The sequence below is a fragment of the Rhodopirellula europaea 6C genome (assembly GCF_000338295.1).
Classification (GTDB): Bacteria; Planctomycetota; Planctomycetia; order Pirellulales; family Pirellulaceae; genus Rhodopirellula; species Rhodopirellula europaea.
On the sequence record NZ_ANMO01000120.1, the window covers coordinates 173,014 to 260,818 of the forward strand.

At 54.9% G+C, this 87,805-nt stretch carries 85 protein-coding genes and 1 pseudogene (1 of these 86 cut by a window edge); 41 read left to right on the forward strand and 45 right to left on the reverse strand.

The window, feature by feature from the left end:
- Together RE6C_RS13485 and RE6C_RS33510 are read right to left on the reverse strand one after the other, a co-directional pair.
- A protein-coding gene (locus RE6C_RS13485) for an MFS transporter (protein ID WP_236618191.1) crosses the window boundary here: on the reverse strand, nt 1–550 show its 5' portion. Its footprint begins 731 nt before the window's first position; the window shows 550 of its 1,281 coding nt (coding positions 1–550); its start codon is at nt 548–550; its stop codon lies off the left edge, out of view.
- Between the two features lie 687 nt (nt 551–1,237).
- Nucleotides 1,238–1,941 (reverse strand): annotated as a pseudogene (locus tag RE6C_RS33510) (recombinase family protein).
- A 25-nt stretch (nt 1,942–1,966) separates the two neighbouring features.
- On the opposite strand from RE6C_RS33510, the gene RE6C_RS13505 reads away from it, so the two are divergent.
- Both RE6C_RS13505 and RE6C_RS13510 read left to right on the forward strand, forming a co-directional pair.
- Entirely contained in the window at nt 1,967–2,236 is a 270-nt protein-coding gene (locus RE6C_RS13505) for a type II toxin -antitoxin system TacA 1-like antitoxin (RefSeq protein ID WP_008657342.1), read from the forward strand.
- Nucleotides 2,233–2,769: a GNAT family N-acetyltransferase gene (locus RE6C_RS13510; RefSeq protein ID WP_008657343.1), complete on the forward strand. Its 537-nt coding sequence runs from the start codon at nt 2,233–2,235 to the stop codon at nt 2,767–2,769. Before RE6C_RS13505 ends, RE6C_RS13510 begins: the two co-directional genes overlap by 4 nt.
- Before the next feature lie 114 nt (nt 2,770–2,883).
- Here the strand turns inward: RE6C_RS13510 and RE6C_RS13515 are convergent, their stop codons facing one another.
- On the reverse strand, nt 2,884–3,381 hold the full coding sequence (locus RE6C_RS13515; protein WP_008657344.1) for a hypothetical protein: 498 nt from the start codon (nt 3,379–3,381) through the stop codon (nt 2,884–2,886).
- Nucleotides 3,382–3,559: 178 nt separating this feature from the next.
- Here RE6C_RS13515 and RE6C_RS13520 point away from each other — a divergent pair, with 178 nt between their 5' ends.
- The 3 genes from RE6C_RS13520 to RE6C_RS13530 all read left to right on the forward strand — a co-directional run bounded on the left by RE6C_RS13520 (nt 3,560) and on the right by RE6C_RS13530 (nt 7,628).
- Nucleotides 3,560–4,765: a hypothetical protein gene (locus tag RE6C_RS13520; RefSeq protein WP_039961978.1), complete on the forward strand. Its 1,206-nt coding sequence runs from the start codon at nt 3,560–3,562 to the stop codon at nt 4,763–4,765.
- An 89-nt stretch (nt 4,766–4,854) separates the two neighbouring features.
- A complete protein-coding gene (locus RE6C_RS13525) occupies nt 4,855–5,256 on the forward strand; it encodes a BlaI/MecI/CopY family transcriptional regulator (RefSeq protein ID WP_008657347.1) in 402 nt (133 codons plus the stop codon).
- Entirely contained in the window at nt 5,253–7,628 is a 2,376-nt protein-coding gene (locus RE6C_RS13530) for a M56 family metallopeptidase (protein ID WP_008657349.1), read from the forward strand. The genes RE6C_RS13525 and RE6C_RS13530 overlap by 4 nt, the downstream gene beginning before the upstream one ends.
- Nucleotides 7,629–7,653: 25 nt before the next feature.
- Here RE6C_RS13530 and RE6C_RS13535 read toward each other — a convergent pair whose 3' ends face one another.
- From RE6C_RS13535 to RE6C_RS13560, 6 genes are all read right to left on the reverse strand, one after another.
- Nucleotides 7,654–7,998 (reverse strand): hypothetical protein, encoded by a 345-nt coding sequence (locus RE6C_RS13535; RefSeq protein ID WP_144054752.1) that lies wholly within the window; start codon nt 7,996–7,998, stop codon nt 7,654–7,656.
- Between the two features lie 36 nt (nt 7,999–8,034).
- Nucleotides 8,035–8,295: a hypothetical protein gene (locus tag RE6C_RS13540; protein ID WP_236618192.1), complete on the reverse strand. Its 261-nt coding sequence runs from the start codon at nt 8,293–8,295 to the stop codon at nt 8,035–8,037.
- 79 nt (nt 8,296–8,374) lie between these two features.
- Nucleotides 8,375–8,767: a hypothetical protein gene (locus RE6C_RS13545; protein ID WP_008657353.1), complete on the reverse strand. Its 393-nt coding sequence runs from the start codon at nt 8,765–8,767 to the stop codon at nt 8,375–8,377.
- A 5-nt stretch (nt 8,768–8,772) separates the two neighbouring features.
- Nucleotides 8,773–9,096, reverse strand: coding sequence for a hypothetical protein (locus RE6C_RS13550; protein ID WP_039961980.1), 324 nt, complete (start codon nt 9,094–9,096; stop codon nt 8,773–8,775).
- A complete protein-coding gene (locus RE6C_RS13555) occupies nt 9,093–9,758 on the reverse strand; it encodes a hypothetical protein (protein ID WP_008657357.1) in 666 nt (221 codons plus the stop codon). Before RE6C_RS13555 ends, RE6C_RS13550 begins: the two co-directional genes overlap by 4 nt.
- 76 nt (nt 9,759–9,834) lie before the next feature.
- Nucleotides 9,835–11,682, reverse strand: a complete 1,848-nt coding sequence (locus tag RE6C_RS13560; RefSeq protein WP_144054754.1) for a cupredoxin domain-containing protein — start codon at nt 11,680–11,682, stop codon at nt 9,835–9,837.
- Nucleotides 11,683–11,989: 307 nt separating this feature from the next.
- On the opposite strand from RE6C_RS13560, the gene RE6C_RS13565 reads away from it, so the two are divergent.
- Nucleotides 11,990–12,646 (forward strand): hypothetical protein, encoded by a 657-nt coding sequence (locus tag RE6C_RS13565; RefSeq protein WP_144054755.1) that lies wholly within the window; start codon nt 11,990–11,992, stop codon nt 12,644–12,646.
- A gap of 387 nt (nt 12,647–13,033) precedes the next feature.
- Nucleotides 13,034–13,621 (forward strand): ATP-binding protein, encoded by a 588-nt coding sequence (locus RE6C_RS13575; protein WP_008657365.1) that lies wholly within the window; start codon nt 13,034–13,036, stop codon nt 13,619–13,621.
- A gap of 111 nt (nt 13,622–13,732) precedes the next feature.
- Here the strand turns inward: RE6C_RS13575 and RE6C_RS13580 are convergent, their stop codons facing one another.
- On the reverse strand, nt 13,733–14,128 hold the full coding sequence (locus RE6C_RS13580) for a hypothetical protein (protein WP_144054756.1): 396 nt from the start codon (nt 14,126–14,128) through the stop codon (nt 13,733–13,735).
- A gap of 363 nt (nt 14,129–14,491) precedes the next feature.
- Here RE6C_RS13580 and RE6C_RS31655 point away from each other — a divergent pair, with 363 nt between their 5' ends.
- From RE6C_RS31655 to RE6C_RS13595, 3 genes are all read left to right on the forward strand, one after another.
- Nucleotides 14,492–14,635, forward strand: a complete 144-nt coding sequence (locus tag RE6C_RS31655; RefSeq protein ID WP_008657367.1) for a type IV toxin-antitoxin system AbiEi family antitoxin — start codon at nt 14,492–14,494, stop codon at nt 14,633–14,635.
- Nucleotides 14,632–14,949 (forward strand): hypothetical protein, encoded by a 318-nt coding sequence (locus RE6C_RS13590; protein WP_039961984.1) that lies wholly within the window; start codon nt 14,632–14,634, stop codon nt 14,947–14,949. The genes RE6C_RS31655 and RE6C_RS13590 overlap by 4 nt, the downstream gene beginning before the upstream one ends.
- A gap of 68 nt (nt 14,950–15,017) precedes the next feature.
- On the forward strand, nt 15,018–16,727 hold the full coding sequence (locus RE6C_RS13595) for a glycoside hydrolase family 43 protein (protein ID WP_008657371.1): 1,710 nt from the start codon (nt 15,018–15,020) through the stop codon (nt 16,725–16,727).
- Between the two features lie 18 nt (nt 16,728–16,745).
- Here RE6C_RS13595 and RE6C_RS30380 read toward each other — a convergent pair whose 3' ends face one another.
- The 8 genes from RE6C_RS30380 to ygiD form a co-directional block, all read right to left on the reverse strand.
- Entirely contained in the window at nt 16,746–19,490 is a 2,745-nt protein-coding gene (locus RE6C_RS30380; RefSeq protein WP_008657373.1) for an endo-1,4-beta-xylanase, read from the reverse strand.
- Between the two features lie 662 nt (nt 19,491–20,152).
- Nucleotides 20,153–20,857, reverse strand: a complete 705-nt coding sequence (locus RE6C_RS13610) for a hypothetical protein (protein ID WP_008657375.1) — start codon at nt 20,855–20,857, stop codon at nt 20,153–20,155.
- Nucleotides 20,858–20,886: 29 nt separating this feature from the next.
- On the reverse strand, nt 20,887–21,516 hold the full coding sequence (locus RE6C_RS13615) for a Fic family protein (RefSeq protein WP_008657377.1): 630 nt from the start codon (nt 21,514–21,516) through the stop codon (nt 20,887–20,889).
- The gene (locus RE6C_RS13620; RefSeq protein WP_039961987.1) at nt 21,513–21,890 is read right to left on the reverse strand and encodes a helix-turn-helix domain-containing protein; all 378 of its coding nucleotides are present in this window, start codon (nt 21,888–21,890) and stop codon (nt 21,513–21,515) included. The genes RE6C_RS13615 and RE6C_RS13620 overlap by 4 nt, the downstream gene beginning before the upstream one ends.
- Before the next feature lie 533 nt (nt 21,891–22,423).
- Nucleotides 22,424–22,888, reverse strand: coding sequence for a hypothetical protein (locus tag RE6C_RS13625; RefSeq protein ID WP_008657381.1), 465 nt, complete (start codon nt 22,886–22,888; stop codon nt 22,424–22,426).
- A gap of 31 nt (nt 22,889–22,919) precedes the next feature.
- Nucleotides 22,920–23,327, reverse strand: coding sequence for a DoxX family protein (locus tag RE6C_RS13630; RefSeq protein WP_052034965.1), 408 nt, complete (start codon nt 23,325–23,327; stop codon nt 22,920–22,922).
- 93 nt (nt 23,328–23,420) lie between these two features.
- Nucleotides 23,421–23,915, reverse strand: a complete 495-nt coding sequence (locus tag RE6C_RS13635; protein WP_039961989.1) for a MarR family winged helix-turn-helix transcriptional regulator — start codon at nt 23,913–23,915, stop codon at nt 23,421–23,423.
- A 157-nt stretch (nt 23,916–24,072) separates the two neighbouring features.
- Nucleotides 24,073–24,951, reverse strand: coding sequence for a 4,5-DOPA-extradiol-dioxygenase (gene ygiD, locus RE6C_RS13640; RefSeq protein WP_144054758.1), 879 nt, complete (start codon nt 24,949–24,951; stop codon nt 24,073–24,075).
- A gap of 373 nt (nt 24,952–25,324) precedes the next feature.
- Here ygiD and RE6C_RS32205 point away from each other — a divergent pair, with 373 nt between their 5' ends.
- From RE6C_RS32205 to RE6C_RS13660, 5 genes are all read left to right on the forward strand, one after another.
- Nucleotides 25,325–25,495 (forward strand): hypothetical protein, encoded by a 171-nt coding sequence (locus RE6C_RS32205; protein ID WP_008657386.1) that lies wholly within the window; start codon nt 25,325–25,327, stop codon nt 25,493–25,495.
- A gap of 146 nt (nt 25,496–25,641) precedes the next feature.
- Nucleotides 25,642–27,060 (forward strand): BNR-4 repeat-containing protein, encoded by a 1,419-nt coding sequence (locus RE6C_RS13645; protein ID WP_160167207.1) that lies wholly within the window; start codon nt 25,642–25,644, stop codon nt 27,058–27,060.
- A 161-nt stretch (nt 27,061–27,221) separates the two neighbouring features.
- Nucleotides 27,222–27,380 (forward strand): nitroreductase family protein, encoded by a 159-nt coding sequence (locus RE6C_RS30385; protein ID WP_008657391.1) that lies wholly within the window; start codon nt 27,222–27,224, stop codon nt 27,378–27,380.
- A gap of 86 nt (nt 27,381–27,466) precedes the next feature.
- Nucleotides 27,467–29,209 (forward strand): hypothetical protein, encoded by a 1,743-nt coding sequence (locus RE6C_RS13655; RefSeq protein WP_144054759.1) that lies wholly within the window; start codon nt 27,467–27,469, stop codon nt 29,207–29,209.
- A gap of 28 nt (nt 29,210–29,237) precedes the next feature.
- Nucleotides 29,238–29,825 (forward strand): hypothetical protein, encoded by a 588-nt coding sequence (locus RE6C_RS13660; RefSeq protein WP_039961990.1) that lies wholly within the window; start codon nt 29,238–29,240, stop codon nt 29,823–29,825.
- A gap of 208 nt (nt 29,826–30,033) precedes the next feature.
- Here the strand turns inward: RE6C_RS13660 and RE6C_RS13670 are convergent, their stop codons facing one another.
- Genes RE6C_RS13670 through RE6C_RS13680 form a run of 3 tightly spaced genes read right to left on the reverse strand, consistent with a single transcriptional unit; the run spans nt 30,034 to nt 35,437 of the window.
- Nucleotides 30,034–30,573, reverse strand: coding sequence for a hypothetical protein (locus RE6C_RS13670; RefSeq protein ID WP_039961992.1), 540 nt, complete (start codon nt 30,571–30,573; stop codon nt 30,034–30,036).
- Between the two features lie 11 nt (nt 30,574–30,584).
- Nucleotides 30,585–34,025 carry an efflux RND transporter permease subunit gene (locus RE6C_RS13675; RefSeq protein ID WP_008657402.1) on the reverse strand — a complete coding sequence of 1,147 codons (3,441 nt, stop codon included), beginning with the start codon at nt 34,023–34,025 and terminating at the stop codon, nt 30,585–30,587.
- An 11-nt stretch (nt 34,026–34,036) separates the two neighbouring features.
- Nucleotides 34,037–35,437 carry an efflux RND transporter periplasmic adaptor subunit gene (locus RE6C_RS13680; protein ID WP_236618193.1) on the reverse strand — a complete coding sequence of 467 codons (1,401 nt, stop codon included), beginning with the start codon at nt 35,435–35,437 and terminating at the stop codon, nt 34,037–34,039.
- Nucleotides 35,438–35,759: 322 nt separating this feature from the next.
- On the opposite strand from RE6C_RS13680, the gene RE6C_RS32210 reads away from it, so the two are divergent.
- From RE6C_RS32210 to RE6C_RS13695, 3 genes are all read left to right on the forward strand, one after another.
- Nucleotides 35,760–36,023 carry a hypothetical protein gene (locus RE6C_RS32210; RefSeq protein ID WP_160167208.1) on the forward strand — a complete coding sequence of 88 codons (264 nt, stop codon included), beginning with the start codon at nt 35,760–35,762 and terminating at the stop codon, nt 36,021–36,023.
- A gap of 122 nt (nt 36,024–36,145) precedes the next feature.
- A complete protein-coding gene (locus tag RE6C_RS13690) occupies nt 36,146–36,406 on the forward strand; it encodes a hypothetical protein (protein ID WP_008657406.1) in 261 nt (86 codons plus the stop codon).
- Between the two features lie 160 nt (nt 36,407–36,566).
- Nucleotides 36,567–37,034, forward strand: a complete 468-nt coding sequence (locus RE6C_RS13695) for a DUF1569 domain-containing protein (protein WP_008657407.1) — start codon at nt 36,567–36,569, stop codon at nt 37,032–37,034.
- Between the two features lie 481 nt (nt 37,035–37,515).
- Here RE6C_RS13695 and RE6C_RS32470 read toward each other — a convergent pair whose 3' ends face one another.
- From RE6C_RS32470 to RE6C_RS13710, 3 genes are read right to left on the reverse strand one after another with little or no spacing between them, the layout of a single operon-like run.
- A complete protein-coding gene (locus RE6C_RS32470; RefSeq protein ID WP_008657411.1) occupies nt 37,516–37,671 on the reverse strand; it encodes a DUF8622 domain-containing protein in 156 nt (51 codons plus the stop codon).
- 5 nt (nt 37,672–37,676) lie between these two features.
- Complete coding sequence (locus RE6C_RS13705) at nt 37,677–37,952, reverse strand: TIGR03643 family protein (RefSeq protein ID WP_008657412.1); 276 nt, start codon at nt 37,950–37,952, stop codon at nt 37,677–37,679.
- Nucleotides 37,949–38,290, reverse strand: coding sequence for a hypothetical protein (locus tag RE6C_RS13710; RefSeq protein WP_008657414.1), 342 nt, complete (start codon nt 38,288–38,290; stop codon nt 37,949–37,951). Before RE6C_RS13710 ends, RE6C_RS13705 begins: the two co-directional genes overlap by 4 nt.
- Before the next feature lie 93 nt (nt 38,291–38,383).
- Here RE6C_RS13710 and RE6C_RS33250 point away from each other — a divergent pair, with 93 nt between their 5' ends.
- The 5 genes from RE6C_RS33250 to RE6C_RS13730 all read left to right on the forward strand — a co-directional run bounded on the left by RE6C_RS33250 (nt 38,384) and on the right by RE6C_RS13730 (nt 40,998).
- On the forward strand, nt 38,384–38,686 hold the full coding sequence (locus RE6C_RS33250; protein ID WP_008657416.1) for a heme-binding protein: 303 nt from the start codon (nt 38,384–38,386) through the stop codon (nt 38,684–38,686).
- Nucleotides 38,686–38,994, forward strand: a complete 309-nt coding sequence (locus RE6C_RS33255; protein ID WP_261340120.1) for a heme-binding protein — start codon at nt 38,686–38,688, stop codon at nt 38,992–38,994. The genes RE6C_RS33250 and RE6C_RS33255 overlap by 1 nt, the downstream gene beginning before the upstream one ends.
- Nucleotides 38,987–39,382 (forward strand): thiol-disulfide oxidoreductase DCC family protein, encoded by a 396-nt coding sequence (locus RE6C_RS13725; protein ID WP_008657418.1) that lies wholly within the window; start codon nt 38,987–38,989, stop codon nt 39,380–39,382. The genes RE6C_RS33255 and RE6C_RS13725 overlap by 8 nt, the downstream gene beginning before the upstream one ends.
- A 243-nt stretch (nt 39,383–39,625) precedes the next feature.
- Nucleotides 39,626–39,784, forward strand: a complete 159-nt coding sequence (locus RE6C_RS31675) for a Lacal_2735 family protein (protein WP_008657419.1) — start codon at nt 39,626–39,628, stop codon at nt 39,782–39,784.
- 50 nt (nt 39,785–39,834) lie between these two features.
- A complete protein-coding gene (locus RE6C_RS13730) occupies nt 39,835–40,998 on the forward strand; it encodes a hypothetical protein (protein ID WP_039961994.1) in 1,164 nt (387 codons plus the stop codon).
- Between the two features lie 32 nt (nt 40,999–41,030).
- On the opposite strand, the gene RE6C_RS13735 is transcribed toward RE6C_RS13730, so the two are convergent.
- The 7 genes from RE6C_RS13735 to RE6C_RS13770 all read right to left on the reverse strand — a co-directional run bounded on the left by RE6C_RS13735 (nt 41,031) and on the right by RE6C_RS13770 (nt 51,179).
- Entirely contained in the window at nt 41,031–41,591 is a 561-nt protein-coding gene (locus tag RE6C_RS13735) for a GNAT family N-acetyltransferase (RefSeq protein WP_008657421.1), read from the reverse strand.
- Complete coding sequence (locus tag RE6C_RS13740) at nt 41,588–41,980, reverse strand: CoA-binding protein (protein ID WP_008657422.1); 393 nt, start codon at nt 41,978–41,980, stop codon at nt 41,588–41,590. Before RE6C_RS13740 ends, RE6C_RS13735 begins: the two co-directional genes overlap by 4 nt.
- 1,149 nt (nt 41,981–43,129) lie before the next feature.
- A complete protein-coding gene (locus RE6C_RS13750; protein WP_008657426.1) occupies nt 43,130–44,596 on the reverse strand; it encodes a DUF1501 domain-containing protein in 1,467 nt (488 codons plus the stop codon).
- Nucleotides 44,593–47,382 (reverse strand): DUF1553 domain-containing protein, encoded by a 2,790-nt coding sequence (locus tag RE6C_RS13755; protein WP_008657428.1) that lies wholly within the window; start codon nt 47,380–47,382, stop codon nt 44,593–44,595. The genes RE6C_RS13750 and RE6C_RS13755 overlap by 4 nt, the downstream gene beginning before the upstream one ends.
- A 179-nt stretch (nt 47,383–47,561) precedes the next feature.
- The gene (locus RE6C_RS13760) at nt 47,562–48,788 is read right to left on the reverse strand and encodes a multidrug effflux MFS transporter (RefSeq protein ID WP_008657430.1); all 1,227 of its coding nucleotides are present in this window, start codon (nt 48,786–48,788) and stop codon (nt 47,562–47,564) included.
- Between the two features lie 317 nt (nt 48,789–49,105).
- Entirely contained in the window at nt 49,106–49,948 is an 843-nt protein-coding gene (locus RE6C_RS13765; protein ID WP_039962054.1) for a c-type cytochrome, read from the reverse strand.
- 316 nt (nt 49,949–50,264) lie between these two features.
- Nucleotides 50,265–51,179 (reverse strand): metallophosphoesterase family protein, encoded by a 915-nt coding sequence (locus tag RE6C_RS13770; RefSeq protein WP_008657433.1) that lies wholly within the window; start codon nt 51,177–51,179, stop codon nt 50,265–50,267.
- A 229-nt stretch (nt 51,180–51,408) separates the two neighbouring features.
- Here RE6C_RS13770 and RE6C_RS13780 point away from each other — a divergent pair, with 229 nt between their 5' ends.
- From RE6C_RS13780 to RE6C_RS13800, 5 genes are all read left to right on the forward strand, one after another.
- Nucleotides 51,409–52,350 carry a diacylglycerol/lipid kinase family protein gene (locus RE6C_RS13780; protein ID WP_008657436.1) on the forward strand — a complete coding sequence of 314 codons (942 nt, stop codon included), beginning with the start codon at nt 51,409–51,411 and terminating at the stop codon, nt 52,348–52,350.
- Nucleotides 52,351–52,465: 115 nt separating this feature from the next.
- Nucleotides 52,466–52,831, forward strand: coding sequence for a TraR/DksA family transcriptional regulator (locus tag RE6C_RS13785; protein ID WP_008668660.1), 366 nt, complete (start codon nt 52,466–52,468; stop codon nt 52,829–52,831).
- Complete coding sequence (locus RE6C_RS13790; protein ID WP_008657438.1) at nt 52,831–53,538, forward strand: TVP38/TMEM64 family protein; 708 nt, start codon at nt 52,831–52,833, stop codon at nt 53,536–53,538. Before RE6C_RS13785 ends, RE6C_RS13790 begins: the two co-directional genes overlap by 1 nt.
- Complete coding sequence (locus RE6C_RS13795; protein ID WP_008657440.1) at nt 53,538–54,500, forward strand: phosphatidate cytidylyltransferase; 963 nt, start codon at nt 53,538–53,540, stop codon at nt 54,498–54,500. Before RE6C_RS13790 ends, RE6C_RS13795 begins: the two co-directional genes overlap by 1 nt.
- Nucleotides 54,497–55,177 (forward strand): CDP-alcohol phosphatidyltransferase family protein, encoded by a 681-nt coding sequence (locus tag RE6C_RS13800; protein ID WP_008657441.1) that lies wholly within the window; start codon nt 54,497–54,499, stop codon nt 55,175–55,177. The genes RE6C_RS13795 and RE6C_RS13800 overlap by 4 nt, the downstream gene beginning before the upstream one ends.
- A 43-nt stretch (nt 55,178–55,220) precedes the next feature.
- On the opposite strand, the gene RE6C_RS13805 is transcribed toward RE6C_RS13800, so the two are convergent.
- A complete protein-coding gene (locus tag RE6C_RS13805; protein WP_008657444.1) occupies nt 55,221–56,765 on the reverse strand; it encodes a cytochrome P450 in 1,545 nt (514 codons plus the stop codon).
- A gap of 190 nt (nt 56,766–56,955) precedes the next feature.
- Between RE6C_RS13805 and RE6C_RS13810 the strand changes: the two genes are divergently transcribed.
- The 5 genes from RE6C_RS13810 (at nt 56,956) to RE6C_RS13830 (ending at nt 61,841) form a co-directional block, all read left to right on the forward strand.
- On the forward strand, nt 56,956–58,230 hold the full coding sequence (locus RE6C_RS13810) for an SGNH/GDSL hydrolase family protein (protein ID WP_039962056.1): 1,275 nt from the start codon (nt 56,956–56,958) through the stop codon (nt 58,228–58,230).
- Nucleotides 58,188–58,796, forward strand: coding sequence for a sugar O-acetyltransferase (locus tag RE6C_RS13815; RefSeq protein WP_315852351.1), 609 nt, complete (start codon nt 58,188–58,190; stop codon nt 58,794–58,796). The genes RE6C_RS13810 and RE6C_RS13815 overlap by 43 nt, the downstream gene beginning before the upstream one ends.
- Nucleotides 58,797–59,111: 315 nt before the next feature.
- The gene (locus tag RE6C_RS13820; RefSeq protein ID WP_008657447.1) at nt 59,112–59,588 is read left to right on the forward strand and encodes a hypothetical protein; all 477 of its coding nucleotides are present in this window, start codon (nt 59,112–59,114) and stop codon (nt 59,586–59,588) included.
- Nucleotides 59,589–59,718: 130 nt separating this feature from the next.
- The gene (locus tag RE6C_RS13825; protein WP_008657448.1) at nt 59,719–60,681 is read left to right on the forward strand and encodes a methyltransferase family protein; all 963 of its coding nucleotides are present in this window, start codon (nt 59,719–59,721) and stop codon (nt 60,679–60,681) included.
- Nucleotides 60,678–61,841: an AAA family ATPase gene (locus tag RE6C_RS13830; protein WP_008657450.1), complete on the forward strand. Its 1,164-nt coding sequence runs from the start codon at nt 60,678–60,680 to the stop codon at nt 61,839–61,841. Before RE6C_RS13825 ends, RE6C_RS13830 begins: the two co-directional genes overlap by 4 nt.
- Before the next feature lie 355 nt (nt 61,842–62,196).
- Here RE6C_RS13830 and RE6C_RS13835 read toward each other — a convergent pair whose 3' ends face one another.
- The 5 genes from RE6C_RS13835 to RE6C_RS13855 form a co-directional block, all read right to left on the reverse strand.
- Nucleotides 62,197–64,464: a serine/threonine-protein kinase gene (locus tag RE6C_RS13835; protein ID WP_008657454.1), complete on the reverse strand. Its 2,268-nt coding sequence runs from the start codon at nt 64,462–64,464 to the stop codon at nt 62,197–62,199.
- On the reverse strand, nt 64,461–65,066 hold the full coding sequence (locus RE6C_RS13840; protein ID WP_008657455.1) for an RNA polymerase sigma factor: 606 nt from the start codon (nt 65,064–65,066) through the stop codon (nt 64,461–64,463). Before RE6C_RS13840 ends, RE6C_RS13835 begins: the two co-directional genes overlap by 4 nt.
- A 72-nt stretch (nt 65,067–65,138) precedes the next feature.
- Nucleotides 65,139–68,297 carry an efflux RND transporter permease subunit gene (locus RE6C_RS13845; protein WP_008657457.1) on the reverse strand — a complete coding sequence of 1,053 codons (3,159 nt, stop codon included), beginning with the start codon at nt 68,295–68,297 and terminating at the stop codon, nt 65,139–65,141.
- Nucleotides 68,294–69,751, reverse strand: coding sequence for an efflux RND transporter periplasmic adaptor subunit (locus RE6C_RS13850; RefSeq protein ID WP_236618195.1), 1,458 nt, complete (start codon nt 69,749–69,751; stop codon nt 68,294–68,296). The genes RE6C_RS13845 and RE6C_RS13850 overlap by 4 nt, the downstream gene beginning before the upstream one ends.
- A gap of 98 nt (nt 69,752–69,849) precedes the next feature.
- Nucleotides 69,850–70,257 carry a hypothetical protein gene (locus RE6C_RS13855; RefSeq protein WP_233215379.1) on the reverse strand — a complete coding sequence of 136 codons (408 nt, stop codon included), beginning with the start codon at nt 70,255–70,257 and terminating at the stop codon, nt 69,850–69,852.
- A 253-nt stretch (nt 70,258–70,510) separates the two neighbouring features.
- On the opposite strand from RE6C_RS13855, the gene RE6C_RS13860 reads away from it, so the two are divergent.
- A complete protein-coding gene (locus RE6C_RS13860; RefSeq protein WP_008657463.1) occupies nt 70,511–71,389 on the forward strand; it encodes a polysaccharide lyase family protein in 879 nt (292 codons plus the stop codon).
- 38 nt (nt 71,390–71,427) lie between these two features.
- Here RE6C_RS13860 and RE6C_RS13865 read toward each other — a convergent pair whose 3' ends face one another.
- From RE6C_RS13865 to RE6C_RS13890, 6 genes are all read right to left on the reverse strand, one after another.
- Entirely contained in the window at nt 71,428–72,600 is a 1,173-nt protein-coding gene (locus tag RE6C_RS13865; protein WP_008657466.1) for a DsrE family protein, read from the reverse strand.
- A 63-nt stretch (nt 72,601–72,663) separates the two neighbouring features.
- Nucleotides 72,664–73,143: a bacterioferritin gene (locus RE6C_RS13870; RefSeq protein WP_008657467.1), complete on the reverse strand. Its 480-nt coding sequence runs from the start codon at nt 73,141–73,143 to the stop codon at nt 72,664–72,666.
- Between the two features lie 128 nt (nt 73,144–73,271).
- Nucleotides 73,272–74,696: an MBL fold metallo-hydrolase gene (locus RE6C_RS13875; protein ID WP_008657468.1), complete on the reverse strand. Its 1,425-nt coding sequence runs from the start codon at nt 74,694–74,696 to the stop codon at nt 73,272–73,274.
- A 29-nt stretch (nt 74,697–74,725) separates the two neighbouring features.
- On the reverse strand, nt 74,726–75,550 hold the full coding sequence (locus tag RE6C_RS13880) for a sulfite exporter TauE/SafE family protein (protein WP_008657469.1): 825 nt from the start codon (nt 75,548–75,550) through the stop codon (nt 74,726–74,728).
- Entirely contained in the window at nt 75,538–76,083 is a 546-nt protein-coding gene (locus RE6C_RS13885; RefSeq protein WP_008657470.1) for a rhodanese-like domain-containing protein, read from the reverse strand. The genes RE6C_RS13880 and RE6C_RS13885 overlap by 13 nt, the downstream gene beginning before the upstream one ends.
- A 110-nt stretch (nt 76,084–76,193) precedes the next feature.
- On the reverse strand, nt 76,194–76,526 hold the full coding sequence (locus RE6C_RS13890; RefSeq protein WP_039962002.1) for an ArsR/SmtB family transcription factor: 333 nt from the start codon (nt 76,524–76,526) through the stop codon (nt 76,194–76,196).
- Nucleotides 76,527–76,806: 280 nt separating this feature from the next.
- Here RE6C_RS13890 and RE6C_RS13895 point away from each other — a divergent pair, with 280 nt between their 5' ends.
- The 3 genes from RE6C_RS13895 to RE6C_RS13905 all read left to right on the forward strand — a co-directional run bounded on the left by RE6C_RS13895 (nt 76,807) and on the right by RE6C_RS13905 (nt 78,893).
- Nucleotides 76,807–77,178, forward strand: coding sequence for a hypothetical protein (locus RE6C_RS13895; protein ID WP_008657473.1), 372 nt, complete (start codon nt 76,807–76,809; stop codon nt 77,176–77,178).
- Nucleotides 77,179–77,210: 32 nt separating this feature from the next.
- Nucleotides 77,211–77,765 carry an RNA 2'-phosphotransferase gene (locus tag RE6C_RS13900; RefSeq protein ID WP_008657475.1) on the forward strand — a complete coding sequence of 185 codons (555 nt, stop codon included), beginning with the start codon at nt 77,211–77,213 and terminating at the stop codon, nt 77,763–77,765.
- Between the two features lie 63 nt (nt 77,766–77,828).
- Nucleotides 77,829–78,893, forward strand: a complete 1,065-nt coding sequence (locus RE6C_RS13905) for an ADP-ribosylglycohydrolase family protein (protein ID WP_008657476.1) — start codon at nt 77,829–77,831, stop codon at nt 78,891–78,893.
- Between the two features lie 14 nt (nt 78,894–78,907).
- Here RE6C_RS13905 and RE6C_RS13910 read toward each other — a convergent pair whose 3' ends face one another.
- Together RE6C_RS13910 and RE6C_RS13915 are read right to left on the reverse strand one after the other, a co-directional pair.
- The gene (locus RE6C_RS13910) at nt 78,908–79,162 is read right to left on the reverse strand and encodes a ferredoxin family protein (protein WP_008657477.1); all 255 of its coding nucleotides are present in this window, start codon (nt 79,160–79,162) and stop codon (nt 78,908–78,910) included.
- Nucleotides 79,163–79,300: 138 nt separating this feature from the next.
- On the reverse strand, nt 79,301–79,684 hold the full coding sequence (locus RE6C_RS13915) for a GNAT family N-acetyltransferase (protein WP_008657478.1): 384 nt from the start codon (nt 79,682–79,684) through the stop codon (nt 79,301–79,303).
- Nucleotides 79,685–79,812: 128 nt separating this feature from the next.
- Between RE6C_RS13915 and RE6C_RS13920 the strand changes: the two genes are divergently transcribed.
- The 4 genes from RE6C_RS13920 (at nt 79,813) to RE6C_RS13935 (ending at nt 87,586) form a co-directional block, all read left to right on the forward strand.
- On the forward strand, nt 79,813–80,775 hold the full coding sequence (locus RE6C_RS13920; RefSeq protein WP_008657479.1) for a TVP38/TMEM64 family protein: 963 nt from the start codon (nt 79,813–79,815) through the stop codon (nt 80,773–80,775).
- 58 nt (nt 80,776–80,833) lie between these two features.
- Nucleotides 80,834–82,357 carry a mercuric reductase gene (locus RE6C_RS13925; protein WP_008657480.1) on the forward strand — a complete coding sequence of 508 codons (1,524 nt, stop codon included), beginning with the start codon at nt 80,834–80,836 and terminating at the stop codon, nt 82,355–82,357.
- Between the two features lie 347 nt (nt 82,358–82,704).
- Nucleotides 82,705–83,457: a response regulator gene (locus tag RE6C_RS13930; protein WP_081605646.1), complete on the forward strand. Its 753-nt coding sequence runs from the start codon at nt 82,705–82,707 to the stop codon at nt 83,455–83,457.
- A 112-nt stretch (nt 83,458–83,569) separates the two neighbouring features.
- Nucleotides 83,570–87,586 carry a chemotaxis protein CheB gene (locus RE6C_RS13935; RefSeq protein ID WP_236618196.1) on the forward strand — a complete coding sequence of 1,339 codons (4,017 nt, stop codon included), beginning with the start codon at nt 83,570–83,572 and terminating at the stop codon, nt 87,584–87,586.
- The last annotated feature ends 219 nt before the right edge of the window (nt 87,587–87,805 follow it).

The following is an 87,805-nucleotide window of genomic DNA, read 5'->3' on the forward strand; positions in this document are numbered from 1 at the left end:
TTGTCGAGAAATGATCGTAGGTTTCGATCTTGTCACCGATGTTGCGCTGTGATCTTTGCCGTGCGGTTTCTTCTATGATTGCTACGCGACGAAAGAACGTGAATCGGCACGTGTCATCGCCACTTTCAATGCCGCCAACAAGGTGATGCTGTTGCATCCGGCCCAGTAAGGCGAAGAATTCATTTGCGAAATCAAGACAGTGTTGTTCAAGTTGACGTTCCGCCTTGTCCATGGCGATCGCTGGGTCAAGGTCGGCAAACTTGTAATCGACGAATGATCGTGGCGGCATCGAGAACAGATTCCCTTTGCTCACTCGTTCGACGATTTCGTCGCGCAGCTGCGTTTGAAATGCCTGGTCCTCTTGCTTGTCGCCGCGAATTTCGATCGCAGCTAGACAGACGGCTTCGACAAACTCTCGCAATTCCCGATGCCAGGAAACTATTTGGGCGTGGCTGGCGGAGGCGGCGCTGACAATGTGCTCGATACCGTTGTGCCCAGACTCGTCAGCCAGCCGTGAAAAGATTAGACGCGACCAGAGTTCGCTGGCCACCCCATTGGCGAGTTCTTGATTGGAATTCGCGTCTTCCAGCCGAATCGGCACTGGACGCTCGTATCGGGGTGAGGTCTTTTTCCGTCGACCAGACGATACAGATGGCCTAGCAAGTTCAACCATGGATTAGACCTCTGAGAGTAGCGGAACGGTGCCTATTGCAGTAAATCATACTGTTTGCCAGTGACCGATACCAACAACCGGTCGCTGACTGTGAGCTGGGCGCGACGATAAGGGAATCCGCGAGCGACTCGACTCGCTTACCCCTTTGCAAATGCAAGACACGCAAAACCATGATAAACCCCGACAAAGGACGACAAGGGTTGCCGAGGCACAAAAGGGTAAGTACATTGCAAAAAGCAACGGTTTTGGGTGGTTTTTGCAGTGTTTTCGAGGTTGCCTCATAACCTCGAGGTCGTCGGTTCGAATCCGGCTCCCGCAACTTTTTGGTGTTCGCCTGTTCAGTGCGACCGCCGAGTACAGAGATTGGCCGGCGTTGATCATCATGATCGACGCCGGCCTTTTTTCGTTTTAGACGGCGTTTTTTGCCTTCTCAAACGAATTTGCCGGACAGCTGCAAGTCTCTTTGGCTCTCGAGTTAGAGTGTCTCCGTTTTCGGTTGACGGCCTCGGCGGACGACACCGCGACCGAAACTCTCGGCACTCTCTTGTCTCTGTGACCTCTGGCTTATTTGAATTTCCCGGTTTTAGAGACTCTCTGATTTCGCCCGCTTTCACGAACCACAATTGATTGAGCGGGATCCAATACCAGCTGTTTCATTGCTGGTTCGATGCGATAGCCAAACGGAACCCGCCCGGCGACACGTTTGCCGCGACGTTTGTACGCCGCCCGCATGTCAGCCATCCGCTCCCGAGTCAGATCCTGCTGAAACTCGCTGGCGGCGGCGACGATGTTGGTCATCAATCGGTCGGCCGCGGTATCGCTATAGTGCGGGTCGTTCACCACAACCAATTCAACGGCGTGCCGTTCAAACAGTGCGAGTATCTTCGCAAAGTCACAAGCCGCCGTGACAACCGATCCATGCTGTATACGATCAAGCGACGAATTTGGCCTGCCTCCACCGCGGCAATCAATCGCGAAAGTTGGGGGCGATCGAGCGTTTCACTGGATTGACCTTCATCCGAGAAAACGTCGCCAACGATCCAGTCTCTTTTCAATGCAAGATCCCGGCACAAATCGATCTGGGGATCGCAAGAACTGTATTCCAGTCTACGTGTCCGTGACTGACAGGCATAAATAGCCGTCGAATGGTGAGACGCCTCGCCAGAATCGTTCCTTGGGATATCGCCAATTTCCAAAGAATCCGGAGCACTCACAAAACATTGCCCTGTATATCGTTGTGCAGTACAATTGGGTGGATGAAATTCCACCGCTAACGCAAGAGTTCAACACGTCATGCAAAAGAATAGTTCATTGATGGTCCGACTCGATGAAGAGTCCAAGGCGTTGTTGAGTGCCGCCGCGGAGATGAGGCGGGTAAGCGTTAGTGACTACGTCCGCAGCGTCGTTGTTGGACAAGCCGAACGAGAAGTCGCCGCTGCTAAATCTCAAACGATCGCCATGACGGCTGATGAGCAACTGCAGTTTTGGACTGCGCTCGCCAAACCACCCAAGCTGACCAAGTCGCAAAGAGCTTTGGGAGCGATGATGCGAGGCGAAGCGTGAGCGGTGTCCGCTATCCCGACGGATGGCGAATCGAGCTGTTGACCAAATCGCACAACCGAAGGGCGTTTCAATCCGGCCAAGAACAAGTCGACGGCTGGCTCAAGCGATCCGCGTTGCAAAGCCAAAAGAAGCACCTCAGTTCGACGAAAGTATTGCTCGACGAGGATGGCCAAATCATCGGCTACTACACATTGGCGTCGTCGCAGGTCGATTTTTCTGACTTACCAACTGAGGTAGCCAAGTCACTCCCACAACGACAATTGCCCGTCGCCGTGCTGGCGTGGCTCGGCGTCGACAGCAGTGTTCAAGGAAGAGGCATTGGCTCACGGCTGCTTGCAACGGCGCTGCGAGATTGTCACGAAGCCTCGAAGACTTTCGCGTTCATCGCCGTCATCCTCGACTGCGTCGACGAATCCTCCAAAGCTTTCTATGGGCGCTACGATTTCGCCGAGCTCCCCGGCTACCCCATGCGGCTCTACCTACCCTTCAAGCTCCTCGAAAAGCTTGCGAGCAACGGCCGCGGAACGAAATAACCCCACGGTCGAAATCGTCTCAATTTGACCGTCAAGCCAAACTCAACGGATTACGAAAACGGCCGATTTAGCCAGTTCCCATCACCTCTCAGTCGCTCATGAGTCAGCCCAAATTTACGCCGAATTCGCCGGCGGGTGATACGGATTGTCCGACGTGGGGAGATCCGGTGTGACTTTGGCTTCGAGTTCTAGCGCGGTCTCCGCGGGTGGTTTGACGGGCCGTTTGCGGACGGCGAGTCGGAGGACGAACAGGACTGCTGCGACGCCGACGAAAATCAGGCCGGCTTGGACGCCGTAGATCAGTGGGCCGAGAGCTCGGTTGGCTCCGTCAACGGTCAGAGCTTCGTAGCCTTGCTCGGTCATCTCGGCCGGATGCGTGTCTGCCCACTCGGCTCGGATCCGCCACTTCTCTTCGATCTCCGATGACGACCACTGCGTCGCTGTCATCGCCAAGCCACCGATCGCGACGAGTTTTAAAATCCGGCGAAGCACATCGTGCCGGATCAGCGACAACAGGACGAGCACGCCAACGCCAGCCCACACGACGGCTGGGTATCCCCACGAGTAATCGTTGGTCCGCGACGATTCCCAGATTTGCTCAAACGCGTCCACTGTTAGCTTTGGTCTCCGAAACTTTTTTGACCTGAGTTTCTATTATCCACAATTTTTCTCGCGCCGTTTGCATAAGTAACCCTGATCTATTCCGGCAATATCATCCGCCACACGCGTCCCGTGGGCGTCGACGCGATTCATCAATGGATGATTCACCACGGCATCCGAGTGCGAAACCATGCCCCCAACGCAACCGCAACGCTTGCGACTCTGGCAAGCCATCTGTCGAGTCCCAAGTCTGCGAGCGCCACGCCAGTTGTGGCAAGGCGAGTTAGCTGACCATTGGGAGCCGTGCCACCCGTTCCTCCGCGCGACGTCGACGCTGGCAACATGGACGTTCGCCAGTATCGGTGCGTCGACTTGCGAAGTGGTTGAGCATGACGACGGCACGTTGGTCGCAGTCGATCGACTTCGCGGCGAAACGTTCGAGGTTGATCGCAATGATTTGGTGGTCTACCGACTCGACGTCAACGCATTGTTCACGCACCTGATGAATCTGATCGGCGGACGAACGCGATTCGATGCCGCAATGCAAAACGATTCGGTGCGACGTATTGGGCAACTGCCCGCACGGCTCGGTGCCAAGACGCTTCACTTCAGCGTCCGCATTGACGATGCATCGTTGCTGGCCGCTGCTACCGAACTGTCTGGCAAACAAACCATCGTGTTGATGGTGCCAACGCTGCGCGGATGCAACTGTGACATCGACGCGATCGCCGACCGCTTCCAAGTCATCATCACCGCCGCAGACGAGTTGTTCGTCGCCACGTCCAACGGCATCACGTTCGACACCGCAGAGATCAGCTCGCTACGTTTCCGTCTGGGCCTAGGCGAAGATTCCCAAGTCAACTACTTCCGCGTGGTCGGACAAACCCGCGAGATCCAGTTCAACGGCAAACGCATCTCATTGCCCGATTCGATTGGACTTTGGTACCTCGCCGAGTTCCTGTCGCGTCCGCACAAGACGCTCGACCCAGTCGAACTCGAACAAGCGCGCACCGGCATCACCGCCCGCTCATCCAACAGCGGCACCGGGGAACGACTCGACGACGAAACGAAGCGTGACTACGAAGCTGAACTGATCGAACTTCGCGAAGACATCGCCGAAGCCGAACGTTTCAACGACCCCGGCCGCCTCGAGCAACTTCAAACCGAATTCCAAAAGATCGCCGACGAGCTGACCAAGTCCAAAGGCAGGGATGGTCAATCGCGAATCACCACCGACGCCGGCAAGTCCCGCCGCAACGTCCGCCAACAAATGCAACGCGACATCAACAAGAAGATCGCCCCACAACACCCGGAGCTAGCCAACCATCTTCTCAAGGCGTTCAAACGCAGTTGGATGTGCTACCAACCCGATGAAGATGCGGGTTGGGAATCCTGACTAGAAATGATGCGTTGCGAACTGATCTTGTGCCGTTTCCGATTACGGGCGTAAACTGTTTACATCTGTCATCGGGAAAGGAGAAACTCATGCAGCTTTCAGACGCGGAATGGATCGTCATGAATCTCATTTGGGATTCGGGTCCAACGGAAGCAAGCGACGTCATCGCGGCCCTCGGAGCTGACAACGGTTGGTCCGACGCGACGGTCAAAACCATGCTTCACCGATTGGTGAAGAAGGGTGCATTGACGACCGAACAGATCGGCAAGAAATACCGCTACACCGTCGCGGTGCGTCGCAGTGCCTGTGTTCGTAAAGCAAGTCGCTCGTTCTTAGACGTTGTCTTCGGTGGCGATGCCGCGCCGGCACTGCTGCACCTCGTGAAGACTTCGAAGTTGAGCGAAGACGATCTGGATCAGCTTCGCGAACTACTCGACTCCAAATCCGGAGCCAAAACCAAGAACTCGAAGAACAAGGGATCAAAGGAATGATTGACCAAATTGGTGAGCAATGCGCTCAGTGCAATTATTTCGCGATGCTGGCCAGTTGGCGAGCGTTGCCCGTGTTTGCCATTGTTGCCGTTCTGGCGATCGTGCTTCGCAAACGAGTGCCAGCTCGATACCTGTGTTGGCTTTGGCTGATCGTGGTCGCGAGATTGTTGTTGCCGTTCTCGATCGAATCCAGTGTCGCGATCAGTTCGGTCGCTGATAAGCCCGCAATCTCTCTGGTTTCGGGCGAGGAAGAACCACAAACTGAATCGAGCGATTTTGATACTTTCACGTATGAAAACGAAGAGGGGGAATCCGTGACGGCCGCACTCTTGCCACCGGGCGCAACCCCAGAAGAACAGGCGGCAGCGGACGCGATCGTTGCGGAAATCGCGGAGGCCGAGATTGCGGCTAAAGCAGCGTCTGCCGCCCTCCCGCAGTTCAATCAGGTCGATAGTGCTGAGTCGTTTATCGACAAGATCGAACCCGCTCTTGAGGTACTAGCGTATGCCGTCGCCTTCGGCATTCCCGCCGTTACCATTTTCATGCTGTTGCGCGGTCTCCTTGCCCATTTACGCTTTGCTCGCAAACTATCGGCTTCTCCGTCGATCACGGACCAAGCTACGGTTGATCGGTTGCTTCGCATCTGTGACGACCTTCAAGTTGGTCGAAGACCGCAAGTTAAGGAAGTGCCAGCGCTTCATGCACCGGCAATGTTTGGTTTGCTTCGACCCGTCATCTGCCTGCCCCAGCGATGGCAAGAAGAACTGACGGCTGACCAGCTTGACTGGGTGCTGCGTCATGAGGTCGCTCACGTCAAGGGACGCGATGGCTTGCTTCTTTCGATAGCGACGTTGGCCCGATCGTGTCAGTGGTTCAATCCTTTGTCATGGGTCGCTGTTTCAAAGTTGAAGCAAAACATGGAGCGAGCCGCTGATGAACTTGCCACTCGTCACTTGGATGAGATGCAGGTACGTGAATATGGCAAGCTTCTGCTCAGATTTGCTGCGGGACAACCGTCAAAGCGTCCGCGGCCGACGATCGGATTGTTGGCGATGGCTGCACCGAAGGGGTTGCAGCAACGAATCGAGTCGTTGGGTATGCCGGTCAAAAGACGTGGATGGTTACGCGGCCTGATGGCCTTGATCGTGGTCGGTATGGTTGGCGTTTGTGGATTGACGGATGCTCGGCCTATCACGCAAGACGCGGAACCGCCTCAACCCGTTCCAAACTTCGAGGTTGCAGTGGCGGAGTGGAAGCAACAAAGGGCAACAAATGCGAAGCCGGCACGCTCGGTCGAGTTGTTTTCAGCGAGCGTCGACGAAGCTGAGCCCACGCACAGTGTTTCAATCGACGTGAGCGATGTCCTTTCCAAAGCACGCGAGCTGCAGCCAGGAATTGATGGGGAAAAGTTTGCCTCAATGTACTTCACCTCTTACCCGTTCGCTGTTGCGGAACGGGGCGCGAGCAAGATCGAGAAGGGTGTCCTCACCGTTGAAGTGACGAAGCGTCAGGAGCAGAGCTTGAGGCAAAGGCTATCGGCGTTTGAAGATTTCGGCCCGTGGCAAATTGCTGTTGAACTTCGGGTCATTGATACAGATGTTCGACTTCTTGACCAATTCGATTGGTCGACATCAGCGTCGGACACACGGTTCGCGCGGGTCGCACGATCGCCGGTTTCGGCAGGACTTGACGCTTGGGACGATGCAAGGCTCTCGCTCGCCTCGTCAGATGCAATGGCGGCAGACTCGGAGCCGTTTTCCATTGAACAATCCGTGTCCGTTCCGATTCGGGCCGCCAAAATTGGACATTTGCAAACCACGAGATTCATTCACCAAGTGCAACGTGACAATCGGTCAAACATTATGCAAGCTCCAAAGGTGACCATGTTCAATGGTCAATCCGCATTGATCACCGATGTTGTTCAGCGTCCGTTCGTGACAGATGTGGTCGAGATCACTGGCGAGAAGGCAACGGCATTCCAGCCGAAAATCTCTGTTTTCGAGGACGGCTGGAGATTCTTTTTCAAACCAGAGGTAGCCGGAGACGACCGGGTCCATCTGCAAATGGTCTTCTCAAAATCGAGCATCGACGATGTCAAGCGTGCAAGCCTGCCCTACCGACCTGACCCAACGTCAGAAGACCGAGTGACGATCGAGGTACCAACCGTCATTTCTAATTCGATTGCAGTTGAAAGCTATCTGCGAACATCAGAATCTTTACTCGTGTTTTCGCCAACACTGTTCTCAAATCGATCGGTCGATGATTCCGAAAGGAGCAATCATCGCATCGGTCAAGTCTTTCTGATTCGCACTCAACTCATCCCAGACAATGAGTTCCTGGAAAGTTTCGTTCCCAAACAAGATGACGAATGACGCGTTGAATATCACTTCCTGCATCTCAGAAGATGCAGAGCTGATAGAACGCCAGCGATCCGATGGCGGCTGTCAGCATTGCGAGCAGCGAGAACGCGATCGTGCGTTTCGGGCCGAGGCGGATCAGCCAGATGCCGACGGCCAGCTCGGCCGTGGTCAGCAACATCGCGATCCATCCTGAGTCATGAAACGGTTGCCCGAACCATCCGCCGACGATGGCTGCTGGGTAGAACGTCGGCATGCCTGGGAACATCGAAATCAACGCCGGCAGGATTCGATCGAGCTCTTCGTGTCGCACGACCCACGCGTACGGCAGGATCATGCATGCCAACAACGCGGTGGCCGGCAATCGCGCGTTTGCGGGTTTCACCGCAAACCGAATGAAGCTTGCAAACGCCAAGCAACTTCAGCGAGAAAAAATCGCGTACAAGAAGACGATGGCCAGCAACATCGCCGCCACCATCCCGACGACGAATAGGGATTTTCCGAGTCGGCTGCCGAGTGCGAGGCCAATACCGCCGAATACGACCATCACGGCCGTTGCGCAAGCGATGATAACAATGCTTTGAAACCCGTGACCAATCTCCTCGACATATTGTTCAACACCATCAAGCCTCAGGCCTGAGCCGGGGCCAGGTCTGGCGACAAAGTAGAACGCAAACAACAACGTCAGCCCAAACCCAAGGACAGAGATCGCAAACCCGATGTCACGTTTGACACTAAACTGTGGTCGGGCCTCGTTCGATTCAAAGGATGACTTCAAGAGTTATTTCCACAAGTGACCAAGCTGCCAGGATGCAAGGCAACGTTGCGATCAAGACCAACGCAAATTGAACGACGCGACGGATGCCGGAACCCGAAGAGAGCATTGATTTTCGGTGCAGAACCACTGCCAGCACAAGCGACGTCACAGCCATCGTAAAGCATGCTGAAAACGCGGCCATCTCGGCGGCTGGCTTTGCGGTGTTGTAGATGCGTTCTAATGCAAACCAGACCCAGACTCCGCCGGTGGCCAGAACTCCGATCGCGAGTGTAGCGAACACGTAAAGCGGCCAGCCCGGTTCGATGCTTTTCGGTGTTCTCCCCGGTTCTGTCGCGGATTTCGTGCTCGTCGTTGGCGGCGAGTAGGGGTTGGTCATTAGCGTTATCCGGGTCCAGGGTTCTGAATGCCCGATAGATTGAAGAGCCAGTGCATGAACGCGACAACAGCCATCAGAAAGGCGTACGTAGCGACCGAGACACCGCAAGCGATGCGAGCGAAAACGAAACGTTTGGTAATCTTCATGGACACCACCGAGCAGACAAATCCAACCGGAAGCAGAGCGAGCCAGCCAACGATCGTGTCGTCTTGACCCGAAGCTTGCGTTCTCCGTGGATCCAGTAGGAAGTGCAGACCAAGAAGAGGAACCCACGATGCCACCGCAATTAGCCACGCAAAGCGACGAGACTTCGTTGGTGGAAGCATCATCTATCGGTTGATCGAGGGATCATGATGATCAATCGCACCGACATTGCGAGGCTGATCGATTCGTCATGGGCCTCCGTTAACCAGTCGCATCGGCAGTCAGGAGGAACGGCGGCGGCGTAGCGTCGTTGGTCCTTGTACCCGAGGTAACAGTCCGGCTGATCGCTGCATTCCGCGTCGTTGTTGTTAAGGCCGAAAATGCCAAACTTGTTTGTGCAAACACCGTCGGTGGTCGCTGGTCCCCAGTCCTTGTCGAACTCAGGGCACTGTTGGTCATAGCCATCCTTGCAGGCGAACCTCCATTCTTTGACGTTTGGCAGGCGGTAGTCGTAATCGGAATCGAATTCAGAAAGTGCGTGGGTGTATTGATCGGCGATTTGCCAACTCGATGACGGGAGCCCACTGTTAAATCCCCAGTCGATCCCTCCGTCAAACCCCGAAGCAAGGGCAGCATCCCGAAACCGATGGTGATCTTCGTACTGGATCTCAGTCTGCTGCAAGTAGAACGATTTGGATGGATAAGACGAATCGTGGTCAGATCTGGAGGGGTCAACCGGAACCAAGCAAAAGGTCATGCCGAATTGATTGGTGATACGAGGTGGTAAGTCGTCTGCGACGATTGCGGTAGGCTCCACGTCCGCGGCAATCGTTGGTTCGGTCTGCACGATCGCTTCGTCCGTCCGGCTCTGGCAACCATTGAGGAAGATGAGAGAAATTAAAACGAGGAACCAACCGCTCAACCTATTCACGATGTTCAGCTCCCTCGATTCGCAATTCGATGTTGTCATTCGTCAGGTCGAGCCAAATTGCCGACTTGCTATTCTCGACCTTCTCCCCGTTCGCCCAAATCTCGGCGTCACCGAAATCGTAGTCGGGATGAATAACCACCAACTTCTGACGGCCAATTGGCCATTGGCTGAGTGTCGCGTAGCCGTCTTCGTCAGTGACAGCGACGTTGCCATGATCCGTCACGGCCAAGTAGCCGTGTTCATCGTCGTGGATGTTGCATTGGATGGGCATCAACGCGGGTTCATCGCGAGACACCTTTCTCTGATAGATCAATGGCAGATCTAATCGCGATCTAAAACCTCGAACCTCGTTTCTAAACCATTCCACATTGATGTTGTGATCGACAACCGGTCGCGATCCGGCAGCTTCGATCTCGAGCGTATCCCCCGCTCGTAGCACGGTAATTCTCGGTTCAAAACCGTTATCGCCAAGCTTCGTCCGCACGGTGCGAGGCTTCGTTGGTCGCGGTGGCCCTTGGATTGGCGGACTACCACGCTTCTTCCATAGCAGGACGAGGTCGCTGAGCGGTACGGGTTCAACCTCGTCGTCAAGAACGATGGTGGCGTGAATCCTTGATCGTACACGATGCAGCCCCCAGCCTTCCGAGATCATGTAGAACGGATGGATGTGCGGGTGATCATGGACACGTAATGGTTCGTTCATTCGGGAAAACACCTTCCCATCGGCGAGCCGAATTCGATCTTTGTTGACTTCAACAACTCGACTGCTAGGAAGCTTTGGTTCGTAAACAAATGACCATTCGGGGTATTTTCCGAAGCGATAGTCAATTTGCGAGATTGATCCAAGGCGCAGATAGCCACGGTGAACGTGCCATCTTCCTGCACCAAAGCACACGCCGCCAAAGCTCTCCAACCTTGGATCGCTCGCACCCGGTTTCAGCTCGATTCGATAGAGACACGTTAGTCGATGGTAAAACGTGATCGTCAGAATCCTGTCATCGGACTCGCTTCTCCAAGTCCCGATCAATTCGGACTTGTTGTCCAACGGGTTTCCTCGACGCACGAAATCGCCTGTGGCCCCATCAAACATGAAATTGAAGTGGTAAGTGTCGGGTAGGGTCTCAAGAGAGAGCTCCTTGTACGCCGATCCGAGGGGGACATCAAGCGGCACCAGTAGCGGAGTGACCACCGTGTCGTGATCTTCGCCGAACTCGTTCTTTTCATCCCAAAGCATGATGTTGGTATCGAGCAACTTCCCACCAAACCAAGCGGCAAGCGGGATGTGCTGCGTTCTTTTGGCATACAGTTGATCAGTGAGATCCGGGATGCAATCCACCGGCAACGGCTTGGCCAATCGAATCCGCTCCTTGACTCGCTCGATGATGACCTGAGGGTCACGCAAAACGCGAGCGTTCCCTTTCCCAAAGCCAGAAATCGCAGCACCACCCCAAGACGCGGTTGGATGCGTCAAATTAATTACATCCGCCACTCGTGCTTGGTCGCCGTTTCCACGAACAAAAAGCAACCATCTCGTCCCCAACTTTTCATCTCGCGGTCGGTACCGAAGGGCGCGACCGAGGATGCAGTGGTGGACCGATTCATGAGGGAACGTACTTAGTTCGCGGCCAGCCTTCAGCGTTTCGAGCGGCTCGAACCGAAGGCCGTACCTGCTTTTACCGTCTTCAACGATCTCGGCGAGGTAAATCTCGTCCGCTGCGTCGACCTTCCATTCCAGTGAAGCCGCACCCTCGGCGTAAAGGTCAGCACGTCCATCTGAAGGCAACGCGAGAATTAGGCCAATCGCCGCGAGAAAGCAAACGGTCAATCGCAAACGTTTCATTGTTTCGTTTGCCTGCGGCATTTTCCTTCACCAAATGTCACTACGGATGTCACGCATTGAGATGCTTGGGGCTCTCGATCGGTTCCATTCTACGGGTACCAAATCGTCGTTTCATCACAAAATTCCCAAACGACTCACCCAATGAGTCGACGACTCACGTTTTGAGCCGCCGTGTTTCCAGCTGACGGATTCGACCTCGAGTCCGATCGGGCTGGCCCGCGTTTTTCCGCGAACGATTGGTGTTCGCGGCGTGGTTCTGTCGCCCGGTCGCGCGCTCGGGACAGTTCGACAGCCGGAGGATACCGGTTTGACGACTCAGGATGGCAATGGCCTCAAGGATCACGATGGTGGGGAAAAGGATCGCGGCAAGCAGGCGGCCGTGGACTGGGACGCGATCAACGCGTCAATCCGCGTCAAAGCTTGGCGCGGCTACAAAGCGGGGCTGTACCCGCAGCAGGACTTGCGTGACATCGAGCAGGACTTGGCGGTCTGGGTGCTCGAACGACTCGACGGCTTCGACCCCGAACGCGGAACGCTGGCGACGTTCTTGAAGCACGCGTTGCGAAGCGGCTTGAGTCTGATCGTTCGGCGAGCGAACGCGGCGCGTCGATCGCTGCCCGAGGACGCCGAAATGGATTCGCTCGGCGAGATGATCGACAGCAGCGAAGGACCGCCGGTCGCGTTGTCCGAAACGCTGACCAAATACGATTTGCACCGACGCATCGGAACATCCCCGCGCGGTGCGATCGAACAGTTCGAGTTCGTTCATGACATCGACACGTTGATCGCGTTGCTGCCCGAAAGCAAAGCAGCGGTCGCGCGGGCATTGATGACCGACGGGCCGACGAAGGCTCAGTCGGAATCGGGACTGACGGTCGCTCATTTCGAGGCGACCGTCGCGGACATCGCTCGGCATTTTGCGGCCAACGACTACGACCTGTTCGACATCGTGGCGGACATCTGAAGAACGATTTTTGAGTTTCTGTTCATTTTCCACAATTCGAGCGACTCGCTTTGCATAAGTAACCCAGGAGGGAGCGTCGCATTTGACGACTTCGTTCCAACCACCCAGCGAGGCCACATGAACGGACTGGACATTGAAAAGCGAGTGGGACTCTCACTCGCTGTCGGTCGCTATCTGCGATCAGCCGAACGTTTCAACGAAGCGTGACGGGAATTCACTGGAGCGTGCCGATCGCTCCGCAAACAACTCGGCAGCAAGCAACGTTTCGTCGTCCAGGTCGACTGGAAGCATTACCTCGTGACATCCGATCGCGACGGCAATTTCGACATTGAACCGATCGCGTCTCTCTAAACCAACCACTTACTCAATCAAGGAATCATCGAACCAATGACCAACCTACTTGAAACGATCCAATCCGGCCGGCAATCGAAGCCGCCCCGTGTCTTGCTCTACGGGGTTGAAGGCATCGGCAAGTCGACCTTCGGCAGTGAAGCTCCCAACCCGATCTTCATTCAAACCGAAGACGGGCTGGATGAGATCAACTGTGATCGCTTTCCGCTAGCGACGACGTTTGATGATGTCGTTGCGGCGTTGAAGACGCTCGCTAATGAAAAGCATGATTACGAATCTGTCGTGATTGATTCGCTTGATTGGCTCGAGCGTCTTATCTGGGACAAGCTCTGTCAGCAGTATGCCGTTGAGTCGATTGAAAAGGTCGACGGCGGATACGCACGCGGTTACATGCACGCCCTCTCTTTGTGGCGTGACGTGCTGGACCTGCTCGGGACGCTTCGATCTCGCGGAATGGTGATCGTGCTGATCGCTCATTCCAAGGTCGAGCGTTTCGAGGATCCGGAGTCTTCGCCCTACGACCGCTACTCGTCAGGAACTGTACGACGAAGTCTGGTCAATGGCCGGTTCCAAGCTGGCTCCAAAGTACAACCTCTCAGATGTCGGATTCGCAAAGTTTTGTAAACGATGTGACATCCCACGACCGCCTCGCGGGTATTGGGCGAAACTTGAGGCGGGAAAAAAGGTCAAGAAAACGCCGCTTCCCGAGCATGACGAGGAAGACGAGATTCGCGTTTATGTGCCGGAGCCCGGGGAAGTCGCCTGTTGGATCAATTCCTCGGCAGGTGTTCCTAGCACAATCCAAGGATTCTCGGTTTCTCCGTTCCCGGCCCGCAACACAATCATGTTTGACTTCAAGATATTGCTCTCGCCCTCGGGCCGAGACTGATAAATTGGGTCAAACGGATTGTTCGTTTCGATCAAACGCGCTTCTCGCGGACCGGCTCCTTCGCGAGAGAAGACGAACGCGGTGCCGCTGTTACCGAAATCGACGATCAGGCTTCCGATCTCGTTTCGAGCCTTCAAGTGCTCTTCGACAAACACATCCGCCAAATGATAGTTCGTGCCGAATGCCTTTCCGAGTTTGGGCACGCCCGTCTGCAGTGAGATTGGAACTTTGTTAAGCGCCATTGCCCCGGCACCGCTCATGGTGTCGACAATCAAGTCGAGTTGGGTTTCGTTTCCAACCTGTGTGAGACGAAAAAAATGTAATCTTGCACATCAACGGCAACCCATCGCGTGTGCGTGATACTGCGGTCGCATGCGGCATGTTCTTCAACCAAGCCGACGATTTCATGTTCTGACTGTGCCTTGGCTAGTTTCTCTACGGACTGGCTAAGTTGAGCATATTGCCCCTGCATTGCGGGAGGCAATGAGAAGCTTCGGCAAACCTGTGTTCCGGTCTTTGGAAGCACGATAAACTGATAAACATTACTAGCTGAAGTTTGGTTAGTGCTCATAGACTCACTCCATGGGAAGCGCATAGCGAAGCCTTTGCAAACGACATCACCACTGCAAACCTATCTCGACTTGATGGCGATGGGCGGACGTGGTGAGGAAGCTGCGAATTCCATCTACGACAAGTATTTTCGATCCTTGTTCGACCAAGCCGAAGGCGATGCAAAGGCATTTACATGAAACAAGAGGAAGCAGCTTATCGTGTGATGTTAGAAGCCACAGCGTTGTTGAACGAATGCGGTGAGCTTGTCGTGGTTGGCGGCTGGGTTCCAGAAATTCATTTCCCGAAGCAAAGCCATATTGGTTCCATCGACGTGGATGTCGTTCTTGATCCGTCGACGTTCGATAAAAAACGTTCTTTGCATGATCACTTGGTTGCTGCGGGCTACCGATTGGATTCATTGCAGCATATAAACCGCATTGCTGATCTAGAGAATCGTCGCTGGCCAACGGTCATTAAAAAACCTATTCGTAATGTACGACCAACGTATTGATGGAGAAGACTCTCTGACGATTCGCCCTGTTCCAATTTGAACGACGCATTTTTCCCTGTTCCACATCAATGAAACATTTTAAACACCCCGTTTCACTTGCGCTGATCGCTCTGGTCTTCTGCAATTTGAGTAAGGCTCAAACTCTTTCGCAAGAAACGCAACGAGAAGAGTCGGCTACCCCGCAGAAGGCTGCTTGGGGCGACCTCGGAAATGGCACATTTAAGAACCCGTTCTTGTTGGCCGACTACAACAACCTGGATGTCATTCGAGTCGGCCAGGACTTCTACATGATTTCCGCATCGCACCATTTCATGGGCATGCCGGTGCTGCATTCCAGGGACATGGTCAACTGGACGCTGATCGCTCGGATCAGCCGCAAGTTGAAAATCAATGAACGATACAACACGCCCGGACAGGCCTACCAACATGGAACATGGGCACCCGCCATTCGATTTTATGAGGGCAAATTCTTTGTTTACGTCTGCACGCCTCAGGAAGGCCTGCTGCTTTCAACAGCAACGAATCCGGCCGGCCCGTGGAGTCCCTGGCAACTCATACGTAACGAGAAAAACTGGGAAGACCCGTGTCCCTTGTGGGATGATGTGAAGGACGCGGGAGGTGATGGCCCGGATGGAAGACAGGCCTATTTGATCCGAAGTCGCCTGGGAGCAGGACCGCTGATCGTTCACAAGATGAGCTGGGATGGGACGAAGGTTGCCGGTAAAGGAAAGATCGTTGCAAGAGGCCCAGTGCTCGAAGGTCCCAAGTTCCACAAACGGAACGGTGAGTACTACATCTTTTCGCCAGAAGGTGGCATCGACAAAGGCTATCAGGTCGTGCTCCGTTCTCGCAATATTTGGGGACCTTACGAGAAACGAAAAACGCTTGAACAGGGTTCGACCAACATCAATGGTCCGCATCAGGGATCATGGATCGATCTGGATAGCGGAGAGTCCTGGTTTTATCACTTTCAACAACATATGGCCTGGGGACGCATCGGACATTTGCAACCGGCGGGTTGGGATGAAAATGGGTGGCCGTGGATGGGAAAGGATCACGACGGGAACGGCATCGGTGAACCCGTGTCGCGTTCTCCAAAGCCCGATGTTGGAAAAGCGTTCCCCGTTTTGCTTCCACAAAGCTCGGATGAATTTGCAAGTGATTCGCTTGGTCTGCAATGGCTCTGGAATCACAATCCGGACGACTCGTTCTGGTCATTGAAAGAGCGGCCCGGTTGGCTCCGGCTCAAAGCCAAACCGATTTCCTCCAAGCCCGGGATCGCCGGAGTTCGCAATCTGCAAATCCCGTTTGTCGAAGACAGCATTCACTTCGCCTACAACACGCTCGTCCAACTAGCGATGGGAAAGGAATGTTCGGCAACCATCAAGATGGATGCAAGTCAGATGACTGAGGGCCAGCGGGCTGGTGCAACGCTGTTCGGAAAAAACTACGGCTGGATTGGATTGGTGAAAGAGAATGGGAAGCTGAAGATTCGAGCCAACATCAAAGGCAAGTATTTCAATGGGCCCGAACTTCAGGGAGATACGATTTATCTGAAGCTCGCCATCAACGCTCCGTCCAATCCTTGCTTCTATTTCAGCACCGATGGTTCAAAATTCCAGCGGCTTGGGGACAACTATTCGGTCGGGCGCGACTGGTTCGAGGGAATCAAATTCGGCCTGTTTACCTACCACCTGAGTCAGGCTTCGGCGGCAGGTCATGTAGATTTCGACTACTTTCGATACAAAAGTGATTGGGGAAGAACAAGAGGGCAGTAGCCGTTAGTGTTGGGCTGCTCAGTTGTTTAGTAACTCGTAAACGGCATCGAACGCCGGTTTGGGATTTCGCTGGCGATCAAACAGTAGCGGGTGATTGACCCGCTCCCATGGGAAGTAATTCAGCCAACTTTGGCCATCGTGAAGGTTCCAAAAAGAGACTCGCGCGATGATGTCGCGGTACTCGTGAAACAGCTTGAACAGTTCGACGTACTGCTGGACCATCTGCTGTTCGATTTCTGGCGGCATGCCGTCCTTGTAAGGATCGAACGTTTTTAGTTCGTCGCGATACTTGTTTCCGTCCGCCCACCAGCGGCCTCGCTTGACCACGTCGATGTCGAGTTCGGAAACCACGACCTGGATGTCGAGCTTGCGAAGCTCATCGAAGGTCGTGCGGAGTTCTGACAATGAGTTGTCGCCCAGTTCAAAATGCCCCTGCATGCCGTAAGCGTCGACAGGGGCTCCGGCGGCTTTCAATTTCGTCAGCAGTTCAATCAGCTTCTCACGTTTGCCGGGTTTGTGTCCGTTGTAGTCGTTGTAAATCAGCAGAGCGTCGGGATCGTGTGCACGGGCGGTCTTGAACGCAGTGACGATGAAGTCCATTCCGGTCGTTCGCGAGTACACCGAATCACGCAGCAAGCCATCGTTGCTGTCGCCGATGGCTTCGTTGACGACATCCCAGTGAGTGGCCACGTCGGCGTAACGGCTGACGACGGTCTTGACGTGATTTTGAATTCGCTGCAACAGCTTCTCTCGCGAGACGGGCTTTTCACCCTCGTTCATCATCCATTGGTCCGTCCGGTCATCCTTGGCCCAAACAAGGCAATGGCCAACCATTTCCAGGTTGTGTTTTCGGGCGAAGTCGGCGAACGCATCACTCGGCTCAAACTTCCATTCATTTTCCTGCGGATGAATGCCCTGCGGCTTCATGCAGTTTTCGGGAGTCACAATTTGAAAGTGCCTGCGAATCAGTGCTGCGTCTTCCGCGTTCTGGACAACGCGATGTCCGACACCGACACCGATCTTGAACCGCTTGCCGACCGCATCTTTGAGGCTTGGCTCTGCTTTGGCAGCGTCGAGGGCGTCTGCGCCGAACGGGTAGGTTGTGATTCCGATGCGATCGAGCAAGGCTCCGTTTTCGCGGTACTTGATGGTCAGCGTGTGCTTGCCGACGGTTGGCTTGAACGCGTGGAGCTTGACCCATTGCCAGCCTTTGGTTCCCAGGCCGTTGGCCGCAACGAAATCACCGTCGTCGACCTGAACCCAAAACGAATCGTCGTCCGCCGATGGACAGTTCACCCGAGCGTGGATGTAGTACTTCGCGTCTTTGGTGGTTGTGAACGGAATCGTCACTGCTCCACTGTCGCCAGCGGGTACGGCTTGAGGGCTTTCGAGGCTGGGCTTGATCGTGATGTACTTTCCGGCAGAAGCGTCCTCAGCGGATTTGATCTGCCAGTCCGAACCGGGCTCCATCGCTTCGGCTTCGAACGTGAAGGTCTCGATGTTCTCGCCATCCAAGGTTGGGAACGTCGACTTTCCTTTCGTCCAACCGTCGTACCAGAACTCGTGCTCGACCAAATCGAACGGATGCTTGGTGACGTCTGTCTTGGCGTCGGACTTGCCCAGCAGGAATCTATCGACGAACGCTTCGACTTCCGGTCGCTGGCTGGCAGGAAGCTGACAGTGCGGATGTCCAGCGACGATCGAGAAACCAAACCGATCGCCGATGCCGAACGTCTTCCAAACTTCATGAGCGGCGCGGCATGAAACGTATCCGGATTCATCGGCGAGCCATTCGTAATCTGGATTACCGAGTACCAACAAGGCTCGCGGAGCCACCATCGCCATCAATTCGTGATGGTCGTACGGCAGTTTGTCGACGGCGGCTGAGAATTGAAACATGTCTTCCCGAAACCACGCTCGACTGGTTTTGCCGAGCGTTTCCACATTGCCAAGTGTTTCGGAAACTCGCCACGCCGCCGCGCCGCCACCGCCGGATTCCTGGGCGATCGTCAAAGCGATGCGTTCGTCGAATGCTCCGGCAAACAGTGCCATCTTTCCAGCGAACGAACAGCCCGTCACGGCCAGTCGTTTGCGGTCGATCGGCAGATCTTTTTCGACCAACTCGAGGCCGTCGATGATACGGCTGATTCCCCATGGCCAAGCTGCGTAGGCGCCGATGTGTGTGAGATCGGGGTAAAGCCGATTGATCGGTTCGTTGCCGCGCTTCTGCTGGTGAGCCATCACCTGAGCGAAGTTGAACGAGATCGTCGCAACGTTGCGACTGGTGAAGATATCGGCAGGCAAACTTCCCGTGCCGCCACCAAAGCCGATTCCAATCACGGCGGGGAACGGGCCGTCGCCTTTTGGAAGACGCACTCGCGCAGTGAGCGTCAGGGTCTCGCCATTTTCGGTCGCCTTTACGGTGAGATTGCCGTCTTTGAAGGTGGCCGCAATGTCTTTCGGACGCCCGGGTTTTTCTCCGACGCCGTACCGTTCGATTTCTGCTTTGATTTCTGAGCGGCGACGAGCCCAGTTTTTAAATTCCGTGGAACGTCCGCTTCCGTCCGACCAGGCAAACGGATCAGGAAGGGGCCGAACCGGTGGCAACTGATCGAATTCGGGCAACACGGGCTTCGGGAATTCCGAACCCGTGTGCTCAACGTGATAAACAAGCGGAATGTCCTGTGCGAGGCAATCAACCGGGGCGAAGATGGAAAGTGTGATCATGGAGATGATCACGGGCAGTGGCGTGGGTTTAGGCATGCTATTGAGGCTCCGGGGGCGACGCTGTTGCTAATGCGTTCGCGGGTAGCCTGAAAATCCTTCGCTCCTTTCGGAAGAAAGCTGCAACTCTCGCGAAGGATTCGCTTTGGTGACGCGAACGTAGTTATGCCGCGGTGATTTGGAGCGGCAAGTTCGCGTTCAGAATACAGGAAAAGCAGAAGTGATTCTTTCTGGTGACGACATCCGTCATGCCGCTGTTCGATTTGCTGCCGTGGTGTGCTGGATTGTGTTAAGTGTTGCATCTCAGGCCAACGGACAAGAGCCGTCTCCCAGTTTGATGGGACAGCTTAGCGACGATGTTTGGAAGCTTCGGGTCAATCTTTCCGATGCCGAATACAAAACGCTCGAACCGGCTGTACCTCAGGCGGGATTCGGTGGGCCAGCCGCTCCTCCGAGCGGGCAGAATCGAGGAGACTCGCGTCGGGAGAAGGCTGGGAACCTGTTCGGAGTTCAGTTTCCGTGGGTGGCCCCTTATCGAACTGTCATTTTGGCTGGGTTATTTGATTCGCGTCTCCGATCTCCTCTTTTGCTGTGCCGAACGAAAACTGCAGACCGGCACGGAGACATTAGCCGACGGTCGTAGAGACTTTCTTGATTTGCTTTCTGCGATGATGGGGGCCTTGGGCATCCGAACGACGTCTTTAGCAGAAACGAGAGGTGCGTCGCATCACATTTCGACGGACCCTGTCGCGTTCGTCGGAAGTCATTTCCTCATAGCCTTGCATGGCGTCTCTGAACTTTGGTGATTGTTCTTTTTCGTCCTGAAAGTATGTCTTGGTTTTGTACATGACGTATGCCAAAGCTTCGTTGTTGTTGAGATTGAACAAGAGCCTGACCAAAGCGCTCATCAACTCGTTGAACGCGCCAGGGCGTTTTGATGCCGGCATCGTCTCAAGTTTATAGAGATCGCCCTCGTCCATCACTTCAATATCGAACTTTGCTCTATCGAACCGATTGCCAATCGGACTTTTCCAACTCTTGTCGTAGTGCGTTTGCCAGCTTCCGATTGACCAACCTTCGGTCAGATGCCTGTCGATGTCATCGCCAATGTAGGCAAGTGGCCCTCCGCCACAGTCAGCGACAGTCGTCGCGATGAATCGGTCCCGATCGACATCCCAGGTGATATTTCTTATTCGATATCCAAGCGGTTGGCCGTCGCCTTCTATCGAGCGTCCTGCGATCGCAATCTTGCCGTCGGGCGGAAATGGAAGCTGGAGCGTGCGAGTCATTACGATCCCGTCTCCCCAGTCCTGCATCAGTGGCGTAAAGAAAAGATGCAGGTCCAATTCAACTGTGTACCGAAGGTCTCTACCGCGAGACCCGTTCGCATCTTTGCTATCGCTCATTTGTCTCGGGCCTCAAGGAATCTGCGTGGTTACTCGCTGAACCTCTGGTGCAAGTCAATCAGCGGTCCATAGTTTCGTGAGTCAGCCTCCTTGATTGCGGCAATGTATTCATCGCGAATCGGGCTCTCGGTGTCGCGAAGATGAGTGGCGGGCCAAAGCGTGACTGGTTGTTCATGTTGCATCAGCCACACGTTTGCCAAGAGTCTCGCCCATCGACCATTGCCGTCTTCAAAGGGATGCACCCAAACGGCACGGTGATGGAATTCGGCTGCTGTTGCAAAGACCAACGCACCGACTTCATTGTGTCGCTTATCGGCTTCCATCGCGATGACGCCCAGTTCCGCTGCGATGATGTTGGGACTCACACCGATGTTCTTCTCGGTGGATCGGATCTCGCCAGCCCAACTCCAAATCGAACCAAGCATCTCACGATGTAGTCCTAGCAGCCACTCAAAATTGAACGGTGCGATCTTTCGAGATGGTTTCGAGAGCAAGTACTTTTCGGTCACTCGCAGAATCGACGCGAACTCGGCCTCGTTGAGTTCGCGACGTGTTTTCACTGTCTTGAGTTTGAGACCTGCCCCATCAAAAGGCGTATCGTCATCTTTTCCGCTCGAACCAAAACCGAGCTTTGCATCCTTGCCACTGCCCGCATTCATGACGCCCACAGTTTTCGGCTGGAGGATGCAATCCGAGCTTTTGTTTCTTCGAGGTGGGTCCGGGCTGAGGAACGCGAGACAGCCTGAGCCTCCAACGCGACGTTACCTTGGGTCAGCGCGATCAATCGCTTCGCTTTTTCAGTCGCGATTTGATCTCGGAATTTCTCAGCCGGGATCTCTGTCAGGTCGAACGAGACTCCGAGAGCTAGGAGAATCGCTTGCAGGTTTGCGAACGAAAATTCGTGGTCCTCGCCACCAAGAATCCGGATCACTGTTGCCCTCGAAACGCCACTTCGGCGCGCAAGATCGGAGACAGAGATATCGAGCTCTCGCCTTCGTTCTTGGATGCGGGTGAGTATTTCAGAAAGTGGCATGACAGTAGGGCCGGGTTAATTAGGGCGGCAAATTCGCAGATCGGGCAGAGAGTCGCCAGACTTCACCCGCACAAATATTGTTGCACGCATGAGACAAAAGTCAACTTGCGATTTGACCGGCGCGAACGATCGGCACCGCGATTTACGGGCAGAAAGCTGAGTTTTGTGACCAGAGCGTAAACTTGGCCCGAAGGAAGAAAGTCTTCACGGGCACGAAAACCAAACCCCTCACAAGATCTATCAAGAGCTAGCTTGGGCAGTGTGCGGTCACCTCTCGTGTCTCTGTACTATTTAACCTCAAGGTTATAAAGTCCCAGAGTGCTATCGGAAAAAAGTGGTCAATCGTCGGCGGTGGCCACTAGCTGCTGGGGAGTATCGTTTGCCAGTAAATCAAATTTGGAAAGTCGGGAGCCCAAGATTGGAGACGCTCTCGAACCCGACTGCACGCTCAGAGATTGCGAAGCGAATCGCAGGACTTGCGTAGAGACCGCGAAAATCTGGCCAATGTGCTCCAGTCGGAACAGCCGAACGTTTCATTCCCGCACTGAATCAGTTTTGATGTCCCGACTCCTGATAAATGCCAACGGCGACAGTATCGCGGCAACCGGTACACCGAAGGCAGCACCGTAGAGCCCGCCTTGGAACATCCACTGCAAGCTTCCTGGCGGAAGAATCTCCGCGGTCGCAATAGCAGAGAAGCACGCGACGAGCGCTCCAATGCCGCTGGCGGCGATCGAAATCGGCTGCACAAGCTTCTTGCGCAGCAGCAATGCAAATACGGTCGATGCGATCAATCCGATCGCAATTCCGCTCAGACCTCTAGCGAGTGGCCATGAAAGCAGTCCGACCGACAGCATGGTTAGCAAACCAACGACTGTCGCCAGCATTGTTCCCAAAGTGACTTGAAACATTGTTCTCATGGTGCTCTTCGTCATGCCACAATAGAGCCCACCGGTGGCGACTTGGAGTTCTTTGACCATCCAGGCGTCAGCGTTCACGGTCTTTGCGCTGGATCGTTGGGGCTGAGGGCTACGCAGCAATGGGTGTCGGTTCTTCATTGACCGGTGCGGGAACAACACAGCGCAATGCGGGCCGCAAGTACCACGACGCCATGCCAAGAGTGAGGATCACCAGCGGAATGATCGGCTCGGGCATCGCATCCTTGACAAACAGGTGCGCCGCCGAGGCGCCGGTCAAGTCGAAGAAGAAACCAGCATAGGCCCACTCTTTCAGCAGCCCAAACCCTGGAAGCAAGAGGGCAACGACGCCCGCAATTTTCCAAAAGCCCAGAATGGTTGCCACGTAGTCGGGGAACCCGAGCCTTGTCATCGACTCCATGATGTCTGGACTGTGCATCAAATCCGCGACGCCACCGCCGGCCATCGCGAGGCAGAATAAAGCCAACGTCACCCAATAACCAATTCGTTTCGCTTTCATCAATTTCACTTTCTAGGGGGCTCTTGGAATTGACGGAAGTCAATTCACATTCTTAAGTTCATAGAGCATTCGGTGCTTCTGAAGCTTGAATCATCACTCAGAGGATGGTTCGGGATTGCGTGCCAACCACAGTAGATCACTGAGTTGTTTCACTTGTTCTCGACTGAGATGCTTCAGCTGCTCGCGGTGAAGCTCGTCCAGAGGTTCATCTAACCGCTTCAATAGGGCCTTCCCCTTGCGCGTCAGAGTGACCCACATGACTCGGCGATCTTCCTCGCAACGTTTTTTTTCGGCGAACCCGAGTGCAACGATTCGATCAACCAGTCGAGGTAGATCCGATTGTCGCGTCACCATATTCTCGCCGATTTGATACACCGAAACCGGCTTCCCGTGCCCACGCAGAATTCTCAGCGCGTTGTATTGCACCGGAGTGATACCGTGCTCTTTGAACATCTCGTCGAACGGCTGACTCAGAGCAGAAAACGTTTTGGCCAGATTCAGCATGACTTCCCGCTCGGGAAGGAGCTGATCTGGATCACGCATTCCAATTTCCGAGGCAATTCCGGTCGTTTGGGAGGTCTTCTTCATTTGATCGTCACCATTTTTAGGTCGCACTCTGCAAGCAACCCGTTGCTTGCCTATCCATCGCTTTTTGGCTTTACCTGGTCCTCGACGGGCGGTTCTGGGCAATGTCGGATGTGACGTAGGCAAGGACTGCCTCGTATTGTTCTGGGCTGTTGTCCGGCTAACCCAGCCGAACGGAAGTCATACTGATACTGCCCGCGACCAACTCGTTGTTAAACAACTGCAGTTGATCTGGCTGGTGCTGCAAGCCAAGCACGTACAGCAAAGGTAAATAATGATCCGGGGTTGGGACGGCCAAGCTGATCGCCCTCCCGCGTCTGGAATAGTCGATCAGCTTCTCGTAATCACCATTGGCAAGCTGTTGATTGACAAAGTTCTGAGCCTCGACCGCCCAGTCAAATCCATGGTTAGGACGCTCCATGTTTTGAAAATCGACCAGCCTCAGGTTGTGCACAATGTTCCCGCTGCCAACGATTAAAATTCCACGCTGTCGCAGCACCTCCAGCTGCTTACCCAATTCGAAGTGAAACTCGGGCGTTTGGGTGCGATCAAGACTCATCTGTACCACTGGGATATCCGCGTTTGGATAGAGATGCGTCAGCACCGCCCATGCTCCATGATCGAGCCCCCAAGACTGGTCGAGGGCCACAGGAGTTTTGGGAACCAGGCTTGCTGTTGCCTTGGCAAGTTCTGGACTCCCGGGAGCCGGGTATTGGAATTCATGTAACGCCTGCGGAAAACCGCCAAAATCGTGGATTGTTTTTGGCTGGCTCATCGCGGTGACCTTGGTCCCACGCGTGTACCAGTGCGCTGAAATGCACAAGATTGCCTTCGGCTTTGGGATCGTTTTCACGATCGAACGGAATCCTTGCACGAAGCGATTGTCCTCCAGTGCATTCATCGGGCTGCCGTGCCCAACGAACAAAGCTGGCATTCGCTCGGAACGCGGTAGCTCCTGGGCGAATGCGTCAAGCTGATTCAAACTGCTAATTGACAAGGCAGTACCTGCAGTCATTTTCCAGAAATTCCGCCGATCCATGGTGAAGAAGCCCTCTTGGTTTCCGAATGTCTCTCAACGCCTCGCGAAGACATGTGTGTTGCAACATACATTAACCATGTTGCAACAGATACTTCGACCGGGGCAACACGAGAATTGAGCATTAGCGAAAACTTTCGAGCGGAAAACGCGATCGGGTCGTTTGTTCCTCGTGCAGCTGACGGCTCAAGAGTTGAGGCACCAAGCACCGTACTAAACTTGCGAATCGCTGGCCTAGCGATTCGCCCGGGGCCGCCCACGTCATGTATCCGGCGGAGGAAGACACACACGTTGAATATCTATTGGGGAAGGAGCAACTCCTCGGGGCCGAGCGAATGGATGCTCACAATTCTTTTGGCCATCTGGAGGAGGTCAAATGTCGCCCGACTTCTTGTCTGAGTTCTTGTCTGAGTTCGTCTGCGAGCAAGGTTATGCTTTCACTTCCTCCGGCAAGTGCCTCAACGGTGACTATCCGATGAGCCGCGACAAAATCGCGCATCCTGCAATTGCATCCGGGCAATCCTCGGTCAATCAGGAATGGCTATAACAATAGAACAATGCGACCAACACTGTTTTCCTAGTTGCAGTGCAAATCATCGCTAGCAACAGTTAATATTTTCAAGATCGCGAGAAGGATTAGAAATTGGTGCGCAAATGCACTCGAAACTCAAGTCTACGAAGGAGCCCCGTAAAATGCCAAATACCAACGTACAACTCATGATCGCCTGCCTGCTCGTCGCGCAGATCGACATGCTGTCCGGCCAGGAAGTGCGGCAGCCAAAACGCGGAAGTGACACTGCCGACTTTGTTGCCGGTGATCTTATCACATTGAATGACAACGGGGCCTGGTCGTGGTTTATGGACGAGCGAGCTGTTGTTGACCGAGACAAATTAATCGTTGGTTCGGTCCGCGCAGTGAAAGACTACAACTCAGGAAAAGGCGACCCAAACTGGGGCAATGTGGAAGTCGCGGTCCACGATCTTGCGAGCGGCGAGACACGTTCGGTGATCCTCCACAAGCATTTTGAACAAGATGACCATGATAACCCTGCGTTCCTCGCCTTGCCGGACGGGAGATACCTATGCGTCTACACTAAGCACGGGGCTGAGCTGAGTATCTACTATCGCTTTTCCGCACCGGGGAATCCGCTTGTCTGGAGTAAACCGCTGATTTTCGATTCCCCCGGTCACGCCGAACACCTGGGAGGCGACAGCGTCACCTACTCCAACCTATTTCGATTCCCGTCTGGGCGAATCTTCAACTTCTACCGTGGAGTCGGTCACGACCCCAACTACATGTTTTCTGACGACGGCGGTAAAAGTTGGACCCACGGCGGCCGCGTTATGAAGGGACGCGATGGTTATAGCCCCTATCTAAAGTACACCCAGGACGGCGATACCATCCACTTCGTCGCGACAGAGGATCACCCTCGGAATTATGACAACAGCCTTTACCATGGTTTCCTGCGTGAAGGTCAACTTTGCAAGTCGGACGGTTCAGTGGTTGGCAAGTTAAGTACCGACGTAGAGACCAGCGTCCGGACATGGGACTTTACACGCGTCTTTCAGGGTGATCCCGACAACGTAGCCTGGATGACCGACATCGAGCTGGATGACGAGAAAAGACCAGTGATCTTGTTCTCCGTTCAAAAGGATGGCCGCGGCTTGCCGCCCAAGCAAGGAGGCGATGACCTCCGCTACCACTACGCCCGATGGGACGGTCACGCATGGCAGCAGCGAGAAATCGCTTACGCTGGATCACGACTCTATCCATTTGAAGATGACTACACCGGCTTGGCAGCCATCGACCCCTCGGATCCAACTACCGTTTACATTTCTACCAACGCAGATCCGACGAATGGATCGCCGCTGATCAGTCAGGCCGACCAAAAGCGGCACCACGAAATCTTCTGCGGCCGATCGAATGATGGCGGCCAAACTTGGCGGTGGAATCCAATCACAGCAAACTCCACGATGGACAATCTTCGGCCAATTGTCCCAAAGTGGCACGATGACCGTACCGCACTCGTGTGGATGCGTGGTCGGTACATACACAACCACGGTGAGTGGACAACCAGTGTTGTCGCGACGTTTTTGCCGCCGCCGGAATGAATTGAACTGCTTACCCGCCCTGGAGCAAAAGATGAAAAGAATATGCCAGACTTGAAGCCGCTCTACCAAATCGCTTGCCTGCTAATTTCACAGATCGGAACGTTGGTTGTTCTGGAAAAACAGCAGCCAACCAACGACCCCAAGGCTACCAGTCATGCCCCATGATCGGATTCGACATCGAAGCCGTCGCCAAGCTGATCAACCTCCCCGACGACCACGTCATGGGACCAATGGTTACGATCGGCAAAGGAACCAAAGAAGCCTGGCCCAAGCCTGGGCAACTGACGCTCGATGAAGTCTCCGTTAACAATGGGTTTTAGCGGGTTCAAATCGTGACCTAGACTTCATCGACCTGCGGTCGTTACCGCGAAAGGTGTGCGCCGATCGTCGCGGTATCGAATCCATCATGCGTAAATTTGGCAACATTGTTTTAACCCTCACAGGCGTCACCGCCGCGATGGCGCTCTGTTGCCCGATGCTGGTCGTGCTTGGCTTCGTTGCACTCATCGTTCCGGGCTTGGTGCTTCTCGCGGCTCCCACCGTGTTTGTCTATCTTGCGACGACGCTCGGTATTCAGCGAATACTACCAACCAAGATCGGTTGGGCCGCGTTCCCGATCGCGCCCTTACTTGCGCTCGGACTGGGCTGGTTGGTCATGCAACCCATTCGCTCGTCAGCGATATCGGCCTTCCGCGCGGAAGTCTCACCCGACGTCCTGCCTAGCCAACCAGTCACCTTGAGCGGAAATGTGTACGTCGAGAACGGCGAACTCTACCGGTCTCCCGAATGTGACTACTTATGCACAATGCTTCTAGATTTACCGGGCGTCGAAAGTGTCACCGTCGAAAGCACCGGCCCAGCCGGCCGAAAACGCGATCCTTCGGTTGCGGCGTTCGCTTTGGTCCGGACGGGTGAGGATGCAGAACCAGGCGTATTCCCGTCGAATCCTGGACAATTGATTCGCAAACATCCGGGACTCATGCGACGAGTGAAAGGCAACGAGTTGCGGCAGGTTGAGATATCACTCGAAGCCGATTGGGCTCTCCGTCTTTCCGGTGTGGAACGAATTGTTCAGGTTGAGCCTACACCCGCCGAAGAAGCGGATTGGGTCGTGCGTTTGGTTTCGACCCACAATAAAGAAATTCCACGAGTCGAACGAGTCGAGATTTCTCGCACCGGCAATGACGTTCAATTTCGCAGGAGTGAAGTTCGACACTTTGTTCCTGGCAACGTCTTCTACCTCGGCTTTGATCTTCAGATGGCTGTCGGAACAATCTCGGGTGCATCCTTTGGTATTGGCGGAAGTGATTGGAAGTCGTCGGACCAACGGATTGATTTGGAGCCGACGTTTTTGCAAGCCATCGAGGTGCCGCTTCTCGCAGAGCTTGATGACACCCGCGAACGATTGCGCCGGGAAGTCCAACGCGCGATCGACGATCCCGACGCGAGTCCGGCCAGGCTGGAATTAGCGAGACGCTGGCTTTCGCTCTTTTTCTTCGACGCAGGCCCCGACGACCATCAATTGATCGCCCGCGTTGTCGATGACCAGCGAGTGAAAGATATTGCCGGCCCGATCGAGAACGTTTTTTCTAAGGGCGAAACGCCGATCGAACTCAGCACCGCCTACGCACGACGGATTGGGTTCGATGATGCGACCGAAACAGAACGATCGCAGTTAGCGAAAGCCTTATCTTTGATGCCACCGGGCACGTTCGCCAAACCCGATCCAGCTCACCTCGCCATTTGGACAAGACCCGAACTCTACGAACAGGCTGGGCATTTTCTTTCAAGGCTTGCTGACCTCGATGCTGAGCGTGCAATGCCCATTCTGCGCGACGCACTCGATCACGTTTCGACCAAAGACAACTGGAGCCAACGACGAGCGATGGTTGAAGGGATTCGAGACGCTTACGCGTCACTCGGGCCGGCCGCAAAGCAGGATGCCACGAGGATCAGCACTCTGGTTTTGCAGCGTCCGTCACCGATCACGTCTGGTTTCAATGATGTGCAAGCGTGGCGTTTGACTTTGGCAAGGATGGGGGTTTCCCTCGATGACTTACCGTTCTTTCCCCATTCAAGCCAGCAACAGATCAACCGGACCAAGACCCAAATCCGCGATCGGCTGCAACGCATTCAATCCGAGATCTAGAAACGATCGCTCAAAGAAACCACTCGCCATGTCTCAAGAAGAATTCGATCTTTCTGCTACCGATCCTTTCGATTGTCATGCCAAAGAACGTCCATTCGTCGCCTCGGTTGTATCGAGCGGCTGGGTGCTGTTTCGGACACACACGCCCTTGTTGCTGCTATTCGGAATCCCGTTGATTGCCATTCAAACCGATGCTGTGTGGTTTAACTTTCCACTTGGAAAGGGAGCTACCATTCCAGGACCATGGGAGAGAAGTGTCATGAGTTACATTTTTCTCGCCTTGCTCGGCATGTGTCTGGTAGAAGCGCTGCTCAATACAATCAGGCTGGCTCTCGATCCCACGGCAATTGTGATCACTGAGGAAGGCGTTCAAGGCTACCACGCGTGGCTTCGCAGGTCATTCAGGTGGTGTGATGTCTCGCACGTTCGCAGGTCAGGAAACCGTCTTTTGATCCATAAGCGAGCGACATCCAAGCTGCTAAGAGAATGGAATCGCCACTCGCGACCGGGCGGACGCTACCACTGGTCGAAGCTACTTGTCGTCGAACTCAACTGCGTCGACCAAAGTGCAGACTCTATTTCCTCCGAGATCAATCGCCATTGGAAACCTTCGTAATGCTCAACCTCGTTCAGTCACTTGGATCGCAAGTCACCCAAGGTTGAACGGGTGCCACAGTGGATCCTCTCTGTTGTGCAAGAATCATCTCAGGCACGTTCCGCAAGAAGGCGCCCAATCGAGGCGAAAGCCCACCGATCTCGGAGACTGCAACAATGCCGATCGCCGAGATCAGCGTTTTAGAAATCAATGAATACATCGCGTCGACTCAGTGCTCGTGGTCATCGTGAGCTTCTTCGCTAAAGTCGCCCGAATAGGGTGTTCCATCGACAACTCCCGTCATTGTCCCCGCATACTCTTGCACAACGCCAAGACTTTCGTGCATGCCAACAAAACGAGATGACTTTCCCTCAGGATCGCCTTCTTGCGGATCAGCTGACAGGACAACTTGCATTTCGGGATCGGTGATGGCCAACTCGATGGACTCTGCGTCGATCGGTGTCGCGGTCTTCTCGTCGCTGCCTAACACATAAACAGTTGCTTGTTGCTTGTCGTGGTTGACGGTGAACTCGACATGGAACTTTCCTCCGCCCCAATCGGCGATCGTTCCATCGTGCGGGCCGACTCCATGCCCGTGGCCTTCAACACTGTGGTCCTTCTCTCCGTCGTGCGGATGGTCGTGGCCATGGTCATCGGTCGCGGAACTGTCGGCTGTATCAGACGCCTGGCCGGTTGTCGGACTGGACTGATTGCACCCCATTACGGAAGCAAGCAGGCACATCACAGCAACCAAACTGAACTTTTTCATCTTTCGATCCTTCAAATCGAGGTAACTTCCTCAGCGTCCAAGATCCGTTTGGTGTCTTGACCGCTGAACTTCCAAAAGAGTCCCGGGTGTATCAGGAACTCACAAAACGTCGAGGTAATCAGGCCACCAAGAATCACAGTCGCCACGGGATAGAGAATTTCTCGACCAGGCTCCTGTCCTCCGATGACCAGTGGGATCAATCCGATGCCGGCCGTCAGTGCCGTCATCAGAACGGGAGCCAGTCGTTCCAGGCTGCCACGCATGATCATGTCTGTGCCGAACCCTTCTCCTTCTTCCTTCATCAAGTGGAAGTAGTGCGTGACTAGCAGAATTCCATTGCGAACGGCGATGCCACCCAGGGAGATGAAGCCGACCAGGCTCGCGACCGTCAGGTTTTGGTTTGTCAGCACCAACGCGATCACCCCACCGATGAACGCTGTCGGTAGTGCATTCAAGATTTGCAGAACCACACGAACGGACGGGAACAGAATCATCAGCACACCGAACATGCCGATGACCGAAACTCCCGCCAGCACCATGATCAAGCGGGTCGCATTCTGCTGGCTCTCGAATTGACCGCCGTACTCGACGTAGTAGCCGACGGGCAGTTCGAGATCCTGGTTCAGTCGACCTTTGATCGCTTCGACGGCACTCGCCAAGTCCCGACCTTGCGTGTTGCATCGAATGACAATCCGGCGTCGCGAGTTTTCTCGGTTGACGGAGTTCGGTCCGGTCCCCTCGCCGATCGTCGCGACCTCGTGTAATTCAATTTGCCCGCGTTCCGCTTGGCCTTCAGCGTGCGGCAGGTCGATTCGCAATCGGCCAAGATTGGCGTAGTCCGTGCGATACTCTTCTTCCAATCGCACCAGTAAGTCAAAACGCCGTTGTCCTTCAAGTACTTGCGAGACGACTTCGCCTTGCAACGCCGTTTGCAGCACATCAGCGACGTACTCGCGAGTCAATCCATAAAGAGCAAGATCATCACCACGTAGCTGAATGTGCAGCTCGGGCGTCATTCGGATCGGTTCAATGATCGGCGACGTGATACCCGGAATGTCTTGGATGGACGACTTCACCTGTTCGGCCTGTGACAGCAACTTGTCCAAGTCATCTCCGTGAATTTTGATGGCAATCTGAGCGTAGACACCGGACACCATGTGACTGATCAGGTGCGCGAGCGGTTGTTCGACTTCGATGTCAACGCCCGGCACCTCGTCCTTGATCCGCTCCAGCAACTCCGCCAACATCTCCTCGCGATCCTGATCCACCTCGGGATTCATGCTCAGGATGTATTCGCCGAAGTTGACCGGCGACGCGTGCTCGTCCATCTCCGCTCGACCGGTGCGCCGGACGAAGTTGAGGATCTCGCCGTCGGGGTTGGACGGGCTACGCTGCATCGACAAGAACACGTCGTCGATGTTTCCGGACACTTGATTGGAGGCTTGCAATGAAGACCCGGGTGGCATCGTGACGTTGACCTGCACGCTGCCTTCATCGAAGGCCGGTAGAAAGTTCTTTCCGAGCTGCGATAACTGCCATGCCGCGATTGCAACGACGATCCAGGTGATGGCAAGCAGGCTTCCGGGCATCGCCATGCTCAAACGGATCAGCGGCGTGGCCAGTGCCTTCATCGCTCGCAAGACGAATCCGTCTTGGTCCCGGTGAGTCGCACTTGAGTTGGGCAGCAGGTAGTACGACAGGACCGGAGTCACGGTCAGCGAAACGAGAAACGATGAAAGAATGGAGACGATGTAGGCGAATCCGAGCGGAGCGAACAACCGTCCTTCCACTCCCGAGAGTGCGAATAACGGCAGGAAGACCAAGATGACGACCACCGTGCCAAATAGAATCGCGCTGCGAATTTCTTTGCTCGCTTCGTAAACGACATGAAGCGGCGGTTTCGGCTCAGGCCGGTGGTTGTTTTCCCTCAGTCGGCGAAAGATGTTCTCGACGTCGACAATCGCATCGTCGACAAGCTCGCCCATCGCGACGGCAATGCCACCGAGCGTCATGACGTTGATAGACAGCTCGGTGCCGCTAAACCAGCTGACCCAGCGAAACACCAGCGTCGTCATCACCAACGACATCGGAATGGCGGTCAGCGTGATGAAGGTCGTTCGAAAGTTCAGCAGGAACAGAAACAGCACGATGATGACCAACACCGCTCCGATGACCAACGCTTCGGCCACATTGAAGATTCCGCGGTCGATGAAATTCTTCAAACGAAAGAGTTCGGAATTGATGATGATGTCCGGCGGCAGCGAAGCTTCGACCTCGTCAAACGCCGCGGCAATATCGTCTGTCAGTTTTCGTGTGTCCACATGCGGCTGTTTAACGACCGTGAAAACGATCCCGCTGTGACCGTTCACGCTGCCGTCACCACGCTTCAATTCGGGGCCTTCGACCACGCGGGCGACTTGCTCCAGCAGCACACTCCGTTTGGTTCGTCGAACGACGGGTATCTTCCGCAGGTCGTCCATGACGCTCCGTGCACCGGTACCTAAACGTCCGAGGATACGAATCGGGCGCTCCGTTTCGCCGGTGGTTGCGAATCCGCCGCTGGTGTTGATATTGCTTTCGCGAAGAGCTTGTTCGACTTCTTGGACGGTGACGTCGTACTCCAGAAGCGCAGTCGGGTCCAGCAAGATTTGATACTGCTTACGATCACCGCCTTGCATGAAGACTTCGGCGACGCCAGAGACCTTCAGCAAACGAGGCCGAATGATCCAGTCGGCGACGGTGCGTAGTTCCAGCAACTGTTTCGCTTCGGTCGGAAACGGCATCGCGTATCGCTGGCCGTCGATTTGAAGCGTGGCTTCGGCCGCCAGTGATTCATCGCTAGGATTGCGATCGAGCCTGACGACTTGGAAATCGACTTGCTGCCATTGATCGACTTGATGTCGATCGCCGGCGTTCCAAACGTAGATTTGATCCTCACCCTCGGCATCGACCCGTTCGGCAACGTACTTGGTTCGCTGGATCGGCGCCAATTGTCCTCCTTTCGGACCCGCTTGTCGGTAGATCCCTGCGACCACAATTTGCCCCATGATCGATGACGGTGGTGTCATCTGAGGTCGGATGCCTTCGGGAAGAACACCTTCCAATGTCGATAGACGTTCGCTGACCGTTTGCCGAGCGGTTTTGATTTCGGTCGACCAATCGAATTCGATGTACAGAACGTTGAGGCCTGCCGTGGTTTGGCTGCGGACTGCCTGCACGCCACTAGCGCCCATCAACGCGATCTCGATCGGCTGAGTAACGAGTGTTTCAACCTCTTCTGTCGCAAGCCCTGGTGCCTCGGTGATGATCACCACGCGAGGTCGATCGAGGTCGGGAAAGACATCAATCGACATCTGCGTCGCGAGGTAAGAACCGTACGCCAGCAGCACCAGGCTGGCGATCATCACCAACATCCGGTAGCGGAGAGCAAAACGAATGATTGCGTTTAACATGGCACCAACACTTAATGGGCTGCGTGGACGGTGCCGTCGGCGTGGACGTGCAGGCCAGGCTGCTGGCCACTGGCCGATTGCGATTTCAAGACGCGACGAAGTGAAGCACCAGAGTTCTGGGCGATGAAGGTCCCCGGCGTGATACTTCCATCATTGGCGATGACGACTGAGCGGCGGTCTTCATGCAAAACGTTGACTGCGATTTGATTGAACAGGTCCCCGTTTTGTCGGTAGACGAAGGCATCGGGGCCTTCCCTTACTAATGCTTCTGACGGAAGAACGAAGACTTCTTCGAGTTTCTCAACGGGCACATGAATCCGTGCTCGCTGGCCCGGCCGGAATCGCCAAATCAAGAACGTCTCGCGGTTCTTGTCGTAGCTTCGTGATTGGTTTTCGAGAGGAACGAAGAAATCGAAGGTACGGCTCTCGACGTCAATTGAATTTGACAGGTGCCGGATTTGAAACGACTGATCCAGGGGCGACCAAAGTTCCGCATTATCATCGGAGAACTCGATCTCGATCTCTCGTGCCTCTTGGGCTGCCGTTTCAAGAAGCCCCGCTTCTCGCTTAAACGCGTGGCCGACAACATAGAGATGCCGGTGGTTCGCGAGGCCAGTGATCAATTGGCCCGCTTGAACGGTTTGCCCGAGTTCCACTTCGAGTGACTGAACTTCATAGGCGATCAGCTGTTCACTTCCGCTCGCAACGACAAAGCTTGCTTGGGAAACGGGTGACGGGTCATTATTTCGTTCGGCTGCTGGAAGCTCTCTCGGTGGCGGAGCATTGACTTCAATTGTCGACACGAAATTGCCTTGCACAACTTGTTCGACTTGAGATGGTGAGAGTCCGCGGCTGAGCAATTCTTGTTTTGCCGCTTGCGTGAGTATTTCTTGCCGCTGAATGTCGTCTTCCATCTGAATCACCTTCGATCCCGCCATGCCGCCCGAACTGGCGATTCCGGAGAGGCGATTGATTTCTTTTTGAAGAAGCGATATTTCTCGCGTCGCCTTGAAGAGTTGCGTTTGAGTCGCTTGCAGGTATTCGCTGAACAGTGCGATCGTTACCAAACGCTCGCCAGGACGAACCGTATCGCCAGGGAAGACATGAATGTCGGCGATGGAGCCAACAGCCGGCGAAGTGACTCCGCGATCAGATATCCCAGGCCGATCTTCTACCTTTCCAGGAATCGTGATCGTCCGCCAATACTCGGTTGGCCGGGCTGCCTTGGAGCGTAAGTTCAGATTTTTGCGAGCTTGCGTGCTTAGCTCCAAAATCTCCAGTTCGCTACTGCCCGATGCTGCTTCGGAACTAGCATCGTCTTCCGACGCAGTCGTCTTAATCAGGCGATCTCGATATGCCCAAAGGCCTGCAACAACGGCAATCACCAGCAGTGGTCCTACGAGGGATTTCACCCACTTCAGATTCTTCATTGATTGGTCTCGGACTCTCACCGACAAAGTGCGCAAGCGGCAATTTACCGGGTCAGTCGATGGAGGAGTCAGCCTCGAACCGATCGCACTATTCGACGATCAGTGTTAGGCCAGAAACTAGAAGGAAAGCCGGAAGGCGAAGTCAATTTTCGCCTAGCGATTCCTATAGCCTCAGCGCAGCATGCAACAGAAAGAGTGGTAGACGCTTCTCGATGGGTATCGGATGCCCATTCACAAGAGGTCTTTGTTCGACGCTTAAGAGCTCGCGATCGGGCCTGGAAAATACCGTGATGTCAACCTCAACATGACTTCGTGCATTGTCCGTGTGCGGCAGGAAGAATTGGCCGCCGCCAACGTAAATGGCATCAGCATCATGGTCGATCGGCAGGTCACTGGTCGTGCCGTCGGACTCACCGCCATGATGATCGTGGTGATGATGGTCGCCGTGATCATGTGTCCCGTGTCCAACATGGACGTGGGGCCGAGCAGCATGGTCACCTTGCGCAAACGATCCTCCGTGCGAGTGGGGACATGGCTGCCCCACCGCGAGAAACGGAATGATCAGTAGTGCGATAAGTCGATGCAAAGTGAAGCTCCAGAACAATTTCCTTTAGTGTAACTAACAAAGCAGATTGTGAGTAGTTCAGTATTCCGCTTGTTAGCGGAGGACACCTCCAGAGCCAGATTGCCATGAATTCTAAGATTCGACTCAGAACACTCGCAATCTTGTTCTTCATCGAATGCTCGGGTTCCAAACGCATCGAAGCTTCGGACGACTCGGGCGACGGATTAGACGTCGAAAATGCTGCCGGTGGCGGAAGTGGCTTGCGCAGCGATCGCGGATCTGAATTCGAAAGCGGCGAAGACTCCAGCGACGGAAGCGAAGACGCCGGCGCCCCACCTTCCTCGTCTCGTTCTTATGAAGGTGAAGTAATCACGATATCGACTTAGTTCGCTTTGCGTGAGATTGTGTTAAAAACCATGCTCACGCAGCCAAGCGTCGAAACCCACAGGAGCCGCGGTGCCCCACCAGGAATGATGCAAATCCCACCGAATTCGAATCAGAAACGTAATGAAGAACGCAACGCCGAGACCGATACAGCGATCTGATTTGACATTCAAGAATTTGAATGAGGCCTGCGATGAGGTTCGGCATCTCCGTGAGTATGGTTATCAACTGGCCGGGACATGGAGCCTGGCTCAGATACTCGACCATTTGAATCGCTCGATGCAAATGACCGTCGATGGAGCTGACTTCACTTTTCCCGCGATTCTGCGACCAATTTTCAGGCTGCTCATGATGCCGACGCTTCGGAAAGGAAAACCCTCCAAGCTTCGTGGCAAGGCTCCCCAACCATTGATCCCAGACCCGCATGCTGACGAAGAAACCGTCGCCAAGCGATTCTACGAGCTCGCGGAAAGGCTGATGCACCCTGACACCGAGTTTGCAGCGTCCTATCCGATGCTCGGTCGCCTTTCACGCGAAGAATGGTTGCTCCTGCAGAGATGGCACATCGCACATCACTTGAGTTTCGTTGTGCCGGAAGTTTCTCGCACAACCACAACGTCAAAGCATTGAAAGTCATCTGGCGACTTGAGTTCCGGTAGACAAATGGATTGGACTGGCAAGAGCAAACTTCTTTACGCGGCTCTGCTCTCGCAGTCGATGGCGTTTTTCTAACGCGGACAATTGGGCTTCTATTGCGATCTTGCAAGCAATGGTCAATCGAACTGCACAAGCCACGCCACGATGGTTCATCGCACGCGCCTTGCTGGCGACAACCAATGCACAGTTGCCGCCGGCAGAGCCGTTAGCAACGGTGCGGCCTTCGCAGGCCGCTTACAACACTTGCCAAAATGAATCCACCCCGCGTGCGATTGACGTCGTCACGATCGGGCTGCGTTATTCAACATGAAACGCAGCAAGACATGCACCAACTACACGTGATGCTTCGCAGCTATCCGGTCGTCCATCCGGCGGATCATGGCACCAGAGGTTCCGGTGATGCGGGGTCCGGCTCGAGTTAGTGACGCTTCTTGCTTTTCCAGGTGCCGCCATATTAATAGTGCGGGTTGCCTGGTTTGACTTGGTCGAGGCATCCAGAACAAACAAAAATCCACTCGCCGTCTTCACCGACGCGGACTCGGTAAAGCACGTCGTTCGTCTTTTCGCAGCGGCTGCAGGGCTTGGTGCGGCCGCGTTTAATCTTCGCCATCGGCTTCAGCCGCGTTGTGATTTGGCTCGGAAACGTCTTGGCTGATCTCCGGCATCGGTTTCAACAAACCTGGCTTCGTGTTTCGTTGTTCGCCCTTGCGTTCGCTTTCGCCACATCTTGAACGAACTCGGTTTCATCTCACGTCGCATCAGCTTAATGACCTCACCGGGCGAGAGCCCGAACTGATCGCGGATCGCGTCAAAGCTGGTCCGGTCTTCCCACGCCATCATGATGACGCGGTCGATCTCGCCGCGGGTTAATTCTTGCTCCCGATCGCTCATTTTAGTTTGCCTCGCCATCGCAAGCTGTCTCGGTTCCATGCTTCGAGGCTTTCGGTGTCTCCGGCCAAAAGTTGTTCGGCCATCGCGACGCAACGGCTGAGCTGTTCATTGCCCAACTGCTTGTAAGCTGTCAGCCGGCGATCCAGGTGGTTGTACCAACAGTCGCCAAACAATCGATCAAGAATGATTCTCATGAAGCAATGGTCTGCAGTGACCACCCAGCGGTTCTTTCGGCCCTCGGCTGGCAGCAACGTCCGCGTCAATTCGAGGTAGCGGTCCTGCAACTCGTAACGATGCGGAACCGCCTCGCAAAGCTCTTCGAATTTCTGTTTTGACATCCCCTATGGTTGCCCCGTGTCAAACCCAGCCCTGCGTTTGCTTCCCACGCTCCTAGAATTAGACGGATTGCAATTACCAAGAGAATCAGACTCATGAAACGCAAAATGCTATGCCGCGGACTGATCACTGGTTTCGCGGTGATCGGAACGGTCGCCTGGACGATAACAGCGAGAGCCGGATACGAGTCCGATGGCGACATCGAAATCCGCGAGAACCCGGACCTGATGCTGGCGGCCACGAACTCAAAGATGGATACGCGAGGTCATGACGGCAATTTCATACGTTTGTTCCGCTTGATCAGCGGCAACAATGACAGCGACCAAAAGATTGCGATGACCACGCCGGTTTTCATGCAGGCGAAAACGGCCTGTCGGACGTTTCAATGGGCTTCGTGATGCCCAAGGAAGTGGCCGTCGAAGGCGTGCCGGACCCTAAGAGTGACGGTGTTCCAGTCCGCAAACGCGACGGCGGCCGGTTCGCCGTGATTCGATTCTCAGGTCAGATGGATTCAAAACTCTCTAAGAAGCAAGAAGCGAAGTTGCGGCAGTGGATCATGGCCTGTGGACTCGAAGGAGAAACGAAAGCCGAAGCAGCCGGATATGCCCCGCAGTCCACGCCCGGTCCGCTTCGCCGAAATGAGACCCTAATACGCCTGAAGCAACCGAGCGACGAATCTCAAACCAAACAGGTATCCGATGAGTGAAACCACCCAACAAAATTGGCAGGTCGAAGTGTTCTACGACGGCGATTGCCCGTTGTGTGTTCGTGAGATCAAGATGCTTCGCTGGATGGATCGCAAGAACCGAATTCGGTTCACTGATATCGCTGATGCGATCTTCAATCCGGCCGACTACGGCAAGACAATGCAGGAGTTCATGGAGGAGATCCAAGGAAGACTGCCGGATGGATCTTGGATCATCGGCGTTGAGGTTTTTCGTCGTCTGTATGCGGCCGTGGGACTTTCTCCGCTTGTATCGCTCACTCGACTTCCCGGCGTTTCGCAGGGACTCGATCGCGGGTACCGCGTCTTCGCAAAGAATCGACTCCGACTAACCGGTCGATGCAACGCAGGAACTTGTGAGGTCAACTGACTCTTCACGGTTATTCCCAGCATTTGCTGCCTGTTGAATTGGTCGCATACCGAATGACAACAATTAGCCGACGGACGTTAGCCCCGGCAGGCGTCTGGTTAACCGCCGCCAACGCGGTACAGCTCAGCAAATGAACAGCCTATGAGGTCATGCAGCGCACGACGACGAACCAAACAGCCATTCAATTTCGTGTACGGCTTCATCGATCACTTCTTCAACAATCCTTGATGGAAGGCATCAGCCATGTTTGGAAATAGCAAAGATAAACTTCAAACCAAGTACAACAAGCTCATGCAGGAATCATTCGATCTTTCAACCGTGAATCGGAAAAAGAGCGACCAGAAGCGTGCCGAGGCCGAAGAGATTGGTCGACAACTCGATGAACTCGAAAAGCAGACCTAAAGCCAGCAGGTCCTAGACAAATAACCGCCATTCACGATTGGGATCCAACGATGACGTACGCCCGTGCTCGTCTGCTGCTTGGCATATTCGGCGTTGGGTCGATTGTCGTGCTTAGCGCCGTCCTGCTTCTGACACAGTACCCACTTGAAATTCTCCCCGACTCCGAGTCATGGACAACTGGTGACTTCACTGCTCTCGTGTTGCTCCTTGGTAGCTTGGCTGCTTTGCTCTTTCCAATGGATCTGCTCGGCGGCTTCTTGCTTCCGAAGCGCTGGAGATCAGAGAGCATCTCGCTGAGAACCTTTCTTTCAGGATGGTTCCGCGGTGTTCTCATTCAGAGCTTGCTATACCTAGCGACCAGCCTGTCGATCCTTTTCATGGGACGCTGGCTTGGCGTCCCCGGTGCCATTCTTGCTATCGCAGGCGCCGGGATCATTCTTGTCGGATCACAGCTTCAGATGGCCAAGCTCGTAGGGGCGTTGCAGAATCACGAGTCACCAAATCCAGAGATTATCGCGGCAATGGAGCAGGCTCAAGCTATCGTTTCTGCGTGGGGTTGGACGCCGCGTCGGATCATGACTCTTGAGCATCACGACACCGGCTTCACGGGCGGCATTGCAGGTTTCCCCGGAATGGAGACTGTTGTGCTACCGGCGGACATGCTCGCGAAACTTTCCCCGGAGCAGCTAGCGATCGTGATCGCACGAAGACTTGAAGCGATTCAAGGTGGTAGCCGAACACGTGGCTTGCTGCTTGCAATCGTCTGGGTGATCGTGGGTTTCTCGTTGTCGACCATGTTGCCGGGAGCGGATGTTACGAGCGTGGCGGGGCTTTCGATGACATGTTTAGCCTTCTCTCTTTGGACTTTCTTCGGCTTGCTCACATTGCCGACGCTCAGTCGCCAAGCCTCTTACGCGATTGACGGAAAGATTCTGCAGTCCGGTGCATCACCAGAGGCTTTTCAGCAAACGATTAAGACTCTCGATGCTTTGCAGGACGATGAGCCGCGACGTTCCGCTTTCATTGAAACAGTCTTTCATCCCGTCCCGAGCGTTGAAAATCGCCGTACCCTGACCTCCAGTAACACGGCAATTACGTGGCATGCCGCACGAATCACGCTGTTCGTCTCCTGGGCCTGCATGGGAATGCTCGTCCGAGCGGTGCACTGCAACGTCGGCCGTCCCGAGTTGTGGGTGATGTTGCCGACCGATTGAGTCCGGCGCGGCCAACCAGAAGACGCCGGCTGTCACTCTCGCCAATACTGGGGATGGTCCAGAGCTTTCGAGCAGCGAACGATGCCTTTGTGCTGTTCAATTGCCCCCGAAACCAACTCACGCACCATCCACGCGTCAGCATGCTCGTCTGCAATCGGGTAGGGAGCCTGAAAGCCACAAGGTCCAGCAGGCTGGAAGCCGAAACGCAAATAGTAGTCCGGGTAGCCAAGTACGAAAATAAGTCCCGCCTCGTCGTTAGAGTGCCGCCGAAAACCCTCGCGAACCAAACGAGCGCCGATGCCCAGGCTTTGTTTTTCGGTGACAACCGCCAATGGCGCGAGAATCAGATGTCTCACCTGGGCTTCGTCGGGCTCAACCGTGACAGCAGTGAACAACACATGACCAACAAGATGCCCATCAGATTCAGCAACCAGCGAATCGATGGGTCGAGAGGTCGGGTCATCCAAAAGCTCACCGACGAGCTTAGCGATCACCGGACCTTCCTCATCCCCGAAGGCGTCGAGGTGAACCGAAAGAATCTCGTCGCGTTCGTGTTCGCGGGCTGCGCGGATCGTAACGTCGCAAGCGTTCATGATTGACGAGCGAGAAGTACGAGGATGCAACTCCCGTCATCGATCACGTTGACGCCGACTTCTCGAGCCAATTGACTGGCCTGTTTATGCTCCGCTCCGGGCTGCATCCAGATGTGCTTCACTCCCGCCTCGATTGCATCGGTGATGACTTGTTGAGTCACCTCAGGCGGTGTGATGATCGACAACGCCTCCGGCACGATCGGTAGATCCGCGATCTTCGGATATGCCCTGTGCCCCTCGATCTCTTCGGTGATTGGATTGAGCGGATAGGTTTCTCGGCCGGCGTCCAGCAAAGCTTTGAAGACTTTGTAACCGTACTTGTGCGTGCGAGCCGATGCACCGGCGACTGCGAAGGTTTCGGCGGAAAGAAATTGTTGAATGGAATCCATCTTTGTGAGCACCTTTGAAGTTGCACAGTAATTGGCTGGACGTGGACGGCGGAGATATATTTTGAACTGTTTTGCTTCGTTCGCGAACCCGAGCAAACCTGATGCGCCAATTACCTAAGAACCGACCGACGTTAGTCCACGCGAGTCACAACCCAATCGAGACCCAAAAGGCTAGCAAGTGCTTTCTGATGTCTACCAAACAGCAGGCAAGTCGACTCGAACGGATACACGAAAGGAATTTCTTCGCCTCCCTTGGAATCCATTGCGAGCCGTCGAATGGCAATGCCCCGGCATTCCCACGTCTGATGTGACACTCGCTTTCAAAAGCGAACTACCTTCTACTTGAAGGCTCAGTGTCACGCAGACATCGAGCCTTTCTTCGTTTCCGCATCAAATCGCGGGTCACGACAACGAACCCAATTTGAGCTGGTAACTGAATCACCGGGGCTGCTCAGTTGGGTAGCGTGGGCGGCGGTCTGAAGTTCCGCAGACGAGGATTCGAGCGTCTCCTGCCCACTGACAGACAAGTGATGTGCCGACGGAATCGGCATTCGCGAAACGAACACATGCTAGTCGATGGCGGGTTGTTCAGGCCTTTCCGATATCCAGGTTGTGCCGAGTTCGATCCTCGGAGCTGCTGCCTTGCCTTAGCGGAAGTGTGGGTTCGACTTCGAATGGCAATCCAACGACAAAGCATAGCGTTTGTCGTGCGTTGTTCGGATGGCCGACCGACTAGCCAGTCAAAAAGTGGGCTCCGGCTGGTGAGGCTGACTTGCCGGCAGCGGTTCAGTCACTCGAAGTGTTCCCCACTTTGGAGACCCAAGAGGCTCAGACGCTGAGTGCTGGCGACTCGCAGGTTCGGTCGGACTTACTGCCGACTAGAATAGAGGAGGATTCGTTTGGAAGGTGATTGACCGACGACTCGGACCGCAGGCTCTGCCTGCATGAACCTGAACACGCTGTTGCGTCACCAAGTTTTCAGTGAAGTCCGAGAATCCGTGCCGGATTCCACCGGGTCGGAGCACCACCGCGTCGGAAATTTCGTTCGGCCGGGATCATCCCGTATCCCTCCCGATGGTTTGAACATTGCCTCAAGCGTTGACGCTGGAACTTCATTCTCGGTTCTGCGGTCCAATATACTGCCTCGGGCTAGGCCAAAACGTCGTGGATCACTTCACCGTGAACGTCGGTCAGGCGGCGTTGGATTCCGTTGTGGTAGAACGTCAGCCGCTTGTGATCTAATCCCATCAAATGAAGGATCGTGGCGTGAAAATCGTGCACGGTCATCACGTTTTCCTGAGCCCGGAAACCAAATTCGTCGGTCGCACCGTAGCTGAATCCCGGCTTCACTCCGGCGCCCGCCAACCAACACGTGAACCCGTTGGGATTGTGGTCGCGACCGTACGTTCCGGCTTGGAACATTGGCATTCGACCAAACTCCGTGGCGAAGACGACCAGTGTTGATTCCAATAGCCCACGCTGCTTCAAATCCTTGAGCAATCCAGCCACCGGCTGATCTAAGATTTCACCGTGGACGTCGTACTGTTCCTTGAGCTTGCTGTGGCCGTCCCAGTTGATCTTGCCGCCCGATGCGTATGCTCCGTTGAACAGCTGCACGAACCGAACGCCCCGCTCAATCATTCGCCGAGCGAGAATGCAGTTGTTTGCAAAATCGGCTTTGGTCTTGTTGGAACTGTCAGCACCATACAACTCGAGAATGTGTTTTGGTTCCCCTGACAGATCCACCACATCGGGAACCTGCAACTGCATTCGAGCCGCCAATTCATAGCTGGCCATCCGTGCGGCCAGTTGCTGGTCACCGGGAAAACGATCCTGGGTTTGTTGTTCCAAAAACCGGAGTGCTTCGCGTGATGCGAGTTCTGTCTTAGTGGAGATTGAATCGGGACGGTCCAAGTAGCGAATTGGTTTGGTGGTACTGAACGGTGTGCCTTGAAACGCTGCGGGCAGAAACCCATTGGCCCAGTTGTTCGGTCCCGACTGCGGCATGCCACGCGGGTCCTCCATCGCGACGAACGATGGCAGGTCACGGTTTTCGCTGCCCAAGGCAAAGTTGACCCACGCTCCCATGCTGGGAAAACCATCGAATGTAAATCCCGTGTTCATCACATTCTCGGCGGGTCCATGCGTATTGGACTTGTTCGTCAACGAATGAAAGAAGCACAGGTCATCAGCCATCTCGCCGATGTGGGGCACGAGATCAGAGATCATTTTTCCGCTCTCGCCTCGAGGGCGAAACTTCCATAGCGGCCGCGTCAAATTGCCGTTGGGCCCTTGGAACGACACCAGGTTTTCATTGCCAGGCATCGGCTGCCCGTGAAGACGTTCGAGCTCAGGTTTGAAATCGAACGTGTCAACGTGACTCAATGCCCCCGAACAAAAGACGACGATGACATTCTTGGCTTTCGCCGGAAAGTGCGACGGTCGCGGCTCATAGGGATTCGCAGGATCAATCTCGGGAGCGGGACCATGAGATGAATCGGCCAGCGCCGCTGCCACACCGAGCGCCGACAAACCGCCGCCAGCACTCGCGAGAAAATGACGGCGATTGGAAGTGGATTGCAATGCCGAACGAGGGTGCATGTTTGAAAGCTTCATTGGATATACAAGAACTCGCTGGTGTTCATCAGAATTCGGCAAAGCTGTGCGAGACCATGTTCGCTCGCGAAATCATGCATTTTGCTTCGTTCGACTTCGCTCGGTGAACGGGACAAAGCGATCTGAAAAGCGTGATCAATTTGTTCTGACAGACTGTCGCCCACTTCGGCTTGAACTCGATCGGCGAAGTAGGACGCTTGCCGATTCACAAAGGGACTGTTGAGCAAACTGAGGGACTGAATCGGCGTGATCGATCGTGTTCGTTTGGGAGTCATTTGCCCGGCATCGGGACAATCGAACGATCCGAAGATATCGACAGCTTGCATGCGAATCTTGTGAGCGTAGATCATCCGCCGCCACCCCGATTCATCAAACGTTTCCTTTGCGGTGTAGTCCGCCAGCCCACCGCGTCGGTCAAAGAAATCAAACCCGGGGCCGCCCATCTTCAAATTCAACTTGCCGCTGGCCGCCAACATCGAATCGCGAATCGCCTCGGCTTCGAGACGTCGGGCAGGGAACCTCCATAGCAATCGCGAACCGGCGTCGATGGCGATGCCTTCGGAATTGGGTTGACTTGACTGCTGGAACGTCTTGGATGTCACGATCAATCGATGCAATCGCTTGAGAGACCAACCACCGGCAACAAAGTCCGATGCCAACCAATCAAGCAACTCGGGATGCGACGGCGCGGCCCCCATGACTCCAAAGTCTGATGGAGTTTCAACCAATCCGGTTCCAAAGTGCTTTTGCCAAACCCGATTCACAATGACTCGTGCGGTCAACGGGTGATCGGGACGTGTCAGGTGTTCCGCCAGTGCGACACGACGATCCGGCTCGGGTTGATCCACGTTCATTCCCAGATCCCCCAGTACAACGGGAATCGCGGGAGGCAGCTTCTTGGTTGGTTGCATGGCATCGCCGCGACGAAGCAACCAAGTAGGCTCCGGTGAGCTCTTGAAGCTTGCGGCGTAGACTTTGGGACCGCCCGACAAACGGTTCAATTTCTTTTGCGTTTGACGGATTTGGTTGAGCTTGCCAACCAACGCTTGCACTTGAACGGAATCCAAATTCGCGAGCTGGATCAGATCTGCCTTTCGCTGGTCGTCTTCACGCAGCATTCGGTTTCTGGGAGTGGCAACCTTCTGCCACTCAGCGGATCCCGAAAGCTGTACTTCGATCGTGTAGTCCACCGGCACGCTGCTGCCTCGATCCCAGACCACTCGATCGATCATCACTGGCTCTTCAAAGTCGACCTGCAGCCAAGCCGGACCGCCTTTGTCAGAAACCCATGGGAACGCTTGACGACGATCCGTCTGACCATCGACCAGATTGTCAAAGTGCCGAGTTTGATTCGCCAACGCGAAACCGGATGCCGATGGTCGAGCACCGCTTGATGCCAACGCTGCATTGCGAGCGGGCTGCTCATCGGTGGCGACCGTCCAAGCCTCGAACTCGTACAACGATGCGGGAGCCCCATTCGCGGTCGCTTGAATGTTCATCCTGACGGAGGATGCAAGTTGCGGAGAAAACGATTCTGTTTGCAGGTCGACCAAAGCCGGCTGCAGATCATGGTTTTTTCGCAAGGTCTCCAACTCGGACCGCAAGGCTTTCAATTGGTCCCGTACCGCGGGGACTTGTGCGACCATCGCATCGTTTTGTTCTCCGCGAAGACGTCGTTCACCATAAGTCAGCCCAGCAAAAACCGCTTGCATGGAATAGTAGTCGCGTTGCAGGATCGGATCGAACTTGTGGTTGTGACAGCGGGCACAGCCGATGGTCAGTCCAAAGAATCCTTGTGAGACCGTGCGAATCACTTCGTCCAGTTCGTCTTGGCGAGCTTGTCGCATCGCTTCTTCGTCGCGTCCGATTTGGCCCGGCAAGTTGGCCGGACCGGCGACCAAAAAACCGAGTGCGGCGTCTTCGCCCACGGTGTCGCCCGCCAGTTGCTCGAAGAGAAATCGATCGTATGGTTTGTCGTCATTCAGCGACTTGATAATCCAATCGCGGTAGGGCCAAGCGTTGGGGCGAGGTGAATTGGTTTCAAAACCAACCGTCTCCGCCCACCGAATCACATCCAACCAATGCTGGGCCCATCGCACGCCATAACGTGGTGAATCCAACAACCGGGTGACGAGCTCTTCGTAGGCGACTTCCAAACCCTCGGGGTGTTTGACAAACGCACGCACCTCTTCCGGGGTTGGAGGCAACCCGGTCAAGACCAGCGAAACGCGTCGAACCAAGGTTGCGGCATCGGCTTGCGTCGACAACTCAAGTCCACGCTGATTCAGCGTCTCGACAACAAAAGCGTCGATCGGGTGCGACTGCGACGTTTGACTCAGCGACGGTTGGATATCGGCGATGGGTTGCAACGACCAATGGTCGCTTTCGACCTCATCCGCTTCCGCATCCATTTGCCCTGGCCAATTTGCTCCCTCCTGGACCCAGCGTGCCAACAGCGACACTTGGTCCGGTGAGAGCGGCGGTCCCTCCGGAGGCATTTGCATATCGGGCTCATCCCCGTTCACCACACGGAGCAAAAAGCTCGCATCCGGTTCGTTGGGAACGATCGTCGCTTCGCCATAGTCACCGCCGCGAAGCATGTTGCCGCGTTGATCGAGTCGCAATCCGGACTCGTGTGCGTCTGGACCATGACATTCCAAACAATGAGCAGCGAAGATGGGCTGAATCTGTTTTTCGAAATCCACCGGTTCCGCATGGATTGATTCGATGTTGAAAACAACGAGTACTAGCGCGAAAAACACGAGCGTCGTTTGTCGATGATTCATGTCGATCCGCCTGCACCTGGAGTCACTCGGTCAACTTATCCTGCCGCCAACGCAGGTTTGTGAGCAACTACTTCAACCATACAAAACCATCTACGTCGAAGGTCGCGAACGCATTGTAGTCGTTCACGAGGGCGCATCGAGGCATGGCTCGTCGCGAAAGGCGAGATACAACCAATCGCTTATGAAACGGTTGTACACGGCTGCACCGCAGCACTTTCGACCCATCGCATGACCAGCAATGACAGAGCCCCCAAGACCGCGAAACCACCTATCAAAGGCAGAATGGTTCCGTTGTAGCTATGACCGATCAGGATACCCAGCGGCACTGAGATCAACGTTGAAATAGAACCCACCAGCGCTGAGCCTATCCCGGCGACATGCCCGAGCGGTTCCATCGCCAACGAATTCAAGTTTCCAAACAGGATTCCGATAGCAAAGAATATCGCTAGCAGATAAGCCATCGTGCTCCACAAAGGAGGACTTCCGGCGTAGAGAAATGCGAATCCCAAAAAGCCAACCGAGGTGACGGCGAGCGATAGCATTGCGCGACCGATCAAGGCTCTCATACCAAATCGCATCACCAAGTTGGCATTCATGAGTGAGGCGACACCGGCGGCCGATGCCAACACGGCGAAGTAGATCGGAAACCACGAACCGAGATCGTATTGTTGCTGAAAGATCTGAGCCGCCGAACTCAGAAACCCAAGAAACGCCCCCGAAACTAAACCGGCGACCAGCGTGTAGCCAAACGCGATTCGATTGGTACAAACCTCTCGCGAGACGAGAAGGATTCGCTGGAGCGAGAACGGCATTCGATGCGCGGGCAAGAGTGTTTCCGGCTGTCGCAGTGCGAACCAACCAAACAGCATCAACGCCATGACGGCGAGCACCGCAAAGATCGCTCGCCAATTCGCCACCATCAGAATGGCTTGGCCCAACGTCGGCGCGATCACTGGCACCAGGATAAAAATAGTCATCACGAATGACATCACCCGTGCCATGGCCCGCCCTTCGTATTGATCACGAATCAACGCCAGCGAAACGCTGCGAGGACCGGCGACGCCGAGTCCCTGAACAAAACGCCCCACCAACACCAACGTGAAGGTCTCGGCAAACAGTGAGATCATCGAACCAACAACAAACAGCCCGAGTCCAGCACTCAGCGCCGACTTTCGTCCGATGCTGTCTGAAAGCGGGCCGAAGAACAGTTGCCCCAGAGCCATTCCGAGGAAAAGCAATGACACGATGAGTTGGCTGTCGTTTTCATGCGTGGCCCCGAGCTCCTCACCGATGATCGGCAAAGCGGGCAACATCGCATCGATCGCCAGCGCAACCAGAGCTATCATCAACGCCATCAGCGTCACGAACTCACCCAACGGCAAGGCAGGCTTTTGTTTCAAATCCATTCCAATCCCAACCTATCTCACCACCATAAAAGTCATCTTCTCAGTCTCGCTTTGATGCACTCGGCCGCTTTGATGCACTCGCATCCTCAGGCACCACATCCATCCAAACTTCGCGAACGAATGAACCCGTCACGCCCCATTCTTGGTTTGGCCAACCGTACGATGGACTTCCAAGTCCGTCGAATCACAACAACGATCTTTGCTCGATGCAGGAGCTAGACATCACTAAAACGGCCGATCTGAATGAAAATGCTCTCGGTCGCTTCAACAACTAGATCAAAGCATGAGATGGATGACAAAGCGAGAGGCGACCGGGTTCAGTTCGGTGCGAAGTTTGGCCGATTGTGCGAATTCACGTAAGCGGCAATGTCGTATGCTTCTTGGTCGGTCAAATCGGCGTCATCCAGTGGCATCGCGACTTGGAGCCACGACGCCATCTTCTGCACTCCAGCCAATCCGGCACCATCGTTAAAGGATTGATCGCCCCAAACCGGCGGGCCTTCATCGCTTCCCAGACCATCATCGGAATGACACGAAGCACAGCGATCCATGTAAAGCGACTCACCTCGATCAACACTGGGTGGCTTGGGAGGTTCGGTGAGCAACGTCATGTGGTTTGGACCGAGCGGCTTTGCGGGGTTCATCTTCAGCGGCGTGCCCTCTGATAGCCAAGTGATGTACGCGGCGATGGCGACCGGCACTTTCGAACCGTTCGGCGGTCGTGTTCCGTTTTGGCTTCGGATGAAACAATTCAGTATCCGATCTTCGAGCGTGATGACGCTCTTTTCTCTGGGTGAGTAGGCGGGATACGCCGCTGCAACCCCGATGAATGACCCCGCCTTTTTGTGCCGACCGGCGTCCAAGTGACACGAAGTGCACTTCAACGAATTGCCAACGAACGGCTTCGAAAGCGGATGCTCATTGGTTGTGTTGACCAGCGACTCACCCAGCCTCACGATTTCGCCGAGTTCACCTGGAGGGTAGGGCGGGCTCGATGAAGATTGATTCGTTGCAACCAAACGCACGTCGCCGGGATGGCTTCCTGCCGGCGATGCAGTGTTCTCATCCGCCACCGCCATCCAACCCAATGACACCGCGACCATCCCGAACGTCAAGGCAAACAGAACTCGCAACGATCGAAAATCACCAAACCTACGCATTGCACTGTGCCATTGAGGGAACGGAGCCATTGAGGAAACGGAATTGGATAGAAACAGAACTGCCATCAAAAAGTAGCCAACGAACACCTATCGCGGAGACGGTGATTGCCCCCCCAAACGCAACCCATCCTGCGACCGGTCGCTGAGCTAGAGATGGCTTCTCAAAAGCCGGAACCGCCAAGGAACGTGCGGACAAGCACTGACTGGCACTTTCCCAACCGGCGGACTGTGCGGCGGACAGTGCGTTCCAGCACATGGCCGCTCATGTCCCACATACGATCGTCGATTGTTTTGGGAAAATCCACACAGTTCCGGTCTATGCCCTCGTCGACCGAAGCGTTTGCGATCGTTGGTTGGACCCAACGGTCTCAGTCGCTCGCGAATGGTGACTCGGTCGAATCGAAGGCGTCTCCAGGCGACGACCACCTCGGGCAAATTCGTGTCGGCTCAATGGAGCGAACTGGCCCGTTTGATCGTCAAAGATATGGTGGGTCACGATGATCGTTTGATCGGTCACGTCGATCTCGTTGAAGGAGTTTTTCTCTTTCTCGCGTCCTCGACCACGGCGTGACGTCGTTGTTCCACACTGCACGATCACGATGCCATGAGCGCGACCTGCGCCGGGATAGAAATCGAGCGTGTTGCCGATAAAGGCACGGTGCAAATGGCCGCCCATGATCAGTTCGACTCCGAGTTCGACGAACAAGTTGATTGCACGCTTTGCCTTCGGCATCGTTTGATCGTGCAAGTAATCCGGTGCTGGGGCAAAGTGATGATGCGCAACGACAATCTTTGCCAAACCATCCGGAACACTACCAAACGCGTCGCGACAAAAATCGAGCTGGGACGGATGAATGCGTCCATTGCTGATGGCTGATCGCGGAGCGGTGGAATCGAGCCCCACGAAAAGTGCATCCGGAGTTTGCAACACCGTGTTCAATTCGTTACTGATGTATTGACGGTAATAACGATGCGGGTCCGTCAGCCGTTCCACGATCCGGTATAGCGGCACGTCATGGTTGCCTGGAATGACAATTCGAGGAACATCCGGCAATTGATTGATGAACTCGGCGGCCTGCTGAAATTGCTCCGGCTTGGCACGCTGAGTCAGATCGCCACTGACCACGACCACGTCAGGATCAATCGACGGAGCCGTTCGAAGCAACGCCGAACCAACGTTTGGCAGATAAGGTGGTCCGAAGTGAACGTCGGAGATATGCAAGATTTTCATGGCACACGGATTGCTCGATCAAAGGTTCGTGAAGCGGGTACGGAGAAAGGATTTGGCAAACCCATCAACCGTTTGGTCGTTGGCTTTGGTTCCGTGTTGAAACCGTGGCGACCACAAACGGCTGAAGCACCAAAAGATTCCTCGATACCTGCTTCGTTCCGGGCAGCTTGAACTGGCAAAACCAAGGAAGCTTGCCCCACCGCTCCTCATTGTTGCAATTCGCATACCGATGAACTCATCCGTTTCCATCCTCTGCAACCCTCATGCATCCGGCTGGGATCGCTGTCGCGATGACCTTGAGCGTTCAGCAAGCGAGCGGGGACATCGTCTGGTCAAACTCGATCCAGACGACAAGTGGCTTGACCAAATCCGAGACACCCCGCCGCAACGTCTCTGTATCTTCGGAGGCGACGGGACACTTTCCAAGGTGGTCCAGAAACTCGACCTCGAAAAGATGCTGGAGCGATTTGAGCTGGGTTTGATCCCGGGCGGAACGGGAAATGACTTTGCTCGCTCGATTGGGATGCACGGACTACCTTGGCAGGATGCTTATGCCACCGCAACGGAGCAACCAGCAACACCGATTGATTTGATTGACATTCAAAACGGGTCCGCACATCTGATCATCAATGCCGCCACGGCTGGCTTTGGCGGATTGATTTCGGGTGAAGTCAGTTCTGCTGACAAGCAGCGGTGGGGATCGATGGCTTACTGGATCACCGCGGTCACCCATCTGACCTCCCTGCCAAAGTACTCCCTCGAATTGACATTCCAAGATGACACACATGCCAAGTTCGAGGTGTTTGGATTGGCGATCGCGTCAGGTCGGTATGTCGGCGGCGGGTTTCCGGTGGCGCCCGAGGCGACGGTCAACGATGGTTTGCTGGATGTCACCGTCGTGCCGGTGATGCCCGTTTCTGAATTGTTGGCTGCGGGAGTCGATACGACGTTTGGCTGGTATCACGAATCAGGACGAATCGCAACGTTCACCGCCCGCTGGGTTCGCGTCGAGTCCACGCCTCCACTGCCATACAGTTTGGACGGCGAAACCGAACAAAGTGACGGCGTTGAGTTCTCGATCCGCCCCGCTGCGATGCGTGTCGCATGCCATACCGAAGCCGTCGGCGTGCAGTCGCCGGGTGCATTCCAAACCGCTACGCAGTCTCCATGATTGAGGCTCCATGATTGAGGCGGCGATGGAACGAAAAAGTTCGCCGATGGTTTGCTTTCAAATTGGCGCGGCAGTTGCTCGCCTATGGGGCATCCAACCCCAACGAGGTGACACAATGACACGAAACGATTTGATTCGCAGCCTGGTGAACAAACTTCAACGTCGCGCAGCGGAAATCCAGGAAATGGTTCGTACCGAGTTCGATGAGTTTCAACGCGTGAACGATCATACGGTTGGCGATGCCGGCGATCGCGGCATTGAATCTCACGCCAGCGAACTGACCAGTCGCATGGCCGAATCAGAAAGCCGCGAACTGGCGGACATCGAAGAGGCTCTGGATCGATTGCGAGACGGTACGTTTGGTGATTGCGAAGATTGTGGCAAATCGATTCCGATGAATCGGCTGCAAGTCGTACCTCACGCTCGCCGGTGTGTGCGATGTCAAAAGGCAAGTGAAAACAGTCAACTGATGGCCGTGTGATGCGACGATGGCTGATCTTGGTGCTGGTCGTGGCACTCCTCGCGACGCTTTGGTATTTCTCGGGTGCTTCCATGCATCACGACACCATCGCGGAAAACGAGAAGTGGCTTCGATCCCTGATCAATGACCATCCGATTCTTTCGGTCGCCGCCGCCACGGGCATCTACATTCTGACATCTTTGATCCCCGGAACGACAGGCAAATCCATCCTCTACGGATGGCTCTTCGGACTGTGGATTGGCCTGGCAATTGTCAGTATCTCACTAACAGTCGCCGCCTGCATTGCGTTGTTATCCGTTCGACTGATGTTTCGCGAATGGGCACTGCGCAAGGTCCCGCGGCTGGTTCGAAAGATTGAGTCAGCTCTCAACGTGGGAGGCCAAGCGACGTGCCTGCTAACACTTCGGTTGCTGCATGCACCCTACACGGGAGTGAACTATTCGGCCGGAGCAACCAATGTACGGATTTCGACGTTCGCATGGACCACGTTGATTGGCATGATCCCCAGCAACGTCGTCTTCGTGCTAGCTGGTTCGCGGCTCCCCAGCGTTGATCGCTTGGGACGGCTCGATCTGTGGACCGTGGTGGATTGGAAAATTCTCCTGGTCAGTTCGGTCGTGATTGCGATTCCGTTGGTCATCACGCATTCGTCGCGACGATTTCGTGGGATGGGCGATGAAGCGACTCCCGTCGAAGGAGGCTCGTGATGACCAATGTTGCGATCTCTGTGTTTGGATTGCTGTTGGTAGGAACTGTCTATCGATTGGCAACGCTGAAAGATTGGACCAGCGACCTTGCTCGCAAACGCTTGGGCAGCTTGCTTTCGTGGTGGATCGTTTCCACTTGGGTTCTGCTCTGTGCAGTTGGCGGAACGATCATCGCCTCGCTGTTATTTGCGACGGTGAGCACGCTTGCATTCCGAGAGTATGCAAGACTTGCTTTTCATCACGACAATGAGAGCAGCCAACCCAACATTCAACGCCACTCAGAGAACAAGACACACGCTCTGCCGGCCATGCCAATCATGGCGGTTGGTTACGTCTGCATCGCATCGCTGTACGCGGGGCTCGCCGCGGGCGCGGACCACACACTCATCCTTTGCCTTCCACTGGCTTGCGTCATCATCGCAGGCAGCGTGCTGATGATGACGACATCTACGAAACGATTCACCAGCGATGTTGGTGGACTTGTTTATGGTGTCACGCTAACGGGGTGTCTTCCCGCAGCATCGATTTTGCTGCTTCCGCCTGACGCAACTCCGTCGCTCGAAATCCCGGGTTGGTTTTTGCTGTTGATTTGCTTAACCGAAGTCAACGACATCACCGCCGCTTGGTTCGGCAGAGCATTGGGACGGCACAAACTCGCCCCGACCCTTTCGCCCAACAAAACGATGGAAGGATTCATCGGCGGGACTCTCACCACCATCACGCTAGCCATCCTCATCGGCCCACATGTCACCGCCATGTCACACGCGACGAGCGGCATTTTGGGTCTGGCAATCGCGATTGTGGGAACTCTCGGCGATCTCAACATGTCCGCGATCAAACGTTCCGCAGGCGTGAAAGACAGCGGCGATGTCTTGCCCGGGCAAGGCGGCATTCTTGATCGCATCGATTCCCTAACATTCACCGCCCCGGTCGCGTTGCTGCTAATGAAGGTCCTTTCATGAACAACGCAGAACAGATCGCGCCGCCTCCCGCCAACCGTGGCCCTAACATGCCAAGCGGCGATGGAAAACCCAATTCCACTGCGCCCGAGCATGTCACGTCCAATCCAGTCATATCCAACCTCACAGTGCCCAACATCATCTGCGTCCTGCGAGCGTTGCTTTCGCCGTTCATGGTTTTGTTGGCTTGGAACGATCAAGCTCAAGCCACGCTGATCTTGTTCATCGTTTTGACCTTATCAGACACCGTCGATGGGAAGATCGCTCGATGGCTCGACCAACGCACTGAGATTGGCCCGAAACTCGACAGCATCGCGGATGCGGCCATGTACGTCTGCCTAGCATTGTCGCTGTTGTTCTTACGAGCTGACCTATTGGCGAACGAAGCAATTTGGATTGCCGCGGCGATCGGCAGCTTCATCGCGGCGGAATGCTTTGCTCTGCTCAAGTTTGGCAAGCTACCGACCTACCACACGCGAACCGCAAAGACCGCCTGGTTGCTAGTCGGGATTGCCGCGGTCAACCTTTTGATCGGCGGACCAGCTTGGCCACTTCATATTGCCATGGCGAGCGTCATCGTTGCCAATATCGAAAGCGGATTGTTGACCTATTCTTTGAAGAAACCGGTCAGCGACGTGACGTCAATCTTTCATGTCCGTGGCAAACAAAACCTGACATAGCGTTCGCCGCAGGCAGTCAAATTTGCCTGGCCGCCGCTCCAGCTCATGGCGAACGAAGCGACATGCAAACGCGGGTTCCATCGGCGGGTTTGGTGGAGACACCCGCGCGGGCAGGATTCTGTGGCAATTCCGACCGGAAACGGAACGTTTTCACCAATGCCCCAACGGTCAACCCGACCTCCAATTCACCCAGGTGTTTGCCGGGACAAACTCTCGGGCCGTGCCCAAAACCGAAATGCAACGTGTCCTTTGCTGCCCGACCCGACTCAGCAAGAATTCGCCAGCGATCGGGTTCAAACACGTTCGCCGGATAGCCAGACACCTCCACGCCCCAGTGGTCCTCATGACGATTGGCATGCCACACGTCCAGTAACAAATGGGTGCCCCAGGGAATGAACATTTTTCGACCGTCGGCCGACGTCACCCAAGTATCGGCGGTGGCTCGTCGCGGCAAAAAGTATAACGAAGGTGTCAACCGCAATGTCTCGTCCAACACCGCTCGCAGGTATTTCGCCCCCGCCAAGATCTCCGGTGTGTAAACATCGATGTCCTTCACTTCTTCGAAGACTTTCTCTTGCGCATCAGGATGACGTGCCAAATGAGAGATCGCCCAAGTCGCGTAGGACGTCGTCGCTTCCAAAGCTCCCGCCAAGAAGACCTTGAGGTTGCTGATCAACTTCGCATCGGGTGCATCTGACTTGAATTGCTTCCACAAAGCTTTCTTTTCGCCGCGAGGAGCCAAAATTCGCTGTGTCAGTTCCTCGAACGTGGCATCATCTGCTTTCGCTCGAACAATCCGATCGCTCAAGCTCGGAAACTTCCGCCATGGAACCCCAAGCCGATTCTTCACCGTGTCTGAGACAATATGGTCGATCACACGCTCCAAAGCAGGAACATACTTTTCACGCAGCTCTTCATAGCTAATTTCGGCACCGAAAAAGTTGTTGGTGAGCATTTCCAGCATCACCACCTTGACTTCGGGTTCCAACGGAATGTCCACCGTCTCTTGACCACTGGCCGCTAGATGCTGTCGCAGCACATCGATCCGTCCCCGAACAGTTTCTCGAAAGGTGTCGGCGAACTCGCAAAACTGTTCCGGTTGAAACAAGGTCGTTTTGCCGAATGGACATGCCGCGATTTTCCGCTGTTTTTTCCACTCCGCTCCGTTGGCGTATAGCAACGTATCGGTGCCGGTCGCTCGAGCAATGCCGACCGAGGGAAGCGTGTCTCGATCGAATTGCCCCTCTCGATCTCCAGTCGCTGTCGCGATGGCTCGGATCATGCCCGGATCACGAGTCACCAGCACAGGTGCAAACCCGGGAACATCGAGGTACCGATTGTGGCGGCCCGGACCTTGTTCTTCTTCAGCATTCCAAAAGTACGTTTCGAGAATTCGAACTGGATCTTCGAAATTCCAGCGGTGCGGAAACGGCTGGGTGGGCCGACCTGATCTCGGATCAAACAAACGCACGCGTGACGGCATGCAATCCCCATCAAACGGACTGATCGCCAAGAATTGCTTTGGCAATCGCGAAAGACGTCGATAGCCAGGAAGGTGATCTTTCAAGTTGCTCGTTCCGTTCTGCATGAATCAGCTTCCTTCCTCAACCTATCGAAACCAAACTGCGGTCCGAACCAAAAACTCAAATCACCTCGCAATCGCAGTTACAATCGCGATTCCCGCCGGCAAAGCTCACGCACTCTCGCAGGATTGTAGCACCAGCGACGGCCATCAATCTCTCCCACCCCAAACGCCTCCCTCTCACCGATCTCCATTCATGCACCGACCTTCAAGCAAGCTTTGCTGTCTGATCTTTTGTTTGCTCACCTCGCATCAAGCTCACGGCGAGTTTGAACTTCGAGATGCGGTGGAATGCCATCCTCGCGCCGGACTGCCTCACTTCACCGCCAAGGTTGAATCAGGCGAAACCGTTCGCGTTGCCTATCTCGGCGGCAGCATCACTGCCGCACCGGGCTGGCGGATCCAGTCACGCCAGTGGTTACAACAGCAATATCCCGCGGCAACCATCGAAGAAATTCATGCGGCGATTGGTGGCACCGGGTCAGGCCTCGGTGTGTTTCGTCTTCAGCGTGATGCGTTGCAACACGATCCGGATTTGTTGTTTGTGGAATTCGCTGTCAACGATGGCGGAACCGCCCCCGAACGCATCCATCAATCCATGGAAGGGATCGTGCGTCAAACCTGGGCCGCGAATCCGAACACTGACATTTGCTTTGTCTACACCCTGACGCAGCAGATGCTACCCGACTTGCAGTCCGGCAAGATGCCTCGCGCAGCCAGCGCGATGGAAGTGTTGGCCGATCACTATTCGATTCCCTCCATCCACTTTGGCGTCGAAGTCGCACGCTTGGAATCCGCTGGCAAGCTGGTTTTCAAAGCTCCCATGCCTGCGGACATGACCACCGAGCCGATGGTTTTCTCAACCGATGGAGTCCACCCCCACGTCGAAACCGGACACCGCGTCTACACCGAAACGATTGCACGATCATGGCCGAAGATCATCGATGCAAACCAAACCACACAGCCGCATTCGCTTGGAAAGCCACTCCGAGATGACAACTGGGAACAAGCCAAGATGGTCGCCATTGAGCCCGAGATGTTAAGCGGGGACTGGACCAAGCTCCCCTCGGATCATTCGTTGGCCAAGCGGTTTCAACGGAACATGTCCGAGCTCTATCAAGCCAACGGCTCTGGTGCCAGCTTGGAGTTCACGTTCGAAGGTACCAACGCGGGAGTGTTCGACATCCTTGGCCCGGATGGTGGCGAAGTGCGTGTCCAAATCGACGGGAATGAATTCACTCGCAATCGAATTGATGGTTATTGCACCTACCACCGAATGGCAACACTGAAAGTTGGCGGGGAATTGGAACCGGGACGACACACCGTCAAAATTGAATTGACGCCCACACAACTGGACAAGCGAGAGATTCTCTTTGAACGAAATCAAGCGGATTTCGATGCGAAGCCAGAAAAGTACAAAGACCAAACATGGTACGCCTCCTCGTTGATGCTGATTGGCGACTTGAAGTGAGCGGTGCCCCGCTGAGATCCGAGAAGGAAAAGATGCTTGCCGGTGAGCTTTATGATGCGAGTGATCCGGAACTGGCGGAAGCACGCTTGGTCGCTCGCGAACGTTGTCACGAACTCAATCACAGTTCACCTCGTGATGAAGAAAATCGACGACGCATTTTGAAAGGACTGTTCGCCAGCGGTGGCGACTCCGTTTGGTTGGAACCGCCGTTTCGCTGCGACTATGGAACCAACATCCATCTCGGCGAACACGTCTACTTCAACTTTGATTGCGTGGTCCTGGACGTTTGCGATGTGCGAATTGGAGACTCCGTCTTCATTGCCCCCGGCGTCCACATCTACACAGCCACGCATCCCCTTGAATCCCACCTGCGTCGCACCCAGGAGTATGGAAAACCGGTCACCATCGGAAACGATGTTTGGATCGGCGGCAAAGCGATCATTTGCGCGGGCGTCACGATCGGTGACCGCAGCGTGATTGGTGCGGGCAGCGTGGTGACCAAGGACGTGCCTGCAGGATCTCTCGTCGTCGGAAATCCAGGCAAAGTGATACGACAAATCGACTGACGGCGGGTTTGTTGTGACAGCGACCTACGTTGGTCATTGCATTTGTTACAGACAAAAGCAGAGAAAATCATTTTCATTTTCGAAGCAACTCGATCCAGGGCCACACGTGACAAACACTCGTGAATGGTAGCTTTGCTGGCTCCGCCGGTGCGTGGGAAGACCACCTGATCGAGGAGTGTTGTCGCCCCAGAAAAACACAAGAACTTCGACATCACACACGACTTCGTGGCGGATACAAGCCCAGAATCCGCATCAGGTTGGATCACGGGACATGGAGCTGTGTCCCAATCGAACCTTTGTCGATGAGAAACCAAGATGAAATTTGGATGGAAGGACTCTGTAGTCGCGTTCGCCGCTGTATTGGTGGTTGCCATGAGCAGTGATGCCAGCGCACAAAGCGGTTCATGCGGAGCGGCTTGTGCAGCCGCTCAAGCGGTGTCGCCGCAAGTGACTTATTCCGCACCCCCGGTGCATTCCACGACCAGCATGTACACGTCGACTCAAGCGGCACCGATTGCAGTTGGATCAGGTTGTGCATCCGGCAACTGCGGCGGAACCGTCGCCTCGCCCCACCCCATTGCCCAGCCAACAATCCGCTACTCGACACCCGTCTCGACTCTGACCAGATCGAGCTACACCAGCTACGCTCCGAGTTATCAGTCCACCCAAGGTGTGCCTGTCTCGTCCGTGCCCGCCAGTTCATGGCAAGGCGCCCGATACCAGACGTACTCGGCACCGACTTGCTCCGGTGGCACCTGCTCGGCAAATCGAGTTTATCGCCAGCGCCGCTAATCGCGATCTAGAAGAAACCGCCAAAGACACGTGCCTTGGAAAAGGACAACGTGTCTGCTGATCCGCTGGCAGACGACGACTGAGTGATTCCGTCGTATCATGGAGTCTTTTCGAAGCAGTCGGACTCAGTGTGACCAACCGCCACGCGCAGCAAACGCCAAGCAACGAGACCGCGACCAGCGACACTCCCGTTCGGATTGTCTCGGCCTATCTCGCGGTGCAAGCCTTTGGCACGCTGGCGTGGTGGGTGCTGCTGTTCGCTATTCCATCCAGCATCGATTGGTTTCAGCCGAAGGTTTGGCCCGACGGTGCACTGCTTTCGTTTTGGATGGCGGACTTCGTGTTGATCATCGCTGGCTCACTCTTGGCCGCGATTTGCGTGTGGCGCCGAGCGTCTTCAGCCGCCACGTTGGTCTGGGTCCTTGCCGCGGTCACTTGGTACCCGACCTTGGTTTGCATCGCGACCAGTCTTCAAACCGGAGAAGCTTGGATCGCATCGGCGATGATGGTTTGCATGGCTGGGTTGTCGCTGTCCATGGCAACGATCCATGGAAACACGTCGCAATCTCCCGCCACGATTCGCGTTGCTTCGATGAGCCCCGCTGTTGCAACCGCGTTGACTCTGGGGCAAACCGTGATCTTCTGGGGGACGTTTCTGTGGGTGCTGCCGATGGGAATCGTTGAACTGCAACTTCGACTCGGATGGCAAGTGTTTCAACATCCGCTGCAGTCACCATTGTCCGGTGGCTTGTTTCTCGTTGCATCGTCGCTTGGGCTATGGAGCGGCATCACGATGGCGATTCGCGGCGATGGCACGCCTCTGCCCACGGCCACCGCACCTCGTTTGGTGATCGCTGGTCCGTACCGCTACGTTCGCAACCCGATGGCACTCGCGGGCATCGTTCAGGGCATCGCAGTGGGATGGTTCCTCGGCAGCCTTCCTGTCATTGCTTACGCCCTGTGCGGGGCAGTGGTCTGGCACGTCTTTGTGCGTCCCGTCGAAGAACGCGATCTTCAGTTTCGGTTCGGCGAAGACTATCATCGCTACCAGAAACACGTCCGACTCTGGATCCCCACGGTGCCTTTCTCTTGATCCACCGCATTGCAATCGCCGGCTACCGTTCGATTCGCTCGCTGACCGTGCGACTGGGTGAGTTGACGGTGGTCACCGGTCCAAATGGCAGCGGTAAAACCAATCTGTATCGTTCGCTGCGTTTGATCGCTTCCGCGGCCAATGGCAACCTGAACCAATCGTTGGCGGAAGAAGGTGGGTTTGAATCTGTGCTTTGGGCTGGCCCAGAAACGATCCCCAACGAAATGAAACGCGGTGAGGTTCCCGTGCAAGGAACCTTGCGTCGAAAACCAATCGCATTGAAGCTCGCCTTCTCCGCCGATCCGATGAGCTACTGCATCGACCTGGGTCGCCCCGTTCCATCCAACTCCATGTTCGATGCTGATCCGGAGATCAAACGCGAATGCATTTGGACGGGGCCGACGCCGGATGCGAGATCGCTGTGTGTTGATCGCAAAGGAGCGAACTTGCGATGCCGATCGGGGAAAGGCAAATGGCAAGACATCGACTTGCATTTGTCTCGCGGGACAAGCCTGATGACCGAGTACGCCGATCCTTTCGCTGCTCCCGAGATCATCGTGATGAAGGAGCAATTGCGGGGCTGGAGGTTCTACGACACGTTCCGATGTGACTCGCACGCGCCCGCTCGATTGCCATCGCCTCAGACGTTCACTCCGGTGATGGCCAACGATGGATCCAACTTGGCCGCGGCACTGCAAACGATCCGTGAAATCGGCGACAGTCACATCGTCGAACAAGCGATTGAAGAAGCCTTCCCTGGATCGCAACTTTACGTGCAATCCGGCGAAAGCGGCATGCAAGTCGTGCTGACTCAACCCGGCATGCTGCGTGGTCTCACGGCGAGAGAATTGTCCGATGGGACGCTTCGGTATTTGCTGTTACTGGCCGCGTTGTTCTCACCTCGACCACCGGAGTTGTTGGTGTTGAACGAACCCGAAACCAGCTTGCACCCGGACCTGATCGGACCGCTGGCAAACATGATCTGCCGTGCCGCCGAGCGAAGCCAAGTCATTGTCGTCAGTCACAATCAACATCTCGTTGCCCAACTGGAACGGGACGAGATCTGTGAGCCGGTGCGTCTGAACAAAGAAACGGGTGAAACCATCGTCGAAGGAACCGACTTGCTGAGCCAGCACGGATGGAAGTGGCCGGCGCGGTAGGCGTTGCTTTCGTGAGTAGATGACGCGGAAGAACGATTTGTTGATTCGGTGAGTATCAAGTGATCTCACTCAAGTCGCCCATTGGGTTGAGTTGACGAATGCAAGAGTTCGAAATTCAAATTGGCCGGATTGGGGTGCATTCGACCTAGCAACTGTCCTCGATTTGGCTGAACTCTCTGGGTCGGCGCCTCCAACGGATGCTGAGTCGGATGACGATCCGATCCGACGAGGGTCAGGGACAAATCATCCACCCACAACTGACCTATTTCAAAAAGAATCGCACCATATGTCAGCACGGTTGCATCCTCGGGAACATCCAAAACAATCTCTAGCTCTTGCCATTCGTTTGCTCCGGCTATCCGTGGGACTGCACATTGTCGAGCAAAACCATTTCACCGTCACCAGAGTCAATTCGCAACCACAAACCCGCCTTTTCAACTTCTCTGGTCCTTAAGAAACCGCTAAAACGAATTCTATGTCCTCGATAAACATAGGCATTAACCGTTTGAATCAAGGTTCCAAATCGCGGCAACCGAAATTCAGTCGTGCGTTCTAGCAACGCACTAAACTCACCCGAGTGTTTAAGGGAATCATCAAGCGTCACGCGGTGTCCATAGGGCTGAACAAACCAGTACTCTGGGCACCGATTCCCATAGGAATCCATTCCCGTAAATACATCCAAAGCAATGCTTTCATCCTCCATCTGATTGTGCTCATTGTCCTGATACAGTTCGTTTCGATTTGCCTCGGTCATTTCCGCATCTCCGATTTTCCGGACCTCACCTGTCTTGGGATCCTTCAGGAGAAGATGCACTGTGTTTCCAGGAAAATGGTTGATCCCCCAGAGCACCTCGACCAAATCCTCACTCAATCGTTTCTTCCATTTGCGACCATGATGCATCTGAGCTATCCGCATGACTTCTCCTATCGGGAAGTAGTCCACAGCCAACAACTCGTACCGATTGGACTCGAACCGCACGAAGATCCTTCCACCTAAAAAATCCATGCGAGTGAACGGAGAAATCTTGGGCGGTTTCTCACCGCGTTCGATTCGCCATTCACGTTTGCCGACGGGATCGGGTGCTTCTGATTCAATCAAAGCGATCCTTGCCACCTGTGTCTGGCCACGTCGAATGACGACGGACTGGTCCAACACCTCGAACCCGTCCGCTTCACCGGCGATCTCGATCACGTACTCGCCCGCCTTCACTTCAACAGAGGCACCGTCACTGGTCACCGTCAATTCCTCGACGACTTCGCCTCCTTTGCGAATCACAATCGGCACGTTTGCGTCTGCGGAGCTTTCGATCCGGAGTGTTCCCTGGTCGGTCTGCAGAATGATGACGGTCGCTGCCCAAGCGAAGAAACCAAACATCCCGGCGGCAAGAACCCAAGGCAGCTTGCCATTGAAACGCCCGCCGATGCCGGAACGACTTGCCAGCGGTTTCGCTTGCGATGCGGACTCAGGTGCTTTGGCGTTGGCCGGATCCAGCAGATGAGCCTGCCAAGCTGTCAGCAACTCAGCGACTTCCGAAGAACTTTGGTAGCGAAGGTCGGGATCTTTGCTCAGCAATCTCGCCACAATCGCATCAAGCCACTCGGGAACATCCGGGTTGATCTGTCGAAGCGATCTTGGTTGGTCATTGCCAATCCGGTTGAGAACTCCCATCGTCGTTTCCGCTCGGAACGGGCTGCGACCGGACAATATGAAGTGGATCACACTGCCCAGCGAGAACAGATCGCTGCGATGATCGATCGAATTCCCGTGGGCTTGTTCGGGAGACATGTACTGCGGCGTTCCCGCGATCACGCCACTGCGAGTCATGCTGGCGTCGTCCACCGCTAGAGCCAAACCGAAGTCCGTGATCTGGACTCGCTCGACGCCGTTTTCGAGCAGCACGTTGGCGGGTTTGATATCGCGATGCACCAAACCTTGCTCGTGTGCAGCGGCCAAGCCATCGGCGATCTGCGACGCGATGCGGACCGTTTCGATCAAGGACAAAGGCCCGTCTCGCTCGACTCGCTGTTGCAGGCTCGGGCCATCCACAACCGGCATGACCAAGTAGGGCAGTCCCTCGTGTTCGTCGACCGTTTGAATTGGAACCACATGCGGATGAACCACCGCCGCGGCACTTTTGGCTTCTCGCGAAAAACGTTTGCGGGCGGCGGCGGACGTGGCCAATTCAGGTGCGAGAACCTTCACTGCGCAGCGACGGCCGAGTGACGTGTCCGTCGCTTCCATCACGATTCCCATCCCGCCGCGGCCAAGGATTTGATGAATCTCATAGCGTGCAAAACGGCCGATGGATCCGGGGGCTTCGGAAGGCTGAAGGAACTGGATCCAACTCGAGCGATCCTTGGCTTCGGATTCGAATGCAAAGTCGTCCGAGCGGTGTTCGCCGCCGTTCGCGATCGGCTCCCGAAGCAACTCGCCGACTTCCTCCCACGTCACGTCATCGGTGACCAAACGTTCCACGTGAGCCTGACATTGCTCGCACACCTCGATGTGCTGGGTGACTTCTTGCGTGTCCGCGTCCAAGCGATCGTGCAGGTAGTCGTTGAGCGTTTCTCGATCGTAGTGAAGTCCACCGTCGTGCTTCTCATCTCGAATGCGTGCGATCATGCTTCCGTCTCCCACTGACCAGAAATTGCTTGAGCTTCTTGTTGCAAACGAGCCAACACGCGGCACTTTGCCATTCGCACGGATCCCTCGGACTTCCCGAGCGATTCCGCGACACAGGAGATGGATTTGCCCTCGACGGCCGTCATCCAAAAGGATTGCCACGTCGCGGGTTCCACATGCGGTTGCACACGATCGGCGGCGAGTTGGAATTGCTGACGACGCAGTTCGTGGTCGAACAGGGTGGCCGTTTCGTTCTCTCGTTCGGGTTGCTGCATCAACCACTGTTGAACGTGACTGTCACCCGATCCGACCGGTCCCTTGGAACGCGTCAAATGATTGACGACCAAGTTGCGAGTGATTTGGAACAACCAAGCACGAAACGAACCGCTGCCACGCGATTCAAACTTTGTCAGCGACCGTCGCACCACCGCGAAAACGTCTTGCGTCAAATCTTCCGCATCCGCGTGCTGCAACCCTTTCGCCAAGGCGACCCGAACCACCAGCGGCCGATAGATCGTGACAAACTCAGTCCAAACCTCTTCCGAAGTCGGCTCATTCAGCTTGCCAATCAGCGACGCTCGTGTTTCCGGACCTTGCGACATTCGTTTCTCCTACCAGCCAAACACAGCGTTTCGAGATTTGTCACACAGGAAAACGGAAAATCGATCGAAAGATCAATCATCAATCGACGCCGGCGGCGGTCCCGATGAAAACCAGGGGTAAATCGCGGGGATGACGACGCAAGTTAGCAGTGTGCTGGTGATCAGGCCACCAATGACGACCGTAGCGAGTGGGCGTTGCAGTTCCGCACCGTCGCTGGTGGACAGTGCCATCGGCAGGAATCCCAAACTGGCAACCATCGCGGTCATCAGCACCGGACGCAATCGATCGTCGGCTGCCCTTCGCGCTGCTTCCCGAGCTCCCGTGCCAGCGACGCGGTGATGCTCGGCATCACTCACCCATACCAATCCGTTCAAGACCGCCACACCAAACAGTGCGATGAACCCCACTCCTGCTGCAATGCTGAATGGCATGTCACGAAGCATCAACGCGAACACGCCACCACTGGCGGCGATGGGCACACACAAAAAGATTAGCGAGGCCAACGAAGCGGAATTGAAGGACGTGAAGAGCAATAAGAAGATCACAATCAAGATGATTGGTGTGATGATGGCCAAACGACGACTGGCGGATTGAAGGTTCTCAAAATCACCTCCCCACCGCAGTTCGTATCCTGTCGGCAAAGTCACATCGCGAGCCACGATGGACTGTGCTTCGGTAACAAACGAAGCGACATCGCGTCCCCGCACGTTCGCTGAAACAAACGTACGTCGGCGGCCGTCTTCGTGCTCCACCGTTGGTGGCGTTTGTTCCAACTGAATGCTGGCAACCTCATACATCGGCACCGGCTTTCCTCCCGCCAAAGCAACGGGCAACTGTTTGAGCAACTCAACATCGCTCCGCCAATTTTCCGGAAGACGCACCTGGATCGGGAATCTCGCTCGGCCGTCGATCACTTCGCCCACCGGACGGCCGCCCAATGCATCCACCACATCCATGACTTGCTGAGCGTCGATACCATACCTGGCCAACGCTTCTCTGTCAGGTTCGATCGTCAACGTCGCGAGTGTCGATTGAATATCGGCCTTCACATCGGCTGATCCTGGGACACTGCGAAGCGCACGTTCGATTTGCTTGGCTTTCGTTGAAAGAGTCTCCAGGTCGTCTCCATACAAAAGCACCGCCACATCCGCCTTCACTCCCGCAACCAACTCGTCAACACGCATCTCGATGGGCTGCGTGAATCCAAAGGCGACGCCAGGAACGCTCTCGGAAAGCATCGCTTCCATCTCCGTGATCAGCTCTTCCCGCGATTTAGCCGTCGGCCATGTATCCGGCGGATTCAACATCACCCACACATCGCTTTGGTGAACCCCCATGACATCATTGGCTATTTCAGGTCGGCCGGTTTTTGTGAACACCGTTTTGACTTCCGGCAACTTCAACAATTCTGTTTCGACTCGCCGTGCCATGATCTCGGCACCTTCCAATGATGCACTGGGCAACCGGACCGCTTCGACCAACAGATCGCCTTCGTTGAGTCGCGGCATGAACTCGGCACCCAGATTCAGAGCCACGGGAATGCTGATCGCAAAAACACATGCGGCGACCAATGCGGTGACTGCGGGCGACTCGATCGCACGACCGACCAAAGGCAAGTAGACCTTCTTCAACATCCGAATCGGCCACAGATCGTGATCATGCGGATTCTTTGGAAGTGCCAACGACGCGAGCGCAGGCATCAACGTCATCGACAAAATGAAGGAGCCGAAAAGAGCCAAGAGGACAGTCATCGCCATCGGACGAAACATTTTCCCTTCGGTTCCTTCGAGCAACAGCACGGGGACATAGACCACCGCGATGATCAGTTCACCAAACATTGTTGGCCCGCGAACTTCCATGCAGGCATCTCGGATCGTCGCCAATCGCGTCGTGGCTTTTCCTATCAATTGCGAATGTCTCGGCGGGCTGCCAGCCTCCGCTTCGCCGGAGGCCTCCTCATCACCCGATTCTCTTTGCGATAGTCGTCGAACACAGTTTTCGACCATAATGACGGAGGAATCCACGATCAATCCAAAGTCGATCGCACCCAAACTCATCAAACTCGCGGAGATCCCCATAGCCAACATCATGTTGGACGCAAACAACATCGACAGCGGAATGGCCAACGCAACGATGATTCCAGCTCGAAGACTGCCCAACGTGATCAGCAAAACGATCGCAACCAACGCCCCGCCTTCGAGCAGGTTCTTCATCACAGTGTGAAGCGTCCGATTGATCAAATCTTCCCGGTCATAAATCACGTCCAAGGTCACATCGTCGGGAAGCGTCGCCTGCACCTCTGCAATCCGTTCTTTGATGCGTCCAACGACTTCGCGAGAATTCTCGCCGATGCGCATCATCACCATTCCCGTCACCGCTTCGCCCCTGCCGTCTCGACTGACCGCCCCCTGGCGCGACATTGGTTCGATGATGACGTCGGCGACGTCAGACAACAGCAACGGCGACCCGTTCTCTCCCCGCCGTAAAACGATGCTCTTCAGATCATCCACGCTGGTGAGCAATGCCTGCCCGCGAATGAATCGCTGCTCGTCATGGTGAATGACATAGCCACCACCGGCGTTCGCATTGGCCGCTTCGATTCGCGAATAAAGTTCCTCCAGAGTCAAACCTTGATCCATCAAGCCATCTGGGTCAGGCCGCACCTCGAACGTTTTGTAGAAACCTCCCATCACATTGATCTCGGTCACACCGCTGACTTCCTTCAACTTCGGTGCGATTTCCCAATCGAGCAACGTCCGCAGCTCCATCGGCGTTTTTAGTTCGCTACGAACTTCAAACTGCAGGATCTCTCCCAGCGCGGTGGTCATTGGTCCAACTTCAGGCGGGCCGTAGCCTTCCGGCAAACTCGCCGCGGCTGCCGACAACCTCGAACCAACTTGTTGGTTGGCGAAGTACACATCGGTTCCTTCATTGAAAACGATCGTGATGACCGACAATCCAAATTTAGAAACGCTGCGAACTTCGTCGACGTCAGGCAGTCCGCCCATCGACCATTCAATTGGATAGGTCACTTGCCGTTCGACCTCGACCGGCGGCAATGACCCGGCCGACGTGATGACAGTGACTTGCGTGTTGGTCAAATCGGGAACCGCGTCAATCGGAAGCAACAATGCGCTGCGGATCCCCAAACCTGCCATCAACAGAGTGCCGATGATGACCAAGAAACGATTCTGGAGCGAAAACTCAATCAGTCGCTGAAGCATGATCACTCCTCTCCTTCCAGCAGCAGTTCGCTCTTGAGAGCAAATGCACCGGAGACAACGACCGACTGCCCCTCCGTCAAACCTTTTCGGATTTCGACCATGCCGCCGCTCTGCGAACCAGCCTCGACGGAGACCGATTCAAAACCGTCTTCACTGACAACAAACACACTCGTCTGCCCATCCAGATCCACCACGGCGGTCTCAGCAACAAGAATCACATCGTGCAGCGTTTCCATTGGCACAGCCATGCGAGCGAACAAGCCCGGTCGAAAGTTGCCCTTGGAGTTGTCGATCTTTGCGATCAAAGGAATCGCCCCCGACGCCGGATCCACTTGTCGACCGATGGTGTAAACCGTGGCGGGCTGCGGAGGCATGTTCATGGCGGGAGTGCTCACCATCACAACGTCCCCTTCGCTGACATGAATGGACTCCCAATCGCGTCCGCGAATGTCCGCTTCGACCCACAAGCTCGATGTGTCGGCTATCACGAACAACTCGTCCTGGGCCGTTACTCGCTCCGAAGCCGAGAACGTCTTGCTTTCGACGGTGCCATCCAGTGGAGACTGAAGTGTTAGCCGAGATACATCGGTTTCGTTGGGCGAAACATCCAACCCACCCATCGAATCCGCCAGTGTCCCCAGCAAGGTGCCAAGCGTTTGTTTCGCGATCCGCAGTCGACGTTCCGCTTCGTTCCGTTTGGCTTCGGCTTGAATCATCGATTGGCGAGTTTGGAACAGCGATTGTTCGATGGCCGCCTCAAGCGCCGCTTCGCTTTGCTGCCGATCACTTTGCCGTTCCTGAACGACTCGACCACTGATCGCACCGCTGTCACCAAGATTACCAACCGAACGCGAAAGCTGGTTGGCAAGGTTTGATTTGCTGTACATCGTCAGCAATTGACCGCCAAATTCGCCGATCGTTTTGTCTTTCAATGATTGCTTGATCGCATCAATCGCTTCCCCGGCGCGAATCCGTTTGGCCAGATCCGAGACGCCAGCATGGATGTCGGCTTCCCAGCGATAGGTTTCTTGGGCGAGGTCCAACTTTGCCTTCTCGCTCAAAATTTGGTTTCGAGCCGTTCCGATGGACGGACTGCGAAGCACCGCGACGGGTTGCCCACGATCAACCGAATCTCCAGGTTTGACCAAGATGGATTCCAACACACCATCTGTTGGCGTCCGCAATGAAACGTGACGCGTGTCGTCGTAAGCGAATCGAGCCGGCAAAGTCCGTGTGACGACGAGCGTCCCACGCTGAACTTCTTCCCAACGAATTCCAGCGACGTCGATCTTTCGATCGCTCAGACGAATTCGTTGTGCGTCGTCGAAGTTACTCGTCGGCGACGCCTCGCGGTCAGCTTCGTCACTTGCGGAAGCATCGACCTGAATTGTTCCCAATTCGCGGTTCTTTAAATTCCAGGCAGCGGCGACCACGACGAGTAGCGCAACGAGCGCGCTCAACCAATATTTTGATTTCATGTTGATGTTGATATAGAAAGGTTCTCGGGTTGCTCACGAACAACAAGGATCGTGAGCAAACAATCAAACGAGAACCAAAATCAACAACGCATCACGCAAGAAAGCGTGCAACGGTCGCGCTGCCATGACGCGGATGCAATCGGGATCCTTGGGTCGCAAACTGACCGCGTCGACGCCAACGTCGATTCATGATCAATGGAGACCAGCAACCACGAAAGGCTGGTCAATTGCTCCACCACCGAAACCAAACTTACCCCCGACTCACCAGCCGAACCGACATAGTCCCGGGGCGGAATCGGTAAACCATCGTGGGTTCCATCGTCATCGCAACGATGTGAAGGAAGCACCAAATGCCAATGGGCTTCGTCCGGCTCGAGACACTGAAGTTGCGACTCGGAATGCAACTGGCCCAAGTGGTTTTCCAAAGCCTGAGGAGCTTCGATGCAATCATGGCGGTGCATCATCGGCACCGGCAACGGAAGCAACATCAAGCATCCCAACCACACCAAACAAACACGCGCGGTCAAGCGGCTTTGAAATTTCGGGTGTGGTAAACTGGCAAACATAGCGATTGATTTTAGTCCAACCCAAAATGAACGAAAAGTCCGATGTCCAGCAATTGGCAAATTTGAGCTGGTCAATTCGCTCCACGCCATTGGCTCGCCCACCGTCGACAATTTCGGGCTTGCACGAACAACGAGATGACGAGGCAGCATCCTCCTTTGCACCGAAAGCAATTTCATGAGCCGACTGGTCTATCTGGGTTTTGCGATTTGCTGCGTTGTTGTGGCCGCCGCTTTATGGACGAAGATGCCATCCAAGACGACGGTTTCCGACATCGAAATCCTGGAACAAACCTCGAACTTTGTCTTAGTCCGACACCAAGAAGAAACGGGCAAAATGTACCGTTCCTTTTTCGACGACTTCTCGGAGCCTCAGTTCCGAAACTGGTTTGGCGAAGACCGCTGGACAACAATCGATACTCTCTCGCCCGCCTCACCGTCGCTGGAAGCCTACGTCAGTCTGCGTCGAAAGATCTTTTCGGGCGAAAGCGATTTCTTGGACAACCGGATCGAGTCAGCGAACGGGATCGCAAAATTCACAGCGGTCGCGCCAACCGAATCGATGGTGACATCGAAGTCCATGTTGGAAAACAATCGACTTTGGTTCGTTGAAGGCGACGACCTTTGGTTCCGAGGCAGATACAAACTTCAATCCGGTGTCCCATTCACGATCGCCGACTTCCAAGAACGTGGACGGTACAACAGCCCCGGTCCAAGGATCACGATTTGGGATCAAAAGTATCTTGGCTATGAACTCAAATCAGGTTGGAAACCCAAGCTGCGTCAGTCCAAGGTGGAAGTACCAATCGGTGAGTGGTTCTTCTTAACAGTGCACCTCGTTTTGGATCATAAAAATGGACAAGTGCAAATCTGGCAGAACGATCAACTTTTGATCGACGAAGAGATTGCAACTTTGCCCGCATCGGACTCCTTGCTCAATGCCTTGGAAGTTGGAATCACCGCAACCGATCATGCGGCGGAAGTCTGGATTGACGAAGTTCAGATTTCTCACGAGCCCATCGAAATCAAAACGAGTCCCACGACGCAAACGAATTGAAGCGTCCTAAACGCTAAACCTGTCAAACACCACGTCCCTCATCGGCTGACGGGAACGTAGGCGAAGCCATCCGACTGCAAGTTGACGACGGCAGTCAAAGCTGAAACCGCCGTGTCGACAAACACGACCACTTCATCCGGTTTTGCTCCCGATGCAATCAACGATTGGCCACACACATACAAATCCACTCCGGCCTCGTGCAATTGATGCATCAGTTCCAGGTTCGGGTTGGTCTCTGTGCCAAACTTCGCCGCGTAGGCGTCGGAGTTCAGTACAGCCAACGTCGCTCCACCATGGAGGACCACCGCAATTTGAACTTCCGTCGGAAGTTCACCCGCACCCGCGTAGATGTTCAGATACTTCGCAACTTTCTCCAGCCCGGGATTGAGTTTGCCGGGCTCGGCACTGCTGGTTAAATCCACCAACAACTTCGCCCCAACCTTCGGTTGTTGAACCGCGTGGGGCAGTCTCACGACCTTTCCAACACCGTCGATCACCGGTGTGGTTGCTTCAAACGTCTGCTTTTCATCACCCGCTGCGTCGCTGGACTTCTCGGGGACCGGATGATTCTTCATGGCTTCGGCGAATCCCCGCTCGACAAAACCAGAAACAGCTTTCGCGTGAGCTTGAATCAACTTCACCACGTAGGCGTCGTCGGAGGTTTCTGTCACACGAACACCTTTGTCGGTGTTCTCGTGAACCATTTTGATCTTGTCAGTGTGACGAAAGATCTCCACAAACAACGGATCTCGCATGCGAATCGGATTGGTCTCTTCGATCCGATATTCCATCCACTCGACGTGCTCCTGAATCGCCTCAGCAATCTTCGGATCATCCGATTCGGTCACCGTTTCGACGCCGGCAGGCAACTCTTTGACCGTTCGCCGAATCGCTTCATGGTTTTGAAGCAGGAACTGAAACACTTCATGATCAGCATCGTGCCGGTCATCATGGACAACCTGTTCGGCCGTCGGTCCGTTTCCTCCCGCTCCATTGTCTTCCACCCCATGTCGCTGGCCGTTCCTCATCCCACGGCCTCGACCAAAGCCCCGACCACCTTCTGGTCCACGTCCGGCTCGCGGCCCACGGCCAAATCCTGACCCTCGCTGGACTTCTGACTGAGCATCCCTGGAATTCTCTTGCGCGAACCCTGGCAGGCCCACTAGGAACGACAAACACCCAAACGTCATCAAGCCAATCATTCGGTTCATTGAATCGTTCCTATTTCAAAGTTCGTGCCGGAAAAAACATCTCAGTCAAAAGCCAACAGCAGCCTATTCGTCTGAATTCGCGGGCATGTGCTTCGCGATGTAGGCGGGTTCGCCCATTCGTTCCAGCAAGTCCAATTGCAGCTCCAACCAACCGGCGTGACCTTCTTCATCCACGGCAATGCGTTCGAACAACTGGCGAGTCCCGATGTCTCGGTCTTCGCTCGCTTGAATCGATGCGGTGGTGTAGAAGTCGATGGCTTCTTGCTCATCCGCCAAGTCAGATTCGAACATCTCTTTGAGAGTCCTTGCCTGAACAGGCGTTTTCTGCATCGTCAAGTTGGGATTTCCTTTCAAGAACAAGATTCGGTTCAAGAAGTCTTCCGAGTGCCCCAATTCCTCGTGCAATTCTTCACGCATTTTGGAAGCCAACAGGCCCATGCCCCAATCGTCCAGCACGCAAGCGTGCAACTGGTATTGGTGCGTTGCCGTCAATTCCATGGCCAACGCTTTTTGCAAGTTCTCAATCGTTTGCGTTTTACTCATCGTTTGACTCCTGATGTCTCAAAAAATGTGAATCGTATTGCCGTGCCGATCGCGTCGGCCACGGATGTCATATGACCAAATGGCCTTCTCATCAACCAACCGGGGTTCATCGCTGATGGTCGATCTACTCAGCTCGACAGAGCCACCGTCTCTTTCTGCTTCGGCAAATCCGCTTGTACCCAAGCCTTGTAGCCGCCCTCCATGTTGATGACGTCTTTCACGCCATTCGCTTGAAGAACGCTGGCCGCAATCGATGATCGGGCACCGCTCAAGCAATGGACGACGACCGTTTTGTCCTTGGGCAGTTCACTCAAACGACTTGGCAAGCGACCAAGGAAGTGGTGGCTGGCATTTTGAATGTGCCCCTCGTTCCACTCTTCGTTCGATCGAACATCAACCAGCGTCACTTGGCCCGATTCGATGCGAGGCAGCAACTCGGCCGGTTTGGCCGTCGAGTAGACCTCATTAGCTTGACCTGACGACCGCACGCGATCCGCATCAAAAGCACCGACGATCTCTTCGACACCAATTTTGTGAAGCACGCGAGCGGCTTCTTCCAGCTGTTCTGGCTTGCAGATCAAGTACGTCGGTTTGTCATAGTCGACCAACCAACCCGCCCAAGTCGCTAGCATCCCAATCGGAATGTTGATCGCCCCCGGCACATGCCCTTTCGCAAATTCGGAAGAGGGTGCTAAATCGACGACGGTCCCTGATTTCAAAGCACCATGTAGTTCTGCTAGCTCGAGCATCTGATGATGGTGCCCTTCACCCAACACTCGAGGGCCTTCTTTGTTGACGCGTTTCATAACCGCAAAGTACTTCGGTGCCTCCGGTTGATCGGCGAGGATGTAACGAACGAAGGATTCCTCGTCGTTGTATTGCAGTGCGGGATTATTGAGTTTCTCGTAACCAACCGTCGACGAGGGAATCGCCCCCAGTCCTTTCCCACAGGCACTGCCTGCTCCGTGAGCTGGCCAAACTTGCAGGTGATCCGGCAAGGCTCGAAACCGCTTCATCGATGCAAACAGATCCCTTGCTCCTGGCTCGGATGTTCCGGCAATCCCGGCTGCCTCTTCCAGCAAATCGGGGCGACCGATGGAACCAACGAAGACGAAGTCGCCTGTAAAAATCCCCATCGGACTGGTGGCTCCACCGCCTTGGTCAGTCAAAACAAACGACAAACTCTCAGGGGTGTGACCAGGCGTGTGCATCACGTCGAACTTGATCTTACCAATCGAAAACGAATCGCCATCGTGAAGCAATTGATTGGCGTATCCGTCGAGGTACAGATACTTCCACTCCGCGGGTCCTTCATCGGAGACGTACAGTTTGGCCCCCAGGCGATCAGCAAGCTCCCGAGCACCGGATACATAATCCGCATGAATATGTGTCTCCGCGACAGCCGTGATTTTGAGACCTTCCCGCTCCGCTAACGCCAAATAGCCGGCGATGTCGCGACCTGGATCGATCACGATGGCTTCGCGGGCACGCTGGCATCCGACCAGATAGGACGCGTGAGCGAGTTTGTCATCATAGAAATACTTGAGCAACATGATTGTCTCCTCTCGAAAGTGACTGTGAGCTACAAAACCGTGGATTTAACAAGAACGAACGTCGCGACCAACACAACCGCGATTGAGAAAACTTTCTGAAGCGTGGGACCTTCCAAACGTTTCGCAACGATCCCGCCCAACCACATCCCCACGAATCCGCCCGTCGTGAACAACAACGCAGTTGAGATGGAAAGTTCATTACCACTGAGCAGATGAGAAGCGACTCCAGAGACGCTGACCAAGACAATGACAAACAACGACGTCCCGACCGCTCGGTGAATCGCCATGCCGCTGAACAAGACCAATGCGGGCACGATGACAAACCCTCCACCGACACCAAACAAACCTGAAAGCACTCCCGTCATCAGTCCCACCAGAACGAGCAACCGTGCACACCTCGATGTCAAACGAAGTGTGCCATCTTCGTCACGCTGACAGGCACTGCGGTCGCGTCCCGTGCTGGTTTCGCTGTTGCACACGCCGCTGGCAATGCTTGGATCTTTTGTTTTGGCCCACATTCGGTACGCAACAACAAGCATCAACACCGCGAACATCAACAACAACGCCGTCTCCGGCACCAACGACGACAAATACGATCCGATCGGGGCACCCACCATTCCAGCAACCGCGAATAACAACCCGGTCCGCAATTCCACTTCGCCATGAATCAATCTTGGGACCGCACCAAACAGCGCGGTACCACCAACCGATGCCAATGAGATCCCAACGGCTTCACGTGGCGCGATCGACATGCCATAGACCAACAAGGGCACCGCAAAAACCCCGCCGCCCCCGCCGGTAAGCCCGAGAGCAAAACCGACGACGCAGCCGAACAAGATTGCTAGACCGAACATGACCCTGAATCTCCGCATCGATTCCAGGGCATCTTGGAAAGCATCATGCCCATCCCGCACGTATCAGTGATTCCGGCAAACATTAAACCGGCACCGATGAAGGCAGACAGCCCGATAAAGTAGGGATGAACGAAGAAGCCCAGGACCGCACCCAGCAACGCCAGAAACCCCGCCAAGATCCGAACCTGACGTTCGAGTGACATTGCCTTCTGACCTCGGACGACCGGCAACCCAGCGGACACCCATGCGTTGGTCCCACCATCCACGTTCACAACATTCTGCACGCCCGCCTGCATGAACTTCTGCACGGCTTTGCTCGATCGATTTCCACTCTTGCAAATGACATAGATCGGCTCGCCGCTTCCGCTTTGCATGCTCTGCGCCACCGCCTTTGGATCCAATGAATCCAGAGGAACACTGACCGCCCCGGAGGCATGCACTTCGCGATACTCCGTTGGCATCCGAACATCGACCAAATCGACGCTGGTGCTGTTCTGCTTTTGGGCGAGTTCTTGAACTGTGATTGACTGCATGAGAAGACTCCGTTGTAGGATCGCACCACAAAAAGATCGAAACCTCGAGATGCGACGATATGTCAAGTTAAAAAAAGGACGACCATTCGTCCCGTCAATTTGTATTGCTTCTAAGACGCCTGGAAACGTCCTTCGATGCAGGCCATCAGTTGCTCCAAATGAGACTCAGCGACTTGATAATACACTTTGCGTCCGTCTCGCTCGCTGGTCAGAAAGCCACAACGCTGCAACAACCGCAAATGGTCCGAGCCAACGTTGTTCTGGATCTCGCAATCCGAAGCCAGTTCGCCAACCGTGTATCGACCGTGCAACAACATCTGAACGATTCGCAAACGAACCGGATGAGCGAGGACCTTCAAACATTCCGCGGCTTGTGCAAAGTCACTCACCGTGCCGGGCGGTTTTGACGGAAGCTCGTTCCTGGGTTTTGATTTACTGTTCAACTTTGTTCTCCCCTGTTTCTTACTTACTCAAACATATCGTCACATCACGAGGTGTCAACCATTCAATCTTGAGATTTTCCCAACAACGATGGCTTCAGCAACAAATCCATCGCGAGACCTGGGCCCACGTGCCCGGAAACTCCCGTTTTTCAAGCCACAAGACGCTTCACCGACGGTCAATGTATTTGGGGTTTCCCCACATTTCCGCGACCGATTCTGCAATCATTCGTGCCTCTGAACCTGACACTTTCGAAACAGCAATCTGAAACCTGAATTGGCCATGGCCCAGCAATCATCCAAGAGCGAACTGCCCGACCACCACTGCCCAGTTTGTGGCAGCAAGCAACGCGTGTTCCTTCGCTATCCCTGGTATATCTGCAAGGAGTGCGTGGCTCTGGCGGAAGACGGTGATGGCCGCCGATTGAACTTTGGAAACGTGAGCTTTTCAGGCGGTTTTTGCTTTGGCTACGTGGACGAGCCTGACACCGCGTCCAGGGTATGCGGCTCCGTGGTATGTCTGATCCATCACCGCCCGGTGTACGTGACCGAAGCCCGCTTTGGTGGCATCGTTGCTCAACCGTTGATGTCATCGCGCACCGAAGGAATGCACCTCTACGACAACGTTGATTTGACGCGACGTACCACTTCGTAACATCAACCCTGTCTTCCAATAGAATCATCGCGATGAAAGCAGACAAACGACTTGTGTCGACGAGCAAATTCCTGAGTCTCGTCCTCCGACACCAACCCGATGTCATCGGCATGTCGCTGGACGAGCAAGGCTGGCTCGAAATTGATGGACTGATTGAAAATGCAAACACGCGCGGCAAGAAGCTGACGTTGGATTTGATTCACGAAGTGGTCGCGACCAACGATAAAAAACGTTTTGTCCTGAGCGACGACGGTCTTCGCATCCGCGCCAGCCAAGGACATTCTGTTTCTGGAGTGAACCTGAACCTGACCGCCGCAAGTCCACCCGAGACGCTATACCACGGAACGGTGGATGCATTCCTTCCACGCATCCGTGAACAAGGATTGCAAAAGCGATCTCGAAACCACGTTCACCTTTCCGCCGACCAAGCCACGGCAACCAATGTTGGTTCCCGACGTGGCAAACCCAGACTCCTTCTCATCGCCGCACAGCGAATGCAGCAAGCAGGCCACGCTTTCTATCTCTCTGAGAATGAAGTCTGGTTGGTCGATTCAGTTCCACCGGCCTACCTCACTTTCCCAACGTGATCCGCTGTTTGATTTTCAAACTCGACTGACCGGAACACACCGTTTCATCCAGGAGCAGCTTTCTTGAACCGCGAATCCATTGTCGGCTGCATGCTGGGCACTGCCGTCGGTGACGCTCTTGGACTACCTTACGAAGGCTTGCCTCCCGATCGAGCCGCACGGCTTCTCGGCCAGCCAACAAGGCATCGCTTTTTCTTTGGCCACGGGATGATTTCCGATGACACGGAGCACACCTGCATGGTGGCTCAATCATTGATGGAATCTCCATCCGACGTCGATCAATTTACAAAAACCTTCGCATGGCGTTTGCGATGGTGGATCTTGGGATTTCCCGCGGGAGTCGGCAAAGCAACCGCTCGATCCGGCATCAAACTTTGGTTGGGTGCGAAACCACAAACCGCAGGCGTGTTTTCCGCTGGCAACGGCCCGGCGATGCGCGCACCCATCTTTGGTGCGGCGATCGACAATCTTCCGTTGATGCTGGACTTCGTTCGTGCTTCATCGCGACTGACTCATTCCGATCCAAAAGCCGAACAGGGTGCGATCGCGGTCGCACTTGCCGCCCGGCATGCTCGAACCTCTTCCACGATCGATGCCAATCTCTGGTTCAACGACGTCGCTAGGGCGATCAACGACGAGCAATCAGAGTTACTGAATCGAATACGAGCCGCGATCGCCAGCGTTGGGTCAGGAGAGTCAACGCGAGACTTTGCCGATTCACAGGGACTTTCGCGAGGCGTGACCGGCTACACCCTTCACACGGTTCCGGTCGCCATTCACGCTTGGCTCTGCAGCCCAAACGACTACCGACAATCGGTCACCTCGATCATCAACTGCGGCGGCGATGCTGACACCACCGCCGCGATTGTTGGCGGAATCGTCGGTGCCGGAGTGGGACGCGATGGCATTCCACAGGAATGGCTAGACGGTATCCGAGACTGGCCGCGTAGCTTCACGTGGATCGAACAACTCGCTCAAGAACTCGCTGACACTTTGCTGCCGCAGGCACTCGTAACAACATCTAACAAGGCACCTCGGATCAATCCAATCGGAGTCGTCCTTCGCAATCTCGCGTTCCTTGCCATCGTTCTCTTCCACGGCTTTCGCCGACTCGCGCCGCCATACTGATCCACTAACGCGAACTACCCATCGGCCGGCGGGCACTCATTCACCTTGATTGCGTTCAAGGCAATGTAGTCATTCCATTGCTCCGGTACGTCGTCCTCGCCAAAGATGGCTTCGGTGGGGCATTCGGGAATGCATGCTTCGCAATCAACGCAGTCGTCGGGATTGATGTAAACCATCCGCTCGTCTTCGTGAAAGCACTCCGCCGGGCACACGGCCAAGCAAGCTTTGTCTTTGCAGCCGATGCACGGTTCTGTCACCACCATCGCCATCTTGGGTCCCTCTCAAAAGAACGAGGTTCGTATCATTCAACTTGGTCCACAGCGGCCAAACCATGAGACGTCTATCAATGGGACACGAATGCTAGACAATGGTTCGCCGTTACGACCAAGACAAATGCCTGTTTGCGATCAAGCGAATCGGTCTTGCCGACCAAACACGCTGGAGTAAACGAGCCGACCATTCGCGAAGTGACCTGGAAACGTTTTCTGTAGACTCTGCAAGAAGAACACGTCGTCAGGCATTCCTTCAAAACAGTGTTGAACGCCAAAATCCAAACTCGGTTGAAAGCCAAACCGAGTGTAAAACTCCGGGTGCCCAGCCACCGCCAGAAAAGACTCTCCAGCCGCTTCCGCTCGCTCAATGATCACGCGAACAAGTTGCGAAGCAACGCCTTGCCGCTGAAACGACGGCATCACCGCCATCGGACCAATCGCCAAGCTGCACGTCTCACGCTGGTCAGAACGAACGACGACTGACAATGCAATGCTGATTGCAGTCTGCCAAAGCATCATGATCAGGAACGCAAACCTCCAAACTGGTCACGTTGCTAAAATTGCACCGACGTTCACGGTGCCGTCCATCGTCTCACCTGTTTCCAGTATGAGATCCCCTTCGCAACGTCAGCCAATGAGATCACTTCATGCCAGCCGAGAACACCCTTGCGAAACTCAATCAGTACGTCCGCTGGGGATCCATCGCGGTCATCCTGGTCGGCATGCTAGTCATCATCCGCACGCTCCCTTTTGACCTCGTCACATCGGCGATGAATGAATGGATCGGCAGCTTGGGATGGCGGGGGCCGGTGGTTCTGGTGTTGCTGTACATCGTCGCGACAGTTCTGTTCGTGCCGGGCACCATTTTGACTCTCGCCGCCGGAGCGATCTTTGGATTGGTCATTGGCACCATCGTGGTTTCGATTGGCTCGACCGTCGGTGCCGCATTGGCGTTCTTGATATCGCGTTATGTCGCTCGGGAAAAAGTCGCCGAACTTGCCAAAGACAATCGTCGCTTCGCCGCGATCGATCGGGCCATCGAAGAAGGCGGATGGAAGATCGTTGGGTTGCTGCGGTTGTCGCCAGCCTTGCCATTCAACTTGCAGAACTACCTGTACGGCCTGACTCCGGTTCGCTTCTGGCCGTACGTTCTCACCAGTTGGTTGGCGATGCTGCCCGCAACATTCCTCTACGTGTATCTTGGGCACATCACCGGAGAAGCAGTGAGCGCGGATCGCGAACGCACCACCGCGGAATGGGCGATGCTGGCGGTGGGATTGCTGGCAACCATCGCGGTCACCGTCTATGTCACGCGACTGGCCAGCCAAAAGTTGGATGAACAAGTCGACCAAGATGAACGCGAGGATGCTGACACATCGAATCAATCCGGTTCAGTGGCGACTCCCAACACGCGTCGCACGGTGCTTCTGGCCGCGACTGCCGTGACATTTGCCTTGATTGCCGGTTATGCCTCGATGAACTCCGATCGCATTGAAAGAACGGTCACCAGTTGGCTTGGGCAACCGACGGTCGACGCGAGCGAAACAGGTTCGTTCAATCCGAGCGGCCCAAACATCGATCACTCGCTGCCGAATCGGCACCCGAGATAGTTCGATTGGATCGAACGGCAATCACTCTCTTCGACGCTTTCTACTTTCTGGCCACCTCATGAACGCTCTGCTTCCCCACGACGAACACAACCAACAACTTGAAGCGAACGTTCACCCGACCGATTGGACCAATCCAAGTCCGAAACAACCGTATCACTTGGTTGTCATTGGTGCCGGCACAGCGGGCTTGGTCACCGCGGCGGGAGCCGCTGGGCTGGGAGCCCGAGTCGCCCTCATTGAACGTGACTTAATGGGCGGTGATTGCCTAAACGTTGGATGCGTACCGTCCAAAGGAGTCATCAGTGCGGCTCGAGTGGCCGCAACCATCAAGAACGCGTCGGACTTTTCTGTCCACGTACCGAGCGGAACCGAGATCGATTTCGGCGGGGTCATGAGTCGCATGCGGGAACTCCGCGCAAAGATCAGCAAAAACGACTCCGCCAAACGTTTCCAGGACTTGGGCGTCGACGTCTACTTTGGGCAAGCCAGCTTCACGGGCTCGCAAACAATCGATGTTCAAGGGACCGAACTTGCGTTCAAACGAGCGGTGATCGCAACCGGAGCGAGAGCGGCGGCTCCACCGATCAAAGGCTTGGATCAAGTCGACTACCTGACCAACGAAACCGTTTTCTCTCTGACAAAACTTCCAAAGCGAATAGGCATCATTGGTGCCGGCCCGATCGGCTGCGAAATGGCTCAAACGTTTGCCCAGCTAGGATCGGAAGTCTTCCTGATTGAGTCCCAGCATGGAATTCTCCCCAAAGAAGATCGCGAAGCCGCTGATATCGTTCAAAAAGCGATGTTGGCGGATGGCGTGCAACTGCTTTGCTGCGGGCACGATCTCGAAATCAAAAACGATGATGGGATCCGTTTGACGGTCGACTCACATGGCCAGCACTACGACCAACCGGTCGATCAATTGCTCGTCGCCGTGGGACGGGCACCGAACGTGGAGAAGCTCAACCTCGAAGCCGTCGGCGTGAAATTCGACAAGAACGGTGTGGAGGTCAACGACAACCTTCAAACCACCAACCCCAACATTTTCGCGGCGGGTGACGTTGCATCCAAGTATCAATTCACTCATGTGGCAGACTTCTTGGCACGCATCGTGATCCAAAACTCGCTTTTCGCGATCGGACCGTTCGGTAAGAAGAAGGCAAGCGACTTGATCATCCCTTGGGCAACCTACACCAGCCCCGAGATTGCTCATGTCGGCATGCACGAACAAGACGCCAAGGACGCCGGCATCGATATCGACACGTACATCCAACACTTCGACGAAGTTGATCGGGCGATCCTCGAGGGCGAAGAAGAGGGATTCGTCAGGATTCACACGAAAAAGGGCACTGACAAAATCATTGGCGCAACGATCGTCGCCAAAAACGCCGGCGACATGATCTCGGAAATCACCGTTGCAATGAACAACAACGTGGGGCTGGGTGCGATCGCCAACTCGATCCACCCCTATCCAACACAAGCCGAGGCGATCCGCAAACTTGGCGATCAATACAACCGCACTCGCCTGACTGCTTTCAACAAGACCATGTTGAACGCATTGATGCGATGGAACGTCGGTCGCTGACCAGCCCCACTGCGATTGCCCACAAATGCGCTAACCAAAGCCATGCACCAACCCGAACTGCGGACACCCGCAATCACAAGGGCAGTCAGATTCACATTGGCCGCCGACAAATTAGCGTTCTCACGGCGAGTCAATCAGTGAACGGTTATTTTAGCGAAATTGTTCACTTTATTTTCTTGACAACCCCCAAAACCAGGTTGATAAACGCAATCAATCGGGTGAGTTGTGAGCAAAGGACTGCCTCACGTCGCGTTTGCAGACGTTCGGCAAGATGCCGAACGCTCGCCCATTTCGGACGCGGAGTTCGAATTAAGTGCGCAAAAAAATGTTCGGGAAGGAGACCTCCCATGCTTGTACTGACGAGAAAAGTGAAACAAGAATTCTCATTCGTGAATCTTGGAATCACGATTGAAATTTTGCGAGTTAGTGGGAAAAAGGTGCAGGTCGGAGTCGTTGCCCCCGAACATGTTCGAGTGTTGCGAAGCGAGTTGTTACGAGACGACGCTGACGCGCGGATTCACGAAGCCGCTCAAGAACAACGGCATACATTCCGGAACAAGTTGAACACGGTTTCGCTGGCCATGTCGATCCTTCAGGCGCACCTTCAAGCGGGTCGAATTGAAGAAGCGGAGCAGTCTCTCAACACCACCTTGAGCCAGCTCTCCGACCTGGACGGGTTCGTAGGCACCTTCGAACCCGTCAGCGACGAGCCAGCACCAACCAAGCGAAAACGGAGAGCTTTGGTAGTGGAGGATAACGCGCAGGAACGTGAACTGCTGGCAGAATACCTCCGAGTTCATGGCTTCGATGTCAGCGTCGCTGAAGACGGTGAACAAGCACTTGACCACCTTGCCCAACACCATGCCCCCGATGTGGTCCTGCTGGACATGAACATGCCAAAGATGAATGGCTCCAACACCGCAAAAGCCATACGCTGCGACCCGAGATTCCAAGAGCTGAAACTTTTCGTCATCAGTGGCAGCGAACCTGCACAGACAGACGAAGAAGCGAACCTTCCATACGACCAATGGTTTTCCAAACCGATTCGACCGCAAGAGTTTGTGCTCGAACTCGAGACTCAGCTCGGATCAGCTTGCTGACCCGTCAAACTCCGTTTCCGCCCATTCAGGAAGCAACTTTCTAACGAATGCCTCAGTGCCAATGCGTTCTAACTAAAAGTAACCAATGAAAGAGTCAGTTCCTGGAATTGCCATGCCTTCCAAAGTGGTCGGCATTGGTGCGTCGGCCGGCGGCCTTCAATCCCTGGAAGCTCTCTTTGACGAACTGAACTCTGAAACCGGACTGGCAATCATTGTCATCCAGCATCTGTCGCCGGACTTCGACAGCATGATGGATCAACTTCTTTCTCGACATTCAGACATGCCGGTCTGTTTGATCCAAGACGGGATGTACGTCGAACCCAATCACATTTACCTGTTGCCACCCGGCCAGCATGTGATCATCTCAAACCGCCGGCTTCTGCTCGCGGAAAGAGCCAAAGGACAAAACCTCTCGTTTCAAATTGACGAATTCCTGCGCACGCTTGCTCAGGACGCTGGCCCCGATTCGGTTGGCATCATTCTGTCGGGCACCGGAACGGATGGCAGCCGAGGTGTCTGCGACATCGCGGCCGCTGGAGGGATGGTGATCGTCGAATCAATCGAGACAGCGGCATTTGATGGAATGCCTCGCAGTGCTTACGAGACCGGTGTCGCTGATTTGGTACTCAGTCCACCCGAGATCGCGAAAGCGTTGCACCGAATTGCGGGCGACGACCCCACGATCCTCAGTGGCCTTGCCGCGAGAGAAACGCTGGATCCCGGTCAATACTTGGAGTCGCCGAACCGGCTTATCTTTGGATTGCTGCACAACACATTCAACATTGACTTCGCGCAATACAAAACTGAGATATTCAGCCGGCACATCGAACGCAGATTGAGGCTGGCCCAAAAAGACAGCATTCACGATTACATCGAGCTCCTTCGAACAGACACGGACGAACTCAATCAGCTCTATTCAGACATGCTGATTGGGCCCACCGACTTCTTTCGAGACAGCAAAGCGTTCGACCGGTTGGAACTGGATGTGTTCCCACAACTCGTCGACGACCTCAACCCACAAGAGGACTTTCGATGCTGGGTTGCGGGAACAGCAACCGGCGAAGAAGCCTACACGCTGGCGATTCAACTGGCAGAAGAGTTCGATCGTCGCGGCATCGAGAAACGAATTCGCATTTTCGCCTCCGATGTACACGACCCGTCCCTGCTGAAAGCGGGCCGCGGCGTCTTCACTCATGACAGGCTGGCTTCCATCACACCAGAGCGTCGCGAGAAATACTTTATTGAGCGACAAGATGGATTCCACGTCACACCCGAAATTCGGAAGTTGGTGGTTTTCACTCCACACAACGTCATTCGTGACGCACCGTTCACAAGATTGGACCTGATCTCGTGTCGCAACCTCCTCGTTTATCTCACGCCCGCCACGCAACAACGCGTGCTGTCTCTTTTTCACTTTGGCCTGAAAACGGGAGGTGTCGTTTGCCTCGGCAACAGCGAATCGCTTGGGGATCTGCGAAAAGAATTCCAACCGCTTGATGAATCGCTTCGGATCTATCGAAAACATCGCGAGATCAGCTCAGCGGCGCCGACCGGTGCGGCTGTGCGACGTCCCTGGCCCACAAATCCGCCTGCGGGTTCGGAGGTCGCCCGAGAAAGAACGGCGACACGACAGCTTCTCAAAACCTACGACAAGCTGCTTGAGAAATTCCTATCTCCCGCCATTCTGATCAACGCGCAAAAAGAAATCCTTCACGTATTTGGCGGTGCGGGAGCCTACCTTTCCTATGGCGACGGACGCCCCCACAACCACCTTCTGAACGTCATCCTGCCCGAACTGCGTTCCGCACTCTCGATTGCTCTGGTGCAACTGAACCGAGATGGCAACCCGGTGGCGATCGAGCAGATTCGGTGCAGCTTGGACGGCCAAGAACGTTTCGTCAAACTCACGGTCGACAAATTCACGGTTGGCGACGACCAAGACGGCACCGCACTCGTCCAAATCGAAACGCAATCACTGAAAGAAGACCGGAAAGAAATTGATGTTCTGACGGCTGAGCAAGTGATTGCCGTTGAATACCTTGAACGCGAGCTTCAGTTCACCCAAAGCCACCTGCAATCAACGATCGAAGAACATCAATCCACCAACGAAGAACTGCAATCAACTAACGAACAACTGACAGCCTCCAACGAGGAACTTCAAAGCACCAACGAAGAACTGCATTCGGTCAACGAAGAACTCTACACCGTCAACGCGGAACACCAACGCAAGATCGACGAGTTAACGGAACTGAACGATGACATCGACAATCTCTTGACGACAACCAACGTGCACACGTTGTTCCTCGATTCACGTTTGAGGTTACGAAGGTTCACGCCACGCATTGCGGAACTTTTCAATCTAATTCCTCAGGACATCGGTCGCCCGATCAACGCATTCACGCACCGCCTGCAGGATCCATTCCTCACCGAGAGCATCAAAGAAGTCATTCAAACAGAACAGTTTGTCCAGCGCGAAATCAAAGACGAAAACGGGCAATGGTACTTGCTCCGAATCTTCCCCTACCTTTCGCGTGGGACCGTCGAAGGGGCCGTCGTCACGCTAGTTGATGTCACGATGCTGCAAGCCGCCACCGAAGCCTTGCAAAAGAGCGAAGAACGCTTTGATCTCGCAGTCCGAGGCAGCAATGCCGGCATCTGGGACTGGAAAGATGTCACAAAGGAGGCCATCTGGTGCTCTCGCCGAATGTACGCGCTATTGGGTCGAACGCCGACAGATGAGATGACCGTCTCATTGTGGGAGGAACTGATTCACCCGGATGACCACGCTCGAGTGATGGCGGCACTCAACAGCCACCTGGAAAGCAACACACCGTTCGACATCGAATACCGTATGGAATACGGAGCCACCAACGAATACCGGTGGTTCCACATGCGAGGTTCCGCGGAACGCAAATCCGGACGCAGCGAAACACGAATGGCCGGATCATTCGAAGACGTCACCCAGCGTCGCGAGGCGCAACAGGAGGTCAAACAAGGCGTGGCAAGACGCGATCAATTCCTTGCCATGCTATCGCACGAACTCCGCAATCCATTGGGTGCGGTGACGAACGCCATCGCGATCATGTCTTCCGAAGAAACCAAACCAGACGGGACCAATCGTGCACTTGGCGTTGTCAAAAGACAACTTGGCCAAATGTCACGTTTGCTCGATGACCTGCTTGATGTTTCGCGCATCACCCATGGAAAAATTGAGCTTCGCAAGCAGCAAACTGACCTGACAAAGATGATCGAACAGGCGATCATCACCACGCAGAGCCGCGCCGACGCTGCCAAGTTGGAACTAACCGTCGCCTTGCCATCCACACCACTGATCGTTGACGGTGACCCAGCACGCCTGGAACAAGTCACCATGAATCTTCTTACCAACGCGGTGAAATACACGGCACCTGGTGGGCAAATACGACTTGATCTATACCACGATGGAAAGAACGTCTACCTGGAGGTGCAAGACACCGGGGCGGGAATTAGCAGGGACAAGCTGAATGAAATCTTCTCGCTTTTCTATCAATCCGATGAAACACTCGACCGTTCCAACGGTGGGATGGGCGTCGGACTGACTCTCGTCAAAGCGGTGGTGGAACTGCACAACGGAACCGTCACCGCCAAGAGCGATGGGATTGGATTCGGCAGCACCTTCACCGTCTCGCTTCCGCTTTCCCGCCACGAAGTCATTGATGCAACTGAGGAACCGCAAAACCATGCCTCCGAATTGCAATCGGTCGTGCTCGTGGAAGACATCGACGACGCTCGAGAGATGCTGTCGGGATTGCTGGAACTTCGCGGTCTGAATGTTTACGAAGCCAGCGACGGAGCAGCAGGGTGGGACAAAATCCGTGAGATCAATCCGCATGCCGCGATCATCGATATCGGTTTGCCTGTCATGGACGGGCACGAACTTGCCAAACGCATCCGATCCGATCCAGCTCACTCCTCGATCAAGTTGGTTGCACTCACTGGGTATGGGCAAGACAAAGATCGCGAGGCAGTTCGTGAATCCGGTTTCGACCTACACCTAGTGAAACCACTCGACCCGGAAAAACTCGATCAGATTTTGACAGAGCTTTCCGAGATGCCACCTCGCTCAAATCCTGCATGCGAGGTGACATGAGGCAAAGCCGAAGTGCGCTTCGGAACGGCCGAACCAAGCCAGTCCGCTGAATCCTGCCAAGCGTAGCATTGCGCAAGAATTGCGCATCTGTTTCAGGAATGAAGTGCAGGCAACTCGCGATCCAGCGTGAGAGCAACGAAAGACACGACCACCGCCCAATCTCGCGTCTGCAACAATCCCTTGCGTCCGCCCGCAATTAGCAGCAAAATGCCACTGTTC

Bases quoted from the DNA above. Each gene is read 5' to 3' on its own strand.
- RE6C_RS32210 (WP_160167208.1), top strand. From the start codon at position 35,760: ATGACTTCGTGCATTGTCCGTGTGCGGCAGGAAGAATTGGCCGCCGCC.
- RE6C_RS13860 (WP_008657463.1), top strand. From the start codon at position 70,511: ATGAGCCGACTGGTCTATCTGGGTTTTGCGATTTGCTGCGTTGTTGTG.
- RE6C_RS13780 (WP_008657436.1), top strand. From the start codon at position 51,409: ATGAACTCATCCGTTTCCATCCTCTGCAACCCTCATGCATCCGGCTGG.
- RE6C_RS13855 (WP_233215379.1), bottom strand. From the start codon at position 70,257: ATGTTGCTTCCGTTGCCGGTGCCGATGATGCACCGCCATGATTGCATC.
- RE6C_RS31675 (WP_008657419.1), top strand. From the start codon at position 39,626: ATGTTTGGAAATAGCAAAGATAAACTTCAAACCAAGTACAACAAGCTC.
- RE6C_RS13795 (WP_008657440.1), top strand. From the start codon at position 53,538: ATGACCAATGTTGCGATCTCTGTGTTTGGATTGCTGTTGGTAGGAACT.
- RE6C_RS13645 (WP_160167207.1), top strand. From the start codon at position 25,642: ATGCCAAATACCAACGTACAACTCATGATCGCCTGCCTGCTCGTCGCG.
- RE6C_RS13615 (WP_008657377.1), bottom strand. From the start codon at position 21,516: ATGAATGCGGGCAGTGGCAAGGATGCAAAGCTCGGTTTTGGTTCGAGC.
- RE6C_RS33250 (WP_008657416.1), top strand. From the start codon at position 38,384: ATGAAACGCAAAATGCTATGCCGCGGACTGATCACTGGTTTCGCGGTG.
- RE6C_RS13725 (WP_008657418.1), top strand. From the start codon at position 38,987: ATGAGTGAAACCACCCAACAAAATTGGCAGGTCGAAGTGTTCTACGAC.
- RE6C_RS32470 (WP_008657411.1), bottom strand. From the start codon at position 37,671: ATGGCGAAGATTAAACGCGGCCGCACCAAGCCCTGCAGCCGCTGCGAA.
- RE6C_RS13575 (WP_008657365.1), top strand. From the start codon at position 13,034: ATGACCAACCTACTTGAAACGATCCAATCCGGCCGGCAATCGAAGCCG.
- RE6C_RS13610 (WP_008657375.1), bottom strand. From the start codon at position 20,857: ATGAGCGATAGCAAAGATGCGAACGGGTCTCGCGGTAGAGACCTTCGG.
- RE6C_RS13810 (WP_039962056.1), top strand. From the start codon at position 56,956: ATGCACCGACCTTCAAGCAAGCTTTGCTGTCTGATCTTTTGTTTGCTC.
- RE6C_RS13930 (WP_081605646.1), top strand. From the start codon at position 82,705: ATGCTTGTACTGACGAGAAAAGTGAAACAAGAATTCTCATTCGTGAAT.
- RE6C_RS13545 (WP_008657353.1), bottom strand. From the start codon at position 8,767: ATGACCAACCCCTACTCGCCGCCAACGACGAGCACGAAATCCGCGACA.
- RE6C_RS13935 (WP_236618196.1), top strand. From the start codon at position 83,570: ATGCCTTCCAAAGTGGTCGGCATTGGTGCGTCGGCCGGCGGCCTTCAA.
- RE6C_RS13785 (WP_008668660.1), top strand. From the start codon at position 52,466: ATGACACGAAACGATTTGATTCGCAGCCTGGTGAACAAACTTCAACGT.
- RE6C_RS32205 (WP_008657386.1), top strand. From the start codon at position 25,325: ATGTCGCCCGACTTCTTGTCTGAGTTCTTGTCTGAGTTCGTCTGCGAG.
- RE6C_RS13630 (WP_052034965.1), bottom strand. From the start codon at position 23,327: ATGAAAGCGAAACGAATTGGTTATTGGGTGACGTTGGCTTTATTCTGC.
- RE6C_RS13710 (WP_008657414.1), bottom strand. From the start codon at position 38,290: ATGTCAAAACAGAAATTCGAAGAGCTTTGCGAGGCGGTTCCGCATCGT.
- RE6C_RS13880 (WP_008657469.1), bottom strand. From the start codon at position 75,550: ATGTTCGGTCTAGCAATCTTGTTCGGCTGCGTCGTCGGTTTTGCTCTC.
- RE6C_RS13730 (WP_039961994.1), top strand. From the start codon at position 39,835: ATGACGTACGCCCGTGCTCGTCTGCTGCTTGGCATATTCGGCGTTGGG.
- RE6C_RS13675 (WP_008657402.1), bottom strand. From the start codon at position 34,025: ATGTTAAACGCAATCATTCGTTTTGCTCTCCGCTACCGGATGTTGGTG.
- RE6C_RS13865 (WP_008657466.1), bottom strand. From the start codon at position 72,600: ATGAACCGAATGATTGGCTTGATGACGTTTGGGTGTTTGTCGTTCCTA.
- RE6C_RS13580 (WP_144054756.1), bottom strand. From the start codon at position 14,128: ATGGCGCTTAACAAAGTTCCAATCTCACTGCAGACGGGCGTGCCCAAA.
- RE6C_RS13835 (WP_008657454.1), bottom strand. From the start codon at position 64,464: ATGATCGCACGCATTCGAGATGAGAAGCACGACGGTGGACTTCACTAC.
- RE6C_RS13590 (WP_039961984.1), top strand. From the start codon at position 14,632: ATGAAACAAGAGGAAGCAGCTTATCGTGTGATGTTAGAAGCCACAGCG.
- RE6C_RS13820 (WP_008657447.1), top strand. From the start codon at position 59,112: ATGAAATTTGGATGGAAGGACTCTGTAGTCGCGTTCGCCGCTGTATTG.
- RE6C_RS13800 (WP_008657441.1), top strand. From the start codon at position 54,497: ATGAACAACGCAGAACAGATCGCGCCGCCTCCCGCCAACCGTGGCCCT.
- RE6C_RS13750 (WP_008657426.1), bottom strand. From the start codon at position 44,596: ATGAAGCTTTCAAACATGCACCCTCGTTCGGCATTGCAATCCACTTCC.
- RE6C_RS13670 (WP_039961992.1), bottom strand. From the start codon at position 30,573: ATGAAAAAGTTCAGTTTGGTTGCTGTGATGTGCCTGCTTGCTTCCGTA.
- RE6C_RS13620 (WP_039961987.1), bottom strand. From the start codon at position 21,890: ATGCCACTTTCTGAAATACTCACCCGCATCCAAGAACGAAGGCGAGAG.
- RE6C_RS13595 (WP_008657371.1), top strand. From the start codon at position 15,018: ATGAAACATTTTAAACACCCCGTTTCACTTGCGCTGATCGCTCTGGTC.
- RE6C_RS13875 (WP_008657468.1), bottom strand. From the start codon at position 74,696: ATGTTGCTCAAGTATTTCTATGATGACAAACTCGCTCACGCGTCCTAT.
- RE6C_RS13870 (WP_008657467.1), bottom strand. From the start codon at position 73,143: ATGAGTAAAACGCAAACGATTGAGAACTTGCAAAAAGCGTTGGCCATG.
- RE6C_RS13520 (WP_039961978.1), top strand. From the start codon at position 3,560: ATGCCCCCAACGCAACCGCAACGCTTGCGACTCTGGCAAGCCATCTGT.
- RE6C_RS13895 (WP_008657473.1), top strand. From the start codon at position 76,807: ATGGCCCAGCAATCATCCAAGAGCGAACTGCCCGACCACCACTGCCCA.
- RE6C_RS30380 (WP_008657373.1), bottom strand. From the start codon at position 19,490: ATGCCTAAACCCACGCCACTGCCCGTGATCATCTCCATGATCACACTT.
- ygiD (WP_144054758.1), bottom strand. From the start codon at position 24,951: ATGGATCGGCGGAATTTCTGGAAAATGACTGCAGGTACTGCCTTGTCA.
- RE6C_RS13915 (WP_008657478.1), bottom strand. From the start codon at position 79,684: ATGATGCTTTGGCAGACTGCAATCAGCATTGCATTGTCAGTCGTCGTT.
- RE6C_RS30385 (WP_008657391.1), top strand. From the start codon at position 27,222: ATGATCGGATTCGACATCGAAGCCGTCGCCAAGCTGATCAACCTCCCC.
- RE6C_RS13525 (WP_008657347.1), top strand. From the start codon at position 4,855: ATGCAGCTTTCAGACGCGGAATGGATCGTCATGAATCTCATTTGGGAT.
- RE6C_RS13655 (WP_144054759.1), top strand. From the start codon at position 27,467: ATGCGTAAATTTGGCAACATTGTTTTAACCCTCACAGGCGTCACCGCC.
- RE6C_RS13815 (WP_315852351.1), top strand. From the start codon at position 58,188: ATGGTACGCCTCCTCGTTGATGCTGATTGGCGACTTGAAGTGAGCGGT.
- RE6C_RS13530 (WP_008657349.1), top strand. From the start codon at position 5,253: ATGATTGACCAAATTGGTGAGCAATGCGCTCAGTGCAATTATTTCGCG.
- RE6C_RS13705 (WP_008657412.1), bottom strand. From the start codon at position 37,952: ATGAGCGATCGGGAGCAAGAATTAACCCGCGGCGAGATCGACCGCGTC.
- RE6C_RS13735 (WP_008657421.1), bottom strand. From the start codon at position 41,591: ATGAACGCTTGCGACGTTACGATCCGCGCAGCCCGCGAACACGAACGC.
- RE6C_RS13840 (WP_008657455.1), bottom strand. From the start codon at position 65,066: ATGTCGCAAGGTCCGGAAACACGAGCGTCGCTGATTGGCAAGCTGAAT.
- RE6C_RS13690 (WP_008657406.1), top strand. From the start codon at position 36,146: ATGAATTCTAAGATTCGACTCAGAACACTCGCAATCTTGTTCTTCATC.
- RE6C_RS13805 (WP_008657444.1), bottom strand. From the start codon at position 56,765: ATGCAGAACGGAACGAGCAACTTGAAAGATCACCTTCCTGGCTATCGA.
- RE6C_RS13885 (WP_008657470.1), bottom strand. From the start codon at position 76,083: ATGCAGTCAATCACAGTTCAAGAACTCGCCCAAAAGCAGAACAGCACC.
- RE6C_RS13755 (WP_008657428.1), bottom strand. From the start codon at position 47,382: ATGAATCATCGACAAACGACGCTCGTGTTTTTCGCGCTAGTACTCGTT.
- RE6C_RS13900 (WP_008657475.1), top strand. From the start codon at position 77,211: ATGAAAGCAGACAAACGACTTGTGTCGACGAGCAAATTCCTGAGTCTC.
- RE6C_RS13925 (WP_008657480.1), top strand. From the start codon at position 80,834: ATGAACGCTCTGCTTCCCCACGACGAACACAACCAACAACTTGAAGCG.
- RE6C_RS13910 (WP_008657477.1), bottom strand. From the start codon at position 79,162: ATGGCGATGGTGGTGACAGAACCGTGCATCGGCTGCAAAGACAAAGCT.
- RE6C_RS13635 (WP_039961989.1), bottom strand. From the start codon at position 23,915: ATGAAGAAGACCTCCCAAACGACCGGAATTGCCTCGGAAATTGGAATG.
- RE6C_RS13790 (WP_008657438.1), top strand. From the start codon at position 52,831: ATGCGACGATGGCTGATCTTGGTGCTGGTCGTGGCACTCCTCGCGACG.
- RE6C_RS13550 (WP_039961980.1), bottom strand. From the start codon at position 9,096: ATGATGCTTCCACCAACGAAGTCTCGTCGCTTTGCGTGGCTAATTGCG.
- RE6C_RS13740 (WP_008657422.1), bottom strand. From the start codon at position 41,980: ATGGATTCCATTCAACAATTTCTTTCCGCCGAAACCTTCGCAGTCGCC.
- RE6C_RS13920 (WP_008657479.1), top strand. From the start codon at position 79,813: ATGCCAGCCGAGAACACCCTTGCGAAACTCAATCAGTACGTCCGCTGG.
- RE6C_RS33255 (WP_261340120.1), top strand. From the start codon at position 38,686: ATGCCCAAGGAAGTGGCCGTCGAAGGCGTGCCGGACCCTAAGAGTGAC.
- RE6C_RS13560 (WP_144054754.1), bottom strand. From the start codon at position 11,682: ATGAAACGTTTGCGATTGACCGTTTGCTTTCTCGCGGCGATTGGCCTA.
- RE6C_RS13660 (WP_039961990.1), top strand. From the start codon at position 29,238: ATGTCTCAAGAAGAATTCGATCTTTCTGCTACCGATCCTTTCGATTGT.
- RE6C_RS13505 (WP_008657342.1), top strand. From the start codon at position 1,967: ATGCAAAAGAATAGTTCATTGATGGTCCGACTCGATGAAGAGTCCAAG.
- RE6C_RS13760 (WP_008657430.1), bottom strand. From the start codon at position 48,788: ATGGATTTGAAACAAAAGCCTGCCTTGCCGTTGGGTGAGTTCGTGACG.
- RE6C_RS13765 (WP_039962054.1), bottom strand. From the start codon at position 49,948: ATGCGTAGGTTTGGTGATTTTCGATCGTTGCGAGTTCTGTTTGCCTTG.
- RE6C_RS13770 (WP_008657433.1), bottom strand. From the start codon at position 51,179: ATGAAAATCTTGCATATCTCCGACGTTCACTTCGGACCACCTTATCTG.